A 115343-nucleotide genomic window follows, 5' to 3' on the forward strand; every position below is an offset into this window, starting at 1 on the left:
GGTAACATGGTGCCATTAGGTTCAGTATTAACGGTTACACCAACAATTGGTCCTGACCGTGTAATGCATTACAACGGCTACCCAAGTGCAGAACTTAACGGCAGCCCAGCGCCGGGTTACAGCTCAGATCAAGCACAGCTGGCGATTGAAGCAATCCTTGCTGATAACTTGCCAAGTGGTATTGAATACGAGTGGACTGAGGTTACTTACCAACAAGTACTTGCGGGTAATACCATGGTGTATGTATTCCCACTGGTAGTGCTACTGGTATTTATGGTACTTGCTGCTCAGTATGAAAGCTTGCGTTTACCATTGGCTATTATTTTAATCGTGCCAATGACCATATTTTCAGCGTTACTTGGTGTGTGGTTTGTAGGTTCAGACAACAATATATTTACGCAAATAGCATTAATCGTATTAGTTGCCTTGGCATCCAAAAATGCGATTCTTATGATTGAATTTGCGAAAGATCAAAATGAGACTGGATTATCACATTTTGATGCCATATTAGCGGCGTGTCGTATGCGCCTGCGCCCAATATTAATGACCTCAATTGCGTTTACAGCTGGTGTTATACCGCTTGTATTGGCAACCGGCGCAGGAGCCGAAATGCGCCATGCAATGGGTAATGCCGTGTTCTCAGGCATGATTGGTGTAACCGTGTTTGGCTTATTGTTTACACCGGTATTTTATATGCTTGTAGTAAATAAAAAAGAAAAAGCGCAGGAGTTACCACATGAATAAGTTAGCAAATAAAACGCTAAAAACACGCTTAACAATAAGTACTGTATTGGTGGCTGCGTTTTTATCAGGCTGTGCGAGCAAAATAGATACGCTCAGTGAGCAAAACGCAATTAATGAGTTTGTTGCAAAAGCAGCCGTTGCTGAGCAGCTTACTGGCGCTGACGAAACAAGCTGGTGGAAAGGGCTTGAATCAAGCCAATTGAATCAGCTGGTAACTCAGGCACTTGCAAATAACTACGATTTAAAAACTAGCCAATTAACACTTAAAAGTGCATTAGCACGATTAGGAGAGCAAAAAGCCCAATACCTACCACAAGGTGGCGTAAATGTTGGCGCAGCTCGAAGCGATGCACCAAACGTGTTTGACCGCCAATCAAGTGCAAACGTTGCACTTGATTGGCAACTAGATTTATTTGGTCGTATAACGGCGTTGGTTGATGCTGCAAATGCATCGGCCATGAGCCAAGCAGAGCAAGTACGTTTACTGCAAATTGAAGTAGTATCGTCAGTTGTTAAAGGCTTTGTAAGTTATCAAGGTAATGTTGAAAAACAACACATTGTTACACTTCAAATTGAAGCGCTTGAGCAAAGTATTGACGTTCTTCAAGCCCGAGTTGACGAAGGTGTTGCAAACGAGCTTGATTTAAACCGTACGATGGCGCAGCTTAGGCAGCAACAAGCATTAATGCCTGCTATTGAGTATGCAAAATACAGCGATTTATCTGCTCTTGCAGTACTAAGCGGTAAGTTAGCGCAAAATATTGCTATTGAAAACGAGCAAGGTGTGCTTGAACGTGACTTTAGCGTAGCACTAAAAAACGCTAATAATGCCATTGCCTTACGTCCAGATATTAGCCGTGCATTGTTTGATTTTAGCCAAGCAAATAGTTTAAGTGTTGCAGCTAGCAAAGCGTTATTACCCGATATTAGCTTATCTGCTTTTGCAGGGGTTGTGAGTATAGACAGCACAGGCTTAAAAAATACCGATCAGCAGTGGCAAGTAGCGCCGCAGTTGCAATGGTCGTTATTAAGCTACCCAGCATTATTAGCACAGCGCGACGCGCAGCAGTTTTTAAGTGAAGCCGCTTACAGCGATTATCAACAAGTAGTATTAACTGCACTAAGTGAAAGTGAACTTTCACTGCAATTGTTGGTCAATCAAGCACAGCAAAAACGCTTTGCCGATGAGCGCTATGACTTTGCTAATAAAGCATTTTTACAAGCACAAGCAATGTACGAAGAAGGTCAAATTCCTTACCTTGAGTTGTTAGATGCGCGTCAGGATGTTTTAATAGCACAAGAAAATGCTGTTGAAACAACAATTTCTTCACTGCTTGCCAAAGTAAATGCTTACCAGTCATTTAATGGCCAATGGAGTTATGCGTTAAACGACACTAATAAGTAGAGTTATATTGATGCCAAATACTGAAAATTTACATGAATACATTATCCCGCAAACAATGCGCGCTATTGTACTGCCAGAACCAAATGAAGCAATTAACTTAGCGGATGCTGAGCTGCCTGTTCCAGACTGTGCAGATAACGAGCTGCTTGTAAAAGTAGAGTACGTTGGTTTAAATCCAGTTGATGGTCAATTTGCTAAAACAGGCTTTTGTAAATGGCAGTATCCACACATTTTAGGCTTAGATGCCGTAGGTGTTGTGGTTAAAGCTAATAAAGGTGTGTTTCCAAATGTTGGCGAGCGGGTTATGTGGCATGCCAACATTGGTGAGCAAGGTGCTTTGAGCGAATACACCAAAGTACCTAACTTTGCAGTGTCGGTTGTGCCAAGCGGTTTAAATCCCGCCATTGCAGCTACACTTCCATGCTCCGGTATGGCAGCACTTATCAGCTTAGATAAAATAGGTATTAGTGAAGGCGATACTATTTTTATTGAAGGCGGAGCCGGAGCGGTAGGGCAGTTTGCTATTCAATATGCAAAACAGCGTGGTGCAGATGTATTTACCACGGCATCAAAGCGTAACCATAAATTGGTTAAGCAGCTAGGCGCTGATGTGATTTTTGACTATAGCGATAAAAAGCTATGCGAAAAAATCCGCAGAGAACTTGGTCCGCAAGGCTTTGATGCGGTTATTGATACGATAGGTGGTGAGTGTACTCAGCGTAATATTGAGTTAATGCGTTTTTGCGGACGTATTGCCTGCTTAAATCCACTCCCTTGTTTTGATCAAGACTTAATGTATCACCGAGCGCCAAATATTAGCGTTGTATCGATTGGTGGTGCATGGCTTGCTAATAGTTTATGTGCACAACAACGCTTGAGCTTTATGGGCAACCTGTTACTTGAAGGAGCTGTTAGTGGCGACATTAAACACCCAGAAATAACGCCCGTAGACTTTAGTGCTGAGTCAGTATCGCAAGCGCTTAATAAACAACTTGCTGGTGGTTTTACCGGCAAGCAAATTGTTAAAGTTGCTAAGTGAAGCGCTTATACAATTTGATTTAAATTTAAGTAGTTTTAGCTAGATTAACTGATAATGTAGCCTCTACAAATTGAATAAAAACGTAGCCTATTTGTGCTGCGTTTTTTTATGCCCATCAGAAAATAGATACAGCGCTAGGGTCTGTTGATCTTTCAAGGTTGAATTTGCAGCAGTCTGTTTGGTATTTAGGCAAGGCAGAGCCTATGTAGTGTGGTTATTCCCCATAAATGGGCGATAACGTAGCATTAATGCCAAACAGGCGCTGCCCAAGGGGTTCTTCCTAGGGGCTATTTACTCTTTGTTGCTCGGTTTTTACTTAGCCCACTAGGTTACAAACCTCGCGCCGCGATTAAATAGCCCCTAGTTTGAACAAATTTTAATCCGCAAAGATCAACAGACCCTAGAGCTTTTGCTGTTTTATTCATCATTTTAGTCAAAATACTTTTTTTCAGCGTACAACTGTAAGCCTTTGTGTTTCAACAGTTTACGTTCAGGTAAAGAAAATAAATTGAAAAAACTGTTAATTAATTGAATAGAGTAATTGATCTAAACGATTTTTTATGACGTAATGTAGGTATTATTTAGCTGGTCGGATGAGTTCAATCATGAGTTTACGTACAAAACTAAAAAAAGTATTACCAAGTATTTCTATCACAGAACAAGAAGCGCTAGACGCGGGTGATGTATGGCTTGAAGGTTCTATCTACCAAGGTAAACCTGATTTCAGTGCACTTCGCGACGTACCTGCTGCTACATTAAGCGCAGACGAGCAAGCATTCTTAGACGGTCCAGTAAAAGAGTTATTGGGCATGATTGACGATTCAGTGATTCAAAACGGCATTCATTTACCAAATAACATCTTAGAATTTTTGAAAAAAGAGCGTTTTTTCTCGCTTATCATTCCTAAGTCGTTTGGTGGTTTAGAGTTTAGCCCTTATGCAAACTCTACCATTGTTGGCACAATTGCGACTAAAAGCTCAGCAGTTGCGGTAACCGTAATGGTTCCTAACTCGTTAGGCCCAGGTGAGTTATTACTTCACTTTGGTACGCAAGAACAACAAGCACATTACTTACCACGCCTAGCAAATGGTACAGACATTCCATGTTTTGCATTAACAAGCCCAGAAGCGGGTTCTGATGCAGGTGGTATTCCTGATGTTGGTAAAGTAACTAAAGGTATGTACAACGGCGAAGAAGTCCTTGGTTTAGAAATTACCTGGGACAAGCGCTACATTACACTTGCACCTATTGCTACCGTACTTGGTTTAGCATTTAAAGTAGTTGACCCTGATGGTCTGCTAGGTGGTAAAGAAAACCTAGGCATTACCTGTGCACTTATTCCCAAAGAGCACCCAGGTGTTGAGCTTGGTAATCGCCACGACCCAATGGGTATTCGTTTTTACAACGGTACTACACGTGGTAACAAAGTATTTGTACCAATGGATTTTGTTATTGGTGGACAGAAAAACATCGGCCGTGGTTGGCAAATGCTGGTTAGCTGTTTAGGTGCTGGCCGTGGTATTTCATTACCTGCGCTAGGTGTTAGTACAGCACAAGTTGCATTTAAATCAGCATCTGAATACGCAGCAGTGCGTGAACAGTTTGGTTTAGCCATTGGTCAGTTTGAAGGTATTCAAGAAAAACTAGCCGACATTGCAGGTAAAACATACCTACAAGAAGCAATGCGCGTACTTACAACTGAAGGCTTAGGCATGGGTTTAAAACCATCAGTAGTAACCGCAATCGCTAAATACCATATGACAGAGCTTGGTCGCGACGTACTTGATTCAGCAATGGATATTCAAGCAGGTAAAGCGATTCAAAATGGTCCACAAAATACATTAGCAAGCGGTTATGTTGCACAGCCGATTGCCATTACGGTAGAAGGCGCGAACATTCTTACACGTAACCTAATGATCTTTGGTCAAGGTGTTATGCGTTGTCACCCATATTTACAATCTATGGTTGAGTCAATTCACAGTGAAGACAAAGGCGCAGATAAAGAATTTAACGGCATTTTGCGTAAAACAATCGGCTACAGCACAGCAAACAGCTTACGTGCTTTGCGCTTAGGTGTTTTACCATTTACAGCAAGTGCAAACTCTGATTTACCAGAAGTACGTGACTACGAAAAAGCAGTACATAAACTATCTGCAAAACTTGCAGTGTACGCAGACTTTTCGTTACTTGTACTTGGCGGTAAGTTAAAACAAGCAGAAATGCTATCGGCACGTTTAGGCGATGTAATGAGCTTCTTATATGCAGCTATGGCATCAATTAAATACTACGAGCAAAAAGTATCAAGTAGCGAGCGTGAGCAAGCAGCGCCGTATTTCCATTACGCGACTCGTTTTGCACTACAAAGTGCTGAAGAAGCATTGCATAAGTTTTTAGATAACTTCCCTGCAAGCGGTACACGTAAGTTTATCCGTTTCATTACAATGAACTACTCAACTAAAATGCCAAAAATTAGCGACGATTTAATCCGCGAACTAGCTAAGCAAGCTCAGCTAGATACCGCATTTAAAGCGCAAATCACGCATTTAGTTAAACCAGTAGTGGGCGATGGCCATCATATTAATGAGCAAGCTTACAAAGCTAAAATGGCATCACTTGGCGAGCTGGCTAAAGTTAAAAAAGCATTACGTGCTAAAGTAATTAAGCCAGGTGCACGTTTTAACATTACACTTGATAACGCATTAGCGGCAAATGTAATCACGCAAGCTGAGCACGTTCAGTTAATTGATTACAACATCAAACGTGAAAAGGCGATTCGTGTAGATGAGTTCGATTTTGATATGAACCTACTAGATGATAACGCACAGCCAATTAACCCGCTTAAAAGCGTAGTTAATCAGTAAGTTAAAGTAATTAAATTCAATGATGCAAAGCGCCCGCAGTATCGGCGCTTTTATTGTTGAGTAAAGAATTAGTGTGGGGCCCCGCTTGTGTAAAAACAAGCGGGGCTTTTTTATGTGTTATTTAAAGTAGAAATAGATGACGGTATTGGTTTGAAAGTGAATATGTATCTGTAGAGGATTAAAAAGAGACGCTTATAATCTTGAAAAAGGGCTAACAACCCCGTTAGCACCTTGCTGTAGTACATGGGTATAAATTTGTGTAGTTTTAACATCAGAATGGCCAAGCTGAGCTTGAACAGTTCTTATATCGGCGCCACTTTGCAGTAGATGAGTAGCAAAAGAGTGTCTCAATGTATGAGGTGTTATTATTTTTGTTAACCCTGATTTTTGGACGGCTTTTTTAATCTCTTTTCTAATACAAGAGTGATGAAAATGATGTCGCCTTATTTCACCACTTTGAGGATCTGAACTTAATATATGAGAAGGAAATAAATATTGCCACGCAAGCGATTTTGCGGCACTTGGATATTTTTTTGTTAAAGCATATGGCATCCATACGCCAGAATATTCCGTATTATTTAAATCCAGTTTTAAATAGTCATCAACGTTCAAAATTTGATTTCTCAGCATAGGAATTAGCTCTGTGGCCAGCGTAACAATGCGGTGTTTATTACCTTTTCCATTCCATACTTGAATGCATTTATAATCAAAATCAATATCTTTTACTCTTAATTGCACCGCTTCCATTACTCTTAAGCCACTTCCATACATAAGGGCTGCAATTAAATAATAGCGCTTATTTAAATGAGCCATCAACATTTTAACTTCCTCTGGGGTCATCACCACAGGGAGCTTTGCTGGTTTTTTACTACGGGCAAAATTTAAATTTAATGAGAGTTCTTTTTTTATTATGTGCTTGTATAAAAATGACAATGAATTGAGTGCGGTGGCTTGCGTACGTGGTGCAACGTTTTGCTTTAACACTAAATGTTCTAAGTAGCGTTCGACTTCATTGTCCCCCATTGAGGCGGGATGGCGTTTATTATGAAAATGGATATAAGATGCAATCCATCTTAGGTAGGTATCTACGGTGCGTAATGAATACTGACGTACCAACATATAATCGGCTATATAATTTAAAAATGGGGAACGTGTTTTCATACTATTACCAATAATGGCGCTGTTTTTATATACAGTATAGTTGTGATGCACACATATTCAAGAAAATGAGCGGCGAGCGCATTTTCTCTTTTATTGAGAGTTTGAATGCTAATAAAAATTATATATAGCAATGTGTTAAGTTATTTGGTAAAAATGATTTATAAAATACATGAGCGTATCGTTGGCAGAAATATGCGCGATGAGCGCACTATTAAATTGTTATAAATTTTGGAGAGTTTAATGACTGATAAGGACATCGAGTTCTATTTTAGTCTCAAAAAAAGAATTAATCAGATGCCATCAATTATAGTTATGTTAATGTGTATTTTTGTTTTAAATGGTATTTGGGGCTTTCTACCATTTTTAGATACTGGAACATCATACGGGATTTCAGGGGTGCTAATAATCAACTTATTACAAGCTTGGTTTAAAAATGGTACAGATGCACAAAGTCATGATCTTATCGAAAGTTTAATTAACAAAGATGCTGAATTAATTAAACGAGTTAGCGAGTATAAAAATTTATAACAAGTCACTGCAAAGGACTAAAAACAGCTGGCTATTACTCGTGCCTCGCTATTTTAGCCATCAATTTTTAGCCTCTGAGTGAGGCGTTATGGCTCCCGGAGAAAATCGTGCGGAATTTATTATTACTAGCAATCTATATTTGCTTCTCGGCTCAGGCTGAAGAGGTTTGCGTAGATCAAACTCAGCTTCAAGCACATATCATGCTTAAAGAATATCAGGCTGAAAATTCTGCGAAGATCCTACATAATGTTAATAAAATAGACTTAATTAAGATGTTTATTGAGGATCTGAGTGGTCGTGGGACACAAGAGCAGTATGAGCGATACGACCAGTATGTAGGGATATTTATTTCCAGTATGGTCACGACTTTTGAAGCTGCAAAGATAGATGGCGTTGAGCTAGAGCTTTATGAAAATAGAGTTTCAGAGGATGTATTGGATTATATTTCAAAAAACTCAAGGTATTTCCCAAAAACTATAAATTCCGAAGATTACATCCAATTACGGGCAGAAGTTGAGAAGCTAAAGGCAAAGCCATAACAAAGCCGTGCACGGCGAGCAATTTTTCCGTCGTTTTTTTGTGGCGGTCGCTACGCTGCCACAAAAAAACAACTCCAAAATTACCGCGTGACGGCGGCGTTAAGTTCCTATCGGTAATTTTCTCCCAACGCAACAAAGGGTATGTATGACTGAACAAGTTACAATTGAAAATTTTATATATAAAGAAAGTGAATTAGACTCAGCATTTGCTCTCTCTACAAAAAATATCATTAAGTTTGGTGATACTGACATTTTTCCATTTCCTTATGAAACAAGAATGTTTTCAGACATTTTTGAAAAATTATTAGTTTCGTTAAACAAAACTCATACTGATTTTTCAAATAGATTAAATGAATGTCCACCGATAAACATTAGTACTTGCTCGACAGTTGGTTATAACGGATACCGTTGGGCGACTCAGATAGATCCATATTGGAATGCATATTTTTTGGGGCTGGTTCTTTCTATAAGCGAAAAAATTGAAAAATCTCGAGTTGGTGAAGATTGTGTTTACTCGTACCGATATGCACCTGATTTTGAACTAGGTTCATTATTTAATAAAGATGTTAACTGGCGAAAATTTCAAAATGATAGCCTGGAATTAGCGAAAAATGATCCATCAATTAATTACGTACTGACTTGTGATGTTGCTGATTTTTATACAAGAATTTATCACCATAGGTTGGAAAATGCTTTAGACAGAATTGACCCACAAAAAGAAATATCATCTAAAATCAAAAAACTTATACAAACATTTTCTGGTACAAATTCATATGGTCTTCCTGTTGGGGGCCCTGCTGCAAGAATACTAGCAGAGCTTGCACTAGATTCACTAGATCATATTCTATTAATCAGTGGTATCAAATTCAAAAGGTATGTCGATGATTTCATGATATTTTGTGAGACCAAAGAAGATGCTCATTCAGTGCTTACATTAATCAGTCGAAAACTGATGGAAAACGAAGGGCTAACGCTACAAAAACATAAAACGAATATTCTTTCAAAAGATGAGTTTACATCATTAACTCAGTCAAAACTATTTGGTTTAGATGAAGATGAAGGTTCGCCAATGAAGGCTAAATTTATGAGTTTACCAATCAGGTTTGATCCATATTCTCAAAATGCAGCTGAGCAATATGAAGAAATAAAAGAAACATTAAGTGACTTCGATTTACTGGGAATGTTGAGTGATGAGTTGCAAAAATCTAAAATAAATCAGCCTTTCAGTAAACAACTTATCAGAGCTTTTGCAGCTGCTGACGATCGAATTCTGTCTGATGCATTTAATGTTATTTTTAATAGTATTACAGAGTTATACCCTATTTTTAATACAATAATTCAAGTTGCTACAACTAACTGGATGAGGTTTGAAACTCAAACAAAAAACTTGATTAGAAGTAAACTCATAGAGCTTGTTAAAACTGATTCTTTTATCCTAAAAACAGAAATAAATTTAGCTTATGTAGTTAAGCTGTTTACAAAGGAAAATAATGTTGAAGGGCAAACAATCCTAACAGAAATTCACCGCTCAAATACAGATAGTATTTTGATCACACTTGTTGTTACTCAGGCGATGGCAAAGTGGAATACGCATTATTGGTTATCAGAGCTTCGAAGAACTTTCCCTACAATGACTCCTTGGCAAAGGCGTTTGTTTATTGTTTCATCTTATCTATTGGGCGATGAAGGAAAGCATTGGTTAACTCATAATAAAGCGAAGTTTAACTTTATAGATGAAATTTATAGAGACTGGGGAGCATTACGTAAAACCAGCAGGAATCTAGAGGAAGCTTTATGATTTCTGAAACCACATTTTCGAAAAAGTTCACTTCTTTTTGGAATGAAATGCTCCCCAATTCAAAGAACTACGTCAGGCTAATAAACGGTGGTCTTTTAGATCCAGTTTATGAGCCATTTGATACAGCTGACCGGAAAAATAACACAGCTTTAGTTAATGTAATTTCTTTTAGCATGTTACGGGAGTTATGCAATGGAGCTCAAACATTAGATCAGCTAAGTAGTACTAAATATTTTGAAAGTCAGCATTTTGAAAGTTTGTTAGAGAAAGATTTATCATATCTATCAAAATTTAGTTATGGAACTGAGTGTTCTTTACCATTATCGGCAAAAGAAAAAGAACAGGCAAGCCAACTATTTAGGTTGATGTACTTTAGATATGTAGCTAATAATTCTACCTCAACAATAGATCCAAAATTCGATGGTTGTGGTTTCATAAATAAATCATACGGAGATCTAATTTCTGACCACAAACTAATTGAAATAAAATCTGGTGAAAGAAGATTTAACCTAACAGATTTACGCCAAGTATTAATTTATTTGGTATTAAATCATTATTCAAAGCAACCTTTTAAAATTTCTACAATTGAACTATTTAACCCCAGAATGGGGATAGCATTCTCAGAAGACGTAGAAAGCTTTTGTTTAAATGTTAGTGCGTTAAATAGCCAAGAGTTATTTTCTGAAATTCAAAAATTTGTAGTCGATAATAATTTTGTTGAAGAGTTCGGAACTTAACAAGGCATTTAAACGGAACTAAAACAGTGGGTTACGTTCCGCTTCGCTACACAGTATAACCCACAATTTTAGTCCGCTTAATGCGGCGTTATGTGGCATTCAGGATATGGCTATACCTAAAAAAGGTTCGAGAAAAATCGAAGTAGATGGAATTTCTTATCGTTGGCTTATCAGGAGTAAACCAACGTACTCTCAAGCAAATGAATGGTCAAATTTAAAAGCGGTTGTCGAATTGCTTGAAAAACCTGCTTCAAAATTATCGATAGATTTTACTGTTCCAAGAAGTGATTCTTGGCTTACAGATAGCAAGGTTAGTATTTCACCTAAAGATATCTCGGCTTGTATTATTAAATCAATAAAGTTAGGTTGGGATGCAAGTGGCAATGAGAATTTCGACATTGAGTACGTACCACATAACAAGCCACTCAAGCAGGACTTTTAACAGTTGGTTAGGTTCCGCTTCGCTTCACATTTTAACCAACAATTAAAAGCCTCTTAGCGGGGCGTTGGTATGACTCCCACTGTCAAGTTAAACGCACTGATCCCTGCCTAACTTTTTTAAGCCATAATTACTTTAGCTCGAATTAGAGCGAGTTAATACATAGGATGAAGCAAGTAATGTCGTCGGTTATCTTGCTGATATTCGTTGGTTATTACTATTTCTAGTAACAGAGCAGACCTACTTATTTCGTCGTGGCACCTGTCTTCAGTCTATGTTCGTGGTTCAATGAAGCGTTAGCTACATTGCCATCCTAACGCCGTCGGTGGTTGTGCCACTCCCGATGCTTGATCCTATGCATTAACTCTAATTCGTTTATCATGCAGGTACTCTTGCCAATCTAAGTTTTGTATTTACTGGCGTTAGCACCACTTCTTTTGCAATTGCCCATATGTATGCAATCATTTCTCGAGCAATGGCGGTGACAACCAGGTTGTAATGTTTCCCTTTGGCTATCATTTTTTTATAGCGCTTGCAGAGCCTAAGTTGTGCTTTCCACGCAATATCAATAATGTCCTTTGGTAAACCTTCTTGTCGTTTTTGCATATCTGTCGATATATTTGCCGCATACCGATAAGTGTGTGCGCCTTCAACGAGAAGGCGCCTCGCTCGGCCGTTTCCGCATTTTGTGATGGCGCCAATATGGCGTTTGCCACCACTCGAGTGCTCACTAGGTACAAGACCAAGATAACTCATTAATTTGCGGGGGTGGTCGAAGCGCGATAAATCGCCAAGCTCAGCAACAACGCCGGTGGCGACCAACAAACGAACGCCACGCATAGCTTGTATAAACGAAACAAACTAGACACCCATCCTAAATTTTGCACTTTTCAAAATTAAAGGCTAGCCTTTTATTAGTACAAAAAACAAGCAGGGCGTCTTATGGCAATTGCAAGAAAACGACAAGTAAGTTTGGTTGATACAAAATACTACCACTGTATTTCGCGTTGCGTGCGCCGTGCATTTTTATGTGGCGAAGACCGTTTTACTGGTCAATCTTACGAGCATCGACGAGGGTGGGTTGAAGATAAGCTGCTTGAATTAGCGAAGGTATTTTGTATTGATGTATGTGCTTACGCTGTTATGAGTAATCACACCCACTTAGTACTGTATGTTGATGATAAAAAAGCGAATCGATTAAACGATAAAGCGATTATTATTCGCTGGCATAAACTCTGTAAAGGCACATTGCTAACGCAAAAATATGTACAAGGTGAAAAGCTAAGTAAAGTTGAACTTATCTTTTTTAATCAAACAGTAAAGCAATACCGAGAGCGCCTATCAAGTATCAGCTGGTTTATGCGGCTATTAAATGAAGACATTGCTCGCAGAGCAAATAAAGAAGATCACTGCACTGGACGGTTCTGGGAGGGTAGATTCAAATCGCAGGCATTACTAGATGAGGCAGCACTTGCGGCCTGTATGGCCTATGTCGATTTAAATCCCATTAGAGCTAAAATGGCTAACACTCCAGAGGATTCAGGCCATACCAGCATCAAACAGCGTTTAACGTATGCAAAGGATGGTAAACAACCAAAAAAACTACAGCGCTTTTCAGGCATGCCACGTCAAATAATGCCAAAAGGTCTGCCGTTTGAGCTTAAATCGTACCTTGAACTTGTTGAATTAACAGGACGTTGTATACGAGAAAATAAGCGAGGGTATATTGAAAGTACACACTTGCCTTTACTAGAAAGGGTGAATATATCTCCAGAAAACTGGTTAAAGCTTACAACCCAATTTACGCGCGTATTTCATGGCGCAGTGGGCAGACCAGTCTCACAAGAAGGTTATTGTGAAAACTTAAACCGAAAGCGGCGAACGAATATCAGTAACTGCGAAAAGCTACTGGCATAAAATTTAAACTACTCAGTAAAACTATTCAGTAAAAAATCACAACTGCACCATGCAGTTATTTTCATGCGTGCAATTTAGATTAAGAGCGCTAGTGACTTATTTGATGGATGAAATAAAAATAACCTGTCGATAAAAGATATATTATTAGCCTACAAATTAAATTTTATGGCAACATTTTGTTTGTTCAATTAGAGTGGCTGTCTAGTTTAGCTGGTCTATTATGGCTTTGGCTTTGAATTAAGCTAACCCACGAAAGGCGGAGGCTAACACCGTGTGGGAGTCATTATGTCTATATGCAAAAGGAGAATCGCGTATGAATATCAATGCAACACTATTAGGAGAGATAATATTTATCTCTGGGATCGTTATCGGCGTCCTTAGTTATTATTTGGCTAAACGTAAAACTAACACACCTAAAATAGCTACATTTATAGGCGTGCTATTAGCATTTATTCCGCCACTCGGTTTAATTTATATTGCCATTCTAGTGTTAAAAAATGACATTAATCAAAACAATACTACTGAGGCTGTTGAGTAATTTGCATATAACAAACAAATTATGGCGCGACGCGCAAACAGCGCGCGCCGCATATTCGAATCGTTATGTAACCAAGGAAGAATCGTGAAATTCTGGAGAAACTCGTCCACAGAACATTATCCAATGTGGAAAGCATTCTTGATGTACATCTGGGTAATACCTGGAGTTCCGATAGGAACCTTTTTAGGTGTTTATTTCTTAGAGGCTCGTAATAGGAGCGATGATGAATTATTACTTAGCTTGCTTAACTATCGTTTAGATTTTACTTTGATTATTTTATTTGGTGTTGGTTTTATCCTTTGGGTTTGGTCTATTAGAGCTTTAAGTAAGCCTGTTTTTCAAATTCATCAAAATAGGTTGTACTTTTACGGTTATGGCTTTTTTAAAGATGACATTGCACTTGATTCACTTCAAGAAATACGCTCCTATAATCTTGGTCCGCTGGGTCACCTAATAGACTTTAAATCTAAAGTCGGTATTACCTTTAGATCTTTTGCTTTTCTATCAAACATTAATAAAAGTAAATTAGAAAAGTTTTTTGAGGAAAGTGGTATAAAGGTTACATAACAAACCATTCAAGCAGGACATTGCTCCTCACCCGTTTTAGTGGACACCTCCTCATCACTTTGAAGAGGCTAAAATGCCTAAATATACTCAACCTAGGAAGACATGGTTTTATCCAGTTAATTTCAAAATCAAAGTGTTGTGGCATAGTGATTTTGGCCACTATTTACATACGAACTTGTATAAAACCAAGTGGATCTTTTTTATGCCTTAGTTTTATTAAAAACGTCCACTAATGTTAAACTACAAAAAACTTAATTACTTAATATAGCTATGGCATTTTACATTCCTTTATTACAACCTCACTTTAAGCACATTGAAATTGGCGATACGCTTACATCACTTTGGAGTGGATGTGGCAGTATTGTGCAGTGCCAGCTTGATGATAAAGCCTGCGTTATTAAAGCTATTAAAATACCCAGTTATATATACCATCCTAAAATTAAACAAAGCGAATTTGCGCTTAAAAGAAAGCAGCACTCATATAGTGTTGAATACACTTTTTATAAGCTTTATAGCCAGCATTTACCAGTACATGCACAAAGTATTGAATGTATAGGTGCAATTAATAAAGATGATGAATATGCGCTGGTGTTTAAGGATTTCACCAAACATGGGTTTACTCAAGCAGGGCCACAACATGTTAAAGCTATATTAAGGTGGCTTGCACACTTTCATGCGTTTAACTTAAGTAAACCCGCTGAAGGGTTATGGCAGCAAGGCAACTACTGGCATTTAAGCACGCGCCCAGATGAGTTTAATAAACTAAAAGATAACCTTGATAAAAAGTCCGATATTAAAAATGCTGCACATAAAATAGATGAGCAGCTACAAAGTTGTGCGTATAAAACGCTGATTCATGGCGATGCAAAACTTGCTAACTTTGCAGCAAATGAGCGCGATGAAATACTCGGTTATGATTTTCAATATATAGGTGCAGGTTGCGGGATTATTGATGTAATGTATTTTATGACCAGTTGCTTAAGTGATGCACAATTACATGAGTGCGCTGATGAGTATCTTGCGTATTATTTTGATAATTTAAAGGCTGCTATTACTACTTATCATCCTACAGCACCAGCAAGTAAAATAGCTGACGATTGGCTCGCTTTATGGCCTGCTGCATGGGCTGACTTTTATCGATTTTTAGCTGGCTGGAGCCCTGAGCATCAAAAAATAAATAGTTATATGCAACAGCAAGTAAACAGCTGGTTAGCGAGTAACATTTAATAAACACAACGGGTTGATTGCTTGCATAAATATCAAGCAAAACAATACATTTTGGCACGATGTATGAAAATCTCTTTAAAACTACAGGTCAAATGACCTTTTTTAATATAAAATACTGCAAATTCTTGTATCAGTAGGTTTATATCATGGCAATTCACGTTATTTCACACCCTCTTGTTCAACATAAACTAGGCCTAATGCGAGCGCATGGTATTAGTACTAAAAGCTTTCGTGAATTATGTTCTGAAGTTGGAACCTTATTAACTTACGAAGCAACTAAAAACCTACAGTTAGAAGATAACGAAATTACAGGCTGGGATGGCAATAAATTAAAAGTAGAGCATATTAAAGGTAAAAAAATTACCGTAGTGCCTATTTTACGCGCAGGTCTTGGCATGATGGACGGTGTTATGCAGTTATTACCGGCGGCTAAAGTAAGTGTTGTTGGTCTTGAACGTAACGAAGAAACGCTAGAGCCAGTACCATATTTTGAAAAGCTAGTAGGTAATATTGATGAGCGCTTAAGCTTAGTTATTGACCCTATGCTTGCAACAGGTGGCTCAATGATTGCCACAATCGATATGCTTAAAAAAGCAGGCTGTAAAGAAATCAAAGTAATTGTATTAGTAGCTGCACCAGAAGGTGTGGAAAAAACACTTACAGCACATCCCGACGTAGAAATATTTACAGCCTCTGTAGATAGCCACTTAAACGAAAAGGGCTATATTATCCCTGGTTTAGGCGATGCGGGCGACAAAATATTCGGTACTGTTTAGGAGTCTTTAAGTGCAAAATAATGACACCTTTTCAATAAAAACTATTTTAACGGGCGCGCAAATGCTGTTTGTAGCATTTGGTGCGCTGGTATTAGTGCCACTTTTAACGGGCTTGGATCCTAATGTTGCGCTTTTTACCGCTGGCATTGGTACTTTGCTGTTTCAGGTAGTGACTAAAGGCCAAGTGCCTATATTTTTAGCTTCATCGTTTGCTTTTATTGCACCCATTATTGCCGCTGTGCAAATGTGGGGCGTGCCAGCCACTATGGGCGGCTTAATGGTAGCGGGCTTTGCTTATATGCTTTTAAGTTTATTAGTAAAATTTAAGGGCGTTGCAACGCTTCATAAAATTTTACCGCCTGTGGTTGTAGGCCCTGTAATTATGGTTATTGGTTTAGCGCTTGCACCTGTTGCTGTAAATATGGCGATGGGTAAAAGTGGCGACGGCAGTATTCAAATTATTGATTACAACAGCGCTATTTATATTTCGTTGTTCTCGTTAGTGGTTACGCTTATTTTTGCAGTGTGGGGAAAAGGCGTATTTAAGCTTATACCTATTCTGGCAGGGGTTGTAGCGGGTTATTGTTTATCGCTTGGTATGGGCGTTGTGCAATTTGACGCGGTAACTAACGCACAGTGGTTTGCTGTACCAAACTTCACATGGCCTGAGTTTAAATGGCAGGCTATTTTGTTTATGGTGCCTGTAGCAATAGCACCTGCAATTGAGCATATTGGCGATATGATGGCTATAAGCCAAGTAACCAATAAAGACTTTTTGAAAAAACCTGGGCTTCACCGTACTTTGTTTGGTGATGGCCTTGCGACGTCTGCTGCATCATTATTTGGCGGCCCGCCTAACACAACTTACTCAGAGGTAACGGGAGCAGTTATGCTTACCAAAAACTTCAATCCTAAAGTAATGATGTGGACAGCCATTATCGCCATTATTTTAGCCTTTGTTGCTAAAATGGGATCTGGCTTACAGACTATACCTGTACCTGTAATGGGCGGCATTATGATTCTACTTTTTGGCTCTATTGCTGTAGTGGGTTTAAATACATTAGTTAAGTCGGGCGATGATTTAACAGCACCACGTAACTTAAGTATTGTTGCACTTATTTTGGTGTGCGGTATTGGCGGTATGCATATTGGTGGTAGCCAATTTAGTTTAGAGGGCGTAAGTTTATGCGCTATTTTAGGCATTGTACTCAACCTTGTATTACCTAAGGCGCAGCCTCAAGAGAGTTAATAGTGCACGTAAGTTAAAAATATTGCACCAAAATAGCGCATTTTCAATGCGCTATTTTTTTAACCTACTAATAAATATACAAAAATAATAATGGTCTATTACCTGCATTTAATTTCCAGAACGCATCGTATGCAAAGGAGTTACTATGTCAGAGGCCAATATTGTGGATATAACCCCGTTTTTAGCAAAGCACCAACTGCCTTTAAAGTATCAATATTTGAGTGAGCAATACTTTGTTCCACTCGCGCATGACATCCTCGAATCTAAAAAAACAAATACTCCTATTTTTGTTGCCATAAATGGATGCCAAGGATCAGGGAAAACAACACTCGCTGATTTTTTAGTTACGTGGTTTTCTAAAAACACATCCCTTAACAGTGTCGCATTATCTATTGACGATTTTTATTTAGCTAAGCAAGCGCGTAAACAACTTGCTGAGGATGTTCATCCACTATTTGCAACTCGTGGAGTACCAGGTACTCATGACACGGAGTTGATGAATAGCACTATTTCGCAGCTATTAGCAGGTGATATAAATGTGCCATTACCACGCTTTAATAAACACATTGATGATTGCGTTTCTCAAAATGAATGGTTAGCTAATTCAACGCCTGTCGATATTGTTATTTTAGAAGGATGGTGTGTAGGCAGTGAGCCGCAGCCATTATTTTCATTGAGTGAACCGCTTAATGAGTTGGAGCAGCTTCATGATAAGGAGGGCGTGTGGCGTCGTTGTATAAACAGTTGTTTAGCCAATGAGTATAAAGCAATTTTTAATAAAATTGATTACACCGTAATGCTTAAAGCGCCAAGCTTTAGTGATGTATTTACATGGAGACAAGAGCAAGAGCAAAAACTAATTGCTAAAGAAGGTGCAGGATCAGGCACGATGACTAATGCGCAGTTAGTGTGGTTTATTTCTCATTTTGAGCGTATTACACGCGAAAATTTAAATACTTTGAGCAGTAAAGCAAACGCACTGATTGAGCTTGATGCTAATCGCGATATAAGTGGGATGCATTTAATTAGCGATGACACCCTTCAGCCAATTATTTTTACCGATTTAGATGGCACTTTACTCGATCATAGCGATTACAACACCAGTAATGTGAGTGTGTTATTGCAACAGTTACAAAACGCACATATCCCGGTGGTGTTTAATACCAGTAAAACATTTTGCGAAGTGGTTGAAATTAAAAACGAATTAAACATCCAACAGCCTTTTATTGTTGAAAATGGCGCTGCAGTTTATATACCCGATCACTACTTTGAACTTAAACCGATTGGTTGTAAAAAAGTTGGCGCTTATTGGTGTTTTGCATTAGCTAAGCCTTTGTCGCGTTTATTAAGTGATTTAGAGTCGCTCGATTCTAAATACAAAGCGCATTATAAATTATTTAGTAACTTAACCGGTGAACAAATCTCTGAGTTAACAGGGTTGAGTGACGAACAAGCAAGGCGTGCGCAAACGCGAGACTACTCAGATCCACTTTATTGGTATGGCAATGATGACTTACTAAATACCTTTGTCGAAGATGTTAAAGCGCTTGGTTACGACATAAAAGTAGGAGGGCGCTTTATTCATATTGCCAAAAATACAGACAAAAGCGCTGCACAGCAGTGGTTAGTTAAGCAGTTTACCCATCACTTTAGAAAGCCTCTCACAGTCATAGCATTGGGCGATAGCGATAACGATAAGCAAATGTTAGAGCAAGCCAATATTGCCATTATTATTGCAAATCCGGCGAGCAAAAAACCGGTTAAATTGTCACATAACAAGGCACGCTATTCACAATCGCCAGCACCATTAGGTTGGATTGAAGAAATAACATCACTACCTTGTATTAACAGTATTTTAAGTATTACTGAGGAGCAAACATCTCATGGCTGATTTTTACCAAAATGGCGTAATTACTACATTACACAATATAGCCGACCGACCAATTGAAGAGCTAGAAAAAGAATTAATCGGGTTTAGTAAGCAGCGTCCAATGGGGCTTATATTACCATCGTTATTTAGCGAGTTAGAAGGCCCTGCGCTGCAAAATATAGTTAGCGAGTTGCGTGAAGTACCGTATTTATCGCAAATTACTATTGGCCTAGATAGAGCTGACGAAGCACAGTATCGCCACGCACTTGGTTTTTTTAAACAGTTAAATCAAAACCACAAAGTACTTTGGAACGACGGCCCGCGCTTACAAGCTCTTGATAAAGAATTACAAGAGCTAGGCGTAGCGCCAAGAGAGCTTGGAAAAGGCCGAAATGTTTGGTACTGCATGGGTTATAAGCTAGCAACAGCAGAAGTAGAATCTATCGCGCTGCATGATTGCGATATTTTAACCTATGACAGAAGCCTACTTGCTCGCTTAATTTACCCTGTTGCGCATCCGCGTTTTAACTATGAATTTTGTAAAGGCTTTTACCCGCGTACAGCAAACGGAAAAATTAACGGCCGTGTATCACGCTTATTAGTAACGCCACTACTGCGTTCATTCAAAACTATATTAGGTAACCGCGACTATTTGGAATACATGGACTCATTTAGATACCCATTAGCAGGTGAGTTTTCGTTCAGACGTGATGTATTAAACGACATTCGCATCCCAAGTGATTGGGGATTAGAAATTGGCGTACTAAGTGAAATGTATCGTAATTATTCACATAATCGTTTGTGCCAAGTAGATATCGCCGATAACTACGATCACAAACACCAAGCACTATCACTTGATGATCAAAGTGCTGGGTTATCTAAGATGTCGATTGATATAACCAAAGCTTTATTTAGAAAGCTAGCAACACAAGGCGTTACTTTTACCAGTGAAACTATTCGCTCACTCAAAGCAACGTATTACCGTATTGGTTTAGATTTTATAGAAACCTACCATAATGATGCAATAATGAATGGCTTAACGCTTGATGTGCATCAAGAAGAAAAAGCAGTAGAAATGTTTGCACAAAATATTATGAATGCAGGGCAACAATTTTTAGATAACCCAATGGAAGCGCCATTTGTACCAAGTTGGAACCGTGTTGTGTCAGCAATGCCAGATGTATTTGAGCGCTTAAAAGAAGCAGTGGAGTTAGATAACAAAGAATATAGCCAACCTAAAAAATAAATGTTCAGGCTAAGTAACTAAAAAATAAAAGGGGCGCATGTGAGCACAGTTAACGAACTATTTTTACAGCGGGTAGAGCAACATCTTCGAATAATTTATGAGGATGTTGAACTGCCCTTATCAATTGCTGAGCTTGCTCAGCAATTGATTAAGATTATTTTAGGCAGCAGTCCACTGCGCGACCCGACACCGCATACAAACAGGTGGGATGAACAAGATATAGTATTGATAGCTTATGGCGATTCAATTATTAAGCATGATAATAGTGATTTTGCGGTATCAAGCCCAATGGAAGCTCCGCTCAAAACACTACACCGATTTATAAAAGATCAATGCGATATGCAACTTAATGCGCTGCATATATTACCATTTTACCCGTACAGCTCAGACGAAGGCTTTGCAGTAATGAACTACGTGCAAGTTAACGAATCGCTAGGGGATTGGGGGATATTCAAAACATAGCCAAAGATGTAAAGCTAATGGCTGATTTAGTAATTAACCATTGCTCAAGCAGAAGCGTATGGTTTGAGAATTTTTTAAACGATTTACACCCAGGTAAAGATTACTTTAAAACGGCAAGCTTAACTGATGATTTAAGCCAAGTTGTACGCCCGCGTACCTCATCGTTATTAAATACAGTAACAACGCCAAGCGGCGAAAAACACGTATGGTGCACGTTTAGTCACGATCAGGTTGATTTTGATTTTGGCAATCCTGATGTACTTAAAGAGTTTGTGGGCATAATTCGGCATTATTTAGACAACGGTGTGCGCTTATTTAGACTCGATGCAGTTGCTTTTTTATGGAAGCAACTAAATACAAATTGTATTAACTTACCACAAACACATGAAGCCGTAAGGCTAATGCGCACGCTTATTGAGCATGTAGAGCCAAGTGTGGTCATAATTACCGAAACCAATATTCCAAATCAAGAAAACCTATCGTATTTTGGTAACGCCAATGAAGCGCATGCGATTTACAACTTTGCACTGCCACCATTATTGCTACACACTTTGTTAAGTGGTGATAGCACAGCACTTAAACACTGGATGATGAGTATGCCGCCGGCGCAAAACGGCACAGCCTACTTTAACTTTATAGCATCGCATGACGGAATTGGGCTTAGGCCAATTGAGGGTTTATTAGAACCTAGCGAAGTGGCTTCACTCGTAAGCACAACGATGCAATTTGGTGGGCGTGTTTCAATGCGTACCAGTAATGACGGCACACATACCCCGTATGAGCTAAACATTGCATTATTCGATGCGCTACAAGGAACACATAACGGCCCAGACAAATTTGGACTTGAACGGTTTATGTGTGCACACGCAATTATGTTTGCACTTGAGGGAATACCAGGGCTTTATATCCATAGTTTACTTGGCACAACAAACGATTACGAGCGTTTTGAAAACTCTCAACACAACAGAGCCATTAACCGTCATCGTTGGCAAGAGTCAAAATTGTTAGCAGCGATTGGTGAAAAATACAGCCATCATCATAAAGTATTTATTGGTATTAAAGCGTTATTGGGTGTACGTAAAAAGCAAAGTGCGTTTCATCCTAATGCCACGCAGTTTACGCTGCATTTAGCGGGGGATTATTTGGTTTTTGGCGACAAAGCATCGATCGAAAGCAAAGTATATTTTGTGTTTATAATATAAGCGATAAAGCACAAACCTTAATACTAGCCGATTTAAACCTAATTAATACGCAGCAATGGTTCGATTTAGTCGCAGTAAACACAATAGAAGAAGGGCAGCTAAATATTGAACTCGAGCCATATCAAAGCGTGTGGTTGAGCAACCTGCAGTAAATATTTTTAACGATTTAAATATAAAACTAACTGTAAAGGGGCTTTACAGTTAGTTTTAAGCCATTTCACTACCCGAGTTACTTTCTTTTCTATCCTTGATACAATCTGTATGTTTTTAACTTAGTAAGGTTGTTCATGAAGTCTTTTTATATATTTTTCACATTGTTATTTAGCTCATTAGCATTTGCTGATCAGCCTGTTGATCTCGAAATAAACATGAAAAACACAGGCCTTGCTTATAAACAAGCAGTACAAGCAACTGATCTAGTAGAATTTAATATCGCAATCGATAAGTTTATTAAGCTGGCAAAAGTAAGTAAAACAGCCAAATTTTATAAAGAGCCCGAACAGTCATTACAAGGCCTTGATAAAGTAATTGCTCAGGCTGAGCTTGCTAAAAATGCGGCTAATAAACAAGGGCTCGCAGGGGCGAAAGCATCATTAAAAAATATAGATGATTTACGTAAAAAATATCACAAACTACATGAGCCACCAGGCTTTTTTGAATTATTGTTTGGTTCGTAATCTAGGCTCAAACTAAAAAATTATGTATTAGTAAATATTTTAACCAACATTTAGGTTATATAAGGAATAACAATGGAAATTTCAGTTTCAATGTTAGAAGGCCAAAAGCAAAGTGCAAAATTTGGCGATTTAGAAGTGATAAGCGATCAAAGTATTGCTGCGGGTGGGAGTGCCGAACACCCTGAACCTTTTGACTATTTTTTAGTGAGCATGGTGCTATGCGCAGGGTTTTACGCACGAAAATTTTGTGAACAACGTGATATTTCTACACAAGGAATGACGCTAACGCAAAACAATGAAAACGTTGATGACAATGGTAAAAAGTTATTTGCTATTGAAATTAACCTACCAGAGGGTTTTCCTGAAAAATATAAAAAAGCCCTTATAGCTGCTGTTAATACGTGTACTGTTAAAAAAGTAATTCAGGCCGTGCCTGAATTTTCAGTCATTGTAAAATAGTAACGTCCTAAAATTAGGTAGCTTAAATAAGCTACCTAATTATGTATTAATACCCCGCTGAGATTACTTCTTTTTCATCCCTTGAACGGCTTTAAAGCGAGGGTTGCTTTTACAGATAACAAATACACGGCCTTTGCGTTTAACTATTTGACAACCAGCGCGCTGTTTTGCACTTTTGAGTGAGCTAAGTACCTTCATTATTTTTCCTCTTTTTTACTCGTTGAAACACCTTTAAATCGACGATTAAACTGTGCAACACGACCATCTGTGGTTACGGTTTTTTGCTTACCTGTATAGAAAGGGTGTGAATCACTCGACACATCAATAGGCACATACGGATAAGTTTTACCGTCTACCTCAACAGTGCGGTTGGTTTTAATTGTTGAACCGATAATAAAATAAGAGTCGGCAGCGGTGTCGTGAAAAGCAACTACTTGGTAGTCAGGGTGAATATTTGGTTTCATAATGCGCCTCAATAAATGATATGTGATAATGTATCATTTAATTTAACGCATTTTTTTGTGCTTTGCAAATAGTTTTAAAAGCAGTGAAAAGCACCAGTTTGATGGCTATTTGTGCAAATAAATCAAAAAATAAGCACTTAGATTAAAAATGCTGGCTATTAGCGTTTAGGCTGTTATAACTATATTTAAGCTAATAAAAACGTTAAAACCGCATTTACAGTTGATCACAGAGGTAATGTATGAGCGACGCAGTACAACAACAAGAAAAAATAGATCAAGGGGTGATGGATACCCTAAGAGAGCGTGACCATAGTGCCTTAGCACATCAACTTAATCCTTTAAGTTGTAACCACAACGACATTGTTGAGTTATTGGCACAATATATGGCACTCAGTGAGCAAGACAATGATGAATTGTTTGACGATTGGTTTGATAATTTATCTAAAGAACAGCATACGGTATTAAAAGTTTTTGAAATTTATCGAGGTCAATATGAGCATCAAAACTAATATTGTTTTAGATGCTTAGTTTTACTCTAAATACGAATAATTTAACTTTATGATTAAAGCGTTATTAGACTAATATAAATTTACTCTCTGATTAAAGTTTGGTTATACCGAGCTAAATTAGTTTAATAATTTCAAGTTTTTAAGAAATGTTTGTTAAAATTAGTCAGTTAACAGGAGTCAACAGTGGCAGACATTAATAAGTTAGTAAATAATATAAAAACAATAGTGAAAGATAATCAAATACCGCTTAATAAACTAATGACACCTGACTTTATTAGCTCACATACAAAGTATAATGATTTTGATAGTTTATTGGCCGGAGGCGGTTTTGAAATAACGGATGAAAAACAATTTAATTTATTTCCTAGTAACGATTGGGAAGCGTACATAACTAGGCAAACGCAGTTTATATCATGGAGAGAGATGAGGATGAGAGCCATGGTTATTTATGTTGGTTATCAAATAACACTCGATGATTAATTTATTACCTTTATTATTTCTATTTTAAAAGATCACAAAGTTAGTTTTGGTTTTATAAAATCTAAAAAAGCGACAATACGAGACGAAACTGCGCTGTTTTTATAATAAACCGCTTGTATAATTTCACGATTATTTGGCCTCATAACCGCATTGGGTAGTAATTCAATAAGTCGCTTTTCATTTATGTCATTTCCAATCATAAAATCCGAAAGTAAAGCAATGCCTTGCCCTACTAAACATAATTGTCGTACTGTCTCTCCGCTACTCGCGCTCAGCGAATAGCTTAGTTTTAAAGGTTGAATTAACGGCCAGCTATTAAGTTTAGGTGAGTCGGTAAAACCAATTAATTTATGGCTGGTTAAATCATTTATAGCATTAATTTTAGGGTTACTTTTTAAATACTCAGGGCTTGCGACTATTCGCAGTTTACTATGGCCTAACTTACGAGCATGTAGGTTTGAGTCCTTTAAATCACCAATGCGTATGGCTAGGTCTGTTTTATGTTCAAGTAAATCAATAATGCTATCGTGCGAGGTTATATCAAGCGTTATGTGCGGGTATTGCTTAGCAAATTCGCCAATTAAAGGCGTAAGTTGGTGCAATACAAAAGGGCTTGCCGCATCTATTCGCAGCTTGCCACTTGGCGCTTGTTTTAAAAGCTTTATGGCTTCTTCTCCGGTATAAAGCGTATTTAATCCTTCGCGCGCATATTTTATAAAAGTATGGCCTTCTTCGGTAAGCTCTAATCGGCGTGTTGTTCTGTTTAGCAAAGTGCATTGCAGTGTATTTTCAAGGCGTGATACAGCTCGCGACACTTTAGCCACTTGTTGATCGAGCAAATTAGCCGCCCCCGAAAAGCTTCCGCAATCGACTACCGTTATAAACGTTTCTAAATCTTCAGTTTTTGAATGAACAGCCATAAATATACCAACACCATCTTTGCATTATTAACAAAAGTATTTTGTCACTAATGCTATTTTTTGCAAACGATATTTTAGCCAAACTATATTCTTCATATATTAATGAGGATATAACTATGCCATTGGCTTTGTGGGCGCTTACCTTAAGCGCATTTGCAATAGGAACAACTGAGTTTGTAATAGTGGGGTTAGTACCCACCATTGCAAACGACTTAGGCGTAAGCCTACCTTCAGCGGGTTTGCTTGTAAGTTTATATGCGGTTGGCGTTGCTATTGGTGCACCGGTGCTAACAGCTTTAACGGGTCGTTGGAATCGTAAAGTGGTCTTAATAAGCTTAATGGGCTTGTTTGTATTGGGTAACTTACTTGCTTGGCAAGCGCCAAGTTACGAAACATTAATACTTGCGCGCATTTTAACGGGGCTTGCCCATGGTGTGTTTTTTTCAATCGGATCGATGATTGCCACAAGTCTAGTAAGCAAAGACAAAGAAGCCAGTGCAATTGCCATTATGTTTACCGGGCTTACTGTAGCACTCGTAACTGGTGTGCCACTAGGTACATGGATTGGACAACACTTTGGTTGGCGTGCAACGTTTTTAGTTGTGTCGGTATTAGGTTTAATTGCATTAATCGGCAGCTCTATTTTAGTGCCAAAAAACTTAAAACAATCAATACCAGCCACGTTTAAAGAACAACTACAAGTAATTGTAAAACCGCGTTTATTACTCGTGTATTTAATGACGATATTGGGCTACGGCGGCACGTTTACAGCGTTTACTTATTTAGCACCTATTTTAGAGCAACAAACAGGCTTTGCGCCTTCGGCTATTGCCTTAATAATGCTTGTTTACGGCGTATCGGTAGCGGTAGGTAATATTTGGGGTGGAAAGTTGGCCGACAAGCGCGGCCCAATTAGCGCTTTGAGTATTATATTCAGCGCTTTGAGTGTTATTTTACTGATATTTACCTTTACGATGGAATCAAAAATTGCCGCTGTACTTACTATTCTAGTCTGGGGCGCATTTGCTTTTGGTAATGTGCCAGGCTTGCAACTTTATGTAGTAAAGCAAGCACAAAAGCACACGCCAAATGCGGTAGATGTTGCATCAGGTTTAAACATAGCCGCATTTAATATTGGTATTGCACTTGGCTCAATTATTGGTGGTAGCGTAGTAGAGAGCATGACCCTGCAAGACACAGCATGGATAGGCGCTGTTATCTCTGTTTTAGCACTCGGTGTTACACGCTACAGCGGTATGCTTGATAAACGTGAAATTCAGCAAGCATAAAGTCTTAGCAGGGTCTGTTGACCTTTTAGGATTAAATTTGTTCAATCTAGGGAGGATTTAATCACGGAGCGAGGTTTGTAACCTAGTGGGCTAAGTAAAAATCGAGGGACAAAGAGTAAATCCACCCTAGGAAGAACCTACAGGCAGCGCGTATTTAGCATTTATGCTGCGTTATCGCCTACTTATGTGGAGCAACCACACTGCATAGGCTCTGCCTTGCCTAAATACCAAATACACTGCTGCAAATGTAATCTCTAAAGATTAACAGACCCTAACCTTGAAACTAAAATTAATGACCTCATACCTGTTATAAGGTCATAGATTTTTAAGTGACAGTCGCAATAAGAAGTAAAAGGTGTATTTCGTAAAGCTTTAAAAGAGCTTGTTTTTAACCGATTATTTTATAAGGATAAACCATGACAAAACGTGTAATAGAAATGCCAGAACTAGGTATGGGAACATTCCGCTTAGAGGGCGACACGGCCTATAACTCAGTAAAAATGGCGCTCGAAGTTGGGTTTCGCCATATTGATACCGCACAAATTTATGGCAACGAAGAGCAAGTAGGTCAAGCCATAAAAGACAGTAATATTCCGCGCAGTGAAATATTTTTAACTACCAAAGTATGGAATAACAAATTAAATAAAAGCGACTTTATTCCAAGCGTTAAAAAGTCACTTGAAAAGCTACAAGTTGATTCGGTCGACTTACTGCTAATTCATTGGCCATCGCCTGCTAACGACGAGCCAATGAGTGAATACCTCACTGAATTACTAAAAGCGAAGCAGCTTGGTTTAACTAAGCACATTGGTGTATCAAACTTCACCATTGCAAACTTAAATGAAGCAATGCAAACACTCGACTCGCGTGAAATATTTACCAATCAGGTTGAGGTTCACCCATATTTAACTAATACTAGATTGCGTGCGTTTTGTGCTCAGCACGATATACACGTAACGGCGTACATGCCATTTGTAGTAGGCAAAGTACTTAAAGATCAAACCATTATCGACATTGCTAAAAAGCACGATGCAAGTCCAGCACAAGTTGTTTTAGCATGGGTTAACGCCAGCGGTATGACGACAATTCCATCATCAACTAAGCGCAAAAATTTAGAAGATAACTTTAACGACCACGTTAAATTAGATGATGAAGACATAGCCCGCATTGATGGCCTAGATTGTGGCGACCGCCAAGCAACACCAGACTTTGCGCCGCAGTGGGATCAGTAAACTTACCTCAAACGCAAAGTTAAACTAAATATTTTAAGGTGTAGATTATCTACACCTTAACTTTTAAAAAGGAATACACATGTTAACGGTTATAGCGGCACTGTCGTGCAAAAATATTGATGCAGATGTGATGCTTACAGCACTTGAAAACTTACAAAAGTCATCGCGCCAAGAAGTAGGGTGCTTACGTTATGAACTATCGGTAAAAAGTGATGATGAACATACCGATTACGTTGTTAGCGAACAGTGGGCGTCTGACGAACACTTTGAAGCGCATAAAAACGAGCCACACTTTAAAGCGTTTGGTATGCAAGTTACTGGGCTTTTAACCAATAGTAGTATCGATGTATATAAATCAATTGGTTAAATTATTTTTATAGTGCTTATTATGGTATGTATTAAAATACTTAGCTAAATTACATGTAATAAAGTAAATACTCAAATAGGACTCTTTTTATGAATTCGGAGTGTGTCGAAATCTAAGATAGTTTTGTAGTGAACGCCAAATTTTATGGTAATAGAAAATCTACTTGGCCCACCTGTTTTAGTTGATAATTCATATGGTTTTGCTCTTACTAATGCAAATTGATGATTCTTCTGTTAGCTTAGCAACTGACATGAAACTAGGTGGAAAACATGTGGCTCCTTCTTTAGTTGCTGAACTAGGCAAAGAAGCAAGTATCAATATTGATGGTAAAGAGCTTTCAGTTTTAGTAAGCAAATCAAGTAGCTAATAAGTTAAAAATTAGGAATATAATTAATGAAAAACTCAAGAAATGAAATAGTAAAATATGGAGTCTCTTTTGGTACAGCTCTAGCAATTGCTATTTCATGGAGTGCTAACGAGTCTGTGTTATGGGCAATTTTGCATGGTTTTTTATCTTGGTTTTATGTTATTTGGCATGTAATTACGCGATAAGTGCTTTCGCGTGTGCACTGATTGATTATGTAGACTGCGGTCAAGGTTAATAGTCGAGCAATTACCATTTAAAACGATTAAGTTAAAAATATAAAAGGAATAATTAATAATGAAAGGTGCGGGTGGAAGCTCTGGTGGTATTGGGCATTTTTTTATTGGTTTAATTATGATGTGCGGTGGCTTTTATATGCTGCTAAACGCAATTTCGGTGACTTCTAATTTTGGACTAAGCTCTCGCATTTATAGTGCTAATGCTTTAGGTGGCTTTGGCGTTACAGGCGGCATGGTTATGATCCCGTTTATTTTTGGTGTGGGCCTAATTTTTTATAATTCTAAAAACATTTTAGGCTGGGTGCTATCGCTTGGCTCGTTAACAGCACTAATATTTGGCGTTATATCGAGTGTTCGATTTAGTATGCGAACTATGACGTCGTTTGATTTGATTGTTATTATAATTTTAGCGTTTGGTGGCTTAGGGCTGTTTTTACGCTCGCTTAAATCTGTTGATACTTAACTAATTACCACGCTTTGTTTTAAATACAATTTTAATTATAGGCATTTAACATGATGTTCTAATGCCTAAACTAATATATGAATAATGTAATCCTTCCTATTTACTGCTTAACCAGTAATGTATTTTAAAGAGATTTATGTGAACAACTCAATACAGCTAAAACTAATTGCTACTCACTTATTAGCACAAAGAGAAGAAAACCCAGCACGTTCAAACTTTCCCAAAGAGTTAGAACTAGACTCGACTGACGATGCGATAGAAGTACAAAAGTTGATGATTTATTTAAATGATCAAACTGTATATGGCTGGAAGTGTATGCTGCCTTTAGATGATGGCTCAATTATATTAGCGCCTCTTTTACATGCACCTATAAAACAAGCTGAAAATTGCCCACTGTATACAACAAACAATAAAGCGCTTATTGAACCAGAAATTGCATTTATTTTACAAAGCGATTTACCAAGTAATAAAACCTATACAAATGAAGACGTGGATACTGCATTTGCCAGCGTCCACTTGGCACTTGAGCTTATTCAAAAAAGATTTGATGAAGACACTCCATGCACTCACATTGAAAAGATGGCTGATGGTTTATCTAATCAAGGCGTGTATTTAGGTCCACAAATAGATAAAGCCAAAGCGTATAACGCAAGTACTGTAAATATAAACGTTAAGCAAACTGAGCTGGAGTTAAATTTAGCGGGTGTGCATCCTGCAGAACTTGCGCAACTTCCACTTTATTGGGCAGTTAATTACTTATCAGCAAAGGGAATTAGCTTAAAAGCAGGGCAAGTGTTTATAACAGGTTCTTATTGTGGTGTTGTTGAGCTTAATACCAATGAGCAAACATGTATTACATATGAAGATTTAAATACATTTAATGTGACATTTTTATCCCATTAAGCGTAATACTCATTTTAACGGTCATAATAAAACAACCCACTAATTAGTGGGTTGTTTTATTAGGCTAAATTTTAATTATTTGATTTTAGAGAGTAATGCAGGGTTTATTACGAGATTTCTTACACCGTGAGCATGATCTTCATTAAAGGTATTACTTTCACACCACTTACCTACACTGTTTATATCTACTTTTGCTACTTTTGGTTTAACTGACCATGTTACTTGGAAAGGAGAGCCTGCCTCATTGTAACCAGGGCCAGTGGTAGAGCCGGTATAAATAACTGCTTCACCAGTATTAGTAAGTGCATTCGCTGCTTGGTAATAGCCATTAACCGATGACACGTTACTTATTTCGTTAAAATCAAGCGCGTTTGCATCGTTTACTAATACGTATACTTGCGCTTCAACACGTAGTTGCGGATTTTTAATCGAATCACTCAAACAACTACCCAGTGTAGGGCCAGGTTTAACCATTGCACTGCTATGCACATTGTGAACTTCAATGGTGTCGCCTACTGAAAGAGCGCCGTGTTCGCTCGGACAAATCTTTATTTTTGTAGGTTTGCTCTCATTTTTAGTTAAAGAGCCTGAATACACATAGCCACTTTGATAGCCATGACCATCGCCATTGCCTGCATATTTACTAAACTCGCCGCCGGCGTGTTCTGCATTTTTATGAAAATGGATATTGCATAAGTTCATTTGTGATGAAGCAGGCGCATCAGAAAATATTACTGTATTCTCGCCTTTATGATTATCAATATTACGCGGAGATTGAGGGCCAAAACCTTTATTAATTGTGTTTTTAGCAAGTGCGGCGCGCTGTGTTTTTACTACGTCATCGCTTACGTTCTCGTGGTTAGCTTTAGCAAGTGTATTAAAAGAAAGAATTGTGAGTGCAGCAGAAATTAAGCTTATTTTTGTTTTCATTGTCATTGAGTCAGTGCCTTTATTAAGGTGCTTTATTGCGAATTTTCGCTCGTTTGATACGTGATAGTTACGTTAATAGATCTCATTTAATCTAAAAATAATCCTAAAATAGTAAATAATCAACTTAATATAATGTTATTTAATAGACAAATCATACTTTAAAACAAGTGCATCAATGTAGCGAGTGCGTAATGTGCTTTGCTTTTCATGATCGGCACCATGACTCAGTGCACGGTTTAAAAGCTTCATAGCGGGATGTAAGTAAGAACGCTCGTCTTTGTCTAAACTCGCTTTACTTCGTAGTTCGGTAATATCGTCTACAACTAAGCGACCAATATCAACAGCGACTATTTCGTCTATTAATCCATTTTGAGTAAGTACGCCGTATTTACTGCATAAAAATTGTTGCCAGACTTGTTGTAAGTGCTCGTCTATTTCGCAGCCAAATAACTCTTCATTAAATTCAAACCCTTGCTGAGCTAATTTAGTCAAAATGGCAATGTATTGTTGTGCAAAGTAATTAAAAGCATGGCTTGATGATTCTATTTTTTGTTTTATTAAACCTTGCCCCCAATTTACACAGCCGCGTGGGTAGTAATCGTCATACTCTTCGCATTCATACAAACCTGAATATGAACTACAACTAAGTTGACTTTTAATACAATAACTTGGTTTGGGGAAAACACTTTGCTCTTGCCAAGTTAAAAGCATGTCTGAATCTATATTTAATGCTTGGCATAGTTCATCGGTGTTATAAAAATGAGTTGCTAAGTAGTCAGATAAACGCATAAAGCCTCTGGTATCGTTAAAATACAAATACTGTTTATATATACAGTATTTCATTTTGAATTAACAAACTCAATAACACAAGGTATTTTATAATTAAATATGCGCTTACAGCTCCAAAAGTACTGGCAAATATGTTACAAATAGCGCAAGTTTTATAAATAATGAATTTTTATGCGCACCCTAGAACAAATTAAACAAGCAAGCCTTATTACAGCGATTAAAACGCCATACTTAGCAAACGGTGAAATAGACCTAGCAAAGTATGATGAACTCGTTGCAATACAAATTGCAGCGGGCGTTGATGGCATTGTAGTCGGTGGCACAACAGGCGAAGGCCAGTTAATGAACTGGGAAGAGCATTTAATGCTTATAGCGCACAGTGCAAACAAGTATGGCGACAAACTGGTTATTGTTGGTAATACCGGTAGTAACAACACCCGTGAAGCGATTAAAGCAACTAAATATGGCTTTGCCAGCGGTATGGATGCAGCACTGCAAATTAACCCGTACTACGGACGTACGTCAATCGCAGGTGTTAAAGAGCACTTTAAGCGTGTGTTAGATATTGGCCCAGCCTTTATTTACAACGTAGCAGGGCGCACAGGTCAAGACCTAACACCTGATATTATTGAGCCACTTGCAAAGCACGAATATTTTATTGGTGTTAAAGAGTGTGGCGGCAATGAACGCATTGCCCATTATGAGCAACAAGGTATTGCATGTTGGTCGGGTAACGATGACGAAAGTCACGATGCACGCCACACACATAAAGCGCACGGTGTTATTTCGGTTACTTCTAACTTAATACCAGGGTTATTTCGCCAATTAATAGATACTAAAAATAACGAGCTAAATACTTCGTTACAACCATTAATGAACTGGTTGTTCTGTGAACCAAACCCGATTGCTATTAATACCGCGTTGATGATGACAGGTGCAGTAAATCCAGTATTTAGATTACCGTATTTACCGCTTAGCGATGAACAACAAAAAATCGGTTTACCATTAATAAATCAACTTAACGAAAGTGATGTAGTAGGCGGTAAGGCGCAGCGCTTAAATTTAGCTGATGTGTTAACTCTTCCTTAATTATAGTTTTCTGGCCATTAGTAATGCGTGTTTACATGCGTATACTTATGGCCTTATTTATTGCCAGTAGTAATTTAGTTTAAGTTTCCAGGTTGTTAAGTTTGTATGTTTATAACTAATGCGAACATCAAAATTTTGATTTATAGGTATTGATATTTCAGCTTGAGTTGTTGATTTTCCATCATTACCCAAGATAAATTGCTCGTGAGATACCCTTAATTTAATATCTGAATACAATGTTGTTATTGCACCTAGTGCCAACGATGAATCGTAAAGCTGCTCTGTTACTGCAAGCTTCCCTACATAAGCGTTAGCAAGCGTGAAAACCAGCGTTTTATTGTCATTAAACAAAAAAGATTTACCCAGCCCCCCCATTAAAAATGTGCTTGTACAGCTTTGGCAGAGTGTACTTTGCCTTTCAAACCCAGCATTAACTTTCCAAGACCAATTATTATCTTGTGGCCATTTTACATAGGCTGGCGAAAACGATTCTAAATCGAGTAGGTGTAACTTATCGACGTATAAATTTGAATTTAACAAAGACACTTCTAAATCAACCATTTCTAAGTTAGAAAACGCAATACGTGCCACATCTGAAGCTAACGAGTCAAAGTAACTGAGTCTAAAGCCTAACCCCAGGCTGCTTTGTTCATTTATACGTGTTGAAGAGGTAGAGATACTTGATGGTTTTTGACCTTTGTGAGGTGCTTGTTGAGAATATGACGAAACAATCATCTCGTTGCCAATAGAGAGCGCTAATCTCGCTTTAACGAGCGTGTTTTTTAAGCCTTTGATGTGCTCAACATTTTGTTTTTTTATTTGTTGTAATTGCACTAGTTCAAATAATGTTTCAATAATTCGCTTTTTACTTTTTACATCTAGTGTTGAAAATTCATTATGCTTAATAAACTCAGGTGAGTTGTATATCTTCTCTGCAATAGCTGATTCGTTGGCAGTGAGATTATCCATGAACTTAATAAAAACAGTGCTTCGGGATGGCGTAAATAGTATTTTTTTCAATAATTTATTGTTGTCATAGGAAGCTTGGTGCACTTTTGAAAAAACAGTTGTTGGGATCATCCACGGTGAGCTGTTATTTGTTAATTGCTCTCCAATGACGAGCTCAATTAGTTGCGCAATGTGAAAAGCGCAGTTTTCATCAGCAAAATAATAATCGAACTGTGCGCCGAGTAATTCCCACAAGTGATTTGCAATAAATGTTGTGTCGTCATTACTAAGGTTGAGCTTATATTCCCACAGGTCTCTTAGCTCTATTTCACCGTAGTTATGCTGATGGCGATAAAATAATTGATCGGAAAACCCGGCTTTATACCCACCAAATAACCCTTTAGTGATATACACAAGACCGTTTTCGTTTTCTGGCACATGAGCACCATAATTTATACTGTAATCGAGTAATTTATTTTTTGTGGCTGTTGAACGATTAAGTTTTAACAACAAATGGCCATAAAGTGACGCTGGATTACTCATGTAGCCTGATGCAAATATAAGGCTTATTGAATGAATAGGTTGCTCATCTCGCCATTTGAATAATTCGGGGCATAGAGCTTTGGGCTGAGAAAATGTTAATCCTTGTTTTTTTAACCACGAGTATCGAGCTGGGTACTTACATTGCATTTGCGAGTCGTTATTAAAGCGGTGCACGGTCGCCCTAAGTTCATCAAAAGGGCTCTGGTGGCCGTTGACAGATATAAAAAAAGACTTGTTGGTAATATAGCTTTTATCGAACGCAGGCTTTTTGTAATGACCTAGTTTTAACCATGTAGGGTGCTGGGCTAACTGCTGTAAATTTGTTGATGCTTGAAGGTTAAATGATGTAATAAAGAAAATAAAAAATATAAACGTATAAACTTTCATAAATACCCAACGGGCTTGGGGCAAAAAGAGTAAAGGGGCTAAATTAGCCCCTTTATAAATTATATTGCAGAGCAGTTAGCCGAGAACTGGCTAGCGATATTGCTTTCAACAAGTGTGTAAAGTGCTTGTGCATCGTTTACAGATGTTTGAGCAAAATCGTTACGGATAGTTGAGATCATTTGTGGGTGAGCTGCACTATCACAACCACGAACGTTTAACATTGCAGAAATGTATTCGCCTTCACCTTGTGCGATTTCTTGCTCTAGGATTGGAAATGTTTGCTGAATAAATTGTGCTGTTTTAACGTTAGCGCCTTTACAACTCTCTACAGATGAAACGTTAGATGAAACTGCAGTTGTTCCTAAATCCCAAATAACATTTGAAATAGCAGCGGCAGTGCCGTTGTCAGGAAAAATCATTGCGCCGATACCACATTGTTGCCACGGGTTAACGTTAGCTTGAGCTGGGGTTACTATGAATGCGCTTGCTAGTACTGCTGCAGTTAAACATTTTTTTATCATTATTAAATCCTTATTTAAATGTCCCTTGAATGGGGCTTGAATTCTATAGATATGTCAGCTTTAGGGCAATAATACTTCTGATAAATTTAATAAAAAGTATATTTTGTTAAATTCAATGAGGGCGGAGCTTCATTTTAATCCAGTTTTACAGTATCAGATCGAAGATGTTATTCAATCAATAGCTTTGTGATTCAACAAAACTAATTTTTAGCTTTTAATCCAGTTTAAAGCTAACTGTTGACTCGTTTTTGCTGTATAATTTGCGACCCTTGATAATGTGGCCGTAGGTTATACAGCATGAATTTTAAATCTTTTAGTTTCGCTCCTGAAATCATCCAGGCGTTGGACGAACTTAACTATCACACTCTTACGCCCATTCAGCGCGCAGCTATTCCTGCTGTTCGTAAAGGTAAAGACGTTTTAGCCAGTGCACAAACTGGTACCGGCAAAACTGCCGCGTTTGCTTTACCTATCATCCAAAAATTGGTTGAGTCTGAACTCAGCACAACGAATGCACCTCATGCATTAGTACTTGCGCCAACGCGTGAACTTGCAGAACAAATTGCAAATAACTTCAGAGATTTTGCAAAGCATACTTCGCTTAAAGTCGTTAGTTTATTTGGTGGTGTTAGTACCGCCGGCCAAGCAAACGCTTTAAAAGAAGGTGTAGATATTGTTGTTGCTACACCAGGTCGTTTATTTGATCATATTCGTTTAGGTAACTTAAGCCTTGCAAGTGTTAAGCACCTTGTTCTTGATGAAGCTGACCGTATGCTTGATATGGGCTTTATTGAAGATATGCAAAACGTTATTAAAAGCTGTGCAGAAGAGCGCCAGATTTTACTGTTCTCTGCAACATTCCCTGCAGCGATTAAACAGTTTGCATCTAAGGTATTAAAACAAGCTGAAATAGTACGTGTTGATCAAACTAACAGTACAGCAAGCACTGTTGAGCATGTTGTTTACCCTGTTGAAGAACGTCGTAAGCAAGAGCTACTTTCTGAATTGATTGGTAAGAAAAACTGGCAACAAGTACTTGTATTTGTAAACATGAAAGAAACGGCTGACGAGCTTGTAAAAGAGCTTAACCTTGATGGTATTCCGGCGGGCGTTTGCCACGGTGACAAATCTCAAGGTAACCGTCGTCGTGCACTTCGTGAATTTAAAGAAGGTAAAGTGCGCGTATTAGTGGCTACGGAAGTGGCTGCTCGCGGTATAGATATTGATGGTTTACCTCGTGTTATTAATATTGATTTACCATGGCTTGCAGAAGATTACGTTCACCGTATTGGCCGTACAGGTCGTGCTGGTCGCCAAGGTCAAGCAATCTCATTTGTTAGCCGCGAAGAAGAAAACACCTTATTTGAAATTGAAACGCTAATTGGCCAAAAAATCAAACGTGTATATTTAGAAGGTTACGAAGTAAGTAATCGTGAAGTACTAATTGATAAAATTGGTAAAAAACCAGCGCATTTACGCCGTACACGTTCTAACAAGTTATCAGGACAGGCAACCGGTGAAGCGAGAGCAGTTAATCGCTCACGTATTTCAAGCGTTCGTAAAAGCTTAAAAGGCGAAAAACTGTCACTTAAAAAGTCATAGTTAACGCCCTTAAGTTTAAAAGCCTGAGTTTACTCAGGCTTTTTTGTGTCTAAATTTTAGTGCTAATACTTATAGTGTTCTAAATCGGAAATTTTTAACAACGTTAGCGTCAGGTTTAAGCGTTTTCTAGCATAGACAGTGCGACCGCTTCAGCTGCTTTAATTCCATCAATACCCGCTGATAAAATACCGCCAGCGTAACCTGCACCTTCACCTGCAGGGTAAAGCCCTTTAGTGTTGATACTTTGGAATGTTTTATCGCGCTTAATACTAATAGGCGACGAAGTACGTGTTTCAACACCGGTTAATAAGCCGTCGTTAGTTGAAAAACCACGAATTTGTTTATTAAACGCAGGTATCGCTTCGCGAAGAGCATCAATTGCAAATTGTGGTAACACTTTACTCAAATCAGTTAACTTAATACCAGGTGTGTAAGAGGGTTGTACTTCACCTAAGTCTGCAGATGATTTACCTTTTAAAAAATCTCCAATTAACTGTGCTGGTGCATCGTAGTTGCTACCACCAAGCTCATACGCTTGCTCTTCAAGTTTGCGTTGTAAGTCTATTCCAGCAAGTGGATTACCAGGGAAGTCTTGCTCTGGTGATATACCTACCACAATAGCGCTGTTAGCGTTGCGCTCACTTCGTGAATATTGGCTCATACCATTGGTAACAACGCGACCTTCTTCAGAGGTTGCAGCGACTACTGTGCCACCTGGGCACATACAAAAGCTGTAAACGGTGCGGCCATTGTCACAGTGATGAACAAGTTTATAATCGGCAGAGCCCAAAATTGGGTTTCCCGCATTTGTGCCAAAACGACATTCATCGATCATTGATTGTTTATGTTCGATTCTAAAACCGACTGAAAATGGCTTTGCTTCAACATAAATGCCTTTTTTGTGGATCATATCAAACGTGTCGCGTGCGCTGTGGCCAACGGCTAATACAACATGTCGAGTGTTTAGTTGCTCGCCATTTGAAAGCGTTAAACCTGTTACTTGCCCGTCGTCTAAATGAATATCGTCAACACGTGTGCTAAAGCGAATTTCGCCGCCAAGCTCTATTATACGAGCGCGCATTTTTTCAATCATGGTGACAAGTTTAAACGTACCAATGTGTGGCTTACTTACGTATAAAATTTCATCGGGTGCGCCTGCTTCTACAAATTCAGTAATGACTTTTCGGCCATAATGCTTTGGATCTTTTACTTGGCTGTATAACTTACCGTCTGAGAATGTACCTGCGCCACCTTCACCAAATTGTACATTTGATTCTGTATTAAGTGTGCGTTTACGCCAAAAGCCAAATGTGTCTTTTGTACGTTCACGTACTTCTTTACCGCGCTCTAATATAATGGGTTTAAAGCCCATTTGGGCAAGTAATAAACCTGCAAATAAACCACAAGGGCCAAAACCAATCACGACAGGACGCTCTGTTATATTTTCGCTGGCTTGTGCTACAAATTTATAACTTGTGTCTGGCGCTACTTTTACATGTTGGTCTTTTTCGAATTCGGTGAGTAGATCGGCTTCGTTATCAACTTCTATATCGAGTGTATAAATAAGTAAAATAGCTGATTTTTTACGTGCATCATAACCACGTTTAAACACATTAAAACTGTGCAATTGTTCAGGTTGGATTTTAAGTTTATTTACAATTGCTTGACCAATTGCATCTTCGTCATGATCAAGTGGCAGCTTTATTTCGGTTAAACGTATCATTTATATCTCTTTTAGGTGTCATAGCGGGGTTTTATCTACCGCTCACAATAAGGGGATGCAGGGCACAAAGAGTGTGCAAACATAAGGCGCGTATTTTACGTTAAAATAGCCTGATATGGCACTTATTTATTGTATTTTTGGGATTGATGGGTATGATCCACAGCTGTTGTTTAAAATAGTAGGTGTTAAAGTATTATGGCGTTTGTCGTTACTGAAAATTGTATAAAGTGTAAGTACACCGATTGCGTATCAGTGTGCCCAGCAGATGCATTTTTTGAAGGCCCTAATTTTTTAGCTATTAGCCCAATTGATTGTATTGATTGTGGCTTATGTGTACCTGAGTGTTCAGCTGATGCTATATATCAAGAAGATGAATTACCAGAATCTCAAAAAGAGTTTACTGAGTTAAATGCAGAACTTGCACTGGTCTGGCCGCGCATTACAGAGGTTAAACCTGCTCCAGAAGATGCTGACGTATGGAATGGTATAGACAACAAACTTAAGTTACTCGAAACTTAATTATCACTTTAAAATTAGTCCTTTATTATTAATTCGTTAATATTTAGCATAATAATCTTTGCAAGGTATTAACAAATGTACTCGCTTAAATTACAATTCATCCTATAAATTACTCACAACGAGTAAAGCAAGTTTAAATGGATGTTTATGCAACTCTTTATAACCATAATAAAAAAAATTATTTTTATACTTTCAAGTTTTTCTTTATTACTATCCAGCCTAGATGTAGCCGCTGAAAGACAGCAAGTATCCTTATCCCGCATTGATTCAAATATCACCGTTGATGGTGTTATGGATGAAGCGCATTGGAAAGATGCGACACGTGTTTCCTTACTCTACCAAGACGAGCCTAATGAAAAAGGCACTCCTCCTGTAAAAACTGATGCTTTTATCTATGAAGATGGCACAAACTTATATGTTGCCTATGTTGCACAAGACCCAGACCCTACGCAAATTCGTGCATCACTTCGTGATCGTGATACGCTCTGGGAAGACGACGTAGTTATTCTAGTTATTGATACATTTAATGATGAACGCAGTGGTTATGAATTCCATGTGAACCCGCTGGGCGCGCAAGGCGATATACGAATGACCGATACCGATGGTTGGAGCTCTGATACTTCATGGAATGCTATTTGGGATAGCGCAGGACAAATTAACGACAAAGGTTATGTTGTTGAAATGCGTATTCCTTTTAAAGCACTGCGTTTTCCTGAAAATAAAAATGAGCTAACGTGGGGTTTTTCTGTAATGAGAAACTATCAACGAGATGTATTATATCAGCTATCAAACATGGGTTTTGACAGAAATGTGAAATGCAGTCTTTGTCAGTTTGATAAGTTAGTTGGCTTTAGTGACATTGAATCAAGTAAAAATATTCAATTAACACCCACGTTGACGGCACTTCGTAACGATAACAAACCTGAATTACCGGGTGATTGGAATAATGGCGATATAGACACTGAGGTGGGTTTAGATTTACGCTGGGGTTTAACAAAAGACGCTGTTTTAAACGCAACAATTAACCCTGATTTTTCGCAAGTAGAAACAGACTCTTTAGAACTTGATGTAAACACAACCTTCTCTATTTATTACGCTGAAAAGCGTCCTTTCTTTTTAGATGGTGCTTCTTACTTTAAAAGCAGCTTATTTGAACTTTTATACACGCGTACAATTGCAGAGCCTAATTTAGGCGCAAAATTAACGGGTAAAACAGGCAATCATAGTTATGCTTTAATGCTGGCTGACGACGACAACAGTAATATTTTACTGCCAACGAATCAGGGCTCTGGCTTTGCAAGCTTAAACGAAAAAACGAATGCGGTGGCTGGGCGTTATCAATATGATATTGGTCAGCAAGGTACTATTGGACTTTCAAGCACACATAGAGAAAGTGATAGCTACCATAATACAGTATTGTCAGTTGATGGTAGTTATTGGTTTAATCAATCGGATACTCTTTTGTATCAAGTATCGACGGCTGATACTCGCAACTCGGCGTTTTTAATTGAAAACTATAACTTATCTGAAACTCAGTCAGATGAAGCTTATGCCTTAGAACTTACCCGCGATAAACGTGATTACAAATTGTTCGCCTCTTATGAAAATATTGGGCAGGATTACCGCACTGATTTAGGTTATCAAGCTAAAGTCGATTATGAAAAAGTAGGCTTAGGTGGCGGACAAACATGGTACAGAGATGAGTCAGATTTACTCACCTCATGGTCATATGAAGCTGACTGGGATAAAACGTGGGCGCAAAACGGCGACTTACTTGAAGAAGAATACGAAGGTTTTTTAAGCTTCAAAGGTCAAAAACAATCCATTTTTGAAATTGGTTTAGTGCACCGTTATGAAAATTATAACGATAATTTTTATAATCAAAATATTGGATATATTTACACTGGGTTCAAACCTACTAAAGATTTAAAGCTTTCGTTATATCTTGAATACGCTAGCCGAATTGATTATGCGAATGAGCAGATTGGCGATGTGTTTGATACCCAAACTCAAGTAATATGGGATATTAACGACCACTGGCAGCTTGATGTGAAACATAATTACAGCCAATTAGACAACCCACAAGGGGATCGTGTATTTACAGCGAACTTGGTTGATTTTAGGCTTCATTATAAATTCAGTATGCGTTCAATACTTAAGTTAATTTTACAATTTGAAGATATAGATCGTAACGAAAAAGCTTACTTTTATCAGGTTAGTCAAACTAATAAGGATTATGGTAGCCAGCTTGTTTACTCATATAAAATTAACGCACAAACATTATTTTATTTAGGGTATTCAGATAGAGGGTACCAAGACGATTCACTTAAAAATATTGAACGAGATCAGCGTACGTTTTTTACAAAAGTTAGCTATGCATGGCAACTTTAAAGTAGCTAAAACGAGGTGATTAATGCTTATTAGTCACCTCGAAAGACTGTTACAATTTTATTTAATTACAATAATCATATGTATAGTTTCGCGTTTAATAGTAAATTCCTTTTACTAGGGCCTGTTGACCTTTCAGGATTAAAATTTGTTCAATCTAGGGGCGATTTAATCGCGGCGTGAGGTTTGTAACCTAGCGGGCTAAGTCAAAACCAAGCAACAAAGAGTAAATTGCCCCTAGGCAGAACCCTTCGGGCAGCGCATGTTTGGCATTTATTCCACGTTATCGCCTATTTATGGGAAATAACCACACTACATAGACTCTGCCTTGCCTAAATACCAAACAGACTGCTGCAAATTTAACCTCGAAAGATAAACAGCCCCTAGCAGATTTAAATTTTCAGTAAAGGTAGTGTTTGCTGAACTACTTCCTCAATAAAATTAATTCAATATAGCAAGTACATAGGGTCTTCGCTTTGTGAAGAACAACGCTCATATCTATCGTTTTTACCTTCTATAGCACTGAAAATAAACACATCAAAAGACACCTTATATTGGACAATATCGAATTTAAAGCTTACGTTTAGTAGTATAAAAAGTTGATAATATTAAACAAAGGCATATCTTTAATGCATGTGAGCCCTCTAATAGAAAAAGAATTAAATGATAGTGTGCGGATCCTTTATTTAAATGCCTATTCTGGATTGTTTATATCTTTTATTGCTAGTACGGGCATAGTTTTTGGTTTTAGTGATAAGTCTTTTACTTCAGTTACCGATAAGCTTATTTGGTGGTTTATCATGGTTGTTGTTTTAGGGATCCGTTTGATAGATGTTTACTATTTTAAACGAAGCAGTAAAGCAGCGAGTTATATTGATTTATATAGATTCTCTTTAAGTGTAATCCTCACGGCGTTGATTTGGTGCTGTTATGGCGTGTATTTCCATTCATCTTTCAGCGTCCTAGAGCTTACAAGTATAATCATCATTTTTTCTGCACTTGGTGGTGGCTCTGCAAATATTCTTTCAGCGCATCGACCAACATGTTTTATATACGCATTTTTGTTATTGATACCATATTCAGTGCTACTGACCCTATCTGAAGAACATTATCAAAATGTATTAGGAGTATTAGGTATAGGCTTTGGGTTTGTTACGCTTATTGCTTTACACAAGGCTGCAAACTTTACGCAAAATGCCATCCATTTAAAAAATCAAAATATTGAATTATTAGAACTGATGGAGCAGCGTGTCGAATTACGAACACAAGAAATTTATCATCTATCAAATAGCGATTCCCTTACTCAATTATTGAATAGAAACGCTTTTTTAAAAGAGTCAAAAAAAAGGCTGTCGCGATACCCTAATGAATCATTTGCGTTGTTATTTATTGACTTAGATGGCTTTAAACATATAAACGATACTATGGGGCATGAGGTTGGCGATCAGATTTTAACAAAAACTGCCCAGAGAATTTCAGCAGTGTGTAGCCAAAATGAGTATAAGTGTCGGTGGGGAGGTGATGAGTTTTTATTACTTACTGATTATAACTGTAAGGATAAAACTAATGATTTTGCAAATAAAATCATTAGTGCCATTACACAAGTACACTCGAATAGCCATTATAAAGCGGGAATAGGTGCAACGATAGGTATTGCATTTTATCCTGAACATGGCAGTGATTTGGACGAATTAATACTAAACGCAGATATGGCGATGTATCATCAAAAGCGTATTAATAGAGGAAAAATTAGTTATTTTGATGATAATTTGCGTATGCAACTTGAGCGTATAAGACGCTTAAATGACAGGCTTTCTTTTGCGGTACAAGACGGAAGTTTATCGCTTGTTTTTCAACCTATTATAGATTCGAATACAAATCGCCCCAGTTCAGTTGAAGCACTTTTACGTTGGCAAATGGATGGTGAACCGGTTCCACCGGATGAGTTTATTCCTATTGCAGAGCAATATGGGATGATTAGTGAAATTGGACTCTGGGTTTTAAAAAACGCGTGTATTCAAGGGCTCGAGTTTCAAAGAATCATTCCCGATTTATCAATTAGTGTTAATGTCTCTGTTATGCAGCTTCAAGGGCAAAAATTTGTTGTTGAAGTTGCTGATATTTTAAGAAAATTTAGCTTTCCAGCTGATAAGTTACATATAGAAATCACTGAGTCAGTATTTGCTAAGGATAAAAGTACATTTTTATCAACGGTTAAATCTTTGCAAGAGTTAGGGGCTAGGATATCGATAGATGACTTTGGTACTGGCTATTCATCCTTATCAAGTATGTTAGATATTGGTGTGGATATCGTAAAAATAGATAAAACGTTTATTCAAGATGTCGATAAAAAAGGTCTGAGTATAGTAAATGCAGTGGTACAAATGGCCAGTTCACTTAGCTTTGATGTGGTTGCTGAAGGTGTTGAGACAATTGATCAGAGCGAAAAGTTATACAGTTTAGGCGTTTCGCATTTACAAGGTTATTATTTTTCTAAACCGTTAGATGCGAGTTCTTTATGCGCTTATCTTGAGAGCATAAAAAAGGCTTCATAAGAAGCCTTTTAATTATTGATGTGTTTTACTTACAAATCAAAAGTACGTGATATGGCAAGTACGATACGCTCATCTGCGTAATCGTAGTCAAGGCTCGTATTTTCAGCCGCCACTTCAATACCAAACCCTTCATAACTAGTTTGATATGCTAAACGGTAATGGTTATATGATTTTTTCTCGTTAACGTCCCACGCCCATTTTTGGCCATCAAGTGAGTTTGATATATCAAAACTTGCACGTAGTGCATGATTTGGAGCCAGCTCATAGGTGTGTGCAACCATTGAGATTACATGACCTCCACCTTGGCCAAAGTAATCCCAGCTATACCAAAAGTTAAGCTCAGTTTGGCCGTATTCACTCGCATAGCCAAACTTAGTGTAAGCTTCAGCGTAGTTACCATCGCTGTTATTACCTTGATAAGTGTAATAAGCAATACCGTAGTCAACGCTAAACTGCTCATCAAGCTGCACATACTTGCCTACATAAGCATCAAGTTCAAAATCAGTGTCATCACCAAAATCTACATTTGACGCCCAAACACCGGCGTATACACCGCTATCAAAAGCATAATCTAAGCTGCCTTGAATTGCAGGGTCGTTATCTGTCTGTGTTACACCATTAAATGTGTAGTCAGACGCTGCCGTGATTGTTGTTGACCAATCAGCAGCTGCTGTTGTTGATAAAAGTGCAAATGGTAGTGCTACTACAAGTTGTTTTAGTTTGTTATTCATTGTTTATCCCTAGTGTACTGTGTCTATTTTTGTGTAATCAATCTTGTTTGCTTTTGGTGAGCTGTCTATATTTTTGACTGTTTTAAATTTACTGTATCCAATAAAAGCAGCACACAGAAAGAATAGTCCAATAACTAATGCGCCTACCCACTGAATTTGTAAAAACTCTAGTTTAAATAATAGTGTTAATAGAGACAGAGCGACAACATTCCCAAGTATATATTTCATTTTACCAAAACGTTTAACAGTAAGGTTTAGGTTATCTGTATATAAACGCACTAACGAGTCGAGTGAGTTGATTACAAATACAATACCTACAAATACCATAGCAAAGTTTTTAATACCTTGAGTTGGGATCCCTGCTTCATGATAGTGATAAAGTACGCTAAACCATATCGCAATAGGAATAGAAGGGAATATCAACATCGCACCTAATACTTGGTATGTTTTAAGTCCACCAACAAAGCGTGATGTAAATTGACCAATCATTATGCTCCAGGCAAACCACCAAAATAAATAAAACTCATGGTAATCATTCAACGGTAAAATAAATTCGTTAATGTTGGCAAAGTAAGTGCCAATTGAGCCCAAGTTATTAGTAAACGCAGACATTTCACTATCACCAATAACAAACGCGCCAACCCACATGAAAGCTATTAACGCTAAGAATAACCACGTAGTCGCAATACTTAAAATACGCACATATTTAATGTCGGTGCTTGAGTACACTGCAAAACAAATCGCGGCAAATACAATTAAATAAAACTCGCTAACTACACTTGTACCGTCACCTAATTCGGGTAAGTACCAAGGTAAATTTGTAAGTAGTAAATAAGCTGTAAATGCACATGTACCAATAATTACAACATTATTGATAAATTTAACCCAAGGAATTTCGAAAAATTTAACTTTAGGTTCTATTACACAGAAATAAAAGCACGTAAGAAAGTAAAATCCCCAGATCAAGAATCCCCAATAGCCAAATTCAATAGCCAGTGGATTTGCAAACGCGTATTCTGGGCTTGCTTTTATGTCTGCATAACCTGCAAACTCAGTTAAAGGAAACATAATAAGGCCAACATCAAGGCCTGATGTAAAAAGTATCGCTATAAACGTAAAGGTTTTTACCGGTGTTACACCTACTACACGTACATTACCCCATTTAAGTAAGATAATAACAACTGCGAGTAAAGTAAAAATGATGCCTGCATTAAGCCAAATAGTCATTGTTACCCTCCAGTAATGAATAAAAATAATTCATAAGCACTCCGTATTTTATTGTTTTATTCTTGCATTAACACAACGTAACCTATTTACATCGTGTGCCACTACAAGACACGCATTGGTTTAGTCCGACGAGACTAAACCAGAGCATGTGGCTAAAATTAGATCTTTGAACTACGTTGTGTTTCTTGCCAGTTTGTTGTTATGGCAACATTCACATCCGATTTCTGTAATGGGTTTTTACCCAAAATTATGTCAGCTGCTTTTTCGGCAACCATAATGGTAGGTGCATTCAAGTTTCCGTTAGGAACTGTTGGGAATATAGATGAGTCAACAACACGCAGTCCTTCAATACCATGTACTTGCGTATTTGAATTAACAACGGCCATATCATCTTCACCCATTTTGCATGAGCAAGAAGGGTGGTAGGCACTTTCTACGGCTTGGCGAACAAAAGCATCTATTTCTTCATCTGTTTGAATATGTTTACCAGGTTGAATTTCTTCATCGCGGTATTCATCAAAGGCACTTTGTTCGATTATATCGCGTGTTAAGCGAACGCACGCTCTAAAGCCTTCAATATCGTCTTGGTGTTCAAGGTAATTAAATAAAATAGTTGGTGGCTGCTCAGGGTTCGCAGAAGCAATAGTAACACTACCGCGACTTTTTGGTTTGTTATGACCAACATGTACCTGAAAACCATGACCTGCAAATGCACTTCTACCATCGTAACGCATAGCCGCTGGTAAAAAGTGATACTGAATATCTGGCCATTCAACACCTGGTTTTGAGCGAATAAACGCACACGATTCAAAATGATTCGTTGCACCTAAACCCGAACGCGTTAATAACCAGCGCGCGCCAATCAACCCTTTTGAAATAATGCCTAGCTTGCCGTTAAGCGTGATAGGTTGCTTACACTTGTATTGAAAGTAAAACTCAAGATGATCTTGTAAGTTTTGACCTACACCTGGTAGATGATGCTGTACTTCAACGCCTGCTTTTTCAAGCGCTTGAGTATCACCAATACCAGAGAGTTGTAAAATATGTGGAGAGCCGATTGGGCCTGCACTTAGTACAACGTCTTTTGCAGCATGTGCGGTTTTGACGTCGCCATTTACTTTGTATTCAATGCCTGTGGCTTTTTTGCCATCTAAAATCACGCGTTGTGCGAGTGCACCGGTAATAATCGTTAAATTACTACGCGATTTAACAGGGTCTAAATACTCACGAGACGCAGAGCTTCGCACGCCGTCTTTTACGGTCATGTGCATTGGGCCAAAACCCTCTTGCTGCGACGCATTATAATCATCTGTAGAAGCGTAACCTGCTTGTACACCTGCTTTGATAAAGGTGCGGTAAAGCGGGTTTTTCATTTCGTTGCCGTTATTAACGCCAAGCGGGCCTTTGCCACCACGGTAAGTATTTTCACCAAGGTAAAAGCTTTCTGCTTTTTGAAAATACGGTAAACACGATTGGTAATCCCAGCCGTTTGCACCGTGTTGCTGCCATTCGTCAAAATCTTTTGCGTGGCCACGTACATATACCATGCCGTTGATAGATGACGAGCCGCCTAATACTTTGCCTCGAGGACAATGCATTTCACGGTTATCTAAATGAGGCTCAGGCTGCGTATGAAACTGCCATGCGTATTTGTCACTATTCATAGGAATAGATAACGCGGTTGGCATTTTTATAAAAATACTTTTATCGCTACCGCCAGTTTCTAGTAGTAACACGCGGTTACTTGAATCTTCAGATAAACGGTTTGCTAAAACACAACCCGCCGAACCCGCGCCAACAATAATATAGTCGTAATGATTACTCATAGTAGGGCGCCTTAAAATGGGCTTTCTATGTCGGCCATACCAACATAAATAGACTTAGTTTGCGTGTATTGATCAAGAGTTTGTATACCATTTTCACGGCCAATGCCCGATTGCTTATAACCGCCAACTGGCATTTCAGCAGGTGAGTTACCGTATGCATTAATCCAACAAATACCAGCTTGTAACTTATGAATAACGCGGTGCGCACGTTTAATATCGCTAGTAAATACGCCTGCGGCCAAGCCTAGGTGAGTTGCGTTAGCGCGTGCAATAACATCGTCTTCGTCGTCAAAAACAAGCACGCTCATTACAGGGCCAAATATTTCTTCTTTAACGATAGTCATATCATCATTACAATCAATAAACACAGTCGGTGCTACAAAATAGCCATTAGGTGCAGATTCAGGTGAAAGCGTTGTACCACCAGTTAATAGCGTTGCACCTTCTTCAATACCTTTATTAACGTAGCTCATTACTAGTTCTTGGTGCTTTTTAGAGATAAGTGCGCCAAAGTTTGTATTTAAATCTTGCGGGTCGCCAGCAATAATGTTTTTCTCAGTGCGCGCTTTAAGCTCATCAATAAACTGCTGATATACATTTTTATGAACGTAAATACGTGTACAGTTAGTACAAATTTCGCCTTGCGTATAAAAGTTACCTAACATAGCAGCGCTAACAGCTTGCTCTATATTGGCATCATCAAATACTAATAGTGGAGATTTACCACCAAGTTCCATCGTGACATCTTTTAACGTACCGGCAGCACTTGCCACTACTTTTTTACCTGTGCCTACTTCACCCGTAAACGACACTTTATCAATATCGCTATGCTGAGTTAGCCACTGGCCTACATCGCCTGCGCCTTGAACAACATTAAACACACCTGCAGGTACGCCAGCTTCAACAAATACTTCTGCAAGTTTAATTGCGCCAAGTGGTGTTTCTTCAGATGGTTTGAATATAAATGCATTACCAGCAGCAAGGGCAGGGCCCGACTTCCAACATGCAATTTGTAGTGGGTAGTTCCATGCACCTATACCCGCACAGATACCTAATGGCTCTTTACGTGTGTAATAAAAGTCATCACCAACCATTTGTTGTTGGCCTACTTGTGCTGGCGCAAGGCCTGCAAAGTATTCAATTACATCAGCGCCGGTTTCAATATCAACACAATTTGCTTCTTGCATTGGTTTACCGGTATCTAGTACTTCTACGAGTGCTAACTCATCGTTGCGCTCGCGTAAAATAGCCACTGCTTTTAATAAAATACGACTACGTTCAACGGGTGTCATTGCTGACCACTGTGCAAAACCTTGTTTTGCACTGGCAATGGCTGCGTTTTGAATAAATTCGTCGGCAATTTCTACTGCGTAAATAACCTCACCCGTTGCTGGGTTTGTTACATCAAATGTTTTGCCGCTCTGGTTTGCAAGAAAATGGCCGTTAATAAAATTTTGATAGACAGGTGTAGTCACGCTAGGCTCCATATTGCTTGATAAGTGAAAGTACATAGCTTTTTGCTAACTTTTCACTGTGTTTAAACTGATTATTGTCTGATTTACTCAGTACTGCTCTTAACCATAGGCCATCGATCATCGCGGCGCTAAGTTCTGCAGCTTGATTTGCTTGCTCAATAGGCATTAATTGCTTAAAAGAAAATGCTAAATTACTTTGCAAGCGTTTACTGTTTACGTTTTGTAGTCTGTGTAATTCTTCATCGTGCATTGATTGCGCCCAAAAACTCAACCACGTTCGGGTTGTATCATTACGCTGTTGTACAAGCGCAAAGTTGGCTTCGATAATAAACATTAAACGCTCAGTGGCAGTGGTTTGATGACTTACTTTACTTATTAAGCCTTGCTTTAAGCTTGTTAGTAAGTATCTAACCGTGGCTTCAATTAACCCCTGCTTTCCACCAAAATAATGGCTAATGATACCTGATGATAAACCTGCATTTTTACTAATGCTGTTTATCGTTGTGCCTTGAAGTCCCTTAGTAGCAACTGACTCTATAGTTGCGTCAATTAGCTGCTGACGTCTAACAGGTTCCATTCCGACTTTAGGCATAATTATTATTAATTGAACGTTCAATAAAGATAAGCTTAAGGTAATAGCTCTAATAATTCAAGGTTAAGGTAAACACCGAGATATTAAAATGTAGATAGAACATTAATGATCTAGTGATTAATAGAATAAATGCAATGATTTTAAAGTGGGGATATATTTAATAAAATCAAATGGTTAAGTTTGTTTTTTTGAGTATTTGATATGGTGATGATTTCGTTACTATAATAGATTAAGAAAATCATTATAAAATCGTTAGTACCGTAATAGTTAGAGTACTAATAGTGTTATTTTAATGCAAAAGAGTATTAAACCTACAATTAGTTAGTGTTCTAATAAACACATGTGTAAATAGTTGACCCATAAATTAATTAATATTTAAACTAGATTCGGACAACATGATGCTCTGACTTTAAATTTTTATTGCTATTAAGCGTTATTAATAACGCCTTTAAATAGTAGGGGGTAACGTCTTAGTCTATTGCCAATGTAGTCATCAGCTAAAATTTGCTGGCAAATAAAGTCTATATCTTTGCTTGTCTCAAAGACCCAATCAAAACGCTCTATAGCCAGTAAAAAACCACGCTTTAAATGACTTTGAGAGCGGTACTGTTCTAGGTTTTTTTGAATAATTGAGATTTTGCTTGGATCAGCTTGAAGCTCTTCTACTACTTGGTTAATAAAAGTAGTATTGAGCTTACTGGTAGGGCGGTGTCTTAGTTTTCGTGGGTGCATTAGCGCTCGTTTGCAATGTTATATAATTTTTTCAAAAAGTCGTCCTTATGCTTTTCATGTTGGTAGTCAAGGTGGTAAGTATTATGAAAACCAAAGCGCAGTTCTACGCCGCTACCTTGTAAATATACGGTGTAACCGTCTACGTCAGAATAAGCAGTAACCCCTTGATAATGTTTACCTTCATCAGTCATTTCGCCTTTTTGAATTATACGTTCATAAACGGCCAAAATCTGTTTATTGTCGAGTTCGTTTTTCATGCTTTATACCTTTTATTTAGTAACTCATACGATACAGATATGAGGGTCGATCAACTTAAAAACAATAGCTAAAAAAGTGTGATATTGCTTTGTAATTTAGCCTTTTTAAATTATGCTCAAAACTCATTTATTGTTGAGCTTACACCATGATAGACAAGGCGTTACTACTAAAAACTCGTGAATTATCGGATCAATTAATTGCATTGCAAACGCCTATTAGGATACTCGATGCTATTAATTGGGATAAACAAACTAAAGAGGAGTTTTTTAGACAAAAATGTCAAAAAAATCCACTTATTGATCGTGCATACTATCAACAGCGCGACCTCGGTTTTGTACCTAGCGAGTTACGCCAAGCGTTTTCTACTTTGCACCGTAACATTATTAACCAATTGGGGCAGTTAAATCCCATTGCTCAATACATGGGAAAAATGTGCACAGAGTATAAAACGGTATTAAGCATGCTTGAGTATCGTGGCACACCTGAGTTCCATGACTTATCGGTAGAGTTATTTGGTCATCCTAAAGATTTATTTCATGCCGGTGAGCCCTCACTTTCTGAGCTAGCTAATATGCTAGATAAACCGCTGCAAAATTTACTCATAGCCGACATACTACCTGACGACCCTAAAAATATTGCTGCTGTTGATGCGGTGCGTATTTTGTCTGAGCAAGTAAATGCCAGCATGGCAGGTATAAACGTAGAGGTTATGCTTAGCGATGGGATTGTCAGTGATGCAGCCGCCGGTGCAAATAATATAAAACTAAATCAAGATGTAAGTTTTTCCCAGCGTGAGCTTGATATTTTAGAAGTTCACGAAGGGTGGATACACGTAGGCACAACTCAAAATGGTTTGGCTCAGCCTTATTTAACCTGTTTAAGTAAAGGTACGCCAAGCTCGACTATTACCCAAGAAGGTTTAGCGGTACTTACCGAAATTATTACATTAAAATCGACCCCAAGGCGTTTATCTAAATTAGTGAATCGTATTCAAGCCGTTACAAAGGTAATAGATGGCGCTGAGTTTGTAGATATTTACCGTGACTACGTAGCGCAAGGTTTATCAAAAGATGACAGCTACACACTTGCGCAGCGTGTATTTAGAGGCAGTACGCCAACAGGTCTGCCGTTTACAAAAGATATTGCCTACATTAAAGGCTTTGTACTGGTTTATAACTTAATACGCGTAGCAATACAGCTTGGTCGAATCGATAGGCTACCTTTATTATTGGTAGGTAAAATATCGATAGATGACTTTAGATTAATATCGCAGCTTCATGATTTAGGTGTGATAGAGAGCCCACAATTTGTGCCGCCACACTTTAAAGATTTACGCGGTTTGGCCACCTGGTTGAGCTTCGGTCGTTTTATTGGCGACTTATCGTTTGAAAAGTTAGAAAACGATTATAAGCCGTTATTTTTATAATTATAAATTATTGAAATTAAGTCCTTTAATAGAATTAAGAACTGTTGATGTCTAATAAGCTTTTTGGCGTGACAAAGCTAGTTTATATGTTAACGGCTAAGGCGTGTTGAACTTTGTCGATTGAATTTCGTTAAATCAGGGAGAATCATATCGCGGCGCGAGGTTTTTAACCTCGTGGTTCGGTAACTGCTCCTGCTTTACCCTATTGGTTTACTCCATGTAAGAGCCGAGCACAGCTTCCGCGTCTTACCTGCGTCCTTGTCTCTTGAACACAATTTGTCTGTCTGTTGAATTGGTATTAACAATTCGACAGATTCGACCATTTCAGCTAATTTCAACCATCCCTTTGCAGATGGCTTTATGCTAACTCGAACATTTCTCTTACTTTCATACCAACCACCAAAGAGCAACATGCCCTAGTCGTTTATTTTAAGTTATTACTCTAGGTCATTTTTATATAAATACAAAAGCCCGGATAAAATATTTATATCCGGGCTTTTTCATTTCATTATTCAGTTATTAATAACTTAGAATGAAAGTCGAGCGCCTAAGTAAAAACGACGAGGCTCAACCCAGTCGGTTGCTTGACCAAATGCAAATGTACCATCACCTTTTTCTAAGCTCTGTTCAACCGTTGTTGCTTGATCATCAAGCAAATTAAATACATCTAAAAAGAACTCTGCTTTATAGCCATCAAAGTCATGAGTATATTTAACACGAATATCTAATGTGCCATAAGATGGTGTTACTTCGCTACCTACGTTTCCATCAGCTACCCAATTAGTTGTATAACCGCCAAAGTCATAGGCAGTATCAACTTGAAGTGGTAGGTACCGTCCTGAAATTGATTGCGTTTTACTATAGCGAGTACCTGAATTCCAGTTATATACACCACCTACCTCAATATTATTATCAAAATAATATGTACCTAACAATTTAAACTGATGCTCAACATTACCTGGCTGTTTGCCATACATATTTGGCGCACGAGGATCTAAAATTTCCCAGTCACCTTGGAAATCAGCGTTGCCATCTGAATTCGAATTACCTTTTGCATCGTTGTTTGTGTATGACGCAAGCATAAACCAATTATCAGTACGAAGTTTTTTAAACGTTACTTCAATACCTGTATACTCGCGTTTACCGCCAGCAAGAGTACCAATAACATAGTTAGAACCTGGGTTTTCATCATAACCAAAATATGAAAGAGGAAGTTCTAGGTCCGTTCCTGCTAAGTAGCCTTCTTCGGAATAGATACTTAAATCGTAATCTTCCATAATATCTTTAGTAGTACGCTTAGTATACGTTACGGATATATTAGTACTTTCGGTCAGATTCGTTGAATAACCAATTAAGTATTCATCCGTATAAGGTGTTTTAGTACTCGGTGAGAAAAAGGCATCTTGCTGTTTTGCACCACCGCGTGTTCTAAAGGTAACCCAGTCATCGTTGACATATACGCGTTCTTCTAAAACAGAACCGGTTAAATTACCCGCAAAAGAAGTCATGTCAGTACGAAGTGGATCGTAATATCTGCCACCAAACGCCCAAACTTTAGAATCACCATCACCAAAAATATCGTATACAATGCTTAAGCGAGGTGCTATTTCCCAATCAAAAGTAAATATAGTCTCGCCTGTTGATGCTATATGATCCCACTTTTCAGCACGCAAACCTGCGTTAACGGTTAGGTTTTCGTATGTTACGCTGTCTTGTAGATAGATCATTTTACCTTTAGTTTCAAGTTTAGACTTTGCTTGCTGAACTTGTTCTATTTGATAAGCATTTATATCATCGGTAGGGTTACCTGCACTGCTACTAAATATGATAGCTTTAACTTCATTTTCATCGACTATACCATCGCCACTTGTATCTGCACCGTGTAAGTTACCACTATCATTTAGAGCTTTTGCAACACGCACGTAATCAGCCGCTGCAAGACCTTTCTCACCAGTCCAAGAGCCTATTGCGTATGTTTCAAATGACACGCCACTATCAGCGGCCGCAATAGAATTATATTGAGTACTACCATTGTAAACACTGTTTGTAATATTTTCGTTTGTTTCAACAGAGTAACCAGCTTCGATAGTATGTTCACCAAAATCAGTATCTAAATAATATTCAAAGTTAATGTATGCGCTTTTCTTATTTCGATCCCTCAGAGTGTCAGCACCTAAACCCCCGATATCGGTTTGAGCTTTAGATGGCGATGCACTTAAAAAGGCAACATCACTGCGTGTTGATTTATCTGATGCTACAGACGAATATTCAGCTTCATGACTCATATAACCGGCGTTTATAATTAAATCTTCCCACGAATGTGAATAATCAAGTTTATAGTTGTCGCCACCAAGTTTTGTACCTGACTGTCTATTAAATGCCGTTGTAGTTGATGTTGAACCTGATTTTTCTCTCGGATCATTAAAGTAAGTAAAGACGAGTCGATCGTTGTCAGTTGCTTGCCATGTAAGCTTACCAAAGCCAAGATCAGACTCATCTGTTACTGAATGGCTGAATGCACCAGTGTCAGGATCGCTGATGTCGCTGTCACTATTTTTGAGTTGATAAGACGCGAAAAACCAAAGTTTATCTTTGATAATTGGCCCACCTAGGGTAATTGCAGTGTCATAATTTGAGAAATTATTATTTTCTTTTGACTCATTTTCGTAATCGGCGACTAAGCTGTCATTTTGAAAGTAATAATTTATAGAGCCATGGAACTCATTACTACCAGATTTTGTAACAACACGCGATACAAGACCAGCTCCACCGGCATACTTTGCTGCTACACCACCAGTAATGACTTGCTGCTCTTGAATTATCTCTGAGTTGATATTACCACCGGCTGTACCATCAACATTATCTGTTACATTAACACCGTCAATATAATAAACGTTGTCTGTTGAACTACCAACAGTACCACCAATATCAGAATAGTTGACACCTGACTTCGACGATGGATTGCCATCGGTAGTAGGTTTTACACCAGGTACTAGTTGAAGATAGCTTTGAAAGCTTCGACCAGTAGGAAGCGATTCCGTCATATCAAGAGTAACATCAAGACCAGTAGACGATGATGTAGTATCAATTGCAGTTACAGAACGGCCTGATACAACAATTTTCTCTATTGAATCAGTACTGGAAACGACTGAGTAATTTAAATTTAAGTTTTTGTCTGTAATTACTCGAACATTTTTTGCTTCGAATGGTTGAATTGAATTTCCTGTAATATCGACCACATATTTACTTGATGGATCTAAGCCCCTAAGTAAAACATAACCTGCAGAGTCAGATACTCCTTTTTTACTAACTAAACTTTCTGGTGACTGCACTGAAATGGTTGCGCCAGCTACTGGATTGCCTTGTTTATCTGTAACTCTTATTTTCAGTCCACCAGTATCAGCAGCAAACGCAGTGCTAGAAATACTGATAGAGGCAGCAATAGCGATAGATAATAATTTCTTGTTAAATTTTTTCATTAATTTTCCCTAATTCATTGTTATTTGACTTACTTTTGATTAATAAATCACCATAAACATTAACACTATTTTTTAGAATGTAAATAGCTTTAACTTTCATTTATTTGTTTTAAATTAGTTGTTAAGTACTGATTTATGACGGAAGGGGCGGGATTCTAACTCTCTAAATAAGAAAAATAGTCTATTTAGTAGAATGAAAATTATATGTGATTTATCTAAAAAATGCAGTTGGGACGAGCAACTTCGTTTTAATGGTGAAACTATAAAATAGGGCAGTTACACAAGTATTTTGTTAAGCCGTCAAACATTGTTTTTTGCTTGCTCATTTGAAGCGATGATTTCTGCACGTTTAAACGTTGTAGTGGGTTGTCGTAGCTAATTTTATAAGCGCCCATCGTACATCTGATAATTAAACCACTGTTGTTCAATTTAGGTAACTGAATAGGCTGATAATTTCATTTATATTGTCGCAAGTAGGGCTTGAAATATAGAATCAAAATACTGGTTTTATTGTTTAGCACTGTCGGGTGGGGAGTTCGCTTCATCAAACATTAAACCGCAAAATGAACCGTAAATACTACCGTATAAGTAGTACCGTGTTTTGCCTTTACAAACAGACTGCCCCATTATTAATGATAATACTTGTCACACAGCTTATAACAATGAAACGATAAGGTTCTGCAGTAATTTTCACTGTTTCAGATGTTTAGGTAGTTGTTGAGTTTATTAGCGCACAAAATACGTCAAGCGGAAGTGCATTTACACTGTATGGTACAGGAGAATACCACCTGAATTAAGCGCATTAATAGCATTAACTTATTTAGTTGAGCTTACTGATTAACAAAATTAATCGAGAATCTTAATATTCATTTGTGTTGAGCTATATTAAACGTAGTTTTATATATTGCCATCATCCGCTCTGCTACCTCTGGCGAAGTCGAATTATGGTGAGTCTGCTTTAAAAAATCATAGGCTGCAGGTGTTTTCATGTAATTATCAATTAAGGCGATTGCTTTTTTTCCTTCTGAAGTTTTACTACAAGCAAAGTACCCATTTATAAACTCGGGGTATTCACTAATGTCTCGACTTTCTAGCTGAGAAAATTGCGTATCTGTTAAGTTCATTTTCATAGTGTTTTCATAATCGATGATCATATCAACACGTTTATGAATTAATAATTGGCTAAGTTGAGCAAAGCTGTTTGCGCCTGTTATTTTTGCTACTTGGGTTCTATAATCCGAAAATATCGCATCTAATTGTTGATAACTTGTTGAACTAACTATGGCAAAGGTGTATTTGTTATTAAGTAATTTTGAAATAGAAACTTTTGCAGGTAAATCTTTTAAAGTGTTTTTGAAACCGAATAATTTGCGTTGCTGATGCATATAAGTTGGAATTTGAGAAAAGACAAGCTGTTTGTTTCGAGCTTTTGTTTTTATTAAATTAAAGCTACAAACTGCCTCGTTAGTCGATAAACGTTTAATTAATCGAGCATGATTTGTTCTCGTTAAAACGGTATCAAAATACGTGCTCAAAATTGGCTGAAAAAAATTATAGTATTGTTCGCCGGCTCTTGAATCGGCATCTTCATCTGAAAAATACGAATAAGATAAAATAGTGAGGGAGGGGGTCGCATAAATTAAATAAGGTGTAACTAATAAACTGATAAGAATACATATTTTAAAAAACTTCATATTTATGCCTTTTTCTTTAAAAATACCAAGTATCTCCAGTGTTGTCTTTATAAAAAGCCCTTTCGGGCTTTTTTGTACTAAATTTGAATTTTATTATCGAGCGTTGGTGCTTTCAAATATTTTGTCAGCAGAGGCTGCAACAAAACCAGTATAAAGCTCGCCGTCTGCTTTAGGGTAACGAATAGCAAACTCATAAAAGCAGCTAGGAATGCTCATATCACCGTCACTAAAGGTAACTGAGTATTCATCAGCAAGTGTTGACGATTGCTCTAGTAACACCTCTGGTGAGCCTTTAACTTCGCCGCCTGATGTATTAAGCGAAAAACCTGCATTTTTTAGAGCTTGGTTAACATCATGAATGTTATCAAACTTAGCAAGCGTATTAATATTTACGGTAAAGTGATTGGCACGGTAACCCCACGCCGACATCCACGCTGCATATTCGCTTTCAGCTAGCAGTTGTTTGTAAGTATCGGTGCTTACTTGCCAATGCGTGCCTGAATATAAAAAGTTGTCTGCTGTAACTGCACTTTCGTCAATTTGACTTACCATATCTGTCACGATGGCTTGTAACTCTGGCGAGCATTTTTCTACTAATAGCTCAGAGATAAACACTTTTGGCTGAGCCGGATCGCTATGCTCATAGTGTTTTGCGTAAAGTTTTTTAGCTTCAAAGTGGTACTCACCACATTCTTTGTAACCAATTGCTAAAAAGTGAGCGGCGAGCTTTTCAAGACTCACTTTTTCTATATTAAATGTACGCAGCGCAATATGATCGTTAATGATGTCATCTTTTTGCGTTGACCCTAAAAGGTCATGAATTTTATCTGCCGATGGAGTTACGTTTAAATAATTTTTCCAAAGGTTCTCAAATAATGTGTTTACATCAGTATGCATGTTAAGTCCTTAAATCTAAAATTTTGGTTTTATTGCTTATTCAATTACCAAGCCCGGCGCTAGGGTTTGCGGTAAGCTCACTTTGTCTGACTCCACAGATGCTACAGGGTATGCGCAATAATCGGCGGCATAGTATGCACTTGCTCTGTGATTTCCACTGGCGCCAATACCGCCAAATGGAGCTGCACTAGAGGCTCCTGTAATGGGGCGGTTCCAGTTAACAATACCGGCACGAATGCGCTTTAAAAAGTGAGTGTAGTCATCTTCACTGTCGCTAAGTAAACCTGCAGATAAACCAAAGCTTGTGTTGTTAGCTTCAATAATTGCACTGTCAAAGTCGGTATAACGATACACTTTAATTAGCGGTCCAAAATGCTCTTCATCTGGCATGTTGGTAATACTTGTTACATCAATAATACCAGGGCTTACAAAACCTGTGCCTGGTTTTAATTGCTTAAGTTCAACAAGGATTTGCGCGCCTTTTGAGACTAATTCACTTTGCGCGGCAACCATACCCAGTGCTGCTTTTTCGCTTATCATTGCACCCATAAAAGGCTGCTCTGTAGCAAAGCTGTCGTCTACAACTATGTTTTTAGTTGCGCTTATTAGCTTTTCTAAAATAGCATCGCCGCTGGCTGATTTTTCAATAAATAAGCGACGTGCACACGTACAGCGCTGACCTGAGGTAATAAAGCCTGATTGAATAATATCGTGCACAGCAGCGCTTATATCACTCACATCTTTTACAATAAGAGGATTATTGCCGCCCATTTCAAGTGCTAAAATTTTGCCAGGATGTCCTGCAAACTGTTTATGTAATAAGTGACCAGTGTTTGAGCTACCAGTAAAAAACAAGCCATCTATACCTTTATGAGAAGCAAGCGCTTTACCTGTTTCAATTTCACCTTGCACAAGGTTAATAACACCCGCTGGCAAACCTGCTTTTAACCAAAGTGAGAGGGTAAATTCTGCAACGTGCGGCGTCAGTTCTGATGGCTTAAATACAACGGTATTACCGGCTAAAATTGCAGGAACAATATGCCCGTTTGGTAAATGCCCAGGAAAGTTATACGGGCCAAAAATAGCCACAACGCCATGCGGTTTGTGTCTAATAAACGCTTTAGCACCGGGCATTGGATTTTCGGTTGTACCTGTACGCTCATGGTAGGCTTTAACCGAAATTGCTACTTTACCTGTCATTGCGCCCACTTCAGTGCGGGTTTCCCATAATGGCTTGCCCGTTTCGCGTGCAATAATGCTAGCAAATTCTTCGCTGTGTTCTTTTAATTGTGCTGCGAAGTTTTCTAAAATGGCGATACGCTCTTCAAGTGGTTTGTCTGCCCATTGTAATTGCGCGGCTCTAGCTGCTTTTATAGCAGAATCTACTTGCTGGGCGTTTGCGCCATTACCTTGCCATACCACATCGCCATTACTTGGATTGATTGACTCAAATGCTGGACCAAGTCCCACATGCCACTGATTATTAATTAGGTGTGTATTCATAAATTATTTACAGGCGGAAAAATCGCGCTGCATCTCCTTGGCTTAAATTAAGCGCCTTAGCCACATCTTGGCTAATGACGAGGGTATGTTTTGCATGATTGTAGTGTGCGTCTTTGGTAAATGTCGCTCTAAAGCCACTTACGCCTTGGTTACATACAGCCAGCGTATCAGAGCTATTTTGTGATATGTGATCAAGCTCGCCAATCGTAACAGGGCAAACTTGAGAGTCGCGAATGCTGCGAATATTTCCAAGCTTTGCTTCAACTGTTGGGCCTGCATCAAATAAGTCAACGTAACCTCTGTGCTCAAACCCTTCTTTTTCTAATAGTTTTAGCGCAGGTTTTGTTTTTTCATGCACATGCCCAATCACTGCTTGGGCTTTTTTACTAAGCAAGTTCACATAAATAGGGTATTTAGGCATTAACTCGCTAATAAATACCTTATCGCCTAAGCCAACTAAGTGATCCGCTTGTGGAAATTCGATACTAAAAAAGTGCTCTTGTAGCCATTGCCAAAAAGGAGAATGACCGTCTTCGTCGCTAACACCGCGCATTTCTGCGATAACAGTATCGGCAAAACGCTCGCTGTGCTGAGCCATAAACAAAAAGCGTGAACGTGATAAAAATCGACCCGTTAAACCTTTACGGCTATTTTCGCGCAAAAATAATGTGCATATTTCTGAGCAACCTGTGTAGTCGTTACACATGCTTAAAATATCAACGGTGTTATATACATTTAAAGTAGGCGAGTGGTGTACTGTTTTACCTAAATGATAATGATATAAAGGCACGGATAAACCTACCGCAGCTTCTATAGCGGTTGTGCCAATAACGTCACCTGTTTCACTGTCTTCTAAAACAAATAAATAGCTTTCATCAAGTGGCTGGTTAATGTTTTTGGCAAAGCTTTTTTCAGCACGTTCAATCTTTTCTTTAAGCTGTGTATCGTCCACAGGTAAAGAGGTAAACCCATGACCGGATTCAATCGCTATTTGTTTAAGCGCGTCAAAATCATTGGCAGTAATAGGACGTAATACTTGCATTTATTGCTTGCTCCAATAGCACGCTTGTAGGCGTGCTAATTTAAACTCTATTAACCGTTTACTACATCGCTAACTGCTTTTTCAAAGCGCGCTAAGCCTTCTTTAATATCCTCAAACGGGATAACTAAAGACGGTGTAAAGCGAATTACATTCATGCCAGCTACAAGGTTCATTAAACCATTATTAGCACTGGCTACTAAAAAGTCGCGTGCACGGCCTTCAAATTTGTCATTTAGTACTGCGCCAATTAATAAGCCTTTACCGCGTACTTCGCTAAATACGTTGTATTTTTTGTTAATTGCGTTTAATCCGTCACGGAACAATTGCTCGCGCTCTTTAACTCCGTTTAGTACGTCTGGTGTATTTACAGTATCAAATGCGGCTTCAGCTACAGCACAAGCTAGCGGATTACCGCCATAAGTAGAACCGTGAGTACCAATTTTTAAATGCTCAGCAATCGGTGTACGTGTGATCATAGCGCCAATTGGAAAACCACCACCCAATGCTTTTGCCGTTGTTAAAATGTCAGGAACAACCCCTAAACCTTCATAAGCGTATAAATCGCCTGTGCGACCGACACCCGTTTGTACTTCATCAAAAATAAGTAACGCGTTATGTTTAGTACAAAGTTCGCGTACTTTTTTAGCAAATTCATCTGTTGGTGAAATAATACCGCCTTCACCTTGTAATGGTTCCATCATAACAGCACATGTTTTATCGCTGATCAGCGCTTCAAATGCCGCTATATCGTTAAAATCACAATGTACTATGTCAGCTGGTTTTGGGCCAAAGCCGTCTGAATAAGCCGCTTGCCCGCCCACAGTTACTGTAAAGAATGTGCGACCATGAAAACCTTTATTAAATGCAATAATTTGCGATTTTTCAGCGCCATATACGTCTAGTGCATAACGACGCGCTAACTTAAGCGCGGCTTCGTTTGCTTCTGCGCCTGAGTTTGCAAAGTAAACTTTATCAGCGAATGTTGCTTCAACCATTTTTTGAGCTAAACGAAGTGCTGGCTCATTGGTCATAACATTTGATAAATGCCAAATTTTTTCGCCTTGCTCTTTTAATGCTTTAACTAATGCAGGATGACAGTGACCCAAACAGTTAACGGCAATACCACCGGCAAAATCAATGAACTCATTGTTATTTTGATCCCAAACGCGTGAACCTTCACCACGAACTGGGATAATTGCTGATGGGTTATAGTTTGGTACCATTACGTCGTTAAATAAGTCTCTAGTTACTTGCATTTTTGTACACCTAAATTAAATGGGCTTAGATAAAAGATTAGTTGCTAAATTAAAGAAGAATATAGCCGTTATTCTTGAGCAAACACGTTATTATTTTTTATAGGACACTATTATCGAAGGTTCGCAGTTAAAATTGCAGTGCTATTTTGTGAAAAATGATTAGAATAAAAGGCAAAATAACGAAATAAATAACCATTATGATAACTCCACAAGACGAAAAGCTATTATCGATACTAAAAACAAATGCACGCGCGAGTATTTCTGACCTTGCCAGACTATTGAACCTGTCGCGCTCTACAGTGCAAAGTAGAATGTTAAAGTTAGAAGAAAGCGGGGTAATTAAAGGGTATAGCGTAGACTACGGAGATGACTATTTAAACAAAATGGTATCGGCGCATGTATCAATAAAAGTAAAGCAAAAGCTCACCACTAAAACCAACTTAGAACTAAAACAAATTGACGCTATTTCACAGCTTTATGCAATAAGTGGCGAGTTTGATTTAATTGCGGTAGTTCAAGCACAAAATTTGGAGCAACTTAGTCATTTGCTAGACGATATTGGCAACCTTGATGGGGTAGAGCGTACAACATCGTCTGTTATTTTAGAAACCAAATTTAAGCGATGAGCCTGAGTATGTATCATGTCAATGCATCAGATTACTTTGTTGATGCATTGGTTATTTTTGGCGTCACTTTTACTCTTTTCACCACTGTTTTATTTGCTTCATCAAGCTTAATAAAGTAAGCATTACCGCCAATACCTTTAAACTCTTCATCGGTAAATACAATGGTGTTGTCGTCAAAGAACGTAACAGCCTCTTTTTGAGTAACAATCCCTAGGTCTATTTTTGATACATCACCAGAGAAAAATTTATCACCTTCAAAGTTTTCAAATAACCAAATACTGGTTGAATCAAGTAATACCAATTTTTTACGGTCAGGACTTAAGGCTGCTGATGTTATCCAACATAGTTTTTCTAATGTAGTACATGTTTTAAAAGAATCGATTAACTCAGCTTTAAAGTTAGCGGCGTGATCGCCCACTTTATATACCTTAGTAATACCATCAAACGGTTCAGTGCGGTTTTTAGTAAATAAATATAAATGACGGCCAAGCGCGACAAATGCTTCTAAATCAAAATTTCGATTATTGGGTTTTATTGGACTTCCATCCATTTCTGGGTAGGTAAACTTTATAATTTCTGCTTGAGTTATATCTGTTTTTATATCTATTGGGTTTTCTATTTTATAAATAGTGAGCCATCTGCGATCGTTTTTGTTATTGCCAAAATCACCTAGGAAAAAATGCCCAAACTTGTTTTGAGTCATATCTTCCCAGTCTATGTTTTTGGCATTTTCAACTAAGATTTCTTTGGCGATAGAGCCATCTTTATTGAGCCTATATAGTTTGGGTTCATTGCCTCCATCGTTAATAGCCCATAGGCGTTTATGCTTATCAAATTCTATACCTGATATTTCTTTTAATTTAGGATCAACTGAGATTTCTTTTTTGCTATAAAGGGTATAGATTGAAGAACCAATAAGTGTGGCTATTATTAAAAAGGTGATTGCTATAGTTATTAGAATGCTTTTTTTCAACATGAAAATTATGATATTTCAAAGTATTAATATGCGGTTTATTATCGTTTATAAAAGCGCATAACAAAAGAATTTTATAAGTTTAAGTAATACTTTTGAATTATTTCATGTTTGGTACTAATAAAAGTTTAGACAATAAATAAAGTGTGGCACGTCTAGTTGGTTTAAATATTGCTCTATAATATTGAGCTTTTCAAAAGTGAATGTTTCGATACTAACTGCACTTTTTAGGTGCAAAAAAAAGAATTGCTGCACTGTAATAATGCGTAAATAAAGTTTTGGTTAACTTACAACGTGTTTAATGATTTTGAATGGAATCCACATCGCCTTTTTGTTTAGTTGTATGGCCTGTGGCAAAGATTAATTACCCTTTATGGTTTAGTTGGAGCCTGCTATGTTGAATAAACGTTTTTTTAAAACAAAAGATGAAGCTGAAGTTACTTTTGAGTTCACTCACCCTGAGGCAGAGCAAGTCTGTTTGCTAGGTGAATTTAATGATTGGCAGCCAGTGCCAATGAAGCTGAATAAAAAACAGGGCGTTTTTAAGTGTAAGCAACGCCTTCCTATTGATCAGCAGTTCCATTTTCGTTATCTAATCAATGGAGATATTTGGGATAACGACCACCAAGCCGACGGTTACATTGGTAATACATTTGGCACAGAAAATAGCATAGTGAATACGCAACGTATAAATTAAGGCCAATAAATGGACGCTCTTTCGCAGTTATTTTACCTGCATGGCATTGGTTATGAATTCACTAAATACACTGGTGAACAGGTTGTTTTTAGCGACGATACACGAAAGCAAGCTTTACAATGCTGTGGTATTGACACTAACGATGCTAATCAAATAGCGCATCTTAACTATGAATTAGATGCAGCTACTTGGCAGCAATTAGTTCCGCGTATTAGCTTGCTTGAATGGCCTGAAAATACCTTAAAGATTCGTATAGATGAGCGTCAACAGCATTTATGTGTAGGCATAAAAGTAGAGGCGCTTGGTCTTGACTTGGCATTTCAAACTATGCGTGATTTACCTGTCACAGGTGAATATTACTTGCATGGAGTGCGATATATTGAGGTTGCGCTTGAATTACCTTTTATCCCAGCTGGATATTATGATGCAACGATAAAAGTAGGCGAGCAATTTTCAAATACACAGGTTTGGTCTGTTCCTGAACAAGTATATCAAGTAGATGATATAAAGCGTACAGGGCTCTCTATTCAGCTTTATACTTTAAAAAATAAAGCGCTATTAGGTGTTGGAGATTTTAGCGATTTATTATCGTTAACTCATTTATGTAGTGCGCAAAACATGGATTATATTTTACTTAATCCACTTCATTTATTATTTGCCGATATGCCAGAGCGAGCAAGTCCTTATAGCCCTAACAGTCGTGCTTTGCTAAACCCTTTATATATTGCCATTGATTTATGTGACGACGCTAATAACAATGCAGCGCTAAATGCTTTAATGCAAAGTGATGATGTTATTTCTCTCATGCAAAGCAATGATCAATTTATAAATTACGAAAACGTAAGTCGTATTAAATATACGTTATTTAAAGCGCTTTATAGTCAGTTTGAATTAACTGCCAGTAATGAGCGTCGACAAGCGTTTACAGCATTTTGTAACACTCATACAAGTACGCTAAATACCCTTGAATCAGATAATTTAACGTTTGACTATTATTTGCAGTGGCAAGCGTATTTACAGTTAGCACTTTGTCAAAAAAGTTGTATAGAGCTGGGAATGGCTATTGGTTTAATCAACGATTTAGCTGTTGGGTGTGCTGGCGATGGGGCCGAATTTAAAAATCAGCAATCATTATTTAGCCAAGAGGCAAGTGTTGGTGCCCCGCCAGACCCATGGGCTGAAGCAGGTCAAAATTGGGGGCTTCCGGCACTCAATCCTCGCAGTCTTAGCAATAATCACTTCGAGTTTTATCGCTCACTTATTCGCGCAAATATGCAAAATGTAGGTGGTCTCAGAATTGACCATGTAATGGCTATTAGGCGTTTATGGTGGTGTTTTGAAACGAATGGTAAACAAGATGGCTGTTATGTTTATTATCCGTTTGAGCATTTACTCGCAATTTTAAAAATTGAATCGCATATTAATCAAAGTATTGTTATTGGCGAAGATCTGGGTGTAGTCCCCCCTGAGGTAAGAGATGCTTTAGCCTCTAGCGGTATTTTTTCTAACAGCTTATTTTATTTTGAAAAACAGCACGATGATGAATTTTTATTGGTTAACGATTTACCATCACGTTGCTTATTAATGATTGCCAATCACGATGTGCCTCCTTTTATGGGCTGGTGGCAACACGATGATTTAGATATAAAGCAGCAATACAGTTTAATTAACGAGCAGCAATGCAACGACTTAACCCACCAACGTGTTGAAGAGCAAGAGCGATTATTGCGCTTTATTAATGCCAATCAAACAAAAGAACTTAACCTACAAGCTAATGCAATGGACGTTTATAAATCACTTGCCTTATGTTTAGCAAAGTCGCAATCACGATTACTTGCGCTGCAAATAGATGATTTAGATGAGCAGCTTTACAGTGTGAATATTCCAGGAACAGATACCGAGTATCCCAATTGGCGGCGTGTTTTAACACACACTTGCGAAGAGATTTTTAGTAAAAATGCCTCTTTGTTAGCTGCAATAGATTCAATAAGGAAAGGTTAATGAGTAGCTCAGCAGTAGATAATATTGGATCTTCTTTTAATCGTTATGATGATCAAGTACAAGCGTTAAGCGCAGGTCGTTTTAAAGACCCGTTTAGCTTTCTTGGGGCACATAAACTAACAAACACAGACACAGAGTTACGACTTTACTTACCCACTGCGTTGAATGTTGTAATTAACCTTGGCGGTAAAAAAATAAAAGCGCTGCGATATAAGCAAAGTGATTTGTTTATTGCAAAGCTAAAAACATTGCCAAGCGCGCCATATCAATGTGATGTTGAATACACAAATACAGCCGTTACGTTTTACGATGAATACAGTTTTGACACTGCGCTCGATACACAGGCAATGTACTTATTTAACGAAGGTAGTTTAGAGCATGCATACTCACACTTTGGTGCACATTTTAGCACTCAACAAAATGTAGAGGGGGTGCGTTTTTGTGTGTGGGCGCCAAATGCAGCAAGTGTATCAATTATTGGTGAATTTAATTTTTGGCAAGCTAATCGTCACTTTATGCGCTTTCATCCTGCAAGTGGTGTATGGGAATTATTTATACCAGGCCTTAAAGCTGACATGTGCTATAAATTTGCAATTACCGCACAAAGTGGAGACGTGTTTGAAAAAGCAGACCCATATGCGTTTAAAATGCAGCAAGCCCCCGGTACTGCCAGTGTATTGCAATACAAACCAGAACCTATAATTCTTGATGAACAAGCCTTAAAAAATAGACAAAAGCGTAACCATATTGATGCACCAATTAGTATTTATGAAGTGCATTTAGGCTCATGGCAACGCGCTGAAAATAATCGTTATTTAAGTTACGTAGAGCTTGCTGACAAGCTAGTTAGCTATGCACTTGAAATGAATTTCACCCACCTACAGCTTATGCCTATCAGTGAATACCCGTTTGATGGCTCGTGGGGCTATCAACCCGTTGGTTTATTTGCACCTACTAGCCGTTTTGGTGACTATAACAGTTTTAAATATTTTGTAGAGCAATGCCATAAAGCAAATTTAGGTATTTTACTCGACTGGGTACCTGGGCATTTTCCAAGTGATCCGCATGGTTTGCATCGTTTTGATGGCACTCATTTGTACGAACATGCCGATATGCGTCAAGGTTTTCATCCCGATTGGAATACCTATATTTATAATTACGATCGCCCTGAAGTTAAAAGCTTTTTGATTTCTAATGCAATGTATTGGTTACACCAATTTGGGCTTGATGGTTTACGAGTAGATGCAGTGGCTTCAATGTTGTATTTAGATTACAGCCGTAAAGAAGGTGAATGGATCCCTAATTGTTATGGTGGACGCGAGAACCTTGGTGCAATCGAGTGCCTAAAGCAGGTTAATTTACGAAGTTATAAAAACAACCCTGGCATCATGATGATAGCCGAAGAATCAACTGCATGGCCAGGTGTTACACAAAGTGTTGAGCATAACGGTTTAGGGTTTGGCTATAAATGGAATATGGGTTGGATGAACGATAGTTTGCACTATATGCAACGCGATCCGCTTTACAAACAGCACCACCATCACGAAATAACCTTTTCGATGGTATACGCCTTTAGTGAGAACTTCATACTGCCATTGAGTCACGACGAAGTAGTGCATGGCAAAGGCTCACTTATTGAAAAAATGCCAGGGGATGATTGGCAAAAGTTCGCAAACCTTCGAGCTTATTATGCGTTTATGTGGGCGCATCCAGGTAAAAAATTATTGTTTATGGGTTGTGAAATAGCTCAGCGCACTGAGTGGGGCCACGATCATTCGCTTGATTGGCACTTATTAGAGCATCAAAGTCACAATGGTATAAAACAAACAATTAAAACACTCAATCATGTATATAAAAACCAACCTGCTTTGTACGAACTTGACACAAGTGCAGCAGGCTTTGATTGGATAGATAACAACAATAACGATCAAAGTATTTTAAGTTTTGTACGGTATGCCAAAAATGCACGAAATTTAGTGGTTGTTATAGCTAATTTCACTCCAGAGTCTTATCAAAATTACGTCATTGGTGTGCCAAATAAAGGCCGCTATAAAGTAATTTTAAATACAGATGAAACCGATTATTTTGGCTCAGGGATAGACGTTACACAAAACGAATTAAAGATAGTTACTACCTTCGACAGCCCTAATCATGGGTTCGCTCAAAGCATTTCTATTGCCATTGGTGGTTTAACTACTATTTATTTACAAAAGGTCGAAGATGAGTAATCAATTTGAAGTCACTCACGGCCAAGTTGAACCCTTAGGTTCAAGTGTTACTGACGGCGGTGTAAATTTTGCACTTTATGCACCAAAAGCAACTCAAGCTTATTTATGTTTATTTGACAAAAGTGGCCATTCAGAAATATTAAAGGTGGCAATGAGCATTAACGAAGGCGGCATTTGGAGTATTCATATATTTCCTTTAAATGCAGGTGCTTTGTATGGCTTTAGAGTAGAGGGTGAATATAACCCTAAGCACGGTCAATTGTTTAACGAAAACAAACTATTAATAGACCCTTACGCAAAAGACTTATTTGGTGAGTTTACTTGGAGTGAGCGTCATTATGGGCAAATGCCAATCGGCACTAAAAGCACCGTAAATAATGCGATTGATATACCTAAGTCAAAAGTAGCAGCACCTGTGTTGTACGCGCATAAAAAGCCAAACCATAGATGGTCAAATACGGTTATATACGAATGCCATGTGAAAGGAGCAACGTGCCGTCATCCCGAAATTCCTAAGTACCTACAAGGGAAATTTTTAGGACTAAGTCATCCCAGTTTTATTGAACACTTACAGAGCTTTGGTATTACAGCTGTGGAACTTTTACCTGTTCATTCATTTATTAGTGAACAATTTTTAACGGGTAAAGGGCTGCAAAATTATTGGGGTTACAACACGCTTAACTTTTTTACACCTCATAAAGACTACTTGGTTAAAGACGATATAAATGAGTTTAAGCAAATGGTGCGAGAGCTTCATGCGGCCGACATTGAAGTTATTATCGACGTTGTTTACAACCATACCGCAGAGGCCGGTAATGATGGCCCAATATTGTCACTTAGAGGCTTTGATAACTTAGCTTATTACCGCACTGTAAGCGATCGACCAGATTTATATATAAACGATACTGGATGCGGTAACACGATTAATATTGACCATCCTCGTGTATTACAACTTGTACTCGATAGTCTTCGTTATTGGGTTGAAGTAATGGGAGTTGATGGCTTCAGGTTTGATTTGGCGACTATTTTAGGGCGTTCTCAATCTGGGTTTAGCGCTTCTCATACTTTCTTACAAGCGGTTGCCCAAGATCCTATTTTAAACAAAGTAAAGCTCATTAGTGAACCGTGGGATATAGGCCCTGGTGGCTATCAGTTAGGTGCTTTTCCGGCACCTTGGCGAGAATGGAACGACCAATATCGTGATGTAATAAAGCGTTTTTGGAAAAGTGAAGAAGGCATTATCGCCACCGTTGCCAAACGTTTACATGGCTCATTTGATATTTTCGAGCACAGTGAGCGCGGTCCGCTCAATAGTATAAATTTTATAACGAGTCACGACGGTTTTACGCTTGCTGACTTAGTTAGCTACGAAGAAAAACACAATGAGGCAAATGGTGAGCAAAATCGAGATGGTCACAGTGCTAATCATTCTTTTAATTGTGGTGTAGAGGGGTTTACAAATGATCCCAAAATAACAGCGCTCCGCTTGCAACAGCAAAAAAACTTTTTGCTTACACTTATTTTGTCCAAAGGAGTTCCTATGCTCTCATCTGGGAGTGAAATAGCGCACTCGCAAGGGGGAAATAATAATGCTTATTGCCAAAATAATCGTACTAGTTGGCTTGCATGGAAAGACTCACAATTAAATCATACATTGACTCGTTTTATAGACGATGCACTAAAAATCAGACGTGCCCACAGTGCGTTTAAACACAGTGTGTTTTTAGATGATATTGATGAGCGCTTTACAGTTAGGTGGTTTACCGAAGAAGGTGTAACTATGACTGACGCGCATTGGCATGAAAATACGCGTCAGTTTTTAATGTACAGCTTGCTCGATAAGCAAAATAAACATGCACTTTTAATAATTTTTAATGCGAGTAAAAAAGTAATGTCCTGCCAATTGCCGCAATCTCCAATAAGTGCGCCTTGGCAAATGGTTTTATCAAGTGTAAATAATGCATCTGTAAGTAGTAACAACGATGCGATGGTTGAAATTTCTGCACAAAGTAGCTGGGTTTTCAGTTCAAATTTAGAGGAAGTAGGTCATGGCTAAGCAAGATGAACAAGTGTGTGTAGTAAAGGGTTGGCAAGAAGGCCCTGTTATTGATGAAAGTACGTTAAAAGATGATTTAACACGTCACTTTTATTACACCCTCGGCCGAGATAAGGTCGGCGAATCACAGTTATATTTATATCATGCATTAGCGCTCACTATTCGCGATCGACTTGTTGCTCGTTGCAGAGAAACCAATCAACAAATTAGACAGCAAAAGCGCCGTAAAACGGCTTACCTTTCTCTTGAGTTTTTAATGGGACGAGCACTGGGTAACGCTATTTTAAATCTAGATTTAGATGATCAAGTTGCTTCTGCATTACAAGAATATTGTACAACAGTCGAAACGCTTGAAGATGCCGAACATGATGCAGGGCTAGGTAATGGTGGTTTAGGGCGTTTAGCAGCCTGTTTTTTAGATAGCTGTGCAAGTTTGGCCCTGCCTGTCATTGGGTATGGCCTTCGTTACGAATACGGTATGTTTAATCAGTCTATAAATGACGGAAATCAAATAGAACAACCCGACAACTGGCTTCGTGAAGGGCATCCATGGGAACTGAGTGCCCCAGAGCATGCAAAGCGCGTTAAATTTAGTGGCTATGTGCAAAGCTATACAGATAAATATGGCCGAGAGCATCGTCAATGGATGAGTTCACACGATGTATTAGCTGTGCCATATGATGTACCAATTCCTGGCTATAAAAATAATATTGTTAATACACTTCGTCTGTGGAAGTCAGAAGCGACAGATGAATTTAATCTAACTGAGTTTAATGCCGGTAGTTACTCAGAAGCTGTAGCACAAAAAAATCTAGCTGAACAAATTACTATGGTGCTTTACCCAAACGACAGTAGCGAAAATGGTAAAGAACTTAGGTTACGCCAACAGTATTTTTTATCGTCTGCGAGTATTCAAGACATTGTTGATCAATGGGTTGCACAACACGGTGAGAGTTTTTCTGATTTTTCTGATTTTCATGTGTTTCAATTAAACGACACGCATCCAAGTATTGCTGTTGCAGAGCTGATGCGTATTTTAATGGATGACTACGAACTTGATTGGGAAGATGCTTGGCAAATTACTACTAAAACAATGGCCTATACAAATCATACCTTACTTCCTGAGGCACTTGAAAAGTGGTCAGTATCTTTGTTTGCAAGGTTATTACCGCGTATTTTAGAAATAGTTTACGAGATAAATGCACGTTTTTTAGCCCAAGTTGCACAGCAGTGGCCAGGGGATGTTAACAAACAGCGAGCGCTATCGCTTATTGAAGAAGGTGATGAGCCGCAAATTCGTATGGCTTATTTAGCAATAGTCGGTAGTTACTCCGTAAATGGAGTCGCGGCACTGCATACTGAGTTACTAAAAGCAGGCTTGTTTAAAGAGTTTTATGCACTGTGGCCAGATAAGTTTAATAACAAAACAAATGGCGTAACACCACGTCGTTGGCTTGCTCACTGCAACCCTATTCTAAGCAAATTAATTAGCGAAAAAATTGGTAACGATTGGGTAGGCGATTTTAGTCAAATTAGTCAACTACGTCGATTTTTTGATGACCAAACCTTTCATATTCAGTGGCAATCAGCTAAACGCGAAAACAAACAACGCCTTGTTGATTTAGTCAAAGCGCGTTGCGGTGTTGAGTTCGATGTATCGATGATGTTTGACGTACAAGTTAAGCGAATTCATGAATACAAACGCCAACTACTTAATGTGTTGCATGTAATTCATCTATATGACCGTATTCGTCGCGGTGATACGCAAGGGCTTGTTCCGCGTTGTGTATTACTCGGCGGTAAAGCTGCGCCAGGCTATTATATGGCTAAAAAAATTATTAAGCTAATCAACAATGTGGCTGAGGTTATTAATAAAGATCCATTAGCAGCACCGTATTTACGCGTAGCATTTTTACCAAATTATAACGTAACAGCAATGGAAGTTATTTGCCCTGCAACCGATTTGTCAGAGCAAGTGTCTACCGCAGGTAAAGAAGCATCAGGTACAGGTAACATGAAGTTCATGATGAATGGTGCATTGACGATAGGTACACTTGATGGCGCAAATATTGAAATTAGAGATGCCGTGGGTGCTGATAATTTCTTTTTGTTTGGTGCTCAAGCACATCAAATTGATGATATTAAATCACGTTATAATCCAGAGCATTTAATTTCACAAAATAGTGACTTGGCAAACGTAATGCAGCTTTTAGAAAGTGGCCATTTTAATTTATTCGAACCATGCTTATTTGATGACGTGATCAATGCGATTAAGAGCCCGAACGATCCTTGGTTGGTCGCGCATGATTTTGAAAGCTATGTTGATGCTCAAAAACAAGTAGATAAGACCTACATTGATCAAGCCTACTGGACACAAATGAGTATTTTAAATACAGCAGCCAGTGGCATGTTTTCAAGTGATAGAACCATAAGCCAATACAGTGACGACATTTGGCATTTAGAACCCCTCAACATTAGTGCAACAGACTTAACGACAACTAAAAGTCATACCACTAACAGCAAAGACTAAATGGAGAGAGTATTATGCCCAACTACGAAAATCGTTATATAAGCAGCCTAACCAGAGAAACTTACGCACTAATACTGGCTGGAGGTCGCGGTTCACGCCTGCATGAACTGACTGACTGGCGAGCAAAGCCTGCGGTTTACTTTGGTGGTAAACATCGAATAATCGACTTTCCGTTATCTAACTGTATTAACTCAGGCGTTAGGCGCGTTGGTATTGCTACACAATATAAGTCTCATTCACTTATTAGGCACGTTAACCGTGCTTGGGGGCATTTTAAAAAGGAATTGGGAGAGTCGGTTGAAATTCTACCCGCATCGCAGCGTCAAGGCGATGATTGGTATTGTGGAACCGCCGATGCTGTTTTTCAAAATATAGATATTATTCGTCATGAATTACCAAAATATGTGATGATTTTATCGGGCGATCATGTGTACCGTATGGATTACGGTGCTCTTTTAGCTAAGCACGTAGAAAATGGCGCCGACATGACTGTTTGTTGCATCGAAGTACCCGTAGAAGAAGCCGCCGATACCTTTGGTGTAATGACCGTTAATGAGGAAAATCGTGTTTGCCGTTTTGACGAAAAGCCTGCAATGCCAAGTTCAGTACCTGGTAAGCCAGGTACGTGTTTAGCTTCAATGGGCAATTACGTATTTAACACCGAATTTTTGTTCGAACAGCTCAAAAAAGATGCTGAAAATGAAGGCTCTGGTCGCGATTTTGGCCACGATATTATTCCAGCGATAATAGAAGAGCATAACGTATTTGCCTTCCCATTTAGAGATCCAAACCAAGAAGGGCAACCTTATTGGCGTGATGTAGGTACGCTAGATTCATTCTGGGAAGCTAATATGGAACTGGTAATGCCTGAGCCGCAACTTGATTTATACGATCCGACGTGGCCAATTTGGACCTATCAGGAACAACTACCGCCCGCTAAGTTTATTTTTGATGACGATGATAGGCGCGGAATGGCCTTAGACTCAACAGTTTCTGGTGGTTGTATTATTTCGGGCTCTGCTGTTAGAAAGTCTTTATTGTTTTCAAATGTACATATTCGTTCATTTTGCGAGATAGAGCAGTCAGTTATATTGCCTGGTGCAATTATAAATAGAGGCTGCAAAATTAAGCGGGCGATAATAGATAGAAGCTGTGAGATACCAGCAGGACTAGAAATTGGTTTTGATCGTAAGACAGATGAAGACAATGGCTTTAGAGTGTCTAAAAAAGGCATCGTACTCGTGACCCGTGATATGCTCACTGAGCTTGCAAAAAAGCTTGCGCGCCAAGCAAATGAAAATAAAAAGTTAGCTTAAATAAACTAGCTAACTAATTTTAAGCATGACAACAAGGCTTGCTCTTTATTGAGCAGGCTCATTAGGTTAAAGGAAGTAGTAAATTAATGCATGTATTAATGGTTGCAGCAGAGAACGACGCGTTACCAGGCGCTAAAGTAGGTGGAGTAGCTGATGTAGTGCGTGATGCACCAAAGGCGTTGGCAGAGCAAGGTGTAACTGTAGATGTTGTTATTCCTGATTACGGCTTTGCGTTTATTGAGCGTATTTATCTCGGTGAAGTAACGGTTGCTTTTAATGCACAGCCACATGTTTTAACACTTTTTAAAGTACGGCAAACGCAAAGTAATGTCAGCCAAATTGTTATTAGCCACCCATTGTTTAGTGAATCAGGCACTGTTTACTGCAACGATGCACCCGGTAGGCCATTTGCCACGGATGCAACCAAGTTTGCTTTATTTAATGCCGCAGTTTGTGAGGCATTATTACAAGGGGTACTTACACGCCCTAATGCATTACATTTGCATGATTGGCACAGCGCGTGTGTTGCCGTTTTAATTAAATTTGAGCCACGTTATAGCGCACTAAATAACATACATATAGCCTACACTGTACATAACATAGCGCTGCAGGGAATAAGGCCTTTTAAGCACGATGACTCGAGTCTAGAAGCATGGTTTCCTTCGCTTAGTTATAACGGTCAACATTTATGTGATCCACGTTATCCGCATTGTTTTAACCCAATGCGCAGTGCCATTAACCTATGCGATAAAGTACATGTTGTATCACCAACCTATAGCCAAGAAGTACTTAAACCAAGTAATTATGAACATGGTTTTTTTGGCGGCGAAGGGCTTGAACAAGATCTGCAAAATGCGGCAGAACAAGGCAAGCTGGTTGGTATTTTAAATGGCTGTGAGTATCCTAAGTTAACAAATGAAAATGCAGACTTAAATACTTTATATAAAAAAATAGAGAACACTTTATTTAGCTGGATGAGTAACCATAAGCAGCTTCAAAGTGGTTATTATATTGCGCACCAGCGACTACAGCAATTTAAAGCAGCAGCAAATAATGGCCCATTAGTAACAAGTGTAGGCCGACTTACAGAGCAAAAAGTCTTGTTGTTGTGCCAGCAGGTGAACGGTACTTTAGCGATTGATAACGTTTGCCAACTAGTTAATAAATACTGTGGTCGATTCATTGTTTTAGGTTCGGGTGACAAAGAGCTTGAAAGTCTTTTTACTAAAGCGATGTCACGCAATTCTAACCTTTTATTTTTGCAAGGTTATGGTCAAGGTGTTGGTGATTTAATGTATCAACTAGGTGATTTGTTCTTAATGCCAAGTTCGTTTGAGCCATGTGGTATAAGTCAAATGCTTGCAATGCGAGCGGGACAGCCTTGCTTGGTGCATAGTGTTGGCGGATTAAAAGACACCGTTCAGCATAATGAAAATGGTTTTAGTTTTAGTGGCGACACATTAGCCATGCAAACTAGTAATTTAATCACCTGTTTAGACGAAACACTCTCAATTAAAAAGCAAGAACCTCAAAAGTGGCATAAAGTAAAAAAGGGTGCTGAGCAAGCCCGTTTTTCATGGACGCAAATCGCAACTGCTTATATAACAACCTTATATAGGTGAATTATTACGTGCTTTGCAAAGTTCAGTGACAATTGTATCGCTTTAATGTTTAATGACTTAGTCTGAAATAAAAAACAAGAAGTAGGTAATGTGTCTGTATTTGTTGCAAGGCAAGCAATATTTAATCGTCGTCAAAATGTAGTAGCTTACGAGCTACTTTTTCGTGATAGCCCTAAAAATTATTTTCCTGATATTGCAGAAGGCCAAGCGACCGCTCGTCTTATTATGGAGAATCAACTTAACTTAGGTACTCGCCATATTACATCAGGTAAAAAAGCACTCATTAATATTGGTCCTGAATCATTGAAGCTCGACTTATGCGCTTTTTTGCCTTGCCAAGATGTTGTAATCGAACTACTTGAAACCATTGAGCCAAACGATGATAACTACGAACTATGCCGAGGTTTATTTCATAGTAATTATAAACTCGCACTCGATGATTTTGTGTATAAACCACAGTGGGATCGTTTTTTAAAGCTCGTCAAATTAATAAAATTTGATATAAGAATGACACCGCTTAACGAAATACAACCCATCGTTAAAAAGCTGCAAGCACATAAACAAATAAAAATATTAGCCGAAAAAATAGAAACACAAGACGACTATAAATTAGCCTTTGATATGGGGTTTGATTATTTCCAAGGTTATTTTTTTGCGAAACCCACTATGATAAAGCAAAACGATATCGATTATAATTATGGGTTAGTTGTCGCTATTTATGCTGAAATAATGAAGCCAAACCCAGATATAAAAGTTATATCTGGGTTGTTTGAGCTAGATGCCGCCCTTGCATATAAACTACTGCGTTTAATAAACAGTGGTGTTTTTCCTATACAAAGTCAAATATCGTCATTAAAGCAAGCACTTGTCTATTTAGGGCATGATCGTCTTAAAAAGTTTGTGAGCCTTATTGTTACCGCTCATACAGCAGGAAAAAAGCCTGCTGAGCTAATGCAGGTTTGCGTTGTTCGTGCTCGTTTTTGTGAGCTTTTAGCAAAAAATGTAGCAAAGAGCCAAACTGGAGAGGCTTTTTTAACCGGTTTATTTTCATTGCTTGATGCAATACTTGATCAACCGATGAGCTTACTTGTTGAAAAGCTGCCTTTTCCAGATGAGATAAAAGCTGCATTATTAAATGATAAAAATAACCTTTACTATATTTTAAATGTTGTTAGAGCATACGAAACTGGAAGCTGGTGGGCGCTAGAGCAAGCTAGGCTTTTGTTGAATATAGACAATGCTATACTGCCTGCACTCTACCAGCAGTCGGTCAATTGGGCCGACAGCTATAAGAACAATATTTAACGGACATTAGCTTTAATGCGCAATTACAATATGGACTTCATTCGTGGCATAGCTGTACTGGGCTTAGTTTACATGAATAGCTATGCTTTTGGTGTTTTTGAATTAGGCTACATTGCGCACAGTAATGCCCCTGTTAGTGACTCTATTATTTATATTTTTAGTACCTTATTTGTAGACGGTCGTTTTAGAACGCTGTTTAGTTTGCTGTTTGGGGCTGGGCTTTATATTCAATGGCAACGTTATAAGTCTGATGTGCAGTTAAAAAGTAGGCTTTACTGGTTAATACTGTTTGGTTTAGCACATGGGTTTTTACTTTGGGCTGGTGATATTTTATTTGTTTATGGCATTTCAGGTTGGTTTACTCTGAAATACCTACAAAGCGATAATGCGTTACTTTTGAGGCGAGGTCTTGCATTTATTTTACTGTGTGGCATCACCACTGGGCTGGTTATGTATAGTGCACCTGTGGATATTATTTATCGCGACTCTCAAGATTTTATTTCTTTATATAGTCCACATTATTTTGATTATTTTATTTCTAACTTAGGTATGAATGCATTAATGGTATTTATAGTGCCGATAATGACCTTGTGGATGTGTGCAGGGATTATGCTCATTGGTATTTACTTGTATAAACAGGGAGTATTTAGCGAAGGCTTAAGCACAAAACAGCTAGTAATAACCGTTATTGCAACCGCTACTTTGAGTGCGTTTAGGCTCTATACCTCGCAATACAGTAGTGGTTTTATGTATGCCATACAAGAGTCAATAAATATGTTTGCGGCACTTGGAATGGCGACGCTGTATATTCATTTAATTGTTAAATTTTGCAATAACAGGGCACATGTTGGCAAGCTTATTCAGCAAACAGGGCGCTTAGCATTTACCTTGTATATTAGCCAAACACTCATGCAACTATTGTTATATAAAGTGCTGTTTACACACTGGGTGCTCGGTTTTGATCGTATTGATTACTGGGTGCTGGCAACGGCATTAGTTGTACTGCAGCTCATATTTACCTTTATATACAGCCGCTATTTTAATCAAGGCCCGCTTGAATTTGTATGGCGTAAATTAACGAAAGCAAAAATTAATGCTTAAACACCTATAAATTCTAAATTAGGGGCGAAAAAATAGTGTGGGTGGTTTACACTACTCGCCTTAAAAATTACTACGCTATAAGTGCCATGACCGAATTAAAACGTTTAAATAAATTTATTAGTGAAACAGGATTTTGTTCACGCCGCGAAGCCGATAAATATATTGAGCAGGGTCGTGTCAGCGTTAATGGCTACTCTCCAGAAATGGGCGTAAAAGTAGCCGCTACCGATGTTGTATTAATTGATGGCAAGCCACTTAAAGCCACACCAAAGCGCGTTTATATCGCTTACAACAAACCAGTTGGTATTACGTGTACTACCGAAAGTAAAATTCAAAGTAATATTATTCGCGCGGTAAATTATCCTACGCGTATATTTCCAATAGGGCGCTTAGATAGACCGTCTGAAGGGCTTATATTTTTAACTAACGAAGGTGACATCGTTAATAAAATTTTGCGTGCGGGCAATAATCACGAAAAAGAATACGTTGTTACGGTGGATAAACCGCTTAATCGTCAGTTTGTTGCAAAAATGGCCAATGGCGTGCCTATTTTAGATACCGTCACTAAAGAATGTAAAGTCACGCAAAGTGGCCCTAAAGAATTTAAAATAGTACTTACCCAAGGTTTAAACCGCCAAATACGCCGCATGTGTGAATATTTAGGTTACGAAGTGGTTACGTTAAAGCGCACTCGTATAATGAACGTAACACTAAAAGGTTTAAAGGTAGGGCAGTGGCGTCATTTGTCTGATACTGAAATGGCGCAAATAAACGACTCGATTTCTGACTCAGGTAAAACCCAAGAGCATTCGCTTGATGCTAACAAACAATCAGAAAATAATACGCCGTCGGCTCCCAAAAAACGTGATTTTCAGGGTGAAAACCCTCGCCGTTTTAATAAAGGCGAACAAAGTGGCGAGCGTAGTACTGAGCGAAGTTCAAATCGCAACTCTGAGCGCAGTAATGCTAATGGCGAGCGCAAAAATGAGCGCAGTAAAGCACCTTATCAAAAGCGTTCTACCACGTATGTTGGTAAGCCAAAAAGTATTAAAGAGAATAAGTCGTCTAATGCTAAATCAGACTTACAACCAAGCTCAGGCCGTATTCTCAGTTTAAAAAAATAATGTGCAGCTAAGTCCATGCGGTCGTATATCAGAAGTTTTTAACACAGTTAGCGTCAGGCTTAAGCCCTCAAATTGATCAAGTATTATTACGGATTGATATTAGATACTAAAATGTCTCTAAGCTGAGTCAGCGTAATTTCACTCTATTACGAATTTAAGGTTTGTCTAAATCTCTATTTTAAATCCATTAAATAGCTTATTTATGTCGTTATATTAGGCGTATATACAGTAAAGCCTAATTTATATTGTGCATTAACAAGTACACTTAGTTATATGAAGAGTAAGCTGTTAATATGCGCCGTCTTAATAATGTAGAAAGGTTATAGAAGTAGCATGTCAAAGTTTTTCTTTATGGGTAAGCCCGATATAATGGGTAAAAATAACAGTAGCGGATTTTCGCCAAAACGTACCGCAAAGGTAGGGACAGAGTTACATCCGCTAACATTAATTGTAAACTCGGCTGAACGACAATCTGAAGTACAAGCAATATTAGCAGAGCATTCGCTGTTTGCTTCGATTGAAATTAAAGCAGACGTACCAGAAGATATTCGCGAACTAGACTTTGCGCTTAGCAAGTCAACACCACAAGTATTTGATAAAGTACCAGAGCGTAACGCACCTTGTGTATGTGGTAGCGGCAAAAAATACAAAAAGTGTTGCGGCTAATTTATTAACCACTCAATATGTGGCCTTTCTTTTTTCATCGGTATTAAATAAAAATGCCACTGACCTTGAGCCAGTGGCATTTTTTTATGTTAACCGATTAGATGTTTAACTACTTACGCGGTTCGTAATCAATTCTAAATATAACCGTGTAAAGTACTGGCACTACAATGAGGGTTAGTATGGTGGCAAAGCCTAAACCGAACATTATGGTTACCGCCATTGACTGAAAAAACACGTCAAATAGCAGCGGGATCATACCTAAAATAGTGGTTATAGCGGCCATAGCAACTGGGCGTACACGACTCACACCAGAGTCAAATACGGCCTCATAAGGCGATTTACCTTCCCTTAATTCGAGATTTATTTGATCGACCAACACAATCCCATTTTTGATCAACATACCGCTTAAGCTTAACAAACCAAGCAAACCCATAAAGCTAAATGGTGTATTCATAATCAATAACCCTGCACTTACGCCAATAATAGCAAGAGGCACGGTTGCCCAAATTACCAAAGGTTGCTTAACTGAGTTGAATAATAATACAGTTACTGCAAACATAGCTAAGTAACCCAATGGTAAAGAGCCAAATATTGCTTTTTGAGCCTTGCTTGATGACTCAAACTCGCCGCCCCATTCCAGTTGGTAACCACGTGGCAGTTCCATATTCTCTATTGGGCCGCGAATACGCGCAAATAGTTTAGCTGGGGTTTCATCGCCGAGTACATTATGATCGGCCATCACAGTAATAGTACGTTTACGGTCGCGGCGCATTATTAGGCTGTCTTCCCATTGTACAATAAACTCGTCTACTACTTGGGTTACTGGTACAAATACACCAAGTACTGGGCTGTATATTTGAAGGTCGTGAACGCTTTCTACGTTTAAGCGCTCGTTAGCCGGGGATCGTGCAATAATAGGCAGCAACTGCGTACCATCACGATATACACCTACTTGTTTACCTGACAAACTGGTGAGTAATATATCATCCAAGTCTGATTTGCTAATGCCTAAGCGGCGTGCTTTTTGTTCGTTAAACTGTGGGCGAATCATTTTGGTACGTGCGCGCCAGTCATTACGAATATTGTATGCGCCATCATCTTTACCAATCAGTTCTTCGGCTTTAGCGGCCAGTTGTCTTAAAATAACAGGATCAGGGCCCGAAAAACGGGCTTCTATTTTGGCATCGGTAGAAGGGCCTATTTCCATTGGTTTAATTTTAAGTTGTGCAGAAAGCGCATACTGATTTGAATAATCACGGACTTTTTGCATTATAGTGGCAACAGCTTCCCTATCGGCAACACGAACAATCAATTGCCCATAAGCTGGGTATGACTTTTCTGGCGCGTAGGTAAGCATAAAGCGGGGTGCGCCTTGCCCTGTGGTACTTGTTACTTCTTCAACGAGTTCTTCTTTTTGTAAAAACGCCTCAAGCTGTTTAACTCCCTCAAGGGTTGAGCGAACATCAGAACCTTGTGCTTGCCAGTAATCTACATAAAACATAGGTGTATTAGAGGCAGGAAAGAATGACTGTTTTACAGAGCCAAAACCAACAACCGCAGTACACAGTAAAACAACCATTAATATAAGCGTGGTTTTTCTAAAGTGTAGAGAAAAATCTAATACAGCCTTATAGCCATTGAAAATAAAGCCTTTGTATGGGTCTTCATCTTCTTGGTCATTTTCGCCTTTGAATTGAGTTTCTTTAAACATCAAATTGGCAAAAAATGGCGTTAATGTAATAGCTGTTATCCAACTTAATAAAAGCGAAATAAACAGCACCCAAAATAAGCTACCGGCAAATTCACCACTGGCATCAGAGCTTAAACCTATTGGTGCAAACGCGGTTACCGCAATGACTGTTGCACCTAGTAAAGGCCACTTAGTTTGTTCAACAATATTAACTGCTGCTTTGAGTTTTGTTTGGCCACGTTTAAGGTTGATTAGTATCCCTTCGGTTACTACTATTGCGTTATCAACCAGCATCCCTAGTGCAATAATAAGTGCCCCAAGCGATATGCGCTGTAAATCGATAGCAAACAACTTCATAAATATAAACGTACCTAGTACGGTCAGTAGTAAAATACCACCAATTAAAATGCCGCTTTTTAGCCCCATAAACAAAAGCAAAACCACAATTACAATCGCAATAGCTTCAACCAAGCTGATAATAAATCCATCAACTGACTTTTCAACTTCTTTAGGTTGATTGTATACCGAACTAATATCAATGCCATGTGGTCGTTGATACTCAAGCGATGCCAAGTGTTCATCTATATGCTTGCCTATATCAACCACGTTAACACCAGAGGTAAATGACACACCTATTAATAATGCTTGTTCATTATTGTAGCGAATAATATTACTTGGTACTTCGGCATATTCTCTGTGTACCTTGGCTACATCACCTAAGTAAATTAGCTCACTTGCGCCTGTTTTTGAAATCAGTAGCGTTTCAAGCTCTTTTACATTTTTAAACTCACCCGTTGGATGAAAACGGATTGATTCATCGCCTACGCGAATTTTACCCGCGTTTGATACCGTGTTTTGCGATTGTAAAAGTTGAAATATATGACTAGGAGCTATGCCTAATTGCGCTAATTTACGAGTCGATATCTCTACCATAACCTGTGCTTGCTGCTCTCCAGCAACGGTAACTTTACTAACCCCCTTAACAAGTACCAGCTCGCGCTTTAAATAGTCTACGTAATCTTTAAGTTCATCATACGAATAGCCATCGCCTGTAACCGAATACATCACACCGTATACGTCGGCAAAATCATCTAAAATTATACTTGGGTAGACACCGGTAGGTAATGAGGGGGAGAGATCATTAATTTTACGACGCATTTCATCCCATATTTGTCGCAGTTGTTCTTTACGGTAGGTGCTTTTCATTTCTACTGTAATTTGCGATTTTCCATTTGACGAAATTGACGTTACATAATCGACATAAGGTAATTGCTGAATCGCATTTTCGATAGGGAAGGTTACTTCTTCTTCAACTTGTTGCGGTGAAGCACCTGGGTACATGGTTATAACCATGGCCTTTTTGAGTGTAAATTCAGGGTCTTCTAATTGCCCTAAATCAAAATACGATACGCTACCACCAATTAATAGCAGCAACGTAAACATCCAGCTGATTACTTTTTTTTCTATAGAGAGTTGTGCAAAGCTCATTGTTATAAGCCTCGCTCTTTATTCCACGCGCGTACCTTCATTCCTTCTTTTATTGAGTGTACACCCGCAGCCACAACTATTTGACCTTCTTTAATGCCGCTTAGTACTTCAATGCCGTCGCGATGAAGTTGACCAATTTCTACCGCTTGCTTATGAACCTGACCTGTTTGCTCGTCGTAAAGCCAAACATATGCATTGTTTTTAATGGTTTCTTGAGGATCAGAAAAAACGGATTCTATAGGTAAAATTGTGTAAGCAACTTGTGAGTTAGTTACTTTACTCAAATCAATTAGTACACTGCCTGTCATGCCAGCAAGTAAATTAAAGTCATCGGGTACAGGCAGAGAAAAAACAACTTTATAAGTAAGTGTTGCAGGGTCTGCTTGCGTATCCCATTCTTTTATCGTTAAGGTGTATTCTTTGTCGTCGTAACCGTCAAATTTAACAGTAGGTTGGTAGCTAGTGCCTTTATTAAAGCGTGCAACTATTTTTTCAGGAACTTGTATTTCAACGTCCATTAAATCGCGGGTTTCTAAGCGTAATATATTTTGCTTCGCTTGAATATTTTCAAAGTTTTTAACAAATACTTTAGCGACGATGCCACTAAAAGGAGCACGTAATTCACTGTACTCAAGGTTTGTTTCAGCTATTTTGAATGCTGATTCAGCAACTTGCATATCAGCAGTTGCTTTATCGAGCTCTGATTGGCTAGTAATTCGTTTTTCAAATAATTGTTCTATTCGGTTAAGTTGAGATTTTGCAAGTTCATACCTAGCTTTTCTATCATCATATTGCAATTCAAAATCTTCAGGATCGAGCTTTGCCAATAGTTGGCCTTTCTCTACATGTTCGCCTGCTAAGACAGGAAATTTTACAAGCTCGCCATTTACTCTAAAAGCAAGGTATGACCCTTGGTTTGCAACAACTTCAGCAGGAAAGCTGCGAATGTTAATTTGAGAATCATGACCTATGTTGAATAATTTAACAGGGCGAATGGGCTCTTCTTTAACTTGTTGTTCTGGCTCAGAACAGGCTATTAAGCTAAGTAAGGTCGTTGTTAATAAACATAGACGAAAGAGTTTCATGTCTTCTCCGTTGCAGTGATGGCAAAATAATTAAGTGCAGCATACGCTGCAAACATATAAAATAAAAATCATTAAATTTTAGAAACTCAATAAGTTTTACTTATAATGTTGCAGAGCGGTATATGAAGCTGAATCAATTAATAATTTTAGATGCCATAGTGCAAAGCGCAAGCTTAAGCGGAGCCGCATTAAAGTTACATAAAACGCAGCCCGCGCTTACACTTGCTATTAAAAAACTAGAAGAAAAAATAGGATTTGAGTTACTAGATAGAAGTAAGTACCGATTACAGCTTACTGAAAAAGGGCGTATTTTTCACCGCGAGGCGCAGCAACTCCTGCATGCGAACGGCGAGTTAGCACAGCTTGCTAAAGAGTTAGCACTCGGGAATGAGCCCCAATTTAGAATTTGTTACGAACAACTTTGCCATATGCAAAGTTACAACGAGATCATAAGTAATATTTTTAGGTTGTTTACCAGCACGGAATTTAGCTTAACAAGCGGGAAGCGCTTTATTTCGTTAGAGCAAGTAAATAATGGGCAAGCCGAATTAGGTATTGGCCCGTGGTTTGATTTATTCCATGCGACAGGCGATTTAGAAAGCGTACCTATAGGCAGGCTCGATATTGGCATTGTCAGCGCTAAAGGCGTACTTCCTCAAAAGCTAACCTATAGCGAATTACAAACGTATCCGTGTTTAGCCATGTTTGAAAGTGACTTGAGTATCGACAGTGACAGGCTATCGTACTCAAAAGGCTCGGCCATGATGAAAATTGATGATGTATCGACCTTAAAATCGTTTTTACTCTCAGGCGCGGGTTGGGCAATGATGAGCCTAGAGCACTGCGACCCTGAAATAAAAGCAGGCTTACTTCAAGAAATACACATAACTGACCGTGAGCATAAGTTTAGTGCACAAATTAGAGCCTTTAGACAACATGCAGTGCACCACGGCCCTGTAGCGCGCACTATATGGGAGCAATTTAAAGTACTTAGTGAGGCGTATTTAAATGAACGCTGATATTGATAAAGAAACACTTATTTATACTGTTATCGCAGGCATACCAACAGGAAAAGTAGCAAGTTACGGGCAAGTTGCAGCTCTTGCGGGCTACCCGCAAAACTCACGATTGGTCGGGCGCTTATTAAAAATGATGCCAAACGACTCGGTTATACCTTGGCACAGGGTAGTGAATAGCCAAGGTAAAATATCATTCCCTGCAGGTAGCGAAAAATACCAAGAACAACGCGAAAAGCTACTATCAGAAGGCGTGCTGTTTAAAAATGACAAAGTGAATATGCGCGAGTGCCGCTGGGAGTGATATGACTATTATTGGCGGATAAATACCAGCAGCTGTCCTTCAAGGCGTGAATCTAAAACTTTGTTGGGTGGCGCCTTCGGCTTAACCAACCTGCATTTTGACGTAGGTCGGATAAGTGGCGAAGCCACGCCATCCGACACAGTAAAATACCTTGCCAATTATTATCAATATTTTATGTTGTCGACTGGCTGGAGAGTGCCATAAGCCGACTATCAGCCGTAACTCGTTTCTGCCCCAAAATGTTTTAGCTCAAAGAAAGGGTTAGGCTCTGGCAAATTTTTTGGGCTACTTGGACTTATTAATAAACATCAGAAATGAACTTCGCTAGCTACCGTTCAATACACAGCGAATACACATTTAAATTGCATTCACTTTCAGAGGCTTCCGTGGTACATTCGATTAGTTAGAGTACATTGGCATGAAGGCGGTAACGGCATCTGCTTGGCCTATAGCGTAGAAACACCATCGCAAATAAGCATAGAGTTAGAGGCATGTATACTTGGAAGTTCAAATCTTCCTGAAACAACAATCCGTAAGGATATAACAACAGTTCTGAAAACACCAACTAAGAGGAATAAGCCTATGAATAATAGTCTGAAAACTAAAGTGTTGCGTTGGGTCAAGGCGACCGTTATTGCTGTTTCAATGGGGTTATCTGGTTCACCCAGCCTTCAACCCAATGTACTTTAATTTACACCAGTTAAATTAATTCTTCGGTTCATCTTTTCTCTTTAGTTCAGCTCATCTCTTATTCAAACTGTTTCGTGCTATGTCTGCCTGTTCGGGCTGAAACATTTCTTTGCCCCAAAACAAGCTAGGGTAAATGCTCTAATTGCTGCTTTGAGCGTGCAAAAAATATAGTTGTCTATTTAGTCAAACTTAGTTGTAATGGAAGTATAATAAACGCTGAGCAGTGCAGGGGAAGCTTAAAAAAGGCCAGATACGCCAATGAGATTGGCTTACTATAGCTTAGGTCATAAAAAACAAATCCCCATAGCATAAACAACACCAACTCTGACACACCGAGCCGGTAGCGCCTCAGTCCAACAAGCGATTATGCAACATAAACTGCGTGTCGCATAAATACTAAAATGTTATATTTTTGGGAGATTTTGTGGAAAATTACATCAAGCATTTTGAGCGTTTGGTAATGTCTTTAGTGGCGCTTGTAGTACTCGGAATGATCATCAGTGTTGTTGCTTATAGAAGTGTCTTTGATGGCAGTTTATCTGAGTTGCCCGCGGATTGGGGTGATGCGGGTGGCTTTTTTGGTGGCATCTTCACCCCAATTATTGCATTTGCTACATTAGTGGCTATTGTGATTACAATCCAACTACAGAAACAATTACTAGATACGCAAAATAGCGAGTTCAGTAAATTATATGATCTTCAGGAGCAAACTCTAAATACTCAAAAGAGTGAGCTTGGTTTGATTAAAAAACAAGCTTTAGAGCAATCTCTCAATGAACAAAAGAAAATATATCTAAACTTAATTGAACAACAGATTGATATCCGTCGCAGCAATATGGAAAGAGCATCAGAAGGTGCGATGTTTATGTTACAAAAACAGGTAGAAGGCTTTACTATAGAGAAATCTGCTATCGAGGATAATATTGTTCAACAAGAACTTCTTGAAAAACAAATACAGGTGCTCACACATATTTCAACTGGCTTTACGTTACACAAATTTAACTCTATAGCTGAAATGGATAAGTCAATAACTCAACTGTTTCATGTCGTCGATAACCCAAAAATCTTAGAATCTCTTTATGCTTCTCAGGGTAAAAGTTTTGACTTCAGTGGCTGATAACATATAACAAACGCTTTAACTCAAGGACGCAAAACAGCAGGCTTGCGCTCCTTCGTCGCTAATTTTAGCCTGCTATTCTGCGCCGGTTAAGCTAGGCGTTATAACTTCAGTTGGAGAATGGATGCGTAATCGAAATCATGAATTAGTAGAAATTCTAGTTGGTTTAATTGGCGATCTAACTATTTCAGTAAGCTTAATACGAGAATATGAGTCCAAACCTTATATGCATAAGCCTGAGTTGAAAACTAGTCGACAGTGTATTTGGAGGTTATGTTTTAACTCGATAGTCTTAAACTGTATGAAGTATGTAGAATTAAATCGAAAGTACGCAAAAGAATTCAACGAAACATCTAAAGAGTTAAATAAGCTTCGCACTCAATTTAGTGACAAAATTTCTACCAATAAATCTTTAGTGAGTCTACGAAATGACTATGTTGCTCATGTTAACTCAAAAACAACAAAGAAATGCTTAACCCCTAATGAAATACAGGATCACATTATTAGCATGATAGGCGGTAGTACTAATGCAGCTATGTTTCTCGATTGGATATACCCAGAAAATTTAGATGCAACTAATCTCAATGACAGTTTGGTTGGTGTAATTACTCAACTGCGGGATATGGTTCAATCAAAGTTATAACAAACGCTTCAAACGAGGATGCAAAACAGCAGGCTCGCGCTCCTTCGTCGCTTATTTTAGCCTGCTTTTTGTGCTGGTTAAGCGAGGCGTTACCAATGTTGACCATAGCACAGAACCGTTTGTCGATTCTAACTCATAATTGTCCAAGAATGAGTTTGATCGACCGTCTGCTTATCGCTCAAACTAGACCATTCTAATTGGCTTTACCTGCCTAATAAACATAATTGCTAATTGAAATATAATGGCAAACACACCCAGCAATAACAAATAAGTGCCAAATAGCGTGGCTAAATTGGGTGCTTTTAGCGCTGTAAAATAATGTACCTAAACTATAAAAAATACCGCCGGCAAGTAGCCAGTAAAGTGCTTTTACATCAACACTAGAGTAAAGCGGATAAACAATAGCCAGTGCAAACCAACCCATGAGTAAGTAGGTGGCGAGTGATATTTTTTTATTACCGTTTTTTACAAATACTTTGTACGCAACGCCCGCCAGTGCCACCGCCCATATAAATGTAAGTGTTGCCCATGACCAAGCACCTGTTAATGAGATTAATAAAAAGGGGGTGTAGGTGCCGGCAATTAATAAGTATATGGCGCAGTGATCGCACTTTTTATAAAAGGCTCTCAAGCGTGGTTGAATACTGGCGTGGTACAAAGTGGACGACAAAAACAGCACAAATAAGCTGCTGCCATAAATTGCAGTACTAACATACGCTTTAGTGCTGGTGGCTTGGCTAAATAAATCCCACATAACAAATGCGGCAAATACAATACCAAGTGCATGGCTAATTACGTTTAGTTGTTCTTCTTTTTTAGAATAGGGCGCTTCTAACGACATGACAGATCCTACCACTATTTGAATGAATTTTAGTGTACAAGTGTACGCTGAGTTTTTCAATATTATAATTTTTATATGAATACAATAATTTATTATTTTTCATAAAGTTGAAACATCAATTTAACCAATGCGTAATTAATAAGACGTAAAAAAGTCGTAATAGTTCGTTAGATTATTGGTAATTCCTAAAAAAAATTAATCGGACGAACAGTGAAAAACATGAAAAATAAATTAACAACACGGCCTTTTCTTAAACTTACTAAATTGTCTGTGGCGATGATTTGCGTTACATCAACAAATAGTTTTGCAGATCAAACCATAAATAAAGAACTTGATGAAATAGTGGTTGTTGCTCAAAAGCGTGCGCAATCAATACAAGATGTGCCTGTAACAATAAGCGCCTACGATGGCGACTTTTTAGAAAGCTTGGGTATAGGTGAACTAGACACTTTATCTGAAATAACACCAGGGCTTGTTATTCAAGAGCAAAGCCCTAACAACCCGGGCTTTGTAATTCGTGGTATTACGTCTGATAGTGGGTCGTCTCAATCATCCCCTCGTGTGTCTATTTATTATAACGGAGCAGATGTATCACGCTCTCGTGGCTCATACTTTGAGCTTTTTGATGTAGAAGGGATTGAAGTTGTTAAGGGACCACAAGCGACACTGTTTGGAACAGCAGCTTCTGTAGGTGCTATTAGTGTAGCAACACGTAAACCAGAAAAAGATTTTTCGGCTCAATTAAAAGCATCCGTTGGTAATTACTCGGCCAAAGGTGCTAGTGGCTTTGTAACGGGTGGCAATGATTTATTACAAGGCCGTGTTGCTTTTACTTATCGTGAACGTGATGGGTTTATAAAAAATATTGCAGGAGATAGTAACTCCCAAAATCCGGCTGGGTTTAAGCAAGATGACATGCATGCTATTGAGCGTTTTTCTTATCGTCCGTCTTTACGTATTACACCTAGTGACGATGTAACGATTGATTTGGTGTATACGTATGAAAAAAATGATGACTCGGGTACATCTTTTAAAAATGGGCTTTATGCACCAACCGGTGGTGATACAAGTCCATATAGTTTTGTTGAAATGCTAGGTAGTCCGTATGCAGAGTCTGTGTTTGGAAAAAAAGACTTAGGTGTAGAGCGCACAGTTAACGATTTAAATTTGACTGTAAATTGGGATGTAAGTAACGATTTAACAATCACCTCAATTACTGCAGGGCGTAATTTTGATTCTTTAGAAGTGTTTGATGCTGATGGTACACAAGCATGGTTTTTAGAATTTGCAGAAGCTGCAGAGGGCGACCAATTTAGCCAAGAATTACGCGCTGTTTATACGCAGAATAAGTTTACTAGTATTTTTGGTGTGAGTTACTTTGAAGAAGAGGGTAGCCAGCGTATTCCATTTAGTACAGAGGAGTCTATATTCTTAAATTGCTTAGGCGTATTGGGTTCAGGTGTTCCTTGTATTAATAATGATGGTAGCGTTAATATTTTAACGCCAGCATTAACAGGTGGTGCAATAAACGAGTTGCCATATTCATTAGAGTTTACAAACTATGGTGAAAACAAAGCGTACTCAGCGTTTGCTGATGTAACTTATGCTGCAACTGAGGCACTGGAGTTAACAGCGGGTCTTCGTTATATAAAAGAAGAAAAGCGCAGTGGTTATAGCTCTGCTGCACCCAATAGTGTTTTGACGCAAGCGCCATTGTTTACGGTTGATACGAATGGTGAAACATTCTATGGCGATGCTGATTATGATGATTGGCTGCCACGTTTTAATGCGCTTTATATAATAAACCCTACTACAAATATGTATGCGACTATTTCAAAAGGGCGTCGTTCGGAAGTACTTGAAGTAAGTTCGGCTAACGACGAACAAGGGAATGTTGAAGCCTCAATATCAGAAGTTCCAGCGGAAATTATTTGGAACTACGAAACCGGTATTAAAGGCAAAGCGCTTGACGGGCGTTTAGATTACTCTGTCGCTGTATTTTATCAAGATTACTCTAACTTTCAGGTTACGTTACAGGATGATGAAGGCGTTGCGTTTTCTGCAGATGCGGGCTCTGCCACTAATGTTGGCGCAGAGGCTGAAGTAAGGGCGTTAATTAATAATGAGTTTGAGGTATTTGCCAATACGGCTTACCTTGATGCTGAAATAGATGATGACAGTAATAACGGTAACCTCGCTGGCAATAAATTTAGATTACAACCAGAGTGGACATTTAGTACGGGGCTGTTTTATTCAACAGAATTGTCAAACTCACTTAATTTAACGAGCTCTTTGATATATAGCTACCGCTCTGAAGTGTTTTTTGAGCCAGCAAATGCGCCAATATCAGGCTTAGATATTAGCCAACCAGCGCTTGGATTAGTCAGTGCGCGCTTAGGTATCGCAAATGGTGATGACTGGGCTGTTAGTGTATTTGCTAGTAACTTATTAGATAAAGAATATTTAGTTGATGCAGGTAATACTGGAGGGGGATTTGGCAACCCAACATTTGTTGCAGGGGCACCTCGCTTTGTTGGTATTGAGTTAACTCTCGGGTTTGGTGGACAATAATACATTTAACTACTTGATATTTTAATTGAGCCACTGCAAAGTGGCTTTTTTATGTGATCACGTTAAAGTGAATTTATATTAGGTAAAAATGAAACAAGATCTAAAAGCTGCTTTACTTACCGCCATTGTTTATCCTGGAGCGGGGCATTTTTCTTTAAAAAAACACCTTATAGGCGCTATTTTTGCGGGTGTTTTTTCTGTTCTTTTAATTTTAACCCTTCAAGATATATTTGCGATTGCACAGTGTACTGCAAATGAAATTGTACACGGAAAAATCCCCATGTCGGTTACGGCTATTTTAAAAGCCGCGCAACAACCATCTAACGCCTGCGCTCAGCTCGCTGAATATAAGTACGTACCTTTAATGATTGTTATTTGGATATTGAGTATTGCAGATGCCTATCGTTTAGGACGTAAGGTGTTGCCCAATATAATTGACTGAAATGTATGCAAGGTGGTGTTTCTTAATCGATGGCTACCTATTTACTCTACTTAAACATTTTATTTTTACCTAATGTAAAAAAAGTGTAAAAAACAATATATCCCCGACAAAATCTTCGAACTTCGTTAAACATGCCTTTTATTCTCCTTTTCCTAATTCACGGCAGTGCTTCGTGAATTTTTTTGTTCAGTTAATGTTAATAATAAGTTGGTACTTTTAACTTACGTAAAATATAATGGGCAATTACTTTGTATTTCTTTTGCGGTTTTACTTTATTACATCAGCGAAATGACGACTGATAACTTCAATTTAAGGAAATATTATGGATAACAGTTTAATTAATCACAACAAAAGGAACTTTAAAGTGACGAGCTTATCGTTAGCTTTATTATTAGGTTGTTCAACAATGGCTAATGCCGCTGTTGAGAAATTAACGGTTAGTGGTAATCAAATTCTTGCTGGTGGTGAAAATACGAGCTTTGCAGGTACCAGCTTATTCTGGAGTAACACGGGGTGGGGGGCTGAAAAATTTTATACCGCAGAAACAGTAGCACGTGCTAAGTCTGAATTTAATGCAACATTGATTCGCGCGGCAATAGGCCATGGGTCAAGTGCTGGTGGTAGCTTAAATTATGACTGGGATGGCAATATGAGCCGTCTTGATACTGTTGTAAATGCTGCTATAGCTGAGGATATGTACGTTATTATTGACTTTCATAGCCATGAAGCACATACAGATCAGGCTACTGCCGTTCGATTTTTTGAAGACGTAGCTACAAAGTATGGGCAATACGATAATGTTATTTATGAGATTTATAACGAGCCGTTACAAATTTCATGGGCTAACGATATTAAGCCTTACGCCGAAACTGTAATTGATAAAATTAGAGCAATCGATCCTGATAATTTAATTGTGGTTGGTACACCAACATGGTCTCAAGACGTTGATGTGGCATCACAAGATCCGATAGATCGCGCCAATATTGCTTACACTCTGCACTTTTATGCTGGCACGCACGGACAATCATATCGAAATAAAGCGCAAACAGCACTCGACAACGGTATTGCATTGTTTGCTACAGAGTGGGGGACAGTTAATGCTGATGGCAATGGTGGTGTTAATGCTAATGAAACAGATGCATGGATGGCATTTTTTAAAACAAACAATATTAGTCACGCTAACTGGTCTATTAATGATAAAAACGAAGGGGCTTCGTTATTTACTCCAGGCGGCAGTTGGAATTCATTAACCGCTTCAGGCACTAAAGTTAAAGAGATCATTCAAGGTTGGGGTGGCAGTACCGTTGCTTTAGACTCTGATGGCGATGGTATAAGTGACAGCCTTGATCAGTGTGATAATACTCCTGCAGATACAGTGGTTGATAGTATTGGTTGTGCGGTAACTGATGCCGATGCTGATGGTATTAGCGATAGTGTTGATCAATGTCCAAATACACCTGCAGGGGAAACTGTTAATGATGTGGGTTGTGCTGTTGAAGTAGTTGAACCACAAAGTGATGCGGATAATGATGGAGTGAATGATGATATTGATCGGTGCCCAGATACACCCGCAGGTACAAATGTTGATGCAAATGGATGTAGTGTTGTGAGTTCAACCGATTGTAATGGTATTAATACATACCCTAATTGGGTGAAAAAGGATTATTCGGCCGGTCCATTTACACACAATAACACCGACGACAAAATACAATATCAAGGCAATGCATACAGTGCAAATTGGTATACAAACAGCCTTCCAGGAAGTGATGCTTCGTGGACGCTTCTTTATAGTTGTAATTAAGCGCGTTTAATAAAATAAACGAGAAGGTAAATAATGTGTTTACCTTCTCTTTTTATACAAAATGTTAGCCTTTATAGACACTTTGGTGTTGAGCAGCAATGTTGTAGCTTGGAGAGCTTATGTTATCTACATAGCGCCAATCGGTTGTGATTTGCTCTTTAGTGATTGTAAGCAACATATAGCCACGGTGTGATAAGTCACAATAGTTTAAGTCGTTTATTAACAATGAAAGCGAGTCAGCCATCTGCTTTGCTTGTGCTGTATTAAGCGCTAAATAATGCTCCATACCCGGGGATGTAACACCAGGTGTTGCAAATTCTACTCCCACACTTTCGCCTTTTGCATTTTTTAATGTGCCATGCCACGCATTGTGCGTATCACCTGCAACCACTACTAACTTTTTATTTAATGCGGTAACGCTTTTGTATAATGCTTCGCGCTCGCTTGGGTAACCATCCCACGCATCTAAATTATAAGGCATTAAAGTATTTACGCGTGCGAGTTGCGCGGGTGTTACCGCTTTATTTGCTAACACTGTTTTTTTAATTGCAACAAGCTCTTTTAATACCATCGGGATTTTAGTGCGATCGGATTGCGAGAATATTTCAGTAGGCAGCCACATTTTGCTCATGAGTACTTGCTGCCCTAATACTTGCCACTTTGCATTTGACTCAGTTATTGCACTCGTGAGCCAGTTTAGTTGTGTTTTACCTAGTAACTGCCTTTTTGGATTATTTAAATCACTGACAAAGCGCGCAATATCCATTTGCTTGGTCTCGGGGTTTTTGTAATCGCTGTAGGCGAGTTGTTTATCGCGTGCTATTACGCGAGTATCTAGCATGTGTAAGCTTATTAAATTACCAAAATCAAACGTGCGATATATTTGCGGGCTTTGTTCGCCCATAGGCGGTCTAATTGGCAGCCATTCGTAATAAGCTTGAATAGCCGCTGCACGACGTTTAAAAAAATCACCTTCGTTAGTGTTGTGATTTTCCGCGCCATTTTTGTATGTATCATTAGCAACTTCGTGGTCATCCCATATTGCAATAAAAGGCGCTGCTGCGTGAAATGCTTGTAGACCTTTGTCTGTTCTGTAAATTGCATAGCGTTTGCGGTAGTCACTTAAAGTAATAATTTCACCGCTGTTATCGGCGGCTAATTGGCGGCCAATTTTTTCAGCATTTTCAGTGGCGTATCCACCCATTGGGTACTCGTAAATATAGTCTCCTAAATGCAGTACTACATCTAAATCCTTTTGCTTGGCGGCATCAGTGTAGGCATTAAAGTACCCAGCAGGGTAGTTTGAGCACGACACAACAGCCATTTTTATTTGTTCAACATTACTTATTGGCAGTGTTTTAGCTCGGCCTATAGGGCTTTGTGTTTGCAAACCCATAAAACGGTAAAAGTATTCGGTATTTGGTGCAAGATCTTGCACGTCTATTTTTATAGTAAAGTCGCGGCTTTTATCTGTTTGTTCGTAACCGCTGCGTAATATATTTTTAAAATCAGGATCAGTTGCCAGCTCCCATGAAACAGTCGCAATGGAAGATGGTTGAGAGGTTGTGGCTCGCGTCCAAATTATTAAAGCATTACTTAGTGGATCACCACTGGCAACACCATGCTTAAACTCAATTGCTGATAATGGTCTGTCAGCTAGTGTTTGAGCGCAGCCTGTTATAGCGCTGGAAATAGCAACGGTAAATACACTGGCTACTGATGTTTTTAAAAAACCACGACGAGATAAGATAGACATACTGCACTTTTCAATTATTTATAGTAATGGAACTTTAACGTTTAGATATGACGTTTTTATAAACGCTAAATGTATTTACTGTGACTTTTATTAACGTGGGTAAATAGATCTTAATTATTAACCAAATATTGGTCAAAAAATAAAATTAAGTGGTTAGATTAATAGAGTGTGAATTTTTGAAATTAATTAAATTTATAAAAACCTATTTAATTACAATACTTTAATTTTTATTTTCATGTTGGCACAACCCTTGATTATATAACTTCGTCTAATCAAACAATATACAAACAAGGAATACCATTATGAAACATTCAATTAAAATCGCTATGGCAAGTTTATTAGTATTAGGTTCTGCGCAAGTACACGCAACAGAAGTGGACCTAGATGTTACTGATATATTAGCTCAAAGTGTAACAAGCTACGTTAAGCAAACAACATTCGAACTTGAAAAGTCATTAAAAGAAACGCTTTATTTTGATGCTAAAACTGTTTTAGTTGGAATATTAGATGAGGCTGTTTTAACCGAGAATACTGCGTCTAAAAATACTGACGCGAGTGTTAAAAACGTTAAATAAACCATTTAAAGGATTAAAACGATGAGCAGTGAATTTGGGTTATTTGCTTTAATGTTAGCGCCAGTAGCCAGTATGATAAGTGCATATTACTCAGTCCAAGTACTAAAAAGCATGGGGAGCTGGTTTAATATTTAACCAATGGTGGAGTAGGTAATTAATTCGATTCATGCAAAGCTGATCGACTTAGCAAAAGCGCACGTAAGTAAAGGCAGAGTGTTTGAAATAAGTAGACTTTATGAAACGTGCGATTTTTCCATTACCCATTTTTATGTTACCTGAAGGTTATACGCGATTACGCATATTTGAGCCTCGTTATTTAAATATGGTTAAAAACGCATTAAAAAATAATACAGGGTTTGTGCTTTGTACATTCGAGCATGACACGCCTTTTAATATAAGTGCGCAAGGTTGTCTTGTTGATATTATCGATTTTGATCAAGACGATAACGATGTATTATTAATTGATGTATATGCATCTAAAAACGTGCAAATTAATGATGCTTACCAAGACGAAGACGAACTGCGACATGGGCTGGTATCGCCTTGTAAGACGCCTTATTGGTACAAGGACATTAACAACTCAATTGGCAAACATTACCTATTACATGATGCGCTTTTAAACGTCTTTGAAAGTAATCCGGAACTTAGTTTACTGTACAAAAAAACTCATTTTGACAAGTTGCCTTGGATTGCAGCACGTTGGCTTGAGCTCCTGCCTATTTCTATCGAGAAAAAACAGCAACTTGCGTTTGAAACGAACTTTGATAACTTATTGAATTTCCTCCATACTGTGATTAATAACGAATTTGCCTAAATTTTATGATCCTAAATTAATTATTGCCCGTATTACTTAATACAAAAGCAATAACGGGATAAATTATTATGGTAAGTCAACAACAGTCACCACGTTGTGAACCTAATACAGGTAAGTACACTGCCATGCCAGAAACGCCGAGTAAAGAGCTCATGCAAGCGCTTATAGACGTTGCGCAATCACGCGACAAAAAAGCGTTTTCCTATTTATTTGAATATTTTGCGCCAAAAATTAAACGCTTTGGAATTAAGCAGTTTGGTGTTGAAGCTCAAGCAATGGAGCTTGTTCAAGAGACGTTAACGTCTGTTTGGCGTAAAGCACATTTGTATCACAGTGATAAAGGTGCAGCGACTACGTGGGTTTATACCGTTATGCGTAATGCTTCATTCGATATGCTTCGCAAAATGAAAAGTAACAAAGAAGAAAACATAAGCGAAGATATTTGGCCGTTATTAAACGAATCACAAGATACACATCACGAATACAGTGATCATTTAGAAGATAAGCAAATTAAGCGCTATTTAGACAAGCTACCAATCGCTCAACGTGAAGTGGTAAGAGGCGTTTATTTTCAAGATATGTCGCAAGAGCAACTTGCACATCAACTTAACATTCCAGTAGGCACGGTAAAATCACGGTTACGTTTGGCCTTGCAAAAATTACGTAATGAAATGGGAGATCAGCATGATTAAACATCACCCGAGTGAAACTTTACTGACACAGTATTGCGATGCATCACTTGCTACATCACTGAGTTTAGCCGTTTCTATACATGTAGATATGTGCCCTGTGTGCCAAGCTAAAGTCGCTAAAATTGAAGCAAGTAATGCAGACGCGTTATTTAGTGAAGAGCCAGTCCAATTTGAGACAGTTCAAACAGAGCAATCTGAGTTATTTGAAGACTTTGAATTGAATGTTCTTGATATGATCACATCTGATGATTCTATCGATGAAGTTTATGAGGTAGAGCCTGTTTCTATTAAAGTAAATGAACATAACTACCAGCTTCCGCGTGCTTTAACGCGTATTTCTCATAGTAAATTTACACAAGTTGGTAAGTTAGCGCGATCTCGAGTTTCGCTTGATGATGGTGCGCTACGTTCTAGCCTGTTACACATTGATGCGGGTGGTGAAATACCAGAGCATACGCATACTGGATTTGAAGTTACTTTACTTCTAGATGGTGAGTTTAGTGACGAAGATGGTAGTTACGTACCAGGCGACTTCATATGGCAAGATGGTAGTCATCAGCATACACCTTTAACGAAAGACGGGTGTTTGTGCTTTACAGTTGTCAGTAGTGCGCTACATTTTAATAAGGGCTTCAGCAAGTTACTAAATCCAATAGGTAATTTGATTTACTAAGAGAATATATGCACACAGATATAATAAAAATAGGTATAAGCGCCTGCTTAGCAGGCGAAAAAGTTAGATTTGATACGGGTCATAAAAAATCAAATTTTTGTATGGATGAGCTAGGTAAACACGTTGAATACACACGGTTTTGTCCGGAAGTAGCTGTTGGTTTACCGATACCTCGCCCAACTATTCGCCAAGTTAAAGTGGGCGATACTATTAAAGTATGTCGCCCAGATGGCACTGGCGAAGTAGGTCAACAACTTACCGAATATGGTAAAAAAGTTGCAACAGAACAAGCTAAAGAGTTGAGTGGATTTGTATTTTGCGCGAAAAGTCCAAGTTGCGGTATGGAACGCATTAAAATATACAATGAAGCAGGCACGGGTAATACCTCAGAAGGCGTTGGTTTTTTTGCTGAGCAAATAATGAAGCACAACCCATTATTGCCATGTGAAGAAAACGGGCGTTTAAACGATATGCATTTACGTGAAAACTTTGTAATGAGAATTTACGTATTTAAAAACTGGCAAAAGTTAGTACAAGAGCCGCTTACGGTTCACAAGCTTACTCAATTTCACTCTCAGTATAAGTATTTGTTGATGGCTCACAATTATCAAGCTTATCGTGATTTGGGTAACCTGCTTGGAACGTTTGTAGGTGACGATATAAATGCAGTTGCTGATGAATATATTTTAGGTTTGATGACAGGTCTTAAAAAGCCAGCTTCTCGCAGAAATAATTGCAACACGCTAATGCACTTACAAGGTTACTTTAAAACTGATTTATCGAAGGTTGAAAAACAAGAACTTCGTGATGCGATAGATGAATACCGCGAAGGATTGGTGCCATTGTATGTACCACTTACCTTGTTAAAACATCATTTGAAAGTTCATCCGAATGAGTACCTTGAAAAACAAGTGTTTTTTAACCCATACCCTCACGATTTAAAACTACGATTTGGTATTTAATGGATACATTATTTTGGTTTAGGCGCGATTTGCGCCTTTTTTCTAACGAAGCGTTAATTCAAGCGCTAAACAATGGCGCTAAACACGCCATTTTTTTTGTGTCTGAAAAGCAGTGGCAACAACACCAAACAGCGCCTATTCAGATTGACTTACTCAAGCGCCGAGTTACTTATCTTCAATCCCAACTTGCTGATTACGGTATTACTTTACATATTATTGAAGCGCCTAGCTTTTGTGATTGTACGCGCGAGCTCATTAACTTTTGTAAAGCAAACGATGTAAAACACGTAATTGCTAATACAGAATATGAGCTTAATGAAGTAAACCGCGATAAAGCAATTTTGCATGAATGCGATGAGCGTACAATTACTTTTACTTTGTACGAAGGTGATTTAATTGCGCCTGCAGGCTCAGTTAAAAATCAAAGTAATGAAATGTATAAAGTGTTTACTCCATTTAAACGTGCATGGTTAAAGCAGTATCAAGATACACACTTTAGTTTGCCACAATGGCCTTTAACTTCTGACCCTATTGAGTTTGACGAGAGTGATTTACTAAAAAATGATGGGTGCTCAGATAAGTGGCCGGTTGACGACGAAACACTCTCTACCGTAGTTGATAATTTTATATGCGACAAACTTACAAGTTACGACGACCAGCGTGATATTCCCAGTGTAAAAGGCACATCGGGTTTAAGCCCGTATTTAGCACTAGGTATTGTAAGCACAAAGCAACTGCTTATTAATATTCAGCAGCGTTATCCTGATATTTTAACTACGTCAAAAAGTAAAACGTTTACGTGGATTAACGAGCTTGTTTGGCGCGAATTTTACAGGCATTTAATTGCTGAATTTCCGAAGCTTTCGCGCGGCGATAACTTTAACGAAAAGTATAATGCTGTAGTGTGGCGTAAAAGCGAAAGCGATTTTAAAGCATGGTGCGAAGGGCGTACAGGTTACCCATTAGTGGATGCAGCAATGCTACAACTTAAGCAAACCGGTTGGATGCATAATCGTTTACGAATGGTTGTTGCAAGCTTTTTAACTAAACATTTATTAATAGACTGGCGTGAAGGTGAACGCTTTTTTATGCAGCACTTAATTGATGGCGATTTAGCCTCAAATAATGGTGGTTGGCAGTGGGCTGCAAGTACGGGCTGTGATGCTCAGCCTTATTTTAGAGTTTTTAATCCTATCAGACAAAGCGAGCGCTTTGATCCAACGGGCAAGTTTATCCGTAAGTATTTGCCAGAGCTTGAAAACGTGCCAGATAAACACATTCATTTTCCACACACTTATTTAGCCGCAACAGGCAAAGATAAGGAATGTTACTGGCCAGCAATAGTTGATCATAAAGCGGCACGAGAACGTGCACTTGCTGCATTTAAGGTGTGATATGGATAACCAGTTACCAGTAGATAAATTTGTTGAAATATACCAACAGCTTGATAGCACTAATCTTGATTTATTGAGTGATATTTACTGTGACAACATACAGTTTATAGACCCGATGCATGAAATTAATGGCATTGTAGAATTGCGCAGGTACTTTGCTAACTTATACAGCAATGTTAAGCATTGTCAGTTTGATATTAGTGATTCGTTTAATAGCGGTAACAATGCTTTTATTTATTGGACTATGCATTATGCACATCCAAAGCTCTCATCAGGTAAAACTATTTCGGTAGAAGGTCATAGCAAGCTTATTTTTAAAGATGGCAAAATTATCAAGCACAGAGACTACTTTAATGTGGGCGAGTTGTTATACAAACACATTCCTTTACTTGGTAGCGTTATAAAGCTAATTGATAAAAGGACAGGTTAATTATGATCACACTTATAACGGGTGCTACATCAGGTATTGGAGAGCAGCTAGCAATTAAATATGCGCAGCTAGGAGACACTGTTATAGCTTGCGGACGTAATAGTGAAAAGCTCGCCGAGCTTGCTAAATACGACAATATTCAAGCTTGTAAATTTGATGCAACTAACCTGCAAGATATAAAAGAGTCTACTATTGGCTTTCCTCATTTTGAGCGAGTTATCTTAAACGCCGGTAACTGTGAATATATAGATGATGCGCGAAATTTTGATAGTGCATTATTTGCGCGTGTAATAAACGTCAATTTACTTTCTATGGGGTATTGCCTTGAGGCGTTACTCCCTAAAATAAATCCAGGCGGCCAGCTTGTTTTAGTTAGCTCAAGTGTTACTTATCTTGCGCTACCTCGTTCAGAAGCTTATGGTGCATCAAAAGCGGGTGTAAGTTACTTAGCAAAAAGCTTAGCTGTTGATTTAAATGATGTTGATGTGACTTTAGTTCATCCAGGTTTTGTAAAAACCCCGCTCACTAGTAAAAATGATTTCCCGATGCCTATGGCCGTTACTGCTGAAAAAGCCGCTGACTACATGATTAAGGGTATTCAAAAACGCCGCAAAGACGTTCATTTCCCTTATCGTTTTACACTTATATTAAAAGCATTACGTATTTTACCACTCCCACTTTGGCTTAAAATCGCAAAAGGATTAGCCCGTTGAAAAAAATAGCAATAATAGGAACTGGTGTATCTGGTTTAACATGTGGGCATTTGCTTCACAAACATTATGATGTAACCATTTTTGAAAAGAATGATTACATAGGTGGTCACACTGCAACAGTTGATGTTGATGTAAGCGGCATCAAATACGCAATAGACACAGGCTTTATTGTGTTTAATGACCGAACTTACCCATACTTTGAAAAACTGCTAAAGCGTATTGGTGTCAATAAACAAAAAACAGAAATGAGCTTTAGTGTTCACAACGAAGCCACTGGTTTTGAATATAATGGCCATACATTTACAAGTTTGTTTGCACAGCGCCGTAATATTTTCAGACCAAAATTTTGGCGTTTATTGTACGACATTGTTAGGTTTAACAAACTGTGCAAAGCAATGCATGAAAAAGGTGATTACCAGTCTGATCAATCATTAGGGCAATTGCTTAACGATAACCAGTTTAATGACTTTTTTAAATACCATTATATTCTTCCTATGGGCGCGGCTATTTGGTCTACCAGTATTAAAGAAATGGAAAACGTAGGCGTTGAGTTTTTTGTTAAGTTTTTCTTTAATCATGGGCTTTTAGATGTAACCAATAGACCACAGTGGTATGTAGTACCAGGAGGCTCTCGTCAGTACATTAAGCCGCTGATCAGAGGCTTTGCCGATAAAATTAACCTCAATACAAATATTAAATCTGTTACGCGTCAAAATGATGAAGTAACAATAGAGTTTGCCAATGGTGAGCAAAGTAAATTTGATAAAGTAATATTTGCTTGTCATTCAGATCAGGCGCTTGCACTACTTGGTGATGCTACGGAGCAAGAAAAGTCAGTATTGGGTGCAATAGCTTACACTGAGAACTCAGTGGTGCTGCACACCGATACAAACCTTTTACCAGATAGAAAAGCGGCATGGGCAAGCTGGAACTACCTACTTAATAACAACACTGATAAAGCAGCTGTTGTTACTTACCAAATGAATATTTTGCAAGGTATACAATCGGATACACAGTTTTGTGTAACGCTTAATCATCTTGAAGGAATAAGCCAAAGTAAAATTTTGCGCGAGTTTACCTATCATCACCCTGTATTTAACCAAGAATCTATTGCGGCTCAAAAACTTAAACACAGTATTGATGGGAACAATAATAGTTATTTTTGTGGCGCTTATTGGTACAATGGTTTTCATGAAGATGGCGTACACAGTGGTGTAGATGTGGCTAAACAGCTTGGGGTCGAATTTGACTAGTGCAGTTTATTTAGGCGATGTAAAACATCGCCGTTTTGCTGTTAAAGAACATCGTTTTAGCTATCCTTTGTATATGATGTGGGTCGATCTAAACAATCCTCAGCAATTAAATGGTGTACATAAAAACTTAGGTACATCAGGCTTAAAAGCCTTAAAGTTTAACGAGGCAGATTACCTACAAAGTTTATCAGCTTTTGACCAATCTCCCATTATTGAACGTGCTCATAAGCAACTTTCTTCATTAGGTATAAAGGAAACATTTACTCATGTTTATATGCTTGGGCAACTACGCTGTTTAGGGGTTTATTTTAGCCCTGTTAATTTTTACTTTTTTGGTAATAGCGATAATAGCTTTACGTATATGATTGCTGAAGTAAGTAATACACCGTGGAATGAACGCCATTACTATTTAGTCTCCCTAGAAAAAAAAGTGAACTTTAAGAAGGTTTTTTCCGTATCACCTTTTATGAATTTAGATATGAACTATCATTGGCATATTCGACAGTCGCCTGATAAAACATTGATACATATTGAAAATAAACGAGATGAAGTATTATTATTTGATGCAACACTTCGTTTGAAACGTGCAGAGCTTACTAATCAAGAAGTCAGTAAGTTACTAAAACGTTTTCCGGCCATGACGTGGTCGATCTTTAAAGGTATTTACCATCAAGCGCTAAAGTTATTTATAAAGCGAGTGCCTTTTTTAGGTCACTCAGGTAGGCCATAAAACATATACAGATAGTTAGAACAATAAATAGGTATTTTAATGGATAAAGTGTCGAGCTTAAATTGTGAACAAAGCACGAGTTGGTTAACTAACATATATAAAAAATTAGTAACTAAAGCCTTTTCGTCAATTAAAACTGGTCAAATAGTTTTGATTGAGGGAAACGAAAGAACTATTTTTGGGGATTCATCTTCAGAATTAAAAGCAACTGTTACAGTAAATGATAAAGCAATGTATAAAGCATTTGCTCTGTCAGGCAGTGTTGGCGCAGGCGAAGCGTATATTCTTGGGCATTGGTCTTGCGATAACTTAACCTCATTTATAGAAATATTTGCTATAAATGAAAAGCAACTTGATGAGTTTGAAAAAAAATTCGCATTTTTTAGCAATGTCGCACACCGGTTCAATCATATAAAAAATAAAAATTCTGAATCAGGATCTAAAAAGAATATTGTTGCTCATTACGACTTAGGTAATGATTTGTACGAATCATTTTTAAGTAAAGAAATGCTTTACTCAAGTGCTGTATATCCTACAAAAGAAGCGACACTTGAAGAGGCTCAACTATACAAGCTTAAACGCATTTGTGAGCAAGTTGAGCTTCAAAAAAATGACTCAGTTATTGAGATTGGTACAGGGTGGGGGGCTTTTGCTATATATGCAGCCACGCATTATGATTGCCATGTTACAACAACAACCATATCTGACGAACAACACGATTACGTAGCAAATAAAATTATTGAGCTTGGTCTTGAAAATAAAATAACGTTACTCAAGCTCGATTACAGACTATTAAAAGGCAAGTACGACAAGCTTGTTTCTATTGAGATGATAGAAGCGGTGGGCCATGAGTACTTACCTAGCTTTTTCACCCAATGTGGTGAACTGTTGAAAGATGATGGTGCTATGCTCATACAAGCTATAACTATTGGCGATCAGCGTTATAAGCACTACTTAAAAAATTCTGACTTTATCCAACAGTATATTTTTCCGGGCGGATGTTTGCCATCACTTAACGAAATGAGTGAGCAGATTAAAAATAATACCGACATGGTAATTCATACTGTTAATGATATTGGTGCTCACTACGCACGAACATTAGCTGATTGGCGAACCCGTTTTATAAAAAGCTGGCCAGATTTGGACCGTTCAAAATTTGATGAACGCTTTTATCGCTTGTGGTTATTTTACTTTGCTTATTGCGAAGGTGCGTTTAGAGCTAGAGCTACAAGCACAGTGCATTTAATGGCACGTAAACCGAGGTTTATGAGCGATAACGATGATATTGCGCTCGGTTATTAATTTTGTTTTATTTCAAGCAGTGTGGTTTTTATCATTGCTGCTTGAGGCTGATTCGCTATTTTTTAGCGGATTAATTATTGTTTTAATGTTTTGTTTGTCAAAGCAGAAAAAACAAGACACCTTACTACTAATTAAAGCCCTACCTTTAGCAATGTTGTTAGAGTTTATAGCGGTAAAGTTAGGCTTGTTAGAATTTAAAGTTTATCCCTTTCCTCTATGGCTCGCCTTTTTATGGGTTGCATTATTACTTTCTTTAAACACCTCAATGATCTTTTTAGGTAGGTTAAAACTTTGGCAGGCCTTTTTAGTATGCATAGCTTTTGCGCCAGCAAGTTATTGGGCTGGGGGGCGCTTTGAAGTAATAAGTTTAGGCTTACCTTTATGGCAGTTTTGGCTCGTGTACGGTGCGCTTTGGTCTACTGTGTTTACTGCTATTCTTTTTATAAACCAAAAAATTAAGTTATTCATCAACCGCTGATCGCCCACAATTCCCATTTCGTAACATTACTCATTGACTCGAGGGAGCTTATTTTGAAACTTATACTAAAGGCAGTTACTTTTTATTTGCTTACAACTTCAATTGTTTTAGCTGACACACAGTTTAATAAAGTAGGCGAAGCACGAATGGAGTATTTATTTTGGGATGTATATGACGCGGTTTTATTTACCCCTTCAGGTAATTACAGCGCAGGAACGCATCCTATTAAATTTAAACTTACCTATTTACGTGACTTTGAAGCTAAAGAAATCGTAAAAGCAACAAATGAGCAGTGGGAGCATATTGGAAAAAAAGAGCTAGCTGATAAATATGACAGTAAATTATTGTCTATTTGGCCTGATATTAAACAAGGCGATTCGCTAACGCTGATCACTAATGAGCAGGGTATGAGTACTTTTTATCATAATGATGAACAAATTGGTGAAATAAACGAACTTCAATTTTCGAGTGACTTTTTAGCCATTTGGCTTGACGAAAAAACTTCTGAGCCAAAACTACGAAAGCAATTATTAGGGAATTAATATGAATATATTAAACACGTTAAAAACAGCATTGATCTGCTTATCAGCTCTACTTTTAATTAGCTGTTCAGCGCCAAATGTTGAACATTATAAAAATACATCGCCAAACTTTGACTTTAAAACATTTTTTAGTGGAAATTTAAAAGCCTATGGTGTTGTACAAGACTTTAAGGGTGAATTGACCCGCAAGCTTGTCGTAGATATGAATGCAACGTGGGATGGTAACCAGGGTGTTATTGAGGAAGATTTTGTTTACGATGATGGTGAAACACAAAAACGTATTTGGAAAGTAACGCTTAATAACGATAACAGCCTAACGGGCACTGCTGATGATGTTATTGGTGTAGCTAAAGGGAAAAGTAATGGCAGTGTATTTCATTGGAACTATAATGTTGAACTTGCATATGATGACAGCACTTTAAACGTTAATTTTAACGATTGGATGTACTTGGTTACACAAACGCGCTTGATAAACCGCACATCTATTGTTAAGTTTGGTGTCGAGGTTGGGGAAGTGACCTTAGTTATCGAAAAAATATAGTTTATTATGTTGCCTAAGTTGCACCAAAATTGTACTTAAATTAAGTTGTTGTTAACTCAACATGCTGTATTTTACCGAGAATTATTTAAATTTTATGTGTTTTTGAAGATTTTAAACAAAAAATGCAATTTGCTGTTGCTAACTGTTTAAAAATGCATAAAGATAGGATTTGCGAAGGCAAAATAATAACGAATAGGAATCTAACAATGAATAAAGCTCAATTAGTTGAAAAAATTGCTACTGATGCAGAAATCTCTAAAGCTGCCGCTACTCGTGCTCTTGACGCGTTTACCGGTGCTGTAACTTCTTCTTTAAAAGAAGGTGATTCAGTAGCGTTAGTTGGTTTTGGTACTTTCTCAGTAAAAGAACGTGCGGCACGTACTGGTCGTAACCCGCAAACGGGTGCTGAGATCCAAATCGCAGCAGCAACTATCCCAAGCTTTAAAGCAGGTAAAGGTCTTAAAGACCAAGTAAACCCTTAATAGGTTTAACAAATTAAATAAAAAAAGGGCTAATTAGCCCTTTTTTTTTATCTATTAAAAAGCCAAATTTCAATGGCTTAATTATAGGTAAGTTATGCTTTTAAGGCTTTATCGCCTCTTCCTATGCCTACAGCACCTGAGCGCACAACTTCAATAATGTCAGTTTCATGTCGCAACGTATCTAAAAATGATTCTATCTTATCTGTGCTACTAACAAGTTGTAGGCTGTAACTTTGACGTCCCATATCTAAAATAGCGCCTTGGAAAACATCGACCACACGGGTTACTGCAGCACGGGTTGATTCATCTTGCGCGAATACTTTAACTAATAAAAGCTCGCGTTCGATGTGACTCATCTCGGTTAAATCTATAATCTTTAATACATCAACAAGTTTATTAACTTGCTTTGTTATTTGCTCAACAACACGGTCATCACCCATGGTGGTAATAGTGATACGCGATAATGATTGATCATCAGTTGTACCTACAGTCAGGCTATCAATATTGTATGCACGTTGTGAAAAAAGCCCAACAATACGTGATAGAGCACCGGGTTCATTTTCTAATAATATAGATAAAATACGACGCATTATGCTTTTACTCCTTTACGTAACCACATCTCATCAATGCCACCTAATTTAATTTGCATTGGATATACATGCTCTTTTTCGTCGACAAGAATATCTAAAAAGACTAAGCGGTCGTTTATGCTCATCGCCCTGTCAATTGCAGGTTGTAGTTCATCAAGCGTATTTACTTGAATACCTACATGTCCGTAGCTTTCAACTAACTTAACAAAATCAGGGAGGGAATCCATATAAGATGATGAATGGCGTCCGCCGTAAACCATATCTTGCCATTGACGTACCATACCTAAAGAGCGGTTATTAAGTGATACAACTTTTACCGCAAGGTTGTACTGTAAACAGGTAGATAGTTCTTGGATATTCATTTGAATAGAGCCATCACCTGTAATACATACAGATTCTTTATCCGGAAAGGCTAGCTTTACACCCATTGCAGCAGGTAAACCAAAGCCCATAGTGCCTAGGCCGCCTGAATTTATCCACTGACGAGGATGCTTAAATGGGTAGTATTGCGCTGCAAACATTTGGTGCTGACCAACGTCAGAACTTACGTAAGCATCGCCATTAGTGGCTTTATAAACAGCTTCTATCACGGCTTGTGGTTTAATTTTTTCGCCATCAGTGTTGTAGCTTAAACATTTTTGTTCGCGCCAGCTGATAATTTGACGCCACCAATCTTCTTGTGCGCTGCGGTCGATTTTAATTGGGCTTTTATCGATACCTGCTTGTAGTTGCTCCAGCACCGTTGCTAAGCAACCCACAACGGGAATATGCGCTTTGATTGTTTTAGAAATAGAGGTTGGGTCTACATCTACATGTACAATCGTGGCATTAGGGCAAAACTTTTGAACATTATTAGTTACCCTGTCATCAAATCGGGCACCTAATGCCAAAATAACATCGGCGTTAGCCATTGCTTTGTTTGCTTCTAGTGTACCGTGCATGCCTAGCATACCGACAAAGTTAGGGTGCACACCTGAAATACCACCCAATCCCATTAGTGTGTTTGTAATTGGCGCATTTAACGATTCAACTAAGTGTGTTAATTGCTCTGACGTGTTTGAAATAACAATGCCGCCACCCGAATAAATAACGAGCTTTTTAGCTTCTAAAATGGCAGTAACAGCTTTTCGAATTTGCTTAGAGTGACCTTTAGTATTAGGACTGTATGTTCTAAGTTCTGTTGTTTGAGGAAATTCGTATTCAAACTTAATCGCAGGGTTTAGCATGTCTTTAGGGAGTTCAACTACAACTGGGCCTGGACGACCTGTACTGGCTATATAAAAGGCTTTAGCGAGTATTGCAGGGATCTCCTGCGCACTTCTACAATTAAAGCTGTGTTTTACTATAGGGCGAGAACAGCCAACAATATCAGTTTCTTGGAATGCATCGTCACCAATTAAATTTGTAGGTACTTGGCCTGATAATACAACCATAGGAATTGAATCCATGTAGGCCGTTGCAATACCTGTAATACAGTTTGTAGCGCCAGGGCCTGAGGTTGCAAGCACAACACCCACGTCACCAGTTGCTCGTGCATAGCCGTCGGCCATATGCGTAGCAGCTTGCTCGTGACGCACGAGTATGTGTTCAATATCATCTTGTTGAAAAAGTGCATCGTATAAATCTAATACTGAACCACCGGGGTAGCCAAATATGTATTTAACCTTTAAATCTTTTAATGCCTGAACAACTAGTTCAGAACCATTATATTCTTGTTTGCTCATCCTCATTCCTCTGTGCGCTTTTTATGCATAAAAAAACCCCCGCGTAGTGCGAGGGTTTTTAAAAAGCAGTATCACCTTTTAATACATCCCCGCTGGGCTTATAACCAAGACCAGTACGAGTACGACTAAAAGATTAATGTGTGTGTTCATAGTTTTTACTCTACTTAGCAAAACACTGCTTTTAAATTAAAAATTCTGTATAGGTTTATTTTTAAGGGTTTTGAGCCTTTATGTCAACCTTGAAAGCGTTTTTTTGCATTTTAAATTCGTTTTTTGGCTTTTTTTAATTTAAATCTGCAGAAACCCTGTGTTTAACTGAGTTTACTAGCAGAAATTATGCACTTTAGGTTGTGGGTTCGATTTTAGATATAAAAATAGTGAGAGACCATTAACTTTTATTGCATATGTTAACTATATGTTTTTATCGCCTGTTTAAATTCCTATTATTAGGTATGATTACTACATAATTATGTTTGAGGAAGACACAGTGAAAAAAGTGATGTTAATTGCGCTTTTAACTACGCTATTAAGCCCAATAGTGGCAGCTAATAATATAAGTCCGCATGATGTTGGTATAACTAACGAAGAACGTATTTTATATTGGCTTAAAAAAAGAGACCAAATATCTTCAAGTGAGTTAGATAGTTCATTTAAGTCATATATGAGTAATAAAGAAGCTGCCAATCACTCAATTAAAAATGGCTTTAGGCAATTTAAATCCTCCTCCAACGTTTTTTCAAACACAAATAAACAGCAGGTTGCTTTTTCAACGTCACTAGTGCCAGATCAAAGTGTTAATGATGTAAAAGTGTTAGCTATCTTAATTGATTTTCCTGATCTAAAACATGACGACAATCAGCTTGTAGAGCAAGACACCGACATGTTTTACGCTGAATATTCAACTGAGCACTATCAGCAAATGCTTTTTAATACTCAAGGTTATACGGGCCCTGATGGACAAAGCTTAAAAACGGCTGCTGATTATTATAAAGTGGCTTCGGGGAACAGCTTAAACTTTAACGGACAGGTATATGGCTGGGTAACCGCTGATAGCAATGCAAAAATATATGGTGAGCGCCAAGGCAGTACACGGGATATAAATGCACCCGCTTTAATTAAAGAGGCTGTGGAGAAGGCGGTTGCAAAGTTTAATATTAATTTAGCGGATTATGATTTAACCGATTTAGATGATATTGATGGCGACGGTATTGTTAATGAACCTAATGGCATCATTGACCATGTAATGATTTTTCATTCAAGTATTGGTGAGGAAGCAGGTGGCGGTTACCTAAGCACCGATGCTATTTGGTCGCACCGCTACTATGTGTTTGATGAAAATAGCGGGCCGAGCGAGATTGCAGGCAGCAATATTAAGCTCTTTGGTTATACCATTAACCCTATTGATGCAGGGATTGGTGTGGTAGTGCATGAGTTTGGACATGACTTAGGATTATTGGATGAATACGACTTGCAATCTAACACGGTGGGTGAGCCCGTCGCGTCTTGGTCAGTTATGTCGACAGGAAGTTGGGCTGGTTCGCCAAGAGGCTCAGAGCCGGTTATGTTTAGTCCTTATGCGCTTGAGTATTTACAAAAACGATACCGGGGTAACTGGGTTAACCAGCTTACACTTGATATGAATGAGGTAGAGGCTAACTCACAGCAAACATTAATTAATACTGCTAGTACTTCACAACTGCAAAATCAAATAAAAATAACACTGCCACCAAGGCTCGAAAAATTTAGGGCTCCAGTAGAAGGCGATTTTCAATACTATTCAAATACGGGCGACAATATTAGCAACAACTTAGCGAATACAATAGCGCTACCAAGCACAACTGAGACACTTACTTTAAGCTTTATTGCTTATTACAGTATTGAGCGCGATTATGATTTAGTTCAAGTAAAAGTAAATGGCGAGCCAATCGCGAGTAATTATACGCAAGCGCTTAATCCATACTACGGTGATATTGGCCCATATATCTCAGGTGATTCATTTCTTAATAGTGATGCTAAGCAACCTAACGGCTATTTAACCCATAAATTTGATTTATCAGCTTATGCTGGGCAAACAATTGATTTAAAAATTGAATACATAACAGATGCGAACACACATTATTATGGTTTTGTTGTTGATGATATGCGCATTGAGCAAAGTGATACTTTAATTTGGCAAAATAATGCACAAGATCAAGTTAACACTGAGTTTAATGGCTTTGAAAAAGTAGGTAGTTACACATATGCATCGCCATCACATTACTATTTACAATTGCGTTCATACACAGACGTTGACATTAGCTTACAAGCAGAGCAGTACTCACCGGGGTTATTATTGTGGTACAGCAATGAATCTCAAGCAGATAATAATACTACCGAGCATCCAGGCAGTGGTTTTGCATTAGTGGTAGATGCCGATCAGCGCTCAATAAATAAAGGCAGTACGCAAACTCCGGCTGCTTCAGCAATTCAAATACGTGATGCTGCTTTTAGTCTATACCAACAAAGGGCAGGGTTAGGTGATGATGATTTATCAGCTATCACCCAGTTCACTGATAAAAACGATTATAGCTTTTCAGCGCAAAAACCATCGGGTGTTATGCTTCCACAGGTTGGTTTTGGGTTTAATATTATAAATCAGTCAGCTGATAGTGAAGACATAGAAGTAGAGCTTAATTACGATGTTACTAAGGGTATTAATTTTACCAAAACAGGTTTAACCGTTAATTTTAATGTAGAAGGTTTTGCACTCACGCCTTCGGATACATTTACGTGGAATTTTGATGATGGTAGCTCAAGCATAGAGTTAACCCCTACTCATGAATACCAAGACTATGGCACTTACAACGTTGAGTTTATGGCAAGTAATGGTACTTCAGATCAAGTAGCTGTAGTTCAAGTTACACTAGCTGAACCATTATCTGTAAATGAAATTGAATATGAAATAAACCAAGGAACTTTAACAGCTGAGGCTTCGCTTACAGGTGGGGTCGCACCGTATACTTATAATTGGCAGCTAGGGGATGGAAGTACTTTAACGACGCAATCGCTTACTTATAATTATTTATACTCTGGTGATTACCAAGTAACGCTTACAGTGACGGATAACGAAGGCACGGAGCAAACTAAAGCGATTGATGTAACTGCAACTGTTCCGCTTAGCATAAACGCAAACGCTACCGTTAGTGATTTAAGCGCACAATTTAATGCCCAAGTAACCGGCGGCTTTAATAGTTATACTTACAGTTGGGATTTTGGTGATGGCAGTGCGTTATCAAATTTACAAAACCCAATACATACTTATCAAACTGACGGGACATATAACGTAACGTTGAATGTTACTGATACTCAAACCAATGATACTTTTACTAAAGAGTTATCTGCTACTGTGCAAAAACAACAAAGTAGTTCGGGGTCAAGTGGCGGATCACTTTCAGGTTTATTAGGATTACTACTTTTGGGCTTATTTAGGTTTAATACTAACTTGCATAAATACACTAGGTTAGTATAAACGTAGTTAGCAAACATAAAAAAGCCCGCTAAATTAGCGGGTTTTTTAAATTAATAGCAAATATTAATTATAAACGGTCAATTACTGATTGAGTGAAATCAGTTGTACCGTGGCTGCCACCTAAATCGCGAGTTGTACGGTCGCCTGATTTAATTACATCAGCAACAGCACTACGAATACGCTCTGCCGTATCGCCCATATTTAAATGCTCAAGCATTTGAATAGATGCTAAAATTACAGATGTTGGGTTAGCTAGATTTTTGCCTGCAATATCTGGTGCACTACCGTGTACAGCTTCAAAAATTGCTGCATCTTCACCAATATTAGCACCTGGTGCCATGCCTAAACCGCCAACTAAACCAGCACAAAGGTCAGATAAAATATCACCAAATAAGTTAGTCGTAACAATTACGTCAAACTCTTCAGGTGTCATTACCAGCTTCATACATGTAGCATCAACAATCATTTCATTTGATTCAATTTGTGGGTAACGCTCAGCTACTTCACGTGCTACTTTTAAAAACAAACCAGATGTTGATTTTAAAATGTTAGCTTTATGAACGGCAGTTACTTTTTTACGACCTTCGCGTACCGCTAGCTCGTATGCAAAAGTTACGATTTTTTCTGCGCCTTCACGCGTAATTATCGATTTTGCTTGTGCTTCATTTCCGTCTTCACTTACTACTTGGCCAGCACCTGAGTACATACCTTGCGTATTTTCACGAATAGTAATGATATCAATATCGTCGTAACGCGCTTTAGTACCAACAAATGATTTAACTGGACGTACGTTAGCGTATAAACCAAATTGCTTACGAAGTGTTACGTTAATAGATGTAAAACCTTCACCTACAGGCGTAGTTAATGGGCCTTTAAGAGTGATTTTGTTTTTAGCAATGGTATCAACCGTTTCTTGCGGAAGTAACTCACCTGTTTTTTCAAGTGCTGCAAGGCCTGCATCAACAAATTCATAATCAAAGTCGCAACCTGCGGCTTTTAATATTTCAAGTGCTGAGTCGATAATGCTCGGACCGATGCCGTCGCCTTTGATCACTGTGATGGTTTGTTTGGCCATTGACTTTTCCTTTAAAGATTTTGATTTGCACATAAATTATTACTCTGAGAGAGTAACAGCTTGTTAGGTCATTTATGTGAATGGGATTGAAAATTGTAAGGGCGCATTTATACCAACTTATCGCCCATTTTGCCAGTTTATACTACAAATACTGGGTATAAATTGTATTTATAATGGAAATAAAAAGACTAAATAACCTGAACACAGATATAAGATATTTACTAACATATTGAACCATAATGATATTTAAAATTATTTTTCTAGCCAGAGATTTTCAATGAAAAAAGGCGAATTTGCGCGTCATTAGCTTGCTTATTGCAAGTAGATTAAACGCAGTTAGCGTCAGGTTTAATCCCTCAAATTGATTAAGTAT

Annotated in this window: 99 protein-coding genes and 2 pseudogenes (1 of these 101 running past the window's edge); 70 read left to right on the forward strand and 31 right to left on the reverse strand. The window is 38.3% G+C overall.

From position 1 onward, the window contains the following. From LOS73_RS06360 to LOS73_RS06375, 4 genes are all read left to right on the forward strand, one after another. Positions 1-744 carry the end of an efflux RND transporter permease subunit gene (locus tag LOS73_RS06360; protein WP_007375508.1) on the forward strand. Its footprint begins 2409 nt before the window's first position, so 744 of the gene's 3153 nt are visible here — the last part of the coding sequence; its start codon lies beyond the left edge, outside the window; it ends in the stop codon at positions 742-744. After that, positions 737-2149, forward strand: a complete 1413-nt coding sequence (locus LOS73_RS06365; RefSeq protein WP_457934689.1) for a TolC family protein — start codon at positions 737-739, stop codon at positions 2147-2149. The genes LOS73_RS06360 and LOS73_RS06365 overlap by 8 nt, the downstream gene beginning before the upstream one ends. A 10-nt stretch (positions 2150-2159) precedes the next feature. Beyond that, a complete protein-coding gene (locus LOS73_RS06370) occupies positions 2160-3188 on the forward strand; it encodes a zinc-binding dehydrogenase (protein WP_149603630.1) in 1029 nt (342 codons plus the stop codon). Positions 3189-3793: 605 nt separating this feature from the next. Beyond that, a complete protein-coding gene (locus tag LOS73_RS06375) occupies positions 3794-6049 on the forward strand; it encodes an acyl-CoA dehydrogenase (RefSeq protein WP_457934690.1) in 2256 nt (751 codons plus the stop codon). Positions 6050-6241: 192 nt separating this feature from the next. Here the strand turns inward: LOS73_RS06375 and LOS73_RS06380 are convergent, their stop codons facing one another. After that, positions 6242-7210, reverse strand: a complete 969-nt coding sequence (locus tag LOS73_RS06380) for an integron integrase (protein WP_193227147.1) — start codon at positions 7208-7210, stop codon at positions 6242-6244. A gap of 240 nt (positions 7211-7450) precedes the next feature. Between LOS73_RS06380 and LOS73_RS06385 the strand changes: the two genes are divergently transcribed. The 5 genes from LOS73_RS06385 to LOS73_RS06405 all read left to right on the forward strand — a co-directional run bounded on the left by LOS73_RS06385 (position 7451) and on the right by LOS73_RS06405 (position 11254). After that, complete coding sequence (locus tag LOS73_RS06385) at positions 7451-7738, forward strand: hypothetical protein (protein ID WP_157600365.1); 288 nt, start codon at positions 7451-7453, stop codon at positions 7736-7738. Positions 7739-7845: 107 nt separating this feature from the next. Beyond that, the gene (locus LOS73_RS06390) at positions 7846-8277 is read left to right on the forward strand and encodes a hypothetical protein (RefSeq protein WP_457934691.1); all 432 of its coding nucleotides are present in this window, start codon (positions 7846-7848) and stop codon (positions 8275-8277) included. Between the two features lie 145 nt (positions 8278-8422). Beyond that, positions 8423-10075 (forward strand): RNA-directed DNA polymerase, encoded by a 1653-nt coding sequence (locus tag LOS73_RS06395; protein ID WP_457934692.1) that lies wholly within the window; start codon positions 8423-8425, stop codon positions 10073-10075. Next, positions 10072-10812, forward strand: coding sequence for a hypothetical protein (locus LOS73_RS06400; RefSeq protein ID WP_457934693.1), 741 nt, complete (start codon positions 10072-10074; stop codon positions 10810-10812). The genes LOS73_RS06395 and LOS73_RS06400 overlap by 4 nt, the downstream gene beginning before the upstream one ends. A 106-nt stretch (positions 10813-10918) precedes the next feature. After that, complete coding sequence (locus tag LOS73_RS06405; protein ID WP_457934694.1) at positions 10919-11254, forward strand: hypothetical protein; 336 nt, start codon at positions 10919-10921, stop codon at positions 11252-11254. Between the two features lie 375 nt (positions 11255-11629). On the opposite strand, the pseudogene LOS73_RS06410 reads toward LOS73_RS06405, so the two are convergent. Further along, positions 11630-12109, reverse strand: a pseudogene (locus tag LOS73_RS06410) (transposase); the annotation flags it as partial. Positions 12110-12193: 84 nt separating this feature from the next. Here LOS73_RS06410 and LOS73_RS06415 point away from each other — a divergent pair. From LOS73_RS06415 to LOS73_RS06465, 11 genes and pseudogenes are all read left to right on the forward strand, one after another. Then, entirely contained in the window at positions 12194-13168 is a 975-nt protein-coding gene (locus LOS73_RS06415; protein ID WP_457934695.1) for a transposase, read from the forward strand. 313 nt (positions 13169-13481) lie between these two features. Continuing rightward, positions 13482-13706, forward strand: a complete 225-nt coding sequence (locus LOS73_RS06420; RefSeq protein WP_188161127.1) for a hypothetical protein — start codon at positions 13482-13484, stop codon at positions 13704-13706. Positions 13707-13829: 123 nt separating this feature from the next. Next, positions 13830-14273, forward strand: coding sequence for a hypothetical protein (locus LOS73_RS06425; protein WP_121955211.1), 444 nt, complete (start codon positions 13830-13832; stop codon positions 14271-14273). A gap of 270 nt (positions 14274-14543) precedes the next feature. Further along, positions 14544-15500, forward strand: a complete 957-nt coding sequence (locus LOS73_RS06430) for a phosphotransferase (protein ID WP_457934696.1) — start codon at positions 14544-14546, stop codon at positions 15498-15500. A gap of 146 nt (positions 15501-15646) precedes the next feature. Then, positions 15647-16276 carry a uracil phosphoribosyltransferase gene (upp, locus tag LOS73_RS06435; RefSeq protein WP_002958676.1) on the forward strand — a complete coding sequence of 210 codons (630 nt, stop codon included), beginning with the start codon at positions 15647-15649 and terminating at the stop codon, positions 16274-16276. A 10-nt stretch (positions 16277-16286) separates the two neighbouring features. Then, on the forward strand, positions 16287-17525 hold the full coding sequence (locus tag LOS73_RS06440) for a uracil-xanthine permease family protein (RefSeq protein WP_149593033.1): 1239 nt from the start codon (positions 16287-16289) through the stop codon (positions 17523-17525). Between the two features lie 145 nt (positions 17526-17670). Continuing rightward, on the forward strand, positions 17671-19416 hold the full coding sequence (locus tag LOS73_RS06445) for an HAD-IIB family hydrolase (protein WP_457934697.1): 1746 nt from the start codon (positions 17671-17673) through the stop codon (positions 19414-19416). Next, positions 19409-20641: a glycosyltransferase family protein gene (locus LOS73_RS06450; protein WP_007378875.1), complete on the forward strand. Its 1233-nt coding sequence runs from the start codon at positions 19409-19411 to the stop codon at positions 20639-20641. The genes LOS73_RS06445 and LOS73_RS06450 overlap by 8 nt, the downstream gene beginning before the upstream one ends. A 39-nt stretch (positions 20642-20680) precedes the next feature. After that, positions 20681-22457 (forward strand): annotated as a pseudogene (locus LOS73_RS06455) (sugar phosphorylase). Between the two features lie 135 nt (positions 22458-22592). Then, positions 22593-22982 carry a cytochrome b562 gene (locus LOS73_RS06460; protein WP_007378873.1) on the forward strand — a complete coding sequence of 130 codons (390 nt, stop codon included), beginning with the start codon at positions 22593-22595 and terminating at the stop codon, positions 22980-22982. 72 nt (positions 22983-23054) lie between these two features. Then, complete coding sequence (locus tag LOS73_RS06465) at positions 23055-23441, forward strand: OsmC family protein (protein ID WP_096794534.1); 387 nt, start codon at positions 23055-23057, stop codon at positions 23439-23441. 63 nt (positions 23442-23504) lie between these two features. On the opposite strand, the gene ykgO is transcribed toward LOS73_RS06465, so the two are convergent. Both ykgO and LOS73_RS06475 read right to left on the reverse strand, forming a co-directional pair. Further along, a complete protein-coding gene (ykgO, locus tag LOS73_RS06470) occupies positions 23505-23639 on the reverse strand; it encodes a type B 50S ribosomal protein L36 (RefSeq protein ID WP_007378871.1) in 135 nt (44 codons plus the stop codon). Beyond that, positions 23639-23905, reverse strand: coding sequence for a type B 50S ribosomal protein L31 (locus LOS73_RS06475; protein WP_007378870.1), 267 nt, complete (start codon positions 23903-23905; stop codon positions 23639-23641). The genes ykgO and LOS73_RS06475 overlap by 1 nt, the downstream gene beginning before the upstream one ends. Before the next feature lie 239 nt (positions 23906-24144). Here LOS73_RS06475 and LOS73_RS06480 point away from each other — a divergent pair, with 239 nt between their 5' ends. Continuing rightward, positions 24145-24414: a hypothetical protein gene (locus tag LOS73_RS06480; protein WP_007378869.1), complete on the forward strand. Its 270-nt coding sequence runs from the start codon at positions 24145-24147 to the stop codon at positions 24412-24414. A gap of 183 nt (positions 24415-24597) precedes the next feature. Next, positions 24598-24894, forward strand: a complete 297-nt coding sequence (locus tag LOS73_RS06485; protein ID WP_007378868.1) for a hypothetical protein — start codon at positions 24598-24600, stop codon at positions 24892-24894. Positions 24895-24926: 32 nt separating this feature from the next. Here LOS73_RS06485 and LOS73_RS06490 read toward each other — a convergent pair whose 3' ends face one another. Continuing rightward, entirely contained in the window at positions 24927-25814 is an 888-nt protein-coding gene (locus LOS73_RS06490) for a LysR family transcriptional regulator (RefSeq protein ID WP_096794536.1), read from the reverse strand. A 116-nt stretch (positions 25815-25930) separates the two neighbouring features. Here LOS73_RS06490 and LOS73_RS06495 point away from each other — a divergent pair, with 116 nt between their 5' ends. From LOS73_RS06495 to LOS73_RS06525, 7 genes are all read left to right on the forward strand, one after another. Next, positions 25931-27103, forward strand: a complete 1173-nt coding sequence (locus LOS73_RS06495) for an MFS transporter (protein WP_457934699.1) — start codon at positions 25931-25933, stop codon at positions 27101-27103. Between the two features lie 416 nt (positions 27104-27519). After that, positions 27520-28335, forward strand: a complete 816-nt coding sequence (gene dkgB / locus LOS73_RS06500) for a 2,5-didehydrogluconate reductase DkgB (protein WP_007378672.1) — start codon at positions 27520-27522, stop codon at positions 28333-28335. 79 nt (positions 28336-28414) lie between these two features. Then, entirely contained in the window at positions 28415-28702 is a 288-nt protein-coding gene (locus LOS73_RS06505; RefSeq protein ID WP_007378673.1) for a putative quinol monooxygenase, read from the forward strand. A gap of 193 nt (positions 28703-28895) precedes the next feature. After that, the gene (locus tag LOS73_RS06510; protein WP_457934700.1) at positions 28896-29069 is read left to right on the forward strand and encodes a hypothetical protein; all 174 of its coding nucleotides are present in this window, start codon (positions 28896-28898) and stop codon (positions 29067-29069) included. Between the two features lie 26 nt (positions 29070-29095). After that, entirely contained in the window at positions 29096-29254 is a 159-nt protein-coding gene (locus tag LOS73_RS06515) for a hypothetical protein (protein ID WP_010553058.1), read from the forward strand. 109 nt (positions 29255-29363) lie between these two features. Continuing rightward, a complete protein-coding gene (locus LOS73_RS06520; RefSeq protein ID WP_457934701.1) occupies positions 29364-29768 on the forward strand; it encodes a hypothetical protein in 405 nt (134 codons plus the stop codon). A 138-nt stretch (positions 29769-29906) separates the two neighbouring features. After that, positions 29907-30671 carry a 2-keto-4-pentenoate hydratase gene (locus tag LOS73_RS06525; RefSeq protein ID WP_457934702.1) on the forward strand — a complete coding sequence of 255 codons (765 nt, stop codon included), beginning with the start codon at positions 29907-29909 and terminating at the stop codon, positions 30669-30671. A gap of 75 nt (positions 30672-30746) precedes the next feature. On the opposite strand, the gene LOS73_RS06530 is transcribed toward LOS73_RS06525, so the two are convergent. Both LOS73_RS06530 and LOS73_RS06535 read right to left on the reverse strand, forming a co-directional pair. Continuing rightward, entirely contained in the window at positions 30747-31607 is an 861-nt protein-coding gene (locus LOS73_RS06530) for a delta-class carbonic anhydrase (RefSeq protein WP_008137213.1), read from the reverse strand. A 129-nt stretch (positions 31608-31736) separates the two neighbouring features. After that, positions 31737-32390: a DUF6058 family natural product biosynthesis protein gene (locus LOS73_RS06535; protein WP_007378679.1), complete on the reverse strand. Its 654-nt coding sequence runs from the start codon at positions 32388-32390 to the stop codon at positions 31737-31739. Positions 32391-32561: 171 nt separating this feature from the next. Here LOS73_RS06535 and dapA point away from each other — a divergent pair, with 171 nt between their 5' ends. Next, positions 32562-33479: a 4-hydroxy-tetrahydrodipicolinate synthase gene (gene dapA / locus LOS73_RS06540; protein WP_033030133.1), complete on the forward strand. Its 918-nt coding sequence runs from the start codon at positions 32562-32564 to the stop codon at positions 33477-33479. A gap of 57 nt (positions 33480-33536) precedes the next feature. On the opposite strand, the gene LOS73_RS06545 is transcribed toward dapA, so the two are convergent. Next, positions 33537-35357 (reverse strand): Lnb N-terminal periplasmic domain-containing protein, encoded by a 1821-nt coding sequence (locus tag LOS73_RS06545; protein WP_033030135.1) that lies wholly within the window; start codon positions 35355-35357, stop codon positions 33537-33539. Between the two features lie 59 nt (positions 35358-35416). Continuing rightward, complete coding sequence (locus tag LOS73_RS06550; protein WP_033030137.1) at positions 35417-35878, reverse strand: DUF3015 family protein; 462 nt, start codon at positions 35876-35878, stop codon at positions 35417-35419. A 297-nt stretch (positions 35879-36175) separates the two neighbouring features. On the opposite strand from LOS73_RS06550, the gene LOS73_RS06555 reads away from it, so the two are divergent. After that, positions 36176-37480 carry a DEAD/DEAH box helicase gene (locus LOS73_RS06555; protein ID WP_002958629.1) on the forward strand — a complete coding sequence of 435 codons (1305 nt, stop codon included), beginning with the start codon at positions 36176-36178 and terminating at the stop codon, positions 37478-37480. A 115-nt stretch (positions 37481-37595) separates the two neighbouring features. Here the strand turns inward: LOS73_RS06555 and LOS73_RS06560 are convergent, their stop codons facing one another. Further along, positions 37596-39203 (reverse strand): NAD(P)/FAD-dependent oxidoreductase, encoded by a 1608-nt coding sequence (locus LOS73_RS06560; protein ID WP_007376374.1) that lies wholly within the window; start codon positions 39201-39203, stop codon positions 37596-37598. A gap of 195 nt (positions 39204-39398) precedes the next feature. Here LOS73_RS06560 and fdxA point away from each other — a divergent pair, with 195 nt between their 5' ends. The 3 genes from fdxA to LOS73_RS06575 all read left to right on the forward strand — a co-directional run bounded on the left by fdxA (position 39399) and on the right by LOS73_RS06575 (position 44665). Further along, entirely contained in the window at positions 39399-39722 is a 324-nt protein-coding gene (gene fdxA, locus LOS73_RS06565; RefSeq protein WP_024599924.1) for a ferredoxin FdxA, read from the forward strand. 147 nt (positions 39723-39869) lie between these two features. After that, complete coding sequence (locus LOS73_RS06570; RefSeq protein ID WP_457934703.1) at positions 39870-42113, forward strand: DUF5916 domain-containing protein; 2244 nt, start codon at positions 39870-39872, stop codon at positions 42111-42113. Between the two features lie 626 nt (positions 42114-42739). Further along, positions 42740-44665 carry a putative bifunctional diguanylate cyclase/phosphodiesterase gene (locus LOS73_RS06575; RefSeq protein ID WP_033030143.1) on the forward strand — a complete coding sequence of 642 codons (1926 nt, stop codon included), beginning with the start codon at positions 42740-42742 and terminating at the stop codon, positions 44663-44665. Positions 44666-44694: 29 nt separating this feature from the next. On the opposite strand, the gene LOS73_RS06580 is transcribed toward LOS73_RS06575, so the two are convergent. The 7 genes from LOS73_RS06580 to LOS73_RS06610 all read right to left on the reverse strand — a co-directional run bounded on the left by LOS73_RS06580 (position 44695) and on the right by LOS73_RS06610 (position 51505). Continuing rightward, positions 44695-45396: a TorF family putative porin gene (locus LOS73_RS06580; RefSeq protein WP_007376370.1), complete on the reverse strand. Its 702-nt coding sequence runs from the start codon at positions 45394-45396 to the stop codon at positions 44695-44697. A 9-nt stretch (positions 45397-45405) separates the two neighbouring features. Then, entirely contained in the window at positions 45406-46623 is a 1218-nt protein-coding gene (locus LOS73_RS06585) for a BCCT family transporter (protein WP_007376369.1), read from the reverse strand. Positions 46624-46781: 158 nt separating this feature from the next. Beyond that, positions 46782-48449 carry a choline dehydrogenase gene (betA, locus tag LOS73_RS06590; protein ID WP_007376368.1) on the reverse strand — a complete coding sequence of 556 codons (1668 nt, stop codon included), beginning with the start codon at positions 48447-48449 and terminating at the stop codon, positions 46782-46784. Between the two features lie 11 nt (positions 48450-48460). Next, a complete protein-coding gene (gene betB, locus LOS73_RS06595) occupies positions 48461-49924 on the reverse strand; it encodes a betaine-aldehyde dehydrogenase (RefSeq protein ID WP_033030146.1) in 1464 nt (487 codons plus the stop codon). A gap of 1 nt (position 49925) precedes the next feature. Further along, complete coding sequence (betI, locus tag LOS73_RS06600) at positions 49926-50501, reverse strand: transcriptional regulator BetI (protein ID WP_007376366.1); 576 nt, start codon at positions 50499-50501, stop codon at positions 49926-49928. A 441-nt stretch (positions 50502-50942) separates the two neighbouring features. After that, a complete protein-coding gene (locus LOS73_RS06605) occupies positions 50943-51248 on the reverse strand; it encodes a hypothetical protein (protein WP_033030148.1) in 306 nt (101 codons plus the stop codon). Continuing rightward, positions 51248-51505, reverse strand: a complete 258-nt coding sequence (locus tag LOS73_RS06610) for a DUF3081 domain-containing protein (protein WP_007376364.1) — start codon at positions 51503-51505, stop codon at positions 51248-51250. Before LOS73_RS06610 ends, LOS73_RS06605 begins: the two co-directional genes overlap by 1 nt. A 146-nt stretch (positions 51506-51651) precedes the next feature. Here LOS73_RS06610 and LOS73_RS06615 point away from each other — a divergent pair, with 146 nt between their 5' ends. Then, positions 51652-52932: a flavohemoglobin expression-modulating QEGLA motif protein gene (locus tag LOS73_RS06615; protein WP_007376363.1), complete on the forward strand. Its 1281-nt coding sequence runs from the start codon at positions 51652-51654 to the stop codon at positions 52930-52932. A 527-nt stretch (positions 52933-53459) separates the two neighbouring features. Here LOS73_RS06615 and LOS73_RS06620 read toward each other — a convergent pair. The 6 genes from LOS73_RS06620 to LOS73_RS06645 form a co-directional block, all read right to left on the reverse strand. Further along, positions 53460-56411 carry an outer membrane beta-barrel protein gene (locus tag LOS73_RS06620; protein WP_457934704.1) on the reverse strand — a complete coding sequence of 984 codons (2952 nt, stop codon included), beginning with the start codon at positions 56409-56411 and terminating at the stop codon, positions 53460-53462. Positions 56412-57277: 866 nt separating this feature from the next. Beyond that, positions 57278-58105 (reverse strand): hypothetical protein, encoded by an 828-nt coding sequence (locus tag LOS73_RS06625; RefSeq protein WP_033030150.1) that lies wholly within the window; start codon positions 58103-58105, stop codon positions 57278-57280. A 93-nt stretch (positions 58106-58198) separates the two neighbouring features. Then, positions 58199-59002 carry a DUF1338 domain-containing protein gene (locus LOS73_RS06630; RefSeq protein ID WP_033030152.1) on the reverse strand — a complete coding sequence of 268 codons (804 nt, stop codon included), beginning with the start codon at positions 59000-59002 and terminating at the stop codon, positions 58199-58201. A 36-nt stretch (positions 59003-59038) separates the two neighbouring features. Continuing rightward, positions 59039-60505 (reverse strand): succinylglutamate-semialdehyde dehydrogenase, encoded by a 1467-nt coding sequence (gene astD / locus LOS73_RS06635; RefSeq protein ID WP_457934705.1) that lies wholly within the window; start codon positions 60503-60505, stop codon positions 59039-59041. Between the two features lie 7 nt (positions 60506-60512). Then, complete coding sequence (gene astA, locus LOS73_RS06640; RefSeq protein WP_024595454.1) at positions 60513-61547, reverse strand: arginine N-succinyltransferase; 1035 nt, start codon at positions 61545-61547, stop codon at positions 60513-60515. A gap of 50 nt (positions 61548-61597) precedes the next feature. Next, complete coding sequence (locus LOS73_RS06645) at positions 61598-62803, reverse strand: aspartate aminotransferase family protein (RefSeq protein ID WP_457934706.1); 1206 nt, start codon at positions 62801-62803, stop codon at positions 61598-61600. A gap of 197 nt (positions 62804-63000) precedes the next feature. Between LOS73_RS06645 and LOS73_RS06650 the strand changes: the two genes are divergently transcribed. Continuing rightward, entirely contained in the window at positions 63001-63429 is a 429-nt protein-coding gene (locus LOS73_RS06650) for an Lrp/AsnC family transcriptional regulator (RefSeq protein ID WP_007376357.1), read from the forward strand. 31 nt (positions 63430-63460) lie between these two features. Here the strand turns inward: LOS73_RS06650 and LOS73_RS06655 are convergent, their stop codons facing one another. Further along, positions 63461-64405 (reverse strand): hypothetical protein, encoded by a 945-nt coding sequence (locus LOS73_RS06655; protein WP_457934707.1) that lies wholly within the window; start codon positions 64403-64405, stop codon positions 63461-63463. Between the two features lie 391 nt (positions 64406-64796). Between LOS73_RS06655 and LOS73_RS06660 the strand changes: the two genes are divergently transcribed. The 11 genes from LOS73_RS06660 to LOS73_RS06710 all read left to right on the forward strand — a co-directional run bounded on the left by LOS73_RS06660 (position 64797) and on the right by LOS73_RS06710 (position 81048). Beyond that, complete coding sequence (locus LOS73_RS06660) at positions 64797-65099, forward strand: isoamylase early set domain-containing protein (protein WP_007376355.1); 303 nt, start codon at positions 64797-64799, stop codon at positions 65097-65099. Positions 65100-65108: 9 nt separating this feature from the next. Further along, positions 65109-67100 (forward strand): 4-alpha-glucanotransferase, encoded by a 1992-nt coding sequence (gene malQ, locus LOS73_RS06665; protein WP_033030160.1) that lies wholly within the window; start codon positions 65109-65111, stop codon positions 67098-67100. Continuing rightward, entirely contained in the window at positions 67100-69328 is a 2229-nt protein-coding gene (gene glgB / locus LOS73_RS06670; RefSeq protein WP_007376353.1) for a 1,4-alpha-glucan branching protein GlgB, read from the forward strand. Before malQ ends, glgB begins: the two co-directional genes overlap by 1 nt. After that, a complete protein-coding gene (gene glgX / locus LOS73_RS06675; RefSeq protein ID WP_007376352.1) occupies positions 69321-71384 on the forward strand; it encodes a glycogen debranching protein GlgX in 2064 nt (687 codons plus the stop codon). Before glgB ends, glgX begins: the two co-directional genes overlap by 8 nt. Continuing rightward, the gene (locus LOS73_RS06680; RefSeq protein ID WP_007376351.1) at positions 71377-73914 is read left to right on the forward strand and encodes a glycogen/starch/alpha-glucan phosphorylase; all 2538 of its coding nucleotides are present in this window, start codon (positions 71377-71379) and stop codon (positions 73912-73914) included. Before glgX ends, LOS73_RS06680 begins: the two co-directional genes overlap by 8 nt. 14 nt (positions 73915-73928) lie before the next feature. Then, entirely contained in the window at positions 73929-75230 is a 1302-nt protein-coding gene (glgC, locus tag LOS73_RS06685) for a glucose-1-phosphate adenylyltransferase (RefSeq protein ID WP_007376350.1), read from the forward strand. An 86-nt stretch (positions 75231-75316) separates the two neighbouring features. Next, positions 75317-76852 (forward strand): glycogen synthase, encoded by a 1536-nt coding sequence (locus LOS73_RS06690; RefSeq protein WP_457934708.1) that lies wholly within the window; start codon positions 75317-75319, stop codon positions 76850-76852. A 90-nt stretch (positions 76853-76942) separates the two neighbouring features. Further along, a complete protein-coding gene (locus tag LOS73_RS06695; RefSeq protein WP_342865685.1) occupies positions 76943-78157 on the forward strand; it encodes an EAL and HDOD domain-containing protein in 1215 nt (404 codons plus the stop codon). Positions 78158-78187: 30 nt separating this feature from the next. After that, positions 78188-79258, forward strand: a complete 1071-nt coding sequence (locus tag LOS73_RS06700; RefSeq protein WP_457934951.1) for a DUF418 domain-containing protein — start codon at positions 78188-78190, stop codon at positions 79256-79258. Between the two features lie 86 nt (positions 79259-79344). Continuing rightward, complete coding sequence (rluF, locus tag LOS73_RS06705; protein ID WP_457934709.1) at positions 79345-80382, forward strand: 23S rRNA pseudouridine(2604) synthase RluF; 1038 nt, start codon at positions 79345-79347, stop codon at positions 80380-80382. 333 nt (positions 80383-80715) lie between these two features. After that, positions 80716-81048 carry a PBPRA1643 family SWIM/SEC-C metal-binding motif protein gene (locus LOS73_RS06710; RefSeq protein WP_342864593.1) on the forward strand — a complete coding sequence of 111 codons (333 nt, stop codon included), beginning with the start codon at positions 80716-80718 and terminating at the stop codon, positions 81046-81048. 109 nt (positions 81049-81157) lie between these two features. On the opposite strand, the gene LOS73_RS06715 is transcribed toward LOS73_RS06710, so the two are convergent. Both LOS73_RS06715 and LOS73_RS06720 read right to left on the reverse strand, forming a co-directional pair. Continuing rightward, positions 81158-84226 (reverse strand): efflux RND transporter permease subunit, encoded by a 3069-nt coding sequence (locus LOS73_RS06715; protein ID WP_457934710.1) that lies wholly within the window; start codon positions 84224-84226, stop codon positions 81158-81160. 2 nt (positions 84227-84228) lie between these two features. Next, positions 84229-85311 (reverse strand): efflux RND transporter periplasmic adaptor subunit, encoded by a 1083-nt coding sequence (locus tag LOS73_RS06720; RefSeq protein ID WP_007376342.1) that lies wholly within the window; start codon positions 85309-85311, stop codon positions 84229-84231. 122 nt (positions 85312-85433) lie between these two features. Between LOS73_RS06720 and LOS73_RS06725 the strand changes: the two genes are divergently transcribed. The 4 genes from LOS73_RS06725 to LOS73_RS06740 all read left to right on the forward strand — a co-directional run bounded on the left by LOS73_RS06725 (position 85434) and on the right by LOS73_RS06740 (position 89081). Further along, positions 85434-86330, forward strand: a complete 897-nt coding sequence (locus LOS73_RS06725; RefSeq protein WP_337120990.1) for a LysR family transcriptional regulator — start codon at positions 85434-85436, stop codon at positions 86328-86330. Next, on the forward strand, positions 86320-86631 hold the full coding sequence (locus LOS73_RS06730) for an MGMT family protein (RefSeq protein ID WP_033038834.1): 312 nt from the start codon (positions 86320-86322) through the stop codon (positions 86629-86631). Before LOS73_RS06725 ends, LOS73_RS06730 begins: the two co-directional genes overlap by 11 nt. Positions 86632-87745: 1114 nt before the next feature. Then, on the forward strand, positions 87746-88438 hold the full coding sequence (locus LOS73_RS06735; RefSeq protein ID WP_457934711.1) for a hypothetical protein: 693 nt from the start codon (positions 87746-87748) through the stop codon (positions 88436-88438). Positions 88439-88739: 301 nt separating this feature from the next. Continuing rightward, on the forward strand, positions 88740-89081 hold the full coding sequence (locus LOS73_RS06740; RefSeq protein ID WP_457934712.1) for a hypothetical protein: 342 nt from the start codon (positions 88740-88742) through the stop codon (positions 89079-89081). Positions 89082-89292: 211 nt separating this feature from the next. On the opposite strand, the gene trhA is transcribed toward LOS73_RS06740, so the two are convergent. Continuing rightward, a complete protein-coding gene (gene trhA / locus LOS73_RS06745; RefSeq protein WP_457934713.1) occupies positions 89293-89922 on the reverse strand; it encodes a PAQR family membrane homeostasis protein TrhA in 630 nt (209 codons plus the stop codon). 219 nt (positions 89923-90141) lie between these two features. Here trhA and LOS73_RS06750 point away from each other — a divergent pair, with 219 nt between their 5' ends. The 3 genes from LOS73_RS06750 (at position 90142) to LOS73_RS06760 (ending at position 94736) form a co-directional block, all read left to right on the forward strand. Continuing rightward, complete coding sequence (locus LOS73_RS06750) at positions 90142-92493, forward strand: TonB-dependent receptor (protein ID WP_457934714.1); 2352 nt, start codon at positions 90142-90144, stop codon at positions 92491-92493. Between the two features lie 88 nt (positions 92494-92581). Further along, positions 92582-92935, forward strand: a complete 354-nt coding sequence (locus LOS73_RS06755) for a hypothetical protein (protein WP_149604962.1) — start codon at positions 92582-92584, stop codon at positions 92933-92935. A gap of 322 nt (positions 92936-93257) precedes the next feature. Then, entirely contained in the window at positions 93258-94736 is a 1479-nt protein-coding gene (locus LOS73_RS06760; RefSeq protein WP_457934715.1) for a cellulase family glycosylhydrolase, read from the forward strand. Positions 94737-94800: 64 nt separating this feature from the next. On the opposite strand, the gene LOS73_RS06765 is transcribed toward LOS73_RS06760, so the two are convergent. Further along, positions 94801-96492 (reverse strand): alkaline phosphatase D family protein, encoded by a 1692-nt coding sequence (locus LOS73_RS06765; RefSeq protein WP_457934716.1) that lies wholly within the window; start codon positions 96490-96492, stop codon positions 94801-94803. Positions 96493-96794: 302 nt separating this feature from the next. On the opposite strand from LOS73_RS06765, the gene LOS73_RS06770 reads away from it, so the two are divergent. From LOS73_RS06770 to LOS73_RS06840, 15 genes are all read left to right on the forward strand, one after another. Continuing rightward, the gene (locus LOS73_RS06770; RefSeq protein ID WP_007376333.1) at positions 96795-97067 is read left to right on the forward strand and encodes a hypothetical protein; all 273 of its coding nucleotides are present in this window, start codon (positions 96795-96797) and stop codon (positions 97065-97067) included. Positions 97068-97302: 235 nt separating this feature from the next. Next, positions 97303-97881, forward strand: coding sequence for an LON peptidase substrate-binding domain-containing protein (locus LOS73_RS06775; protein ID WP_008137099.1), 579 nt, complete (start codon positions 97303-97305; stop codon positions 97879-97881). Between the two features lie 68 nt (positions 97882-97949). Beyond that, complete coding sequence (locus tag LOS73_RS06780) at positions 97950-98573, forward strand: sigma-70 family RNA polymerase sigma factor (protein WP_002962457.1); 624 nt, start codon at positions 97950-97952, stop codon at positions 98571-98573. After that, positions 98566-99246 (forward strand): ChrR family anti-sigma-E factor, encoded by a 681-nt coding sequence (locus LOS73_RS06785; protein WP_007376330.1) that lies wholly within the window; start codon positions 98566-98568, stop codon positions 99244-99246. The genes LOS73_RS06780 and LOS73_RS06785 overlap by 8 nt, the downstream gene beginning before the upstream one ends. Positions 99247-99254: 8 nt before the next feature. Continuing rightward, complete coding sequence (locus tag LOS73_RS06790; protein ID WP_007376329.1) at positions 99255-100208, forward strand: YbgA family protein; 954 nt, start codon at positions 99255-99257, stop codon at positions 100206-100208. Continuing rightward, the gene (gene phrB / locus LOS73_RS06795; RefSeq protein WP_007376328.1) at positions 100208-101602 is read left to right on the forward strand and encodes a deoxyribodipyrimidine photo-lyase; all 1395 of its coding nucleotides are present in this window, start codon (positions 100208-100210) and stop codon (positions 101600-101602) included. The genes LOS73_RS06790 and phrB overlap by 1 nt, the downstream gene beginning before the upstream one ends. A gap of 1 nt (position 101603) precedes the next feature. Further along, positions 101604-102032: a nuclear transport factor 2 family protein gene (locus tag LOS73_RS06800; protein ID WP_007376327.1), complete on the forward strand. Its 429-nt coding sequence runs from the start codon at positions 101604-101606 to the stop codon at positions 102030-102032. 2 nt (positions 102033-102034) lie between these two features. Continuing rightward, the gene (locus LOS73_RS06805) at positions 102035-102745 is read left to right on the forward strand and encodes an SDR family NAD(P)-dependent oxidoreductase (protein WP_007376326.1); all 711 of its coding nucleotides are present in this window, start codon (positions 102035-102037) and stop codon (positions 102743-102745) included. Beyond that, positions 102742-103998, forward strand: coding sequence for an NAD(P)/FAD-dependent oxidoreductase (locus LOS73_RS06810; RefSeq protein ID WP_007376325.1), 1257 nt, complete (start codon positions 102742-102744; stop codon positions 103996-103998). Before LOS73_RS06805 ends, LOS73_RS06810 begins: the two co-directional genes overlap by 4 nt. Continuing rightward, complete coding sequence (locus LOS73_RS06815) at positions 103991-104728, forward strand: DUF1365 domain-containing protein (RefSeq protein ID WP_457934717.1); 738 nt, start codon at positions 103991-103993, stop codon at positions 104726-104728. Before LOS73_RS06810 ends, LOS73_RS06815 begins: the two co-directional genes overlap by 8 nt. Before the next feature lie 39 nt (positions 104729-104767). Then, a complete protein-coding gene (locus LOS73_RS06820) occupies positions 104768-106030 on the forward strand; it encodes an SAM-dependent methyltransferase (RefSeq protein ID WP_008137087.1) in 1263 nt (420 codons plus the stop codon). After that, on the forward strand, positions 106008-106508 hold the full coding sequence (locus LOS73_RS06825; protein WP_033030202.1) for a DUF2878 domain-containing protein: 501 nt from the start codon (positions 106008-106010) through the stop codon (positions 106506-106508). The genes LOS73_RS06820 and LOS73_RS06825 overlap by 23 nt, the downstream gene beginning before the upstream one ends. A gap of 53 nt (positions 106509-106561) precedes the next feature. Next, a complete protein-coding gene (locus tag LOS73_RS06830; protein ID WP_033030203.1) occupies positions 106562-107050 on the forward strand; it encodes a chalcone isomerase family protein in 489 nt (162 codons plus the stop codon). Position 107051: 1 nt separating this feature from the next. After that, positions 107052-107591, forward strand: a complete 540-nt coding sequence (locus tag LOS73_RS06835; RefSeq protein WP_457934718.1) for a DUF3833 domain-containing protein — start codon at positions 107052-107054, stop codon at positions 107589-107591. Between the two features lie 206 nt (positions 107592-107797). Beyond that, complete coding sequence (locus LOS73_RS06840; RefSeq protein WP_002962474.1) at positions 107798-108073, forward strand: HU family DNA-binding protein; 276 nt, start codon at positions 107798-107800, stop codon at positions 108071-108073. A gap of 92 nt (positions 108074-108165) precedes the next feature. Here the strand turns inward: LOS73_RS06840 and ilvN are convergent, their stop codons facing one another. Together ilvN and LOS73_RS06850 are read right to left on the reverse strand one after the other, a co-directional pair. Further along, on the reverse strand, positions 108166-108663 hold the full coding sequence (gene ilvN / locus LOS73_RS06845) for an acetolactate synthase small subunit (protein ID WP_007376319.1): 498 nt from the start codon (positions 108661-108663) through the stop codon (positions 108166-108168). Then, positions 108663-110387, reverse strand: a complete 1725-nt coding sequence (locus tag LOS73_RS06850; protein ID WP_149604971.1) for an acetolactate synthase 3 large subunit — start codon at positions 110385-110387, stop codon at positions 108663-108665. The genes ilvN and LOS73_RS06850 overlap by 1 nt, the downstream gene beginning before the upstream one ends. Positions 110388-110874: 487 nt before the next feature. Between LOS73_RS06850 and LOS73_RS06855 the strand changes: the two genes are divergently transcribed. After that, a complete protein-coding gene (locus LOS73_RS06855; RefSeq protein WP_457934719.1) occupies positions 110875-113895 on the forward strand; it encodes an immune inhibitor A domain-containing protein in 3021 nt (1006 codons plus the stop codon). Between the two features lie 67 nt (positions 113896-113962). On the opposite strand, the gene LOS73_RS06860 is transcribed toward LOS73_RS06855, so the two are convergent. Then, entirely contained in the window at positions 113963-114970 is a 1008-nt protein-coding gene (locus LOS73_RS06860; protein WP_002960311.1) for an isocitrate dehydrogenase, read from the reverse strand. Between the last annotated feature and the right edge of the window lie 373 nt (positions 114971-115343).

It is taken from the genome of Pseudoalteromonas sp. SCSIO 43210, assembly GCF_054133285.1.

Bases quoted from the DNA above. Each gene is read 5' to 3' on its own strand.
- LOS73_RS06655 (WP_457934707.1), bottom strand. From the start codon at position 64,405: ATGTTGAAAAAAAGCATTCTAATAACTATAGCAATCACCTTTTTAATA.
- LOS73_RS06430 (WP_457934696.1), top strand. From the start codon at position 14,544: ATGGCATTTTACATTCCTTTATTACAACCTCACTTTAAGCACATTGAA.
- rluF (WP_457934709.1), top strand. From the start codon at position 79,345: ATGACCGAATTAAAACGTTTAAATAAATTTATTAGTGAAACAGGATTT.
- LOS73_RS06860 (WP_002960311.1), bottom strand. From the start codon at position 114,970: ATGGCCAAACAAACCATCACAGTGATCAAAGGCGACGGCATCGGTCCG.
- LOS73_RS06405 (WP_457934694.1), top strand. From the start codon at position 10,919: ATGGCTATACCTAAAAAAGGTTCGAGAAAAATCGAAGTAGATGGAATT.
- LOS73_RS06370 (WP_149603630.1), top strand. From the start codon at position 2,160: ATGCCAAATACTGAAAATTTACATGAATACATTATCCCGCAAACAATG.
- LOS73_RS06605 (WP_033030148.1), bottom strand. From the start codon at position 51,248: ATGCACCCACGAAAACTAAGACACCGCCCTACCAGTAAGCTCAATACT.
- LOS73_RS06495 (WP_457934699.1), top strand. From the start codon at position 25,931: ATGCCATTGGCTTTGTGGGCGCTTACCTTAAGCGCATTTGCAATAGGA.
- LOS73_RS06755 (WP_149604962.1), top strand. From the start codon at position 92,582: ATGAAACAAGATCTAAAAGCTGCTTTACTTACCGCCATTGTTTATCCT.
- betI (WP_007376366.1), bottom strand. From the start codon at position 50,501: ATGGAACCTGTTAGACGTCAGCAGCTAATTGACGCAACTATAGAGTCA.
- LOS73_RS06580 (WP_007376370.1), bottom strand. From the start codon at position 45,396: ATGAATAACAAACTAAAACAACTTGTAGTAGCACTACCATTTGCACTT.
- LOS73_RS06425 (WP_121955211.1), top strand. From the start codon at position 13,830: ATGTGGAAAGCATTCTTGATGTACATCTGGGTAATACCTGGAGTTCCG.
- LOS73_RS06630 (WP_033030152.1), bottom strand. From the start codon at position 59,002: ATGCATACTGATGTAAACACATTATTTGAGAACCTTTGGAAAAATTAT.
- LOS73_RS06395 (WP_457934692.1), top strand. From the start codon at position 8,423: ATGACTGAACAAGTTACAATTGAAAATTTTATATATAAAGAAAGTGAA.
- LOS73_RS06555 (WP_002958629.1), top strand. From the start codon at position 36,176: ATGAATTTTAAATCTTTTAGTTTCGCTCCTGAAATCATCCAGGCGTTG.
- LOS73_RS06445 (WP_457934697.1), top strand. From the start codon at position 17,671: ATGTCAGAGGCCAATATTGTGGATATAACCCCGTTTTTAGCAAAGCAC.
- LOS73_RS06550 (WP_033030137.1), bottom strand. From the start codon at position 35,878: ATGATAAAAAAATGTTTAACTGCAGCAGTACTAGCAAGCGCATTCATA.
- LOS73_RS06380 (WP_193227147.1), bottom strand. From the start codon at position 7,210: ATGAAAACACGTTCCCCATTTTTAAATTATATAGCCGATTATATGTTG.
- LOS73_RS06615 (WP_007376363.1), top strand. From the start codon at position 51,652: ATGATAGACAAGGCGTTACTACTAAAAACTCGTGAATTATCGGATCAA.
- LOS73_RS06575 (WP_033030143.1), top strand. From the start codon at position 42,740: ATGCATGTGAGCCCTCTAATAGAAAAAGAATTAAATGATAGTGTGCGG.
- fdxA (WP_024599924.1), top strand. From the start codon at position 39,399: ATGGCGTTTGTCGTTACTGAAAATTGTATAAAGTGTAAGTACACCGAT.
- LOS73_RS06690 (WP_457934708.1), top strand. From the start codon at position 75,317: ATGCATGTATTAATGGTTGCAGCAGAGAACGACGCGTTACCAGGCGCT.
- LOS73_RS06570 (WP_457934703.1), top strand. From the start codon at position 39,870: ATGCAACTCTTTATAACCATAATAAAAAAAATTATTTTTATACTTTCA.
- LOS73_RS06840 (WP_002962474.1), top strand. From the start codon at position 107,798: ATGAATAAAGCTCAATTAGTTGAAAAAATTGCTACTGATGCAGAAATC.
- LOS73_RS06825 (WP_033030202.1), top strand. From the start codon at position 106,008: ATGATATTGCGCTCGGTTATTAATTTTGTTTTATTTCAAGCAGTGTGG.
- LOS73_RS06650 (WP_007376357.1), top strand. From the start codon at position 63,001: ATGATAACTCCACAAGACGAAAAGCTATTATCGATACTAAAAACAAAT.
- LOS73_RS06560 (WP_007376374.1), bottom strand. From the start codon at position 39,203: ATGATACGTTTAACCGAAATAAAGCTGCCACTTGATCATGACGAAGAT.
- malQ (WP_033030160.1), top strand. From the start codon at position 65,109: ATGGACGCTCTTTCGCAGTTATTTTACCTGCATGGCATTGGTTATGAA.
- LOS73_RS06780 (WP_002962457.1), top strand. From the start codon at position 97,950: ATGGTAAGTCAACAACAGTCACCACGTTGTGAACCTAATACAGGTAAG.
- LOS73_RS06450 (WP_007378875.1), top strand. From the start codon at position 19,409: ATGGCTGATTTTTACCAAAATGGCGTAATTACTACATTACACAATATA.
- dkgB (WP_007378672.1), top strand. From the start codon at position 27,520: ATGACAAAACGTGTAATAGAAATGCCAGAACTAGGTATGGGAACATTC.
- LOS73_RS06610 (WP_007376364.1), bottom strand. From the start codon at position 51,505: ATGAAAAACGAACTCGACAATAAACAGATTTTGGCCGTTTATGAACGT.
- LOS73_RS06480 (WP_007378869.1), top strand. From the start codon at position 24,145: ATGAGCGACGCAGTACAACAACAAGAAAAAATAGATCAAGGGGTGATG.
- LOS73_RS06710 (WP_342864593.1), top strand. From the start codon at position 80,716: ATGTCAAAGTTTTTCTTTATGGGTAAGCCCGATATAATGGGTAAAAAT.
- LOS73_RS06375 (WP_457934690.1), top strand. From the start codon at position 3,794: ATGAGTTTACGTACAAAACTAAAAAAAGTATTACCAAGTATTTCTATC.
- LOS73_RS06785 (WP_007376330.1), top strand. From the start codon at position 98,566: ATGATTAAACATCACCCGAGTGAAACTTTACTGACACAGTATTGCGAT.
- LOS73_RS06765 (WP_457934716.1), bottom strand. From the start codon at position 96,492: ATGTCTATCTTATCTCGTCGTGGTTTTTTAAAAACATCAGTAGCCAGT.
- ykgO (WP_007378871.1), bottom strand. From the start codon at position 23,639: ATGAAGGTACTTAGCTCACTCAAAAGTGCAAAACAGCGCGCTGGTTGT.
- LOS73_RS06415 (WP_457934695.1), top strand. From the start codon at position 12,194: ATGGCAATTGCAAGAAAACGACAAGTAAGTTTGGTTGATACAAAATAC.
- glgB (WP_007376353.1), top strand. From the start codon at position 67,100: ATGAGTAGCTCAGCAGTAGATAATATTGGATCTTCTTTTAATCGTTAT.
- LOS73_RS06400 (WP_457934693.1), top strand. From the start codon at position 10,072: ATGATTTCTGAAACCACATTTTCGAAAAAGTTCACTTCTTTTTGGAAT.
- glgX (WP_007376352.1), top strand. From the start codon at position 69,321: ATGAGTAATCAATTTGAAGTCACTCACGGCCAAGTTGAACCCTTAGGT.
- ilvN (WP_007376319.1), bottom strand. From the start codon at position 108,663: ATGCGTCGTATTTTATCTATATTATTAGAAAATGAACCCGGTGCTCTA.
- LOS73_RS06505 (WP_007378673.1), top strand. From the start codon at position 28,415: ATGTTAACGGTTATAGCGGCACTGTCGTGCAAAAATATTGATGCAGAT.
- LOS73_RS06625 (WP_033030150.1), bottom strand. From the start codon at position 58,105: ATGAAGTTTTTTAAAATATGTATTCTTATCAGTTTATTAGTTACACCT.
- LOS73_RS06510 (WP_457934700.1), top strand. From the start codon at position 28,896: ATGGTTTTGCTCTTACTAATGCAAATTGATGATTCTTCTGTTAGCTTA.
- LOS73_RS06740 (WP_457934712.1), top strand. From the start codon at position 88,740: ATGAAGTATGTAGAATTAAATCGAAAGTACGCAAAAGAATTCAACGAA.
- LOS73_RS06835 (WP_457934718.1), top strand. From the start codon at position 107,052: ATGAATATATTAAACACGTTAAAAACAGCATTGATCTGCTTATCAGCT.
- LOS73_RS06520 (WP_457934701.1), top strand. From the start codon at position 29,364: ATGAAAGGTGCGGGTGGAAGCTCTGGTGGTATTGGGCATTTTTTTATT.
- LOS73_RS06715 (WP_457934710.1), bottom strand. From the start codon at position 84,226: ATGAGCTTTGCACAACTCTCTATAGAAAAAAAAGTAATCAGCTGGATG.
- LOS73_RS06620 (WP_457934704.1), bottom strand. From the start codon at position 56,411: ATGAAAAAATTTAACAAGAAATTATTATCTATCGCTATTGCTGCCTCT.
- upp (WP_002958676.1), top strand. From the start codon at position 15,647: ATGGCAATTCACGTTATTTCACACCCTCTTGTTCAACATAAACTAGGC.
- LOS73_RS06535 (WP_007378679.1), bottom strand. From the start codon at position 32,390: ATGCGTTTATCTGACTACTTAGCAACTCATTTTTATAACACCGATGAA.
- astD (WP_457934705.1), bottom strand. From the start codon at position 60,505: ATGAATACACACCTAATTAATAATCAGTGGCATGTGGGACTTGGTCCA.
- phrB (WP_007376328.1), top strand. From the start codon at position 100,208: ATGGATACATTATTTTGGTTTAGGCGCGATTTGCGCCTTTTTTCTAAC.
- LOS73_RS06805 (WP_007376326.1), top strand. From the start codon at position 102,035: ATGATCACACTTATAACGGGTGCTACATCAGGTATTGGAGAGCAGCTA.
- LOS73_RS06720 (WP_007376342.1), bottom strand. From the start codon at position 85,311: ATGAAACTCTTTCGTCTATGTTTATTAACAACGACCTTACTTAGCTTA.
- LOS73_RS06515 (WP_010553058.1), top strand. From the start codon at position 29,096: ATGAAAAACTCAAGAAATGAAATAGTAAAATATGGAGTCTCTTTTGGT.
- betA (WP_007376368.1), bottom strand. From the start codon at position 48,449: ATGAGTAATCATTACGACTATATTATTGTTGGCGCGGGTTCGGCGGGT.
- LOS73_RS06760 (WP_457934715.1), top strand. From the start codon at position 93,258: ATGGATAACAGTTTAATTAATCACAACAAAAGGAACTTTAAAGTGACG.
- LOS73_RS06775 (WP_008137099.1), top strand. From the start codon at position 97,303: ATGAAACGTGCGATTTTTCCATTACCCATTTTTATGTTACCTGAAGGT.
- LOS73_RS06585 (WP_007376369.1), bottom strand. From the start codon at position 46,623: ATGACTATTTGGCTTAATGCAGGCATCATTTTTACTTTACTCGCAGTT.
- LOS73_RS06460 (WP_007378873.1), top strand. From the start codon at position 22,593: ATGAAGTCTTTTTATATATTTTTCACATTGTTATTTAGCTCATTAGCA.
- LOS73_RS06490 (WP_096794536.1), bottom strand. From the start codon at position 25,814: ATGGCTGTTCATTCAAAAACTGAAGATTTAGAAACGTTTATAACGGTA.
- LOS73_RS06770 (WP_007376333.1), top strand. From the start codon at position 96,795: ATGAAACATTCAATTAAAATCGCTATGGCAAGTTTATTAGTATTAGGT.
- LOS73_RS06730 (WP_033038834.1), top strand. From the start codon at position 86,320: ATGAACGCTGATATTGATAAAGAAACACTTATTTATACTGTTATCGCA.
- LOS73_RS06420 (WP_188161127.1), top strand. From the start codon at position 13,482: ATGAATATCAATGCAACACTATTAGGAGAGATAATATTTATCTCTGGG.
- dapA (WP_033030133.1), top strand. From the start codon at position 32,562: ATGCGCACCCTAGAACAAATTAAACAAGCAAGCCTTATTACAGCGATT.
- LOS73_RS06475 (WP_007378870.1), bottom strand. From the start codon at position 23,905: ATGAAACCAAATATTCACCCTGACTACCAAGTAGTTGCTTTTCACGAC.
- LOS73_RS06465 (WP_096794534.1), top strand. From the start codon at position 23,055: ATGGAAATTTCAGTTTCAATGTTAGAAGGCCAAAAGCAAAGTGCAAAA.
- LOS73_RS06800 (WP_007376327.1), top strand. From the start codon at position 101,604: ATGGATAACCAGTTACCAGTAGATAAATTTGTTGAAATATACCAACAG.
- LOS73_RS06385 (WP_157600365.1), top strand. From the start codon at position 7,451: ATGACTGATAAGGACATCGAGTTCTATTTTAGTCTCAAAAAAAGAATT.
- LOS73_RS06750 (WP_457934714.1), top strand. From the start codon at position 90,142: ATGAAAAATAAATTAACAACACGGCCTTTTCTTAAACTTACTAAATTG.
- astA (WP_024595454.1), bottom strand. From the start codon at position 61,547: ATGCAAGTATTACGTCCTATTACTGCCAATGATTTTGACGCGCTTAAA.
- LOS73_RS06725 (WP_337120990.1), top strand. From the start codon at position 85,434: ATGAAGCTGAATCAATTAATAATTTTAGATGCCATAGTGCAAAGCGCA.
- LOS73_RS06790 (WP_007376329.1), top strand. From the start codon at position 99,255: ATGCACACAGATATAATAAAAATAGGTATAAGCGCCTGCTTAGCAGGC.
- LOS73_RS06660 (WP_007376355.1), top strand. From the start codon at position 64,797: ATGTTGAATAAACGTTTTTTTAAAACAAAAGATGAAGCTGAAGTTACT.
- glgC (WP_007376350.1), top strand. From the start codon at position 73,929: ATGCCCAACTACGAAAATCGTTATATAAGCAGCCTAACCAGAGAAACT.
- LOS73_RS06365 (WP_457934689.1), top strand. From the start codon at position 737: ATGAATAAGTTAGCAAATAAAACGCTAAAAACACGCTTAACAATAAGT.
- LOS73_RS06645 (WP_457934706.1), bottom strand. From the start codon at position 62,803: ATGCAAGTAACTAGAGACTTATTTAACGACGTAATGGTACCAAACTAT.
- LOS73_RS06680 (WP_007376351.1), top strand. From the start codon at position 71,377: ATGGCTAAGCAAGATGAACAAGTGTGTGTAGTAAAGGGTTGGCAAGAA.
- LOS73_RS06820 (WP_008137087.1), top strand. From the start codon at position 104,768: ATGGATAAAGTGTCGAGCTTAAATTGTGAACAAAGCACGAGTTGGTTA.
- LOS73_RS06850 (WP_149604971.1), bottom strand. From the start codon at position 110,387: ATGAGCAAACAAGAATATAATGGTTCTGAACTAGTTGTTCAGGCATTA.
- LOS73_RS06530 (WP_008137213.1), bottom strand. From the start codon at position 31,607: ATGACAATGAAAACAAAAATAAGCTTAATTTCTGCTGCACTCACAATT.
- trhA (WP_457934713.1), bottom strand. From the start codon at position 89,922: ATGTCGTTAGAAGCGCCCTATTCTAAAAAAGAAGAACAACTAAACGTA.
- LOS73_RS06700 (WP_457934951.1), top strand. From the start codon at position 78,188: ATGGACTTCATTCGTGGCATAGCTGTACTGGGCTTAGTTTACATGAAT.
- LOS73_RS06545 (WP_033030135.1), bottom strand. From the start codon at position 35,357: ATGAAAGTTTATACGTTTATATTTTTTATTTTCTTTATTACATCATTT.